The 115,343-nt window shown below is 43.5% G+C and carries 119 protein-coding genes, 2 tRNA genes, 1 other RNA gene, 2 pseudogenes, 1 riboswitch and 1 other annotated feature (2 of these 126 running past the window's edge); of the genes and pseudogenes, 99 read left to right on the top strand and 25 right to left on the bottom strand.

Going from position 1 to position 115,343, the window contains the following annotated elements; genetic code table 11:
* Both thrC and DESDE_RS12240 read left to right on the top strand, forming a co-directional pair.
* A protein-coding gene (gene thrC, locus DESDE_RS12245; protein WP_174270173.1) for a threonine synthase crosses the window boundary here: on the top strand, nt 1-10 show its final stretch. The gene continues 1,475 nt to the left of window position 1, outside the view; the window shows 10 of its 1,485 coding nt (coding positions 1,476-1,485); its start codon lies beyond the left edge, outside the window; it ends in the stop codon at nt 8-10.
* A gap of 270 nt (nt 11-280) precedes the next feature.
* Nucleotides 281-805 carry a DUF2179 domain-containing protein gene (locus DESDE_RS12240; RefSeq protein WP_014794334.1) on the top strand — a complete coding sequence of 175 codons (525 nt, stop codon included), beginning with the start codon at nt 281-283 and terminating at the stop codon, nt 803-805.
* Nucleotides 806-861: 56 nt separating this feature from the next.
* Here the strand turns inward: DESDE_RS12240 and pheA are convergent, their stop codons facing one another.
* On the bottom strand, nt 862-1,719 hold the full coding sequence (gene pheA, locus DESDE_RS12235; RefSeq protein WP_014794333.1) for a prephenate dehydratase: 858 nt from the start codon (nt 1,717-1,719) through the stop codon (nt 862-864).
* A gap of 60 nt (nt 1,720-1,779) precedes the next feature.
* Nucleotides 1,780-2,016 (bottom strand) — a binding site (T-box leader).
* A gap of 467 nt (nt 2,017-2,483) precedes the next feature.
* Between pheA and pepF the strand changes: the two genes are divergently transcribed.
* The 9 genes from pepF to DESDE_RS12190 all read left to right on the top strand — a co-directional run bounded on the left by pepF (nt 2,484) and on the right by DESDE_RS12190 (nt 11,679).
* The gene (gene pepF / locus DESDE_RS12225; RefSeq protein ID WP_014794332.1) at nt 2,484-4,283 is read left to right on the top strand and encodes an oligoendopeptidase F; all 1,800 of its coding nucleotides are present in this window, start codon (nt 2,484-2,486) and stop codon (nt 4,281-4,283) included.
* Nucleotides 4,284-4,406: 123 nt separating this feature from the next.
* A complete protein-coding gene (locus tag DESDE_RS22275) occupies nt 4,407-4,556 on the top strand; it encodes a hypothetical protein (protein ID WP_172637619.1) in 150 nt (49 codons plus the stop codon).
* 479 nt (nt 4,557-5,035) lie between these two features.
* Entirely contained in the window at nt 5,036-5,878 is an 843-nt protein-coding gene (locus DESDE_RS12220; RefSeq protein ID WP_014794331.1) for an Mrp/NBP35 family ATP-binding protein, read from the top strand.
* A 2-nt stretch (nt 5,879-5,880) separates the two neighbouring features.
* Nucleotides 5,881-7,173, top strand: a complete 1,293-nt coding sequence (locus tag DESDE_RS12215) for an adenosylhomocysteinase (RefSeq protein WP_033422453.1) — start codon at nt 5,881-5,883, stop codon at nt 7,171-7,173.
* A 191-nt stretch (nt 7,174-7,364) separates the two neighbouring features.
* On the top strand, nt 7,365-8,264 hold the full coding sequence (locus DESDE_RS12210) for an AAA-type ATPase lid domain-containing protein (protein ID WP_014794329.1): 900 nt from the start codon (nt 7,365-7,367) through the stop codon (nt 8,262-8,264).
* A 26-nt stretch (nt 8,265-8,290) separates the two neighbouring features.
* Nucleotides 8,291-8,899: a GNAT family N-acetyltransferase gene (locus DESDE_RS12205; protein ID WP_014794328.1), complete on the top strand. Its 609-nt coding sequence runs from the start codon at nt 8,291-8,293 to the stop codon at nt 8,897-8,899.
* Nucleotides 8,900-8,904: 5 nt separating this feature from the next.
* The gene (locus tag DESDE_RS12200) at nt 8,905-9,504 is read left to right on the top strand and encodes an HD domain-containing protein (protein WP_014794327.1); all 600 of its coding nucleotides are present in this window, start codon (nt 8,905-8,907) and stop codon (nt 9,502-9,504) included.
* 57 nt (nt 9,505-9,561) lie between these two features.
* A complete protein-coding gene (locus DESDE_RS12195) occupies nt 9,562-9,795 on the top strand; it encodes a hypothetical protein (protein WP_242831238.1) in 234 nt (77 codons plus the stop codon).
* Between the two features lie 952 nt (nt 9,796-10,747).
* Nucleotides 10,748-10,884: riboswitch (cyclic di-AMP (ydaO/yuaA leader) on the top strand.
* Nucleotides 10,885-10,887: 3 nt separating this feature from the next.
* A complete protein-coding gene (locus tag DESDE_RS12190; RefSeq protein ID WP_014794325.1) occupies nt 10,888-11,679 on the top strand; it encodes a C40 family peptidase in 792 nt (263 codons plus the stop codon).
* A 135-nt stretch (nt 11,680-11,814) separates the two neighbouring features.
* Here DESDE_RS12190 and DESDE_RS22075 read toward each other — a convergent pair whose 3' ends face one another.
* A complete protein-coding gene (locus DESDE_RS22075) occupies nt 11,815-11,970 on the bottom strand; it encodes a hypothetical protein (protein WP_014794324.1) in 156 nt (51 codons plus the stop codon).
* Nucleotides 11,960-13,735 (bottom strand): excinuclease ABC subunit UvrC, encoded by a 1,776-nt coding sequence (uvrC, locus tag DESDE_RS12185; protein ID WP_014794323.1) that lies wholly within the window; start codon nt 13,733-13,735, stop codon nt 11,960-11,962. The genes DESDE_RS22075 and uvrC overlap by 11 nt, the downstream gene beginning before the upstream one ends.
* A gap of 176 nt (nt 13,736-13,911) precedes the next feature.
* Here uvrC and DESDE_RS12180 point away from each other — a divergent pair, with 176 nt between their 5' ends.
* A complete protein-coding gene (locus DESDE_RS12180) occupies nt 13,912-14,475 on the top strand; it encodes a hypothetical protein (RefSeq protein WP_014794322.1) in 564 nt (187 codons plus the stop codon).
* Nucleotides 14,476-14,500: 25 nt separating this feature from the next.
* On the opposite strand, the gene DESDE_RS12175 is transcribed toward DESDE_RS12180, so the two are convergent.
* Nucleotides 14,501-14,944 carry a DMT family transporter gene (locus DESDE_RS12175; RefSeq protein ID WP_014794321.1) on the bottom strand — a complete coding sequence of 148 codons (444 nt, stop codon included), beginning with the start codon at nt 14,942-14,944 and terminating at the stop codon, nt 14,501-14,503.
* A gap of 129 nt (nt 14,945-15,073) precedes the next feature.
* Here DESDE_RS12175 and DESDE_RS12170 point away from each other — a divergent pair, with 129 nt between their 5' ends.
* The 5 genes from DESDE_RS12170 (at nt 15,074) to DESDE_RS12150 (ending at nt 19,731) form a co-directional block, all read left to right on the top strand.
* Complete coding sequence (locus tag DESDE_RS12170) at nt 15,074-15,445, top strand: hypothetical protein (protein ID WP_014794320.1); 372 nt, start codon at nt 15,074-15,076, stop codon at nt 15,443-15,445.
* Between the two features lie 194 nt (nt 15,446-15,639).
* Nucleotides 15,640-16,905 (top strand): MFS transporter, encoded by a 1,266-nt coding sequence (locus DESDE_RS12165; RefSeq protein WP_014794319.1) that lies wholly within the window; start codon nt 15,640-15,642, stop codon nt 16,903-16,905.
* The gene (locus DESDE_RS12160) at nt 16,874-17,368 is read left to right on the top strand and encodes a metallophosphoesterase family protein (RefSeq protein WP_172637618.1); all 495 of its coding nucleotides are present in this window, start codon (nt 16,874-16,876) and stop codon (nt 17,366-17,368) included. Before DESDE_RS12165 ends, DESDE_RS12160 begins: the two co-directional genes overlap by 32 nt.
* A gap of 102 nt (nt 17,369-17,470) precedes the next feature.
* On the top strand, nt 17,471-19,468 hold the full coding sequence (locus tag DESDE_RS12155; protein ID WP_014794317.1) for a hypothetical protein: 1,998 nt from the start codon (nt 17,471-17,473) through the stop codon (nt 19,466-19,468).
* The gene (locus DESDE_RS12150) at nt 19,465-19,731 is read left to right on the top strand and encodes an EscU/YscU/HrcU family type III secretion system export apparatus switch protein (RefSeq protein ID WP_014794316.1); all 267 of its coding nucleotides are present in this window, start codon (nt 19,465-19,467) and stop codon (nt 19,729-19,731) included. Before DESDE_RS12155 ends, DESDE_RS12150 begins: the two co-directional genes overlap by 4 nt.
* Nucleotides 19,732-19,842: 111 nt before the next feature.
* Here the strand turns inward: DESDE_RS12150 and DESDE_RS12145 are convergent, their stop codons facing one another.
* Nucleotides 19,843-20,157: a hypothetical protein gene (locus tag DESDE_RS12145; protein WP_014794315.1), complete on the bottom strand. Its 315-nt coding sequence runs from the start codon at nt 20,155-20,157 to the stop codon at nt 19,843-19,845.
* A gap of 227 nt (nt 20,158-20,384) precedes the next feature.
* Between DESDE_RS12145 and DESDE_RS12140 the strand changes: the two genes are divergently transcribed.
* Both DESDE_RS12140 and DESDE_RS12135 read left to right on the top strand, forming a co-directional pair.
* The gene (locus tag DESDE_RS12140) at nt 20,385-20,648 is read left to right on the top strand and encodes an antibiotic biosynthesis monooxygenase (RefSeq protein ID WP_014794314.1); all 264 of its coding nucleotides are present in this window, start codon (nt 20,385-20,387) and stop codon (nt 20,646-20,648) included.
* A gap of 223 nt (nt 20,649-20,871) precedes the next feature.
* Nucleotides 20,872-21,507 carry a hypothetical protein gene (locus DESDE_RS12135; RefSeq protein ID WP_427846211.1) on the top strand — a complete coding sequence of 212 codons (636 nt, stop codon included), beginning with the start codon at nt 20,872-20,874 and terminating at the stop codon, nt 21,505-21,507.
* Nucleotides 21,508-21,596: 89 nt separating this feature from the next.
* Here the strand turns inward: DESDE_RS12135 and DESDE_RS12130 are convergent, their stop codons facing one another.
* Nucleotides 21,597-22,307, bottom strand: coding sequence for a hypothetical protein (locus DESDE_RS12130; protein ID WP_014794312.1), 711 nt, complete (start codon nt 22,305-22,307; stop codon nt 21,597-21,599).
* Between the two features lie 175 nt (nt 22,308-22,482).
* On the opposite strand from DESDE_RS12130, the gene DESDE_RS12125 reads away from it, so the two are divergent.
* The 6 genes from DESDE_RS12125 to DESDE_RS12105 all read left to right on the top strand — a co-directional run bounded on the left by DESDE_RS12125 (nt 22,483) and on the right by DESDE_RS12105 (nt 28,569).
* On the top strand, nt 22,483-25,269 hold the full coding sequence (locus DESDE_RS12125) for a helicase C-terminal domain-containing protein (RefSeq protein WP_014794311.1): 2,787 nt from the start codon (nt 22,483-22,485) through the stop codon (nt 25,267-25,269).
* A 155-nt stretch (nt 25,270-25,424) separates the two neighbouring features.
* A complete protein-coding gene (gene pssA / locus DESDE_RS12120; protein WP_014794310.1) occupies nt 25,425-25,952 on the top strand; it encodes a CDP-diacylglycerol--serine O-phosphatidyltransferase in 528 nt (175 codons plus the stop codon).
* A gap of 256 nt (nt 25,953-26,208) precedes the next feature.
* The gene (locus tag DESDE_RS12115) at nt 26,209-26,559 is read left to right on the top strand and encodes a hypothetical protein (RefSeq protein WP_014794309.1); all 351 of its coding nucleotides are present in this window, start codon (nt 26,209-26,211) and stop codon (nt 26,557-26,559) included.
* Nucleotides 26,560-26,861: 302 nt separating this feature from the next.
* Nucleotides 26,862-27,320, top strand: a complete 459-nt coding sequence (locus DESDE_RS12110) for a hypothetical protein (RefSeq protein WP_014794308.1) — start codon at nt 26,862-26,864, stop codon at nt 27,318-27,320.
* Between the two features lie 196 nt (nt 27,321-27,516).
* Entirely contained in the window at nt 27,517-27,663 is a 147-nt protein-coding gene (locus tag DESDE_RS22070; protein ID WP_019850660.1) for a hypothetical protein, read from the top strand.
* Nucleotides 27,664-27,684: 21 nt separating this feature from the next.
* Nucleotides 27,685-28,569 carry a DUF1858 domain-containing protein gene (locus DESDE_RS12105; protein WP_014794307.1) on the top strand — a complete coding sequence of 295 codons (885 nt, stop codon included), beginning with the start codon at nt 27,685-27,687 and terminating at the stop codon, nt 28,567-28,569.
* 90 nt (nt 28,570-28,659) lie between these two features.
* On the opposite strand, the gene DESDE_RS12100 is transcribed toward DESDE_RS12105, so the two are convergent.
* A complete protein-coding gene (locus DESDE_RS12100) occupies nt 28,660-28,845 on the bottom strand; it encodes a ferredoxin (RefSeq protein WP_014794306.1) in 186 nt (61 codons plus the stop codon).
* A 131-nt stretch (nt 28,846-28,976) separates the two neighbouring features.
* On the opposite strand from DESDE_RS12100, the gene DESDE_RS12095 reads away from it, so the two are divergent.
* Nucleotides 28,977-29,480, top strand: a complete 504-nt coding sequence (locus DESDE_RS12095) for a GNAT family N-acetyltransferase (protein ID WP_014794305.1) — start codon at nt 28,977-28,979, stop codon at nt 29,478-29,480.
* Between the two features lie 287 nt (nt 29,481-29,767).
* Nucleotides 29,768-30,562, top strand: coding sequence for a sporulation transcription factor Spo0A (spo0A, locus tag DESDE_RS12090; RefSeq protein ID WP_014794304.1), 795 nt, complete (start codon nt 29,768-29,770; stop codon nt 30,560-30,562).
* Between the two features lie 106 nt (nt 30,563-30,668).
* Here spo0A and DESDE_RS12085 read toward each other — a convergent pair whose 3' ends face one another.
* Nucleotides 30,669-31,064, bottom strand: a complete 396-nt coding sequence (locus tag DESDE_RS12085; RefSeq protein ID WP_014794303.1) for a hypothetical protein — start codon at nt 31,062-31,064, stop codon at nt 30,669-30,671.
* Between the two features lie 456 nt (nt 31,065-31,520).
* Here DESDE_RS12085 and DESDE_RS12080 point away from each other — a divergent pair, with 456 nt between their 5' ends.
* From DESDE_RS12080 to DESDE_RS12040, 9 genes are all read left to right on the top strand, one after another.
* Complete coding sequence (locus DESDE_RS12080) at nt 31,521-32,438, top strand: ABC transporter permease (RefSeq protein WP_014794302.1); 918 nt, start codon at nt 31,521-31,523, stop codon at nt 32,436-32,438.
* A gap of 12 nt (nt 32,439-32,450) precedes the next feature.
* Complete coding sequence (locus DESDE_RS12075; protein WP_014794301.1) at nt 32,451-33,494, top strand: ABC transporter permease; 1,044 nt, start codon at nt 32,451-32,453, stop codon at nt 33,492-33,494.
* Between the two features lie 15 nt (nt 33,495-33,509).
* A complete protein-coding gene (locus tag DESDE_RS12070; protein WP_014794300.1) occupies nt 33,510-34,517 on the top strand; it encodes an ABC transporter ATP-binding protein in 1,008 nt (335 codons plus the stop codon).
* The gene (locus DESDE_RS12065; protein WP_014794299.1) at nt 34,510-35,490 is read left to right on the top strand and encodes an ABC transporter ATP-binding protein; all 981 of its coding nucleotides are present in this window, start codon (nt 34,510-34,512) and stop codon (nt 35,488-35,490) included. Before DESDE_RS12070 ends, DESDE_RS12065 begins: the two co-directional genes overlap by 8 nt.
* 77 nt (nt 35,491-35,567) lie before the next feature.
* Complete coding sequence (locus tag DESDE_RS12060) at nt 35,568-37,202, top strand: peptide ABC transporter substrate-binding protein (protein ID WP_014794298.1); 1,635 nt, start codon at nt 35,568-35,570, stop codon at nt 37,200-37,202.
* Between the two features lie 155 nt (nt 37,203-37,357).
* The gene (locus DESDE_RS12055; RefSeq protein WP_014794297.1) at nt 37,358-38,032 is read left to right on the top strand and encodes a dTMP kinase; all 675 of its coding nucleotides are present in this window, start codon (nt 37,358-37,360) and stop codon (nt 38,030-38,032) included.
* A gap of 181 nt (nt 38,033-38,213) precedes the next feature.
* Nucleotides 38,214-38,289: transfer RNA gene (locus DESDE_RS12050), tRNA-Arg, on the top strand.
* A 199-nt stretch (nt 38,290-38,488) separates the two neighbouring features.
* Nucleotides 38,489-39,358 (top strand): YitT family protein, encoded by an 870-nt coding sequence (locus tag DESDE_RS12045; RefSeq protein ID WP_014794296.1) that lies wholly within the window; start codon nt 38,489-38,491, stop codon nt 39,356-39,358.
* A 41-nt stretch (nt 39,359-39,399) separates the two neighbouring features.
* Nucleotides 39,400-40,413, top strand: coding sequence for a hypothetical protein (locus tag DESDE_RS12040; protein ID WP_014794295.1), 1,014 nt, complete (start codon nt 39,400-39,402; stop codon nt 40,411-40,413).
* Nucleotides 40,414-40,437: 24 nt separating this feature from the next.
* Here the strand turns inward: DESDE_RS12040 and DESDE_RS12035 are convergent, their stop codons facing one another.
* Together DESDE_RS12035 and DESDE_RS12030 are read right to left on the bottom strand one after the other, a co-directional pair.
* On the bottom strand, nt 40,438-41,229 hold the full coding sequence (locus DESDE_RS12035; protein ID WP_014794294.1) for a polysaccharide deacetylase family protein: 792 nt from the start codon (nt 41,227-41,229) through the stop codon (nt 40,438-40,440).
* Nucleotides 41,230-41,355: 126 nt separating this feature from the next.
* Nucleotides 41,356-41,607: a hypothetical protein gene (locus tag DESDE_RS12030; protein ID WP_014794293.1), complete on the bottom strand. Its 252-nt coding sequence runs from the start codon at nt 41,605-41,607 to the stop codon at nt 41,356-41,358.
* Between the two features lie 131 nt (nt 41,608-41,738).
* Between DESDE_RS12030 and DESDE_RS12025 the strand changes: the two genes are divergently transcribed.
* From DESDE_RS12025 to DESDE_RS11990, 8 genes are all read left to right on the top strand, one after another.
* Entirely contained in the window at nt 41,739-43,010 is a 1,272-nt protein-coding gene (locus DESDE_RS12025; protein ID WP_172637615.1) for a DUF2225 domain-containing protein, read from the top strand.
* 85 nt (nt 43,011-43,095) lie between these two features.
* The gene (locus DESDE_RS12020) at nt 43,096-43,623 is read left to right on the top strand and encodes a hypothetical protein (protein WP_014794291.1); all 528 of its coding nucleotides are present in this window, start codon (nt 43,096-43,098) and stop codon (nt 43,621-43,623) included.
* Between the two features lie 6 nt (nt 43,624-43,629).
* A complete protein-coding gene (gene cobO / locus DESDE_RS12015) occupies nt 43,630-44,163 on the top strand; it encodes a cob(I)yrinic acid a,c-diamide adenosyltransferase (protein WP_014794290.1) in 534 nt (177 codons plus the stop codon).
* A 265-nt stretch (nt 44,164-44,428) separates the two neighbouring features.
* Nucleotides 44,429-44,641: a hypothetical protein gene (locus tag DESDE_RS12010; RefSeq protein ID WP_014794289.1), complete on the top strand. Its 213-nt coding sequence runs from the start codon at nt 44,429-44,431 to the stop codon at nt 44,639-44,641.
* Nucleotides 44,642-44,882: 241 nt separating this feature from the next.
* Nucleotides 44,883-46,784, top strand: coding sequence for a PrkA family serine protein kinase (locus DESDE_RS12005; protein ID WP_014794288.1), 1,902 nt, complete (start codon nt 44,883-44,885; stop codon nt 46,782-46,784).
* Between the two features lie 13 nt (nt 46,785-46,797).
* Entirely contained in the window at nt 46,798-47,928 is a 1,131-nt protein-coding gene (gene yhbH, locus DESDE_RS12000) for a sporulation protein YhbH (protein WP_014794287.1), read from the top strand.
* A gap of 149 nt (nt 47,929-48,077) precedes the next feature.
* The gene (locus tag DESDE_RS11995) at nt 48,078-49,508 is read left to right on the top strand and encodes a SpoVR family protein (RefSeq protein WP_014794286.1); all 1,431 of its coding nucleotides are present in this window, start codon (nt 48,078-48,080) and stop codon (nt 49,506-49,508) included.
* A gap of 755 nt (nt 49,509-50,263) precedes the next feature.
* Nucleotides 50,264-50,881 (top strand): DedA family protein, encoded by a 618-nt coding sequence (locus DESDE_RS11990; RefSeq protein WP_014794285.1) that lies wholly within the window; start codon nt 50,264-50,266, stop codon nt 50,879-50,881.
* Between the two features lie 7 nt (nt 50,882-50,888).
* Here the strand turns inward: DESDE_RS11990 and DESDE_RS11985 are convergent, their stop codons facing one another.
* Genes DESDE_RS11985 through DESDE_RS11970 form a run of 4 tightly spaced genes read right to left on the bottom strand, consistent with a single transcriptional unit; the run spans nt 50,889 to nt 53,963 of the window.
* Nucleotides 50,889-51,326 carry a Fur family transcriptional regulator gene (locus tag DESDE_RS11985; RefSeq protein WP_014794284.1) on the bottom strand — a complete coding sequence of 146 codons (438 nt, stop codon included), beginning with the start codon at nt 51,324-51,326 and terminating at the stop codon, nt 50,889-50,891.
* 6 nt (nt 51,327-51,332) lie between these two features.
* Nucleotides 51,333-52,190: a metal ABC transporter permease gene (locus DESDE_RS11980; RefSeq protein WP_014794283.1), complete on the bottom strand. Its 858-nt coding sequence runs from the start codon at nt 52,188-52,190 to the stop codon at nt 51,333-51,335.
* Nucleotides 52,174-52,926 carry a metal ABC transporter ATP-binding protein gene (locus tag DESDE_RS11975; RefSeq protein ID WP_014794282.1) on the bottom strand — a complete coding sequence of 251 codons (753 nt, stop codon included), beginning with the start codon at nt 52,924-52,926 and terminating at the stop codon, nt 52,174-52,176. Before DESDE_RS11975 ends, DESDE_RS11980 begins: the two co-directional genes overlap by 17 nt.
* Before the next feature lie 50 nt (nt 52,927-52,976).
* Nucleotides 52,977-53,963, bottom strand: coding sequence for a metal ABC transporter substrate-binding protein (locus DESDE_RS11970; RefSeq protein WP_014794281.1), 987 nt, complete (start codon nt 53,961-53,963; stop codon nt 52,977-52,979).
* A gap of 154 nt (nt 53,964-54,117) precedes the next feature.
* On the opposite strand from DESDE_RS11970, the gene DESDE_RS11965 reads away from it, so the two are divergent.
* The 5 genes from DESDE_RS11965 to DESDE_RS11945 all read left to right on the top strand — a co-directional run bounded on the left by DESDE_RS11965 (nt 54,118) and on the right by DESDE_RS11945 (nt 59,318).
* Entirely contained in the window at nt 54,118-54,627 is a 510-nt protein-coding gene (locus DESDE_RS11965) for a peptidylprolyl isomerase (protein WP_083838565.1), read from the top strand.
* Between the two features lie 115 nt (nt 54,628-54,742).
* Complete coding sequence (locus DESDE_RS11960) at nt 54,743-55,723, top strand: DnaA/Hda family protein (RefSeq protein WP_014794279.1); 981 nt, start codon at nt 54,743-54,745, stop codon at nt 55,721-55,723.
* Nucleotides 55,724-55,743: 20 nt separating this feature from the next.
* On the top strand, nt 55,744-56,715 hold the full coding sequence (gene pfkA, locus DESDE_RS11955) for a 6-phosphofructokinase (protein ID WP_014794278.1): 972 nt from the start codon (nt 55,744-55,746) through the stop codon (nt 56,713-56,715).
* A 69-nt stretch (nt 56,716-56,784) separates the two neighbouring features.
* Nucleotides 56,785-58,899 (top strand): cell division FtsA domain-containing protein, encoded by a 2,115-nt coding sequence (locus tag DESDE_RS11950; RefSeq protein ID WP_014794277.1) that lies wholly within the window; start codon nt 56,785-56,787, stop codon nt 58,897-58,899.
* A 218-nt stretch (nt 58,900-59,117) separates the two neighbouring features.
* Nucleotides 59,118-59,318 (top strand): hypothetical protein, encoded by a 201-nt coding sequence (locus DESDE_RS11945; RefSeq protein WP_014794276.1) that lies wholly within the window; start codon nt 59,118-59,120, stop codon nt 59,316-59,318.
* 90 nt (nt 59,319-59,408) lie between these two features.
* Here DESDE_RS11945 and DESDE_RS11940 read toward each other — a convergent pair whose 3' ends face one another.
* Nucleotides 59,409-59,864 carry a formylmethanofuran dehydrogenase subunit E family protein gene (locus DESDE_RS11940; protein ID WP_014794275.1) on the bottom strand — a complete coding sequence of 152 codons (456 nt, stop codon included), beginning with the start codon at nt 59,862-59,864 and terminating at the stop codon, nt 59,409-59,411.
* 179 nt (nt 59,865-60,043) lie between these two features.
* Nucleotides 60,044-60,412: a TIGR04086 family membrane protein gene (locus tag DESDE_RS11935; RefSeq protein WP_014794274.1), complete on the bottom strand. Its 369-nt coding sequence runs from the start codon at nt 60,410-60,412 to the stop codon at nt 60,044-60,046.
* Nucleotides 60,413-60,595: 183 nt separating this feature from the next.
* Between DESDE_RS11935 and DESDE_RS11930 the strand changes: the two genes are divergently transcribed.
* From DESDE_RS11930 to DESDE_RS11925, 3 genes are all read left to right on the top strand, one after another.
* Complete coding sequence (locus tag DESDE_RS11930; protein WP_014794273.1) at nt 60,596-61,075, top strand: IclR family transcriptional regulator; 480 nt, start codon at nt 60,596-60,598, stop codon at nt 61,073-61,075.
* A 51-nt stretch (nt 61,076-61,126) separates the two neighbouring features.
* Nucleotides 61,127-61,304: non-coding RNA, 6S RNA (gene ssrS / locus DESDE_RS21230), on the top strand.
* Between the two features lie 88 nt (nt 61,305-61,392).
* Nucleotides 61,393-62,055: a histidine phosphatase family protein gene (locus DESDE_RS11925; RefSeq protein WP_014794272.1), complete on the top strand. Its 663-nt coding sequence runs from the start codon at nt 61,393-61,395 to the stop codon at nt 62,053-62,055.
* A 66-nt stretch (nt 62,056-62,121) separates the two neighbouring features.
* Here the strand turns inward: DESDE_RS11925 and DESDE_RS11920 are convergent, their stop codons facing one another.
* A complete protein-coding gene (locus tag DESDE_RS11920; protein ID WP_242831235.1) occupies nt 62,122-63,102 on the bottom strand; it encodes a phospholipase D-like domain-containing protein in 981 nt (326 codons plus the stop codon).
* Nucleotides 63,103-63,313: 211 nt separating this feature from the next.
* On the opposite strand from DESDE_RS11920, the gene DESDE_RS11915 reads away from it, so the two are divergent.
* The 8 genes from DESDE_RS11915 (at nt 63,314) to surE (ending at nt 70,709) form a co-directional block, all read left to right on the top strand.
* Complete coding sequence (locus tag DESDE_RS11915) at nt 63,314-65,641, top strand: M28 family metallopeptidase (protein ID WP_014794270.1); 2,328 nt, start codon at nt 63,314-63,316, stop codon at nt 65,639-65,641.
* 65 nt (nt 65,642-65,706) lie between these two features.
* The gene (locus DESDE_RS11910) at nt 65,707-65,946 is read left to right on the top strand and encodes a YkuS family protein (RefSeq protein ID WP_014794269.1); all 240 of its coding nucleotides are present in this window, start codon (nt 65,707-65,709) and stop codon (nt 65,944-65,946) included.
* Between the two features lie 176 nt (nt 65,947-66,122).
* A complete protein-coding gene (locus tag DESDE_RS11905; RefSeq protein ID WP_085938404.1) occupies nt 66,123-66,587 on the top strand; it encodes a Fur family transcriptional regulator in 465 nt (154 codons plus the stop codon).
* Nucleotides 66,588-66,753: 166 nt separating this feature from the next.
* Nucleotides 66,754-67,905, top strand: a complete 1,152-nt coding sequence (locus tag DESDE_RS11900) for a tetratricopeptide repeat protein (protein ID WP_014794267.1) — start codon at nt 66,754-66,756, stop codon at nt 67,903-67,905.
* A gap of 138 nt (nt 67,906-68,043) precedes the next feature.
* Nucleotides 68,044-68,991 (top strand): IS30 family transposase, encoded by a 948-nt coding sequence (locus DESDE_RS11895; protein WP_014794266.1) that lies wholly within the window; start codon nt 68,044-68,046, stop codon nt 68,989-68,991.
* 172 nt (nt 68,992-69,163) lie between these two features.
* Nucleotides 69,164-69,721, top strand: a complete 558-nt coding sequence (folE, locus tag DESDE_RS11890) for a GTP cyclohydrolase I FolE (RefSeq protein WP_014794265.1) — start codon at nt 69,164-69,166, stop codon at nt 69,719-69,721.
* 43 nt (nt 69,722-69,764) lie between these two features.
* Nucleotides 69,765-69,938 (top strand): YpmA family protein, encoded by a 174-nt coding sequence (locus tag DESDE_RS21225; protein WP_014794264.1) that lies wholly within the window; start codon nt 69,765-69,767, stop codon nt 69,936-69,938.
* Between the two features lie 12 nt (nt 69,939-69,950).
* Nucleotides 69,951-70,709, top strand: a complete 759-nt coding sequence (gene surE / locus DESDE_RS11885; RefSeq protein WP_014794263.1) for a 5'/3'-nucleotidase SurE — start codon at nt 69,951-69,953, stop codon at nt 70,707-70,709.
* Nucleotides 70,710-70,756: 47 nt separating this feature from the next.
* On the opposite strand, the gene DESDE_RS11880 is transcribed toward surE, so the two are convergent.
* Entirely contained in the window at nt 70,757-70,981 is a 225-nt protein-coding gene (locus DESDE_RS11880) for an alpha/beta-type small acid-soluble spore protein (RefSeq protein WP_014794262.1), read from the bottom strand.
* A gap of 120 nt (nt 70,982-71,101) precedes the next feature.
* Between DESDE_RS11880 and DESDE_RS11875 the strand changes: the two genes are divergently transcribed.
* Nucleotides 71,102-71,356: a hypothetical protein gene (locus DESDE_RS11875; RefSeq protein ID WP_014794261.1), complete on the top strand. Its 255-nt coding sequence runs from the start codon at nt 71,102-71,104 to the stop codon at nt 71,354-71,356.
* A 15-nt stretch (nt 71,357-71,371) separates the two neighbouring features.
* Here the strand turns inward: DESDE_RS11875 and spoVB are convergent, their stop codons facing one another.
* Nucleotides 71,372-72,910: a stage V sporulation protein B gene (spoVB, locus tag DESDE_RS11870; RefSeq protein ID WP_014794260.1), complete on the bottom strand. Its 1,539-nt coding sequence runs from the start codon at nt 72,908-72,910 to the stop codon at nt 71,372-71,374.
* A gap of 313 nt (nt 72,911-73,223) precedes the next feature.
* On the opposite strand from spoVB, the gene iadA reads away from it, so the two are divergent.
* The 5 genes from iadA (at nt 73,224) to DESDE_RS11850 (ending at nt 78,562) form a co-directional block, all read left to right on the top strand.
* Nucleotides 73,224-74,432 carry a beta-aspartyl-peptidase gene (gene iadA, locus DESDE_RS11865; protein WP_014794259.1) on the top strand — a complete coding sequence of 403 codons (1,209 nt, stop codon included), beginning with the start codon at nt 73,224-73,226 and terminating at the stop codon, nt 74,430-74,432.
* 36 nt (nt 74,433-74,468) lie between these two features.
* Entirely contained in the window at nt 74,469-76,490 is a 2,022-nt protein-coding gene (gene fusA / locus DESDE_RS11860; RefSeq protein WP_014794258.1) for an elongation factor G, read from the top strand.
* 175 nt (nt 76,491-76,665) lie between these two features.
* Nucleotides 76,666-78,063, top strand: a complete 1,398-nt coding sequence (locus tag DESDE_RS11855; protein ID WP_014794257.1) for a sigma-54 interaction domain-containing protein — start codon at nt 76,666-76,668, stop codon at nt 78,061-78,063.
* A gap of 64 nt (nt 78,064-78,127) precedes the next feature.
* Complete coding sequence (locus DESDE_RS22795; protein WP_014794256.1) at nt 78,128-78,253, top strand: hypothetical protein; 126 nt, start codon at nt 78,128-78,130, stop codon at nt 78,251-78,253.
* Between the two features lie 235 nt (nt 78,254-78,488).
* Nucleotides 78,489-78,562: transfer RNA gene (locus DESDE_RS11850), tRNA-Trp, on the top strand.
* A 254-nt stretch (nt 78,563-78,816) separates the two neighbouring features.
* On the opposite strand, the gene DESDE_RS11845 is transcribed toward DESDE_RS11850, so the two are convergent.
* Together DESDE_RS11845 and DESDE_RS22790 are read right to left on the bottom strand one after the other, a co-directional pair.
* Complete coding sequence (locus tag DESDE_RS11845; protein WP_148269919.1) at nt 78,817-79,317, bottom strand: site-specific integrase; 501 nt, start codon at nt 79,315-79,317, stop codon at nt 78,817-78,819.
* Between the two features lie 446 nt (nt 79,318-79,763).
* The gene (locus DESDE_RS22790; RefSeq protein WP_014794253.1) at nt 79,764-79,892 is read right to left on the bottom strand and encodes a hypothetical protein; all 129 of its coding nucleotides are present in this window, start codon (nt 79,890-79,892) and stop codon (nt 79,764-79,766) included.
* Between the two features lie 1,808 nt (nt 79,893-81,700).
* Between DESDE_RS22790 and DESDE_RS11825 the strand changes: the two genes are divergently transcribed.
* Entirely contained in the window at nt 81,701-82,468 is a 768-nt protein-coding gene (locus tag DESDE_RS11825; RefSeq protein ID WP_083838584.1) for an Ltp family lipoprotein, read from the top strand.
* Nucleotides 82,469-82,537: 69 nt separating this feature from the next.
* Nucleotides 82,538-82,849, top strand: coding sequence for an HNH endonuclease (locus DESDE_RS11820; RefSeq protein WP_014794249.1), 312 nt, complete (start codon nt 82,538-82,540; stop codon nt 82,847-82,849).
* Between the two features lie 330 nt (nt 82,850-83,179).
* Here the strand turns inward: DESDE_RS11820 and DESDE_RS22065 are convergent, their stop codons facing one another.
* Complete coding sequence (locus DESDE_RS22065; protein ID WP_014794248.1) at nt 83,180-83,329, bottom strand: hypothetical protein; 150 nt, start codon at nt 83,327-83,329, stop codon at nt 83,180-83,182.
* A gap of 815 nt (nt 83,330-84,144) precedes the next feature.
* On the opposite strand from DESDE_RS22065, the gene DESDE_RS11810 reads away from it, so the two are divergent.
* The 11 genes and pseudogenes from DESDE_RS11810 (at nt 84,145) to DESDE_RS11765 (ending at nt 90,889) form a co-directional block, all read left to right on the top strand.
* The gene (locus tag DESDE_RS11810) at nt 84,145-85,137 is read left to right on the top strand and encodes a hypothetical protein (protein ID WP_014794246.1); all 993 of its coding nucleotides are present in this window, start codon (nt 84,145-84,147) and stop codon (nt 85,135-85,137) included.
* Nucleotides 85,138-85,209: 72 nt separating this feature from the next.
* On the top strand, nt 85,210-85,974 hold the full coding sequence (locus tag DESDE_RS11805) for a hypothetical protein (RefSeq protein ID WP_041917262.1): 765 nt from the start codon (nt 85,210-85,212) through the stop codon (nt 85,972-85,974).
* Between the two features lie 5 nt (nt 85,975-85,979).
* Nucleotides 85,980-86,324 (top strand): hypothetical protein, encoded by a 345-nt coding sequence (locus tag DESDE_RS11800; RefSeq protein WP_019850597.1) that lies wholly within the window; start codon nt 85,980-85,982, stop codon nt 86,322-86,324.
* Nucleotides 86,315-86,770 (top strand): hypothetical protein, encoded by a 456-nt coding sequence (locus DESDE_RS11795; RefSeq protein ID WP_019850596.1) that lies wholly within the window; start codon nt 86,315-86,317, stop codon nt 86,768-86,770. The genes DESDE_RS11800 and DESDE_RS11795 overlap by 10 nt, the downstream gene beginning before the upstream one ends.
* Entirely contained in the window at nt 86,763-87,197 is a 435-nt protein-coding gene (locus DESDE_RS11790; protein ID WP_014794244.1) for a hypothetical protein, read from the top strand. The genes DESDE_RS11795 and DESDE_RS11790 overlap by 8 nt, the downstream gene beginning before the upstream one ends.
* Nucleotides 87,194-87,538, top strand: coding sequence for a hypothetical protein (locus DESDE_RS11785; RefSeq protein ID WP_014794243.1), 345 nt, complete (start codon nt 87,194-87,196; stop codon nt 87,536-87,538). Before DESDE_RS11790 ends, DESDE_RS11785 begins: the two co-directional genes overlap by 4 nt.
* A 654-nt stretch (nt 87,539-88,192) precedes the next feature.
* Nucleotides 88,193-88,702, top strand: a complete 510-nt coding sequence (locus DESDE_RS21915) for a hypothetical protein (protein WP_014794242.1) — start codon at nt 88,193-88,195, stop codon at nt 88,700-88,702.
* Nucleotides 88,703-88,865: 163 nt separating this feature from the next.
* Nucleotides 88,866-89,441 (top strand): hypothetical protein, encoded by a 576-nt coding sequence (locus tag DESDE_RS11775; protein ID WP_014794241.1) that lies wholly within the window; start codon nt 88,866-88,868, stop codon nt 89,439-89,441.
* A 177-nt stretch (nt 89,442-89,618) separates the two neighbouring features.
* A complete protein-coding gene (locus DESDE_RS11770; RefSeq protein WP_014794240.1) occupies nt 89,619-89,924 on the top strand; it encodes a hypothetical protein in 306 nt (101 codons plus the stop codon).
* A pseudogene (locus DESDE_RS21210) lies at nt 89,887-90,312 on the top strand (DinB/UmuC family translesion DNA polymerase); the annotation flags it as partial. The gene DESDE_RS11770 and the pseudogene DESDE_RS21210, both read left to right, overlap by 38 nt.
* A gap of 403 nt (nt 90,313-90,715) precedes the next feature.
* Nucleotides 90,716-90,889, top strand: a complete 174-nt coding sequence (locus tag DESDE_RS11765; RefSeq protein ID WP_014794239.1) for an aspartyl-phosphate phosphatase Spo0E family protein — start codon at nt 90,716-90,718, stop codon at nt 90,887-90,889.
* 108 nt (nt 90,890-90,997) lie between these two features.
* On the opposite strand, the gene DESDE_RS23010 is transcribed toward DESDE_RS11765, so the two are convergent.
* From DESDE_RS23010 to DESDE_RS22785, 3 genes and pseudogenes are all read right to left on the bottom strand, one after another.
* On the bottom strand, nt 90,998-91,294 hold the full coding sequence (locus tag DESDE_RS23010) for an IS3 family transposase (protein ID WP_207636037.1): 297 nt from the start codon (nt 91,292-91,294) through the stop codon (nt 90,998-91,000).
* Nucleotides 91,227-91,472, bottom strand: a pseudogene (locus tag DESDE_RS23005) (DDE-type integrase/transposase/recombinase); the annotation flags it as partial. The gene DESDE_RS23010 and the pseudogene DESDE_RS23005, both read right to left, overlap by 68 nt.
* Nucleotides 91,473-92,238: 766 nt before the next feature.
* Nucleotides 92,239-92,361: a hypothetical protein gene (locus DESDE_RS22785; protein WP_014794238.1), complete on the bottom strand. Its 123-nt coding sequence runs from the start codon at nt 92,359-92,361 to the stop codon at nt 92,239-92,241.
* A gap of 457 nt (nt 92,362-92,818) precedes the next feature.
* On the opposite strand from DESDE_RS22785, the gene DESDE_RS11760 reads away from it, so the two are divergent.
* From DESDE_RS11760 to DESDE_RS11660, 20 genes are all read left to right on the top strand, one after another.
* Nucleotides 92,819-93,130, top strand: a complete 312-nt coding sequence (locus DESDE_RS11760; protein ID WP_014794236.1) for a YmaF family protein — start codon at nt 92,819-92,821, stop codon at nt 93,128-93,130.
* A gap of 603 nt (nt 93,131-93,733) precedes the next feature.
* Complete coding sequence (locus DESDE_RS11750) at nt 93,734-93,979, top strand: hypothetical protein (protein ID WP_014794235.1); 246 nt, start codon at nt 93,734-93,736, stop codon at nt 93,977-93,979.
* A gap of 195 nt (nt 93,980-94,174) precedes the next feature.
* Nucleotides 94,175-95,947, top strand: a complete 1,773-nt coding sequence (locus tag DESDE_RS11745) for a sigma 54-interacting transcriptional regulator (protein WP_014794234.1) — start codon at nt 94,175-94,177, stop codon at nt 95,945-95,947.
* A 269-nt stretch (nt 95,948-96,216) separates the two neighbouring features.
* Nucleotides 96,217-97,437, top strand: a complete 1,221-nt coding sequence (dpaL, locus tag DESDE_RS11740) for a diaminopropionate ammonia-lyase (RefSeq protein WP_083838561.1) — start codon at nt 96,217-96,219, stop codon at nt 97,435-97,437.
* A 24-nt stretch (nt 97,438-97,461) separates the two neighbouring features.
* A complete protein-coding gene (locus DESDE_RS11735; protein WP_014794232.1) occupies nt 97,462-97,830 on the top strand; it encodes a RidA family protein in 369 nt (122 codons plus the stop codon).
* 25 nt (nt 97,831-97,855) lie between these two features.
* Nucleotides 97,856-99,046, top strand: a complete 1,191-nt coding sequence (locus DESDE_RS11730) for a YgeY family selenium metabolism-linked hydrolase (RefSeq protein ID WP_014794231.1) — start codon at nt 97,856-97,858, stop codon at nt 99,044-99,046.
* An 80-nt stretch (nt 99,047-99,126) separates the two neighbouring features.
* Nucleotides 99,127-100,551, top strand: coding sequence for a dihydropyrimidinase (hydA, locus tag DESDE_RS11725; protein ID WP_014794230.1), 1,425 nt, complete (start codon nt 99,127-99,129; stop codon nt 100,549-100,551).
* Nucleotides 100,552-100,597: 46 nt separating this feature from the next.
* On the top strand, nt 100,598-102,004 hold the full coding sequence (locus DESDE_RS11720) for a cytosine permease (RefSeq protein WP_014794229.1): 1,407 nt from the start codon (nt 100,598-100,600) through the stop codon (nt 102,002-102,004).
* Nucleotides 102,005-102,101: 97 nt separating this feature from the next.
* Nucleotides 102,102-103,703, top strand: a complete 1,602-nt coding sequence (locus DESDE_RS11715; protein WP_174270171.1) for an amidohydrolase family protein — start codon at nt 102,102-102,104, stop codon at nt 103,701-103,703.
* A 294-nt stretch (nt 103,704-103,997) separates the two neighbouring features.
* Nucleotides 103,998-104,831: a PHP domain-containing protein gene (locus DESDE_RS11710; RefSeq protein ID WP_014794227.1), complete on the top strand. Its 834-nt coding sequence runs from the start codon at nt 103,998-104,000 to the stop codon at nt 104,829-104,831.
* Between the two features lie 84 nt (nt 104,832-104,915).
* On the top strand, nt 104,916-105,803 hold the full coding sequence (locus DESDE_RS11705) for a BON domain-containing protein (RefSeq protein ID WP_014794226.1): 888 nt from the start codon (nt 104,916-104,918) through the stop codon (nt 105,801-105,803).
* Between the two features lie 255 nt (nt 105,804-106,058).
* On the top strand, nt 106,059-107,030 hold the full coding sequence (locus tag DESDE_RS11700; protein ID WP_014794225.1) for a metal-dependent hydrolase: 972 nt from the start codon (nt 106,059-106,061) through the stop codon (nt 107,028-107,030).
* A 178-nt stretch (nt 107,031-107,208) separates the two neighbouring features.
* Entirely contained in the window at nt 107,209-109,884 is a 2,676-nt protein-coding gene (locus DESDE_RS11695; RefSeq protein ID WP_014794224.1) for a DNA translocase FtsK, read from the top strand.
* 140 nt (nt 109,885-110,024) lie between these two features.
* A complete protein-coding gene (locus tag DESDE_RS11690) occupies nt 110,025-110,390 on the top strand; it encodes a DUF1540 domain-containing protein (protein ID WP_014794223.1) in 366 nt (121 codons plus the stop codon).
* A 157-nt stretch (nt 110,391-110,547) separates the two neighbouring features.
* The gene (locus tag DESDE_RS11685; protein WP_014794222.1) at nt 110,548-110,988 is read left to right on the top strand and encodes a DMT family transporter; all 441 of its coding nucleotides are present in this window, start codon (nt 110,548-110,550) and stop codon (nt 110,986-110,988) included.
* Nucleotides 110,989-111,069: 81 nt separating this feature from the next.
* Nucleotides 111,070-112,305: a M48 family metallopeptidase gene (locus DESDE_RS11680; protein WP_014794221.1), complete on the top strand. Its 1,236-nt coding sequence runs from the start codon at nt 111,070-111,072 to the stop codon at nt 112,303-112,305.
* A gap of 62 nt (nt 112,306-112,367) precedes the next feature.
* Nucleotides 112,368-113,003, top strand: coding sequence for a 3'-5' exonuclease KapD (gene kapD / locus DESDE_RS11675; protein ID WP_014794220.1), 636 nt, complete (start codon nt 112,368-112,370; stop codon nt 113,001-113,003).
* Between the two features lie 121 nt (nt 113,004-113,124).
* Complete coding sequence (locus DESDE_RS11670; protein ID WP_014794219.1) at nt 113,125-113,472, top strand: toprim domain-containing protein; 348 nt, start codon at nt 113,125-113,127, stop codon at nt 113,470-113,472.
* Nucleotides 113,473-113,692: 220 nt separating this feature from the next.
* Nucleotides 113,693-114,982 (top strand): aminotransferase class I/II-fold pyridoxal phosphate-dependent enzyme, encoded by a 1,290-nt coding sequence (locus tag DESDE_RS11665; RefSeq protein ID WP_014794218.1) that lies wholly within the window; start codon nt 113,693-113,695, stop codon nt 114,980-114,982.
* Nucleotides 114,983-114,998: 16 nt separating this feature from the next.
* Nucleotides 114,999-115,343: the beginning of an ATP-dependent DNA helicase gene (locus tag DESDE_RS11660; RefSeq protein WP_014794217.1), read on the top strand. The gene runs 1,980 nt beyond the window's last position; only the first 345 of its 2,325 coding nucleotides appear in the window; its start codon is at nt 114,999-115,001; its stop codon lies off the right edge, out of view.

The raw sequence follows: 115,343 nt of genomic DNA, 5'->3' as shown, positions 1-115,343 counted from the left end.
CAAGAGATAGGATCCTCCATACAATAAAAGATTCTCGTTAAAGTAAAAACTCTTTGCTTATCGTGAAGATTTCGTATATTGGCATCTTCGGGGTTTATCACCAGATAAGCCCTTTTCTTTTTTTGCACCAACTCTGGTTTTTCGTTGAAAGAAGAATTCAGGGAATAACACTTGGCGATAAAAAGAAAGAGTTTTCAGAAAAGAGGAGATACTCAATTCATATCGAACAAAGTGATTTGACATAGGAGAAAAATCTTAAAAAGGAGAAAGTGGTGATAATATGGGTCCGGCTTTCCAGTTTGTCCTAATCATCATTGCTATCAATATAACATACGTAACGTTAACGACAATACGCTTTATTTTAATGATTAAAGGAATGCGGATCTACGCTTCCCTTTTGTCCGTGATAGAAGTCTTCATCTATATCATGGGACTGTCCATTATTCTGGACAACCTTGACAGCTATTGGAATATTGCGGCCTATTGCTTTGGTTATGGAATGGGAGTATATCTTGGCAGCAGAATCGAAGAACGGCTGGCACTCGGATATATTATGGCGCAGGTCATCGTTGAATGCGAATATCAGGGGCTGGCAGAGGAACTGAGAAACGCTGGCTTTGGTGTGACAAGCTGGCTGGGAGAAGGGAAATCCGGGCCGCGTATGGTCATGATGGTGTTGGCCAAGCGCAATCGCCAGAAAGAACTGTTAAAGCTGATAGACAAATTGTGCGCAAATGCATTTGTAATTTTTGAAGAACCGAAGAATTTCCGCGGGGGATTCTGGGCGAATAAGGTTTTACACTAAATAAAGCACCAACCATGCGTGTAGTTGGTGCTCAAGATGCTAATCAGACGGCTGGGTTATTCCTTCGCAAAAGGCTGTGCTTTGGGATAGGATCCCAGGAGTTTAGTACTGACCCCTTTGTCTTTGAGAGCCCATAAAGCCTCTTGGAGAGATGGAGAGAAGACATATCCATCAATGTCCACGAAGAACACATACTCTCCCAGTTTTTTCTTGGAGGGGCGAGACTCAATACGGCTCAAGTTAATGTTCCTCAGGGCAAATTCCTGAAGGGCACTGGCCAAGGCTCCGGGGGTATCTCCGGTAATGACTAAAAGTGAAGTTTTATCCTCCTCATTCATTTCCGCAAGATGATGACCTACGAAAATGAAACGGGTCGCATTGAGCATGGAGTCCTGGATTCTTTCCGCTTCACAGTGTAAATTATAGATTTCTGCGGCCCGGCGCGGTCCGAGAGCAGCCCAATGCTTACCGGGGCTATTGGCGATTTTCATAACAGCTTCAGCAGTACTGGGACAGGGTAATTGCTCCGCCTGAGGCAGATGAGCTTCAAGAAAATCTCGGCATTGTCCTAAGGCTTGCTCATGGGAAAAGACTTGCTCTATCTGACCTAAATCAAGGGGCTTCGCAGTAATCAGGCATTGATCCACAGGGAAAATAAATTCTCTCATGATATATAGACTTTCCGTCTGACCTAACATATCCATGGTTACCCCTACTTGACCTTCGGTGGAATTTTCCAGAGGGACAAAGGCTCCTTCAATCTCGAGGTCTTGGCAGGCCGTTAAGAGCTTGGGAATTGTCGTAAAGGGGACAAGGGTTAGCGGTGGCTCCAATAGATCGGATTGAGTAGTCAGAAAGAGTTGAAGTGCTTCCTCAGAAAAACTGCCCTTAGGCCCCAGATAGCCAATGTTCATAGTCTTATCCTCCTCATCTTGTTCTGATTCTAAATGAAAAAAGACTTAACTCACCCCTAAATAAGGGACGAGCTAAGTCACGCGGTACCACCCTTTTTGCTGTATCTAAAACAGCCTCTTACATGATCATAGAATGAATCAAGGCTCTTAACGGAAGCCGCCGACGCTCCCTACTTTGAGTTCAGGAACGCAACTCCAGAGTGAATCTCTGTTACCAGCAACCACTAAAGCTTCCAGTCTCTGACTTTAGTTCCCTGAAGGTCTGGGCTAACAGATGCTCTCTTTCATCGTTATTAATTAATTTTTGAATTCAATTTTATCAATTATATCAGGAACTTTGCCAATTGAAAAGGAAAACTTTTTAACCAATACATGCTGAGGGGAAAATCTTGCGCCCAGGGGGAATCGTCTTAGTAAATTCTTGATATTTAAGATATTTGTATACTTTGAACTTGCAGAAACCTTACAAGCACGTTAAAATATGTGTGGAAGGTTGGGGAACCTTCCTGGGAGATAGGTGGACGAGGTGGCAGAAACAGGCAGTGGAACGTACGCTGCCTGTTTCACTTTTTATTGCACTATCTGAAAGTATAAACTTGCGTTATATACTTTCTAAGCATAAGGGCAACCAACGACTTCGCCTCACTGGAGGTATGGATCAAAGGCACGGCGAAGCCGGGTTTTCTTTAACAATAATTTTGCTAAATTTTCCCCATCCTGTGTATAATAAGCAGGTAGGGTAAGTCAGTAAGGAGGGAATGATTATGGAACAAGCTAAACTAAAAACACGTTCGGAAATCCCTGAGCAATATAAATGGCATCTTGAGGATATTTTCCCTAGTGATCAAGCTTGGGAAGAAGAATTTCTTAAAGCAGAGAAGCTCTTAGAACGGGCTGAAGCCTTCAAAGGACATTTGGGAGATAGTGTAGAAACTTTGTTGGCCTGCTTTGAATGGATGAATGAAGTGGGGCAAAGTGTAGGTGAAATCTATACCTATGCAAGGATGCGCCGGGATGAAGACAATCGAAACTCTCGTTATCAGGCTTTAACGGATCGGGCCGGTGCTCTTTCTGTCCGAGTGGGGAGCGCCTTAGCTTTTGTCGTTCCGGAAATTCTCGCTTTACCGGAAGGAAGGCTGGAAGGATTTCGTAAAACCAATGAAAAAATAACTCTTTATGACCACGCCTTAGAGGATATCTTGCGTAAACGTGAACATGTATTAAGCTCTCAAGAGGAAAAGTTGCTGGCTGAAATGGGGGAAATAGCTGAAGGTCCCAGCACTATTTTTGGTATGGCCAATAATGCTGACCTTAAATTTCCCAGTATTAAAAATGAGAAGGGTGAGGAAGTCGAACTCACCAAGGGAAATTATATTCAGTTCATGGAAAGCGAAGATCGACGAGTACGTCAGGAAGCTTTCGAAACCTTATATGGCACTTACCAAAAACAAATTAATACCTGGGCAGCTATACTTAATTCCAATATTAAAGGGGACGCCTTTTTTGCCAAGGCCAGACGGTACCCCTCGGCTATAGAGGCTTCCTTACATGATGATAAGGTTCCCCTGACGGTCTATGATGCCTTGATTGATACAGTCCGTGAGTTTTTACCGGAAATGCATCGTTATGTGAAGCTGAGAAAGAAAGCATTGGGGCTGGACGACTTACATATGTATGATATTTATGTTCCCATTGTCTCTGAAGCCAAGATGACGATCCCTTATCAAGAGGCTGTGGATATGTGTTTGGAAGGGCTCAAACCCTTAGGATCTGAATATCGTAAGGTTTTAGAAGAAGGGTTCACTTCTCACTGGATTGATGTCTATGAAAACCAGGGAAAAACCAGTGGCGCTTATTCCTGGGGGACCTACCGCTCCCACCCTTATGTACTGCTTAATCATCAGGATACTTTGGATTCGATGTTTACGATTGCCCATGAGATGGGGCATTCACTCCACACTTATTTTTCCAACCGTACTCAGCCTCATATCTATGCCGGTTACAAGATCTTTGTAGCGGAAGTGGCATCTACTCTCAATGAAGCCTTAGTTATGGAGCACTTGCTCAAAACCACGGAAGATCCCAAATTGTTGGCTTATTTGCTCAATCATTATCTGGAGCAATTCAGAGGTACTGTTTTCCGTCAGACCATGTTTGCTGAATTTGAAAAGAAGACCCATGCCATGGTTGAACAGGGGGAAGCTTTGACTGCTGAATTACTCTCCAGTATATATCTTCAGCTCAATACGGATTACTATGGACCGGATGTGGTGATGGACCCGCAAATTGCGATGGAATGGGCAAGAATTCCTCATTTTTACAATGCATTTTATGTCTATAAATACGCTACAGGATTCTCTGCAGCCACAGCTTTAGCGAGAAAAATTCTTGATGAAGGAGAACCGGCAGTGGAGCGTTACCTTAAATTTCTATCCAGTGGCAGCTCCGACTACCCGATTGAGCTGCTGCGCAAGGCAGGCGTCGATATGGAGACTCCGGTTCCGGTAAGGGAGGCTCTTCAGGTCTTCACCAGTCTGCTGGATCGCTTAGAGGCGCTACTCTAAAAAAACCTAAAAGCTAATTCTCCAGGATTTTGCTTTCGGCGTTCACTCCATAAGCAGCGCGGAGCAATCTAATCGCTCAAGACCTTCGCTCTGTCGGGTGCCCGGCCAAATCGCTCCTGCTCAATGGCCGGTTGGAAACGTCCTGTTTCCAACCCGACTCCGCTGCAGTCTTTTCGCGAAGATTGCTTACCTGCTCGCTTAGAATCCGTTCTCTGCCTTAAAGCAAAATCCTTGGGCTGTCTTTCGGGTTTGAGCGGCGCAGATGTAGGATAAGTTACCTGACCTTAGCAGCTTTTTTCATCCTCTGCTGGTGCCGCTCCACGGTATGACCGGCTACTCCGAAAAGACCCCAAAAGGCCTAAAAATAGAGCTGAAAAAGACCCGCAAGCGTAGCTTTGCGCACAAGAGCGAACGGATTTAGCGGAGGGCGTTCGGGTTAACGAGGCTTTCTTAATATAGCGGAGCCACGGTTCACATCAGGTATTACCCTGAGGTTTGGCGTAGCTGTTAAGAAAGCGAGTTGACCAGCCCTGGAGCTATGGAGAACGTGAGCTCCGATGAAGAAAGCCTCCAGTGGAGGGTTTCAGGAGATCACGCCCGAAGGTGCGTTGTGCGTAAAGCTACACGACCTGGACAAGACTGTCACCCACTGTCGGTGCCACCCATAGGCACGAACGCCCTCTCCAAAATCTATGCTATAATCAAAACCTCAACATATATGCTTATTCTCAGAAAGAAAGGAAGAAAAGATCATGAGTGACGCCTGCGGATCCTGCCCATCGGCAAGTTCCTGTACTACGGGAAGCTGCCCCACACAACCGGAAAAAACAAAAGCCCAACAAGCCAGCAATATCAAAAATGTCATAGCGGTCATGAGTGGCAAAGGAGGAGTGGGGAAATCCTCCGTTACCTCTATGCTTGCGGTGAGTTTAATACGACAAGGCTTTAAAGTGGGGATATTGGACGCGGATATAACCGGACCCAGCATTCCGAGAATTTTCGGACTGAAGGATAAGGCCAATATGAATGAAGTAGGGGTTATTCCAGGTGAAACCTCACATGGAATTAAAGTGATGTCCCTCAATCTAATGATTCCTAACGAAGATGATCCGGTGATCTGGCGTGGTTCAATCATTACCCAATTGGTGCAGCAGTTCTGGACGGATGTCGTTTGGGGGGAGTTGGATTATCTGCTCATCGATCTACCACCCGGAACAGGAGATGTCCCCATTACTGTCATGCAATCCTTGCCGGTATCCGGAGTGGTTATCGTAACCAGCCCTCAACAGCTGGCGGGAATGATTGTTCGTAAGGCTATCAATATGGTCAAAAAATACGACGCAACCTTATATGGCTTGGTAGAAAATATGGCCTATGTTGCTTGCCCGCAGTGTGAGGAGCAAATTGAGATTTTTGGAAAACCCCATGGGGAAGAGGAAGCCGCCCAAAATGAGATTCCCTATCTCGGTCAATTACCCATTGACCCTGTTTTGGCCACAATGTCGGATCTGGGCAAGATAGAGGATTATGAATCCGCTAACTTTACGCAAATTGCCAGGAATTTGGCTGAGGTTATACAGAAAATACAAAAGTGAAAATGAAAGTAAAAGAGGGGGTGACCTGGCCTAGCCAGGACAATATGGAATCAACGATTCGGGACATAGGATTGGCACCGCAAGGACAATTAAAAATTGATTGGGTACAAGCTCATATGCCGGTTCTCAACACCTTAAGAGAAGAGTTTGAGAAAACGCTGCCCTTTAAGGGTAAAAAAGTGACCATTTGCCTGCATTTAGAAGCAAAGACTGCTTATCTGGCTAAAGTGATTCAAGCTGGCGGAGCGGAAGTTACCGTGGCGGCGAGCAATCCTTTATCCACCCAGGATGATGTGGTCGCTGCCTTGGTAGCCGGCGGTGTTCATGCCCATGCTTGGTATGGTGCCACCGATGAAGAGTACCATCAACATCTTCACAAGGCTTTGGATTTTGAGCCGGATTATATTATTGATGATGGTGGAGATTTGGTATCTACCCTCCACAAAGAACGCCGGGAATTATTGCCTAAGGTACAGGGAGGCGCTGAAGAGACTACTACAGGCATCCTAAGGTTACGAGCCATGGAGAAGAACGGAGAATTGGCCTTTCCCATGATTGCGGTCAATGATGCTGAGATGAAATACCTTTTTGACAATCGCTATGGCACAGGTCAATCGGTTTGGGATGGTATTATGCGCACAACGAATCTGGTGGTTGCCGGAAAGACCGTTTGTGTGGTGGGCTATGGCTGGTGTGGAAAAGGTGTAGCTTTACGCGCTAAGGGCCTAGGCGCCCGAGTCGTTATCTGTGAAGTGAACCCTATTAAAGCCAATGAAGCTTGGATGGATGGTTTTGAAGTGATGCCCATGTTAGATGCCGCTCCTTTAGGTGATTTTTTCGTCACCGTAACAGGAAATAAGAATGTCATCTCAGGTGAACATTTCCTGGTCATGAAGGACGGGGCAATACTCTCCAATGCAGGTCACTTCGATGTAGAAGTGAACAAAGTTCAATTGGCGGCAATGGCCCAGAGTCACCGTGAGGTTCGTCGCAATATTCAAGAATACTTGCTTCAGGATGGACGAAAGATATACCTTTTAGCAGAAGGCCGCTTGGTCAATTTAGCGGCAGGAGACGGTCATCCCGCAGAAGTTATGGATATGACCTTTGCTTTACAAGCCCTAGCATTGCATTATCTCGCCACAGTTAAAACTCCCTTGGAGCCAAAAGTCTATTCTGTTCCTTCCGAAATGGACACTAGAGTGGCTGAGCTTAAATTAAAAACCCTGGGTTTAAGTATTGATCAACTATCTGAGGAACAAGAACGCTACCTTGCCAGCTGGCAGCACAGTTAAGCAAGACTCTTGAAAATAATAATCTGGTATCAGGGTCCTGATGATAAATAGTCATTAGGACCTTTTTATTATTTAAAAACATTATTAAACAGTGAAAAATATCTTTTGTTCTATTCTGTTATAGTATACAATAGAAAGGATAAATTGTATTAGTATCAGATAAGTCTTTGGTGACTGTAAGGGGGATAGATATGCCGATGTTTCTCGTTTATTCCTTAAGCCAAGATATCATCGGAGAGAGCAAAGGATTACGGCAGGCCATTGAGGGATGCCGAAAGGCGGCTAAAGAAAATGATCCGGTTATGTTTCAGGGTGAAGTCAGTACGGGTAAACTACTTTTAGCCGGTTTTCTGCATAAAGAGAGTGAACGCTCCCACCAGCCCTTGCTTATAGTGGATTGTATTAAAGACGAAGATATGATTCGCGAAATACTTGCTCCAGGTTTTGATATCAACCAACTATGTCCTTATGAGGGGGGAAGTATTTATTTTCGTGAAGTGGCGAGTCTCAGCCTTGAAGAGCAGAATCTGCTTTATAGAGCTCTTGAACGAATAGAGAAGAAAAAGTTTAGAATATTTCTTAGTTCATCACAAAATATTCATTTAATGAGATTGGAGAAAGCCTTTGATCCGGATTTATATGACTATGTCAGTCAGTGGGAGATTTCTATTCCACCCCTACGTCTAAGAAAAGAGGATATACTTCCCTTAGTCCATCATTATATCAGGGTATTTAATTTGGAATTGAGAAAGTCTATTCAAGGGCTAACACCGCAGGCCGAGGAAGTTCTCTTATCCTATCGCTGGCCGGGCAATGTAGAAGAATTAAAACAAATTATCAACAGAGCCATGCATGTAGCTAACGAATCCCATATCTCTCAGCGTCATCTTAGCGACAATTTGGGGATATCTAAAGAAGATGGGTTTGGCCATGGAGTGATGCCTTTAGAGCGAATGGAGGAAATTCTTTTACGAAGTGCTTTGGAGCGCTATGGATTTACACTGGAAGGAAAGAAAAGAGCGGCAAGAGCCCTTAACATTTCCTTAGCAACACTGTACAATAAGCTTAAGCGTTATAATCTTAATCCATAACCAAAGTTCCGTAAGGAGGATATAGGGTGAAACAGACCTTTCCGACCCATAAAGGGGAGCTTATTGTTGAAGGGCCGGTTACGGCGGAGAGCTTAAGCCAACTGACTTTAGACGATGATTTGCGGGCATTCCGCCCTCCGAAGCGCCAAAAAGAGGCCTTGATAGAAATCAGTCAAATTCCTAATGGCCGAATTGTTATTGCACGGATCGGGACCGATGTCGTGGGCTACGTGACCTTTCATCCTCCGGATGCTTTTGAACGATGGGCTGAGGGCCCTCCAGAACTCTTGGAATTAGGAGCAATTGAGGTTTCCCCAAAAGTTCGGGGTCTTGGAGTGGGAAAAAAACTGCTTGAAGTAGCTTTTTTAGATCCCACCATGGAGAATCATCTCGTCATAGCCACAGAATATTATTGGCACTGGGACCTGGAAAGGACAGGACTTCGGGTTTGGGAGTACCGTGAGGTGATGGATCGTCTTATGTCAAGCGCAGGTCTGCTCATAAGGGAGACAGATGACGACGAGATATGCTCCCATCCGGCCAATATGCTTACGGCACGCTATGGAAAAAACCTTTCTCAAAAGAGTATCGAGCATTTTGAAAGAATTTTGTTCTTGAATTCTGATCGGGGGTGATTGCCTTGCTGGAGATGAATCAAGACCCTTTAAACCCGGTAATTAACGCTGTGCAGGGGATTTACGGGCGTAAAGACCAAGCCCATGATCTGGAACATGCCCTTCGGGTCAGAGAATGGGGAAAGAAGATTGGAATACAGGAGAGTGCTGATCTAGTGATTGTGGAGCTGGCAGCTATTCTTCATGATATCGGCCGCTCCGGAACTTTATCGAGAACTCATGCTGAAAGCGGATCGGCTTTGGCAGGTGGAATACTTCAAAAATGCGGTTACCCTGAAAACATTATCGAAGCCGTTAAAACAGCCGTTCTTTCCCACTCACGGGAAGGTTATGAACCGGAAACTTTGGAAGCGAAGATTCTTTATGATGCCGATAAATTGGACTTTGTAGGCCCTATAGGTATAGCAAGGCTTTTTGCGTGGGCAGGAAAAGAAGGAAAACCCTTTTTTGGGCCGGATTCCTGTGAATCCTTTTACCGTGAAAGAATTAGTCACTATCATAAGCATCTCTATACCGAGACAGCCCGGGTACTTTTCGAGCCCCTCTTTTTGTATTCCGAGAATTTTTGGTCCGAATTAGAAAAAATGAGACTTAAAAAGGACTAAGCTGGTTAAACTATGGATATATCTTCTTGGGAAAGGACGGTATATCCATTGCGTTGGTTGAAACGTATTTTAGTCATTCTCATTGTCCTTTTGGTTGCTAAAGGCTTATTTACTCCGGAACAGCCCCAAGCCTATATTTCCTCGCCACGAACCCAACTCTTATTAGAGGAAATTGAATGGCGGTCTGTTCAGATTAAACAAGCTGCACAGGATTTGCCCGGCAGTATCGAAGTGTTGCTGCGGAAGTTTTTTTCTGACGGAAAACCTGGATCTCAAGCGAAATCGGTTTAAATCCGGCAGGAAAAATATATTAAAACATCATTTTATTTAAAAATTTAACGATTAAATGATTTTGATTTTGTTAAATTGTTTTAATAAGGCAAAAGAGAGCGCAAAGCTCTCTTTTTTTGAGTTTACTCCTTCTTTTCATTCATTATCAAAGAGAATCGTGAATATGAATAGGCAAAGGTTGTTTTAAAAATTGTTCATTTCGGTGTACAATAATCGATGTAATCTTCTTTGAGCTATGGTGCGCAATTCTAGTGCGTAAAATGACAGTCGAAGGCGGGCCTAAGAATCCGCTAAGGGCATACCGATGAAGTTCCTGGTGGTGGCTTTCGACGCCCAGTCGAGGGTTGCTGCTGGGAGTTAAGGATGAGGGGGATCTGCAATGGCATGCGGGCGATACCCTCTTCCGTGGAGGCCTAAGTTCGTGGCTGTTTTCTGGTTATGGCTTAGGGTATGAACCTGCATTAGGAAGGAACTTAGTGCAGTGTAGCCTGCCTTGAGGTGGAGAAGTTGGGAGGGCTGAAGGAACTTCTGTCTATTGGCCGATGGACTTAAGTTGCCTGAAATTCTTTTCTGCAAAAGAGGCTAGACTGTCACGGAGCGTTAAGGAAAACTTCTAGAGCGAAAACTAACGAGGATTAAAGTGCGTTCTTAGTGGCGATCAAGTGCTGGAGCTGGCAACATTCTAGACTGAGGGAAAAGGGAAACCGCCTAACAGGAAACTGAAGGAGCTCAGTGGGAAAACCTACTTGACCTATGGCGCAATATTTATTCGTTGGTGTCCTAAGGCTCAAAGGGCAACACCTCTCGTAAGAGAGGTGTTTTTTGTATAGTATACTTCATGTGCACAGAAAAAAAGCTGTTGAATAGATATAAATAACATCAGTTTCCAAGATTATAGGCTTTTGCCATTATTTACGTGGAGGAATAAGGAAATTTTCGGCGAATACTACATAAGAAATGTGGGCTGAATCTAAACCATATGTTTAGAGCGGGGGACTATCTTTTGGGGTGAATCGCAGTCATGCGTAGGGCTTACACCTTGTTGCCCGAATCCGTCAACTAACCTCGTAAGCGACGAAAGGTGGAAAATTCATGGACTCTTCCTCTAAGAGGGGGTGGATTGCCAGTGTGGTGTTGTCCGGCACCTTATTGGTTAGCAGCCTCCCGGGAACCTATGTGCCGGGAAATGCTGCTGAGCTTGTTACAGGTTCAGAATCTATTCTCTTAAGGAATGCTTCATCGTTTAAGGCACAAATGGTCTCCAGTACATTACTATCCGATATCATCCAAGTAGAGAAAGAGGATATGATCCTGCAGCCTAGGCTAGCAGCGACCTTAGCTTTTTCTTCAGAGCCTATAGTAGCCGATACAGATAACCAAAAGGAATCACTGCAATTTTCAAAGGCGGAGAGTGAAGATACCGTCACGACACCTGAGGAAATGACGATAACGGCCTTAAGAGATCAGGTCTCGAAACAGGCCGCAGCGGCTCCCTCCCAGGAAATCTCTCGTGGCGGCAGTTCCAAAGCTGAGGAGATTGTCAGCAATGCCCAAAGACTTATCGGTATCCCCTATGTGTTTGGAGGAACTACTCCAAATGGTTTTGATTGTTCCGGCTTTACCCAATACGTCTTTGAGGGGTCGGAGATCGACTTGCCACGAACCTCATATTCACAATATGAAATTGGAACAGCCGTCAAGAAAGATGAGCTTCAGATTGGGGATTTGGTATTCTTCTCTACCTATGATAGCGGGGCATCTCATGTGGGAATCTACATAGGTGGTGGAAGCTTTATCCATGCCTCCAGCACCGGCATTAAGACCACAGGCTTATCGGATAGTTATTACGCCGGTCGTTACCTTGGAGCCAGGAGAGTTTTTTAATTCATGGTCTTGTTATAGGGACAAAAGGAGTATCGCATAACTGCTTTCTTTAAAGTAGTTTGCGATACTTCTTTTTACTCTAAGGACCATCTTTTCGGACCTGAACTAAATTACCAACCGATTGGTAATTTAGCTTTAATAAGGTAGCCAAGGCACCAGTCTATAACTCTTGCATTCCCCTCCCGGTTCCGCCGGTGTCCGATTATGGATATAGAGGTCGGTCTTTCCGCATTGTTTCGTCCGCTTATAATAGCATTGACGGCATAGTTCGACACGGTAATTAAGAATCATGGTTTTCCTCCTTATGAGGGTTGAAATGTTCATATACCGCGAGAGCTGCCGGGGAAGGAAGACCGGATTTTTGAAGTTCCTCCACAGTGGCTAGGCGGATAGTATCCATGGATTTAAAATATCTCAAGAGCTGTTGCCTTCTCTTGGGACCGACACCCGGTATTCCATCCAACTCGGAAAGGGTCATGCTTTTAGCCCGTTGTTGCCGATGGAAAGTAATAGCGAATCGATGGACTTCATTTTGAATCCGTTCCATCAAACGAAAACCGGCTGAACGGCGATCCAAGGAATGGATTCGGCCAGCGGAGTCGATTAAAGCCGAAGTTTGATGCTTGTCGTTTTTGACCATGCCGGCAACAGGAATCGCGGCCTTTAAGTTGCGGAGAGCATCCAGGGCTGCATTAATCTGTCCCTTGCCCCCATCCACCAGGATAAGATCAGGAAGAGGAAGGCACTCCTGCTGAAGACGGGCATAGCGGCGCTCAATCACTTGGTGCATGGATGCGGTATCATCTATATTGGGCATGGGTTGAATCTTAAATTTGCGATATTGACTGCGGTTGGGTTTGCCATCAAGAAACTGAATCATTCCGGCCACACTATGGGTGCCGGCGATATTGGAAATATCAAAGGACTCGATGGTGCGGAGGGAAGGAATGCCTAAGGCATTGCCGATTTCCTCCAAAGCTTGTGTGCATTCGGTCAAGTTTCGTATTTCGATGGAAATCTGCTCATGTAAGGTGGTTTGAGCATTTTCCATAGCCATTTGCACCAGATCTCGCTTTTGTCCTTTTTGCGGCACGATCATCGGAAAAAGCTTTGCTAATACACTAATATCCAGAGGAGGGAGGAGAATTTCTTGAGGGAGAGCAGAACTTTCTGTGTAGAACTGAGCCAGAAAGGAGACAAAAGCTTCTTCCGGTTCTTCGTAATAAGGGAAAATGAAATTGTCACGAGACAGAAGTTTTCCCTGGCGCAAATAAAAGATCTGAATACAGAGTTGATCTCGGGTATAAGCATACCCTACCACATCCCGATCCACAAAGTCGTTTAAGGTGATGTTTTGTTTCTCGCCTACTTTTTTGAGATCCTCGATAAGGTCGCGGTATTCTTTTGCCCTTTCAAATTCCAGGTTTTCCGAAGCGTCTTTCATTTTTTTCTCCAGGGACCTAAGAATTGCTCCCTGATCACCTTTAAGAAAAGTAGCCGCTTCTTTACGTATTTTGTCATAAGATTCTTTGGGGACATCCTCCTGACAGGGGCCTAAGCATTGCCCAAGATGGTAATAGAGACAAGGTTTGCCCGGAATCTGCCGGCATTTACGAAAGGGAAAGAGGCGATTGAGCAGTCGGGCAGCTTCTTTAGCCGCTGTAGCATTGGGGTAGGGGCCATAGTATTTCCCCATCCCTTTTTTTACTTGCCGTGTCACCAAAATCCGAGGATGTGCTTCATCGGTAATGGTTATAAAAGGGTATGTTTTATCATCGCGTAATAGAATATTATACTTTGGATTATGCTTTTTAATAAGGTTGCACTCTAAGAGTAAAGCTTCCACCTCAGAATCGGTAATAATCGTTTCAAAATCCGCAATCAAGCTAATCATAAGCTGGGTTTTTCCATTATGGGACCCGGTAAAGTAGGAGCGGACTCTGTTTTTGAGAATCTTCGCTTTCCCTACATATATAATTTGGCCGGATGCATCTTTCATTAGATAGACACCTGGCTTATCCGGTAATAAACTAAGTTTTTCCCGAAGTATCTCCATTTTTTGAACACCTCGGTATTATTCTAGTCGGAGATCACCGGTAATGCAAGTCTCCTTAACAGTATGGGAGCTATCTTTGAACTTTAGTAATCTATCCTGCCCTGGGACAAACATATCGGACATCGTTCATTCGTATAGTTATTAATAAGGTCATGATAAGATAAGGAGGGGTATATATGCCGAATTCTTGGGGGCGGCCTCCGCGGAATGAGCAATGGCAGGATATACAGGCTTTGGCCTTTTGGGTACTCCTTATTGGAGTAGGAGCGTTTATTCTTTTTCCCAATTTTTTTAGTGACGTTTATTCACGTCTTACCGATCCTGCAGCCCAGTTGGTAGATACAACCACTGGAACTTATGATCCCGGTTATGATGGATACACTACGGGTGATTCCTATTCCACAGACCGCTACACGGATACACCCTCCAATTACCTCTATTCCACGGGGAATGCTTACGGGTCTTATGGTTCTTCGACTACGTCACTTTATCTCGGCAATGAAGTTGCCACAGGCTATTGGGTGCTTTTTGTGGCGGATGGGGATTTTAAACAACTTTCAGTGACCAGCGAGGCGTATACTTTTCTTTTACGTTTGATCGAAAGAGATCAAACCGGAGAGGGGAAGAATACTCTGATTTTAGCCGCCAATGGTCAGATCCGGAAGTTCACCGTGACCAATGAAATTTATCAGATCGTGACCAATATGGCGGCTATTGAGACACGTGCAAAATCAGGATAAGAGCATGGAAACTCTAATTATTGGGTTAATTAAAAAGAAGTTTTGCTCCAACGGCAAAGAGCAATAACCCAAGAAATTGCCAGGGGTTCCAGGCGAGACGTTCTGCACCAAAAAGTCCTAAATGATCGATAATTAGTGCGGCCCCTACTTGACCTATGATGATAGCTGTAGTTGCATTACTTACCCCAATCTTTGGAATGCTTAAGGCGACTAAACCTACAATGACTACACTAAGAACCCCACCGAGGTAAAAGTACCAAGGAATGGATAGCCAGTTATAATCTAGTAGGGGGACTCTAGTGACCATTACGGCAATTAGCCCGATCACTGTGCCGATGATATGTACAACCAAAGTAGCGGCTAAAATGGAAGTCTTTTGGTAAAGTCCGGAATTCAAAGTGCCTTGAATAGCCATTGCAATGCCGGAAAGTGCAGCTATAACTGCCGGTAGAGATATAAATTTATTCATGAAAACCTCCAAATTTAAATTTTGATGGAAATGGTCATCTTCACCAAGTTCGACAAGAAGTAGTTCGTATTTCAAATTAAGCTCAAGGGGAAAATGAAGTTGTAAAGAAAAATGAAAAGAGGTGGCGTCGTGGAAATCGACTATAATTTGGTACAACGGGCCCAGATGCTGCTTACTCTTGATCATCCTCTTTCTCAAGTACGGGACATTTTACTTAGGGAAGGATATCCTCAAGAACAAGTGATAGAACTGATAGATGCCACTGAAGAGGTGCTCAATTATCTAATTCCTCCGGAATATGATGAAAATAAAATAGGTATTGATATTTTGCACCCCGGTGAAACTAGGTCGGGAAGAAAGCCCGGTGTCGATATCCTGATAGATAAACATACAGGTAAATTAAGCTTAATTACCCCGCAATATCAAGAGACTTGGAAGGTGGCCAATGAAGTACGTAAAGCCATCAAAAAACAACAATCTCTAGGTCGATACTACCACTAGACTTCCTTTAAAGGGCGAGCAAATTGCTACGCCTTTTTTTATATCCTTAGTTAATGCTATTGTTTTCTGTAACTCATTAAATTATGTTATAATTTTTATTAAAGATATGTATCCGGCTGTAAGTACTTCTTGGGGCATCTGCGGCGATGCTCTTTATTTGGTTGAAGTATAATTAGGGTTAATCGAGGTCAGACATGAGAAATTTACCTAGGCATAATTCCTTATATCGAGTATTTCCAGCACTCAGTCATAGCTCATTCCGTTGGTTTTGGGGTGGACAGATTATTTCACTGATTGGGACATGGACCCAAAATATAGGTCAAGCCTGGTTGGTATTGCAGTTAACCAATTCACCTTTTTTGCTTGGGTTGGTAGCCGCCATGCAATTCGTACCTACCATGTTGTTCTCCCTACATGCCGGAGCTTGGATTGATCATTTACCTAAACGTAAAGTACTGATTGCAACACAGACCATTATGATGATTTTAGCCTTTGCTTTAGCTTTTTTAGTGGGTTCGGGTTCGCTTCAATATTGGATGCTTCTAATTATGGCGTTCATTCTTGGCGTGTCCAACACAGTGGATGTTCCAACGCGCCAATCCTTTATTATTGAATTGGTAGGGAGGGAACATTTAGCCAACGCTATTGCCCTGAATTCCGCGATTTTTAATGCTGCTCGTTTAGTAGGCCCTGCCATAGCCGGAGTGATCATGGGAGTATGGGGACCGATGTGGTGTTTCTTGATTAATGGTTTTAGTTTTATTGGGGTTTTAGGAATTTTAATCTTTGTTCCCTCCATTCCTCATCAAGAAAAGGTCGCTCCTAAAAAAGAAACCTTGGGGAAAGATATTCTTAATGGGTTGAACTATATAAGAAAAACCCCCTCTATTTTTATGGTTATCATTATGATGGGCTTTTTGAGCACCGTTGCCATGAATTTCAATGTACTTGTTCCTGTTTTGGCCAAAATTGATTTGCAAGAAGGGGCCTTGGGATATGGACTCTTAATGAGCACTTTGGGATTTGGTGCCCTTATCGGCGCTTTAACTGTGGTCATAAAAAGTGCGGAAGGCCCACAACCTCTTTTACTTTTAGTGGGAGCTTTTGGACTGGGGATTTTCAATGTGGTTGTAGGATTGCAGAATACTTATCTTTTAAGTGCATTTTTCTTAGCCTTTCTCGGTTGGTCCATGATTGTTTTTTCTGCTTCAGCTAATTCAATAATCCAAATTACAGTGGACGGTGAATATCGAGGGAGAGTAATGAGTGTTTATAGCCTCGTTTTTGGAGGTATGGTTCCCATAGGAAGTGTTTACGCCGGGACATTATCCGATTTTTGGGGAGCGAAGGTCACCTTTGTAATTAGTGGAATTCTCACATTATTATTTATGTGTGGGATTGTCTTTTTACTAAGGCGTTATCGAAAGGATGAAGGTCATGAGAATAGCGGTCTTATCTGATACCCATCTAAGGGCAGGTCAGACCTTGCCAAGATGGGTATGGGAACAATGTGATGGGGTGGATCTGATTATCCACGCCGGAGATGTAGTGTGCCCAAGTCTCCTGAGTGATTTGGAGCAGATTGCTCCTTTGGAGGCAGTTCAGGGAAATTGTGATGGATGGGAGTTGGCACGCTTACCACATAATAAGATCATCACCTGTGGAGAGATTACAATAGGAGTGACCCATGGAGTATATGGGCCGGGACGTTCGACTCCAGAGAGAGCTATGCGGACCTTTGATCAGGATAAGGTGGACCTTATAATCTTTGGGCACAGCCATATCCCTTATCAGGAAAAGCAAGGGAGGATATTACTGTTTAATCCTGGATCTCCCACGGATAAACGAAGGCAGCCTAAGTATTCTATGGGAATGATTTGTATTGAAGACAAAGTGATTAAAGCCCAACATATTTATTTTTAAGGAGCTAAACCAATGCCTACAAGTTGCCGATATACTATCTGGGGTAATAAAAAAATTCAACGACGGGAAGAAGGACTAATTCATTTGGGAGTGGGATAATTCGTGGAACTACAAGGTCTAGGGTCAATTAATCTACCACTGAAAAATCAAGGGATTCAACCTGGTCAGAGATTTTTTATCGAAGTAATCCAGAAAGATCCCAGTGGAAAAGCACAGATTCGCATTGCAGGACAAGTTGTCCCAGCTTTATTGGAAATCTCTGTTCAACCCGGAGAGAAATTTTGGGCAACAGTACATAAGATTGACGAAAGTGGTATTGTACTTGCAAGGGACAAAAGCACTAATACGGATAAAGCTACCCTACTAGATTCTCAAGGAATAGGGCGCTTATATATTGAGTTCGGAGAAAACAAAGAGAATTCACTATCGAATTTGTTGCGCCAATTTCTTAGTGATGGGAAAGGTGTCCCTTCGTCCAGCGATGGAAAGGGCGCTCCGGTGCCCAGCGACGGAAAGGGCGCTCCGGTGCCCAGTGACGGAAAGGGCGCCCCGGTGCCCAGTGACGGAAAGGGCGCTCCGGTGCCCAGTGACGGAAAGGGCGCTCCGGTGCCCAGCGACGGAAAGGGCGCTCCGGTGCCCAGTGACGGAAAGGGCGCCCCGGTGCCCAGTGACGGAAAGGGCGCTCCGGTGCCCAGTGACGGAAAGGGCGCTCCGGTGCCCAGTGACGGAAAGGGCGCCCCGGTGCCCAGTGACGGAAAGGGCGCTCCGGTGCCCAGTGACGGAAAGGGCGCCCCAGTGCCCAGCGACGGGAAGGGCGCCCCGGTGCCCAGCGATGGAAAGGGCGCCCCGGTGCCCAGCGATGGAAAGGGCGCTCCGGTGCCCAGCGATGGAAAGGGCGCTCCGGTGCCCAGTGATGGAAAGGGCGCTCCGATGCCCGGCGATGGAAAGGGCGCTCCGGTGCCCAGCGATGGAAAGGGCGCTCCGGTGCCCAACGATGGAAAGGGTGTCCCAGTATCCAGTGATGGAAAGGGTGTCCCAGTATCCAGCGATGGAAAGGGCGCTCCGGTGCCCAGCGACGGGAAAGGTGCACCAGTGCCCAGTGATGGGAAGAGTGTCCCAGTGTCCAGTGATGGAAAGGGTGTCCCCGTAGCCAGCGACAAGGGCGCTCCAGTGCCCAGCGATGGGAAGAGTGTCCCCGTATCCAGCGACGGAAAGGGTGCTCCGGTGCCCGGCGATGGAAAGGGTACTTCAGTGCCCAGCGATGGGAAAGGTGTCCCCGTGTCCAGTGATGGAAAGGGGAACCCTATGTCCAATGAGGTAAAGATCATACAGACAAACGAAGGTAAAAGCGTAAATACTCTTGATAGTGCTCAAAATGATTCTAATGACGAGAGAATAAGCCTTACAGGCAAAGAACTCATTACCTCGTTTGTAAATAACACCGTCCCGCAGTGGTCTAATTTAAGCAAAGATGGTTTTATGCAGCTCTTTCTCCTGTTTAGGGGGCTGGGTTTGGATTATGAACGCAGACTTAAGAATTTAGATACTACTAAAGAAAATGAAAAAAGCAATTTACAAGCAGACCTTAAGAAAAGCCTTAAAGGGATTCTCCTTTCCTTACTTACAGGGGATTCCGATGGTGATGAAAAGTCTCATGCCTCCAATCTTCTTGAACGCTTAACCGGGCAGCAGATCCTTTTGCAGAGGGGGAGTTCAGAAGCCCCCTTCTATCTAATGGAAATTCCTCTTCAATCCGACGGAGAACTCTATAATCAAACTTTAGCCATTAAAGCCTCTCGAAAGGGTAAAAAACTGGATTTGGATCATTGCCGCCTGGCCCTTCGTGCCGAGACTCCTACATTGGGTGAACTAGGCATTGAAGGATGGATATATGAAACCCAACTAACTCTTAAAGTGCTGAGTGATAATCCAGACTATCTGCAGTCTTTAGTGGGAGAAAATTTCGCCCATACCCGTGAAATTTTTAGTCAGATGGGAATGAGTCTGCAGCCTATCACCGTGGGACCGCTCAAGACAGCGGATGAATTCCATCGTTTCCTTAAGGGAGAACTGCGTGAGGGGGTGGATTATCAAGTATGAGAGAGAAAGCCGCTGCTCTCGCCTATGACCAAAGTGGTGCACCTAAAGTGGTTGCGAAAGGTACTGGAGAAGTTGCTCGCAAAATTATTGAACAAGCTATCGAACATGGAATTCCTATCCAAAAGGATGAGGTTCTTGTGGAGACTCTCATGAGGGTGGAATATGGTGAAGAAATTCCCCCTCAGCTCTACCAAGTTGTGGCTGAACTTTTAGCTTTCGTTTACCGTCTTGATAAGCTTGCCAGGGGGCATGTAAAGAGTTGACTAGATAAATAATTAAGGCATTCAACCAGTTCATAATCCTGATTGAATGCCTTAATTATTTACACGCCTTAACTTGTTGAGAGTTGGAATTATAATTTTTCTGTATGCAAACTATGCATCGATCGGTTGCTTTTTGAGGTTTAATTGTCGCCTGGCTAAGACGGCAGCTACTTGCTCAGTATCCCCAAGTTGGACTCCGTTAAGACGCCATTCCCGAAATGTTTGCCAAAATTGTTGTTCGGAAATGCGCCGGGTATAACGCTCAGATTCATCATCATATGGCCAAAAAACATCAACCCAAAGGGTTCCCCGATTGGTAAGTACGAGTACAAAATGATTTAATTCAGGGGTTTGGGACTCAGTATTGCGCATGAGGATATGGGATCGACCGTTAGGGAAGTCTGTTTTTAAATAAACTAACTTCATCAGGATCCTCCTTGTCACACATTGATGTGATTCACAAATCAAGTATAGCACTTTAAGAAGCAAAAAACGATGACTGCAAGAATTTTCTTCACCATAATTGAAAACCTTGCAAAATAGTCTATGTGGAACAAGGAAAAAAGTGAAGTGTTCGTAATTTTTTGTATGATCGATTAGGAGTTGGGATAAAATAAAAAATGAATAAAACGTTTGTTCAGGGAGGTACCACCATGCTTACTATCGTTCATACTTTTGATGCCCCCGATCGTGATCGGTTATTATCGGATATTCGCAGCGGTCTGGATACTTTAGAACAAGTCGGAGGATTTAAATACGCCAGCATCAATGAACAAACCAATTCCAATGAGATTATGGTGATGACCAAATGGGAGAATCTCAGTGCCTACGAAAAATGGGCGGCCACAGTTGGAGAAAACAAAGCCTTTAAACAGGCCACCCCGCAGCTGTTTGATATTATTGATGAGAAATCTTAAAAGAATGATGTGAGAATATATCAACGTAGAAAAGGAGACAAAGCTGGTTCTCCTTTTCTTGATATATAGATAGCCTTCTAAACTTATGGCAATAAAAAAGTAGAATAGGCAGATACGAGCACAAAAATTTTGTAGCAAATTTTTTAAAAATTTAAAATATTATGAGGATTTTTCTTTGGGATTTGTGTATAATATGGATAGACTAGATAGAAAAAATATGGGGGTGTTTAGGTTGAGGATAGCCTTAGATGTCAATCCGGTAAAAGAATGTCAAAGCTGTACCCAACGTGATGAGCGGGAGGTATCAGCTCATATTCTTGCCTACCAAATCGCGCACCAGCTTCTGTCAAGTGTACCGGGACAAATTCAAGTGGATGGAAGTCGGCTCATTCTTAATCTCCAGGAACACGACCCCCTCCATTTTGATTTGCGCTCGGGATCTTTACATGCAAGAAATTTGAATATTCCACTTGAACAACGGTACCGCAATGAAAAAAGTCTTGAAGAATTAGCAAGGCAGATCAAGGAAGAAATTCAAATTACTCCCCTTGATACAAAGCATCAAATCGACCCTTTGGCAACTTTAATCGTCAAACTTATTGAAATTTACCATGCTCGATGTGGACTGCATATTTCGTCAGTACAATGTCAAGAAAACAGAACGATATGGGAAGTTAAATTACACGAAAATGGCCCAAGCGGCTGGATACAAAGTGACGGTGTGTTGCGCAATCGTTTTGGAGAAGAAGTAAACATGTCAGAATGGATGCACCTACGGCCTGAAAAATTAGCGATGTATGTATTTGGATTCAATCGATTCTGTCGCCATTTTCCCAGTCCGGTCAAACCCAATCATTGATGATTTAAATTGTCGTAAATACAACAAGAAGCCGCTGTTAAGCGAGCTTCTTGTTTTTACTATCTTTATCCGATAAATAGAGTCTTAACCTATCCGTTGCCGGGTATTTGTTCGGTTTTCTGCTGCATTTTTAAGAATTCTATGAAAGCCGATTGGAGATTAGGATTAGGAATCCCTTGCAGGATGATGTTTTGATTTAATAGGACGCGACCAGGATACTTCCCTATGACTTCAATCTGAATAGATGTTATATTGAGAGTCTTGATCTCATTATCAATGAGCAGTGCAAAGGGTTTCATCTCGGGAAAAGTTGCTTCCAAAAGGATGGTTTCGGTAGACTCACCGAGCAGGCTGCTGAGGTTTTCATTCAACCTTTCGTCATGGATAACACTACGGGCGGTCTTGACATCCTCTTTGGCCTCAATCAGGTCCTTTGCCGGTTCGAAGGCATTGATAGGGATAAAGGTTCCTTCTCCGGATGGAACAAGAGAGGCTTCTAAGTGTTTAGGTGGGCTTAAGCCGAGGTCATCTTGGACTATGGCTTCACCGGACTCTAAGCTGGGGATAGAATGGAGGTCTCCTAAGACAAAGGAGGCTTCGACCAGAAGCTTCTGCATGACAGCGATATTGGAATTCCATGTTAATTGAATAGGAGTTTTCTGTACCGTTTGATCTGAAGAAATGGAAACGATGCTGTACATGCCATCTTTAGTTAAAAAAGGTCGATCTGCGCAACCGCTTAAAATAAAGACCAATAGCATGATACATATCATTGAAGATATCCTACGGAGCTTATTCAAGGTATACTTCCTCCCGAACCTGTAGAAATACGAGGTATAATTTTTGCTAAAGAATTTTCTTCAAAATGACAATTACTATTAATTCGCTTTATAAAAGCTAAACCCTTCTTTTGAAGTCTTGCATTGATTCCTTGTGCAAATGTGTGTAAAATGACTTTCAGAAAGGGGCTCATTGATGATTAAACGAAAAATAGTAGTTGTTGATATTGAAACCACTGGATTTGATATCTATAACGATGAAATCATAGAATTTGCTGCCTTGAGCATTGAAGAGGGGAAAGAAGCGGAGACTTTTAGCGCTTTAATCTCACCCCGAAGGCAAGTCCCGGAACGAATTTTACGACTAACGGGTATCTCTCAAGAGGAATTAAGGCAAGCCGGTTCCCTTCAGACTTATCGTGATAAGATCCTAAATCTTTTCCAAAATGCCATTATCGTGGGGCATAATGTTGAGTTTGATTTAGGATTTCTTGAGCACGCCTTAAATATTCATTTTGAAAACACTCTCTGGGACACTTTGGAGATTACCCGAATCCTTTACCCTAATATGAATAAGTATAAATTAGGTGATCTAACCAAGAGCCTCGGTTTGACACCCTTGGTAAAGGCCCATCGGGCTTTGTCGGATGCGCAGGCTGCTTGGGAACTATTACAAGCCTGCTGGGAAAAAGGATTGACTTTGGATTTGGGTTTCTATCAAAGAGCCCTTGCCATTGCCGGCAATTCACGGGTAACCGGCTTTCTTCGGGAATTAGAGAAAACCACCAGGAGGAAATTCCCCGAACGGCTGATACCAACCGATTTGGTGCTTTATAATCAGGATTTAGGCCTTTTTGAAGAGCAGAAGGACGAAGAACCCTTCTCAGAAGATATAGGGTGGATTGAGAAGTGCTTTTCTCAAGGGGGAATCTTGGAAAATAAGCTGAAAAGTTATGAAAGCCGTCTTGGTCAGTTGCAGATGGCCAAAGCCGTGGGTGAGTCCTTGATAAGCTCTACCCATATCGTCATAGAAGCCGGAACAGGTACAGGGAAATCCTATGCTTATTTAATTCCCAGCCTTTGGTGGTCTAAAACAACAGGGAAAAAAGTCGTGGTGGCTACTCATACCATTCCTTTACAGGAGCAGATTTTTAAAAAAGATCTCCCTATTCTTGCTCAAGTTTTACCTTTTTCCTTCCGTGGAGTCTTATTAAAAGGAAAATCAAATTATATATGCTTGAAAAGATGGTTGTCAACCCTGAGCATCACTACGGAATTAGACCCTGGTGAGCGTCTGGTCCTCCTGAGCATTATGGTGTGGCTTAGAGAAACCACCACTGGGGATTGGCAGGAGGTCTCACAAATCCCAAACCTGGGAAAGATATGGGGGAGCCTGAATTGCGAGGAAGAGAGCTGTATACCTGGAAAATGCTCTCAAGCCAATCGCTGTTATATGCTGCAGGCCCGCAAGCGTGCTGAAGAGGCTGACTTAATCATCGTCAATCATTCTTTGCTCTTTTCGGATATTAGGACAGATAGGAATATTTTGCCCGAATACCACGAATTGGTCGTAGACGAAGCCCACCATCTCCATCAATCGGCTTTAGAGCAATTAGGGAATGAGATTAGTCTGGAACAGATTTCCCGAGTCCTTAATCTGCTCAGCCGTTCTATGGCAGGAAGTTTCTACGGGAATGTTAAAGCAAGAGCTCAATTGTGGGAACGCATTCTTTCTGTGGCCCTTTGGGAACGTTTTCGTGGATACCTTGAAAAACTACCTGAAGCCTGTGACGAACTCTATCAACAGGCTGAAGAGCTCTTTGCAACCTTTGAACAAATACTAGGGAAGGAACTTTCCTATCGATTAACGGTTCACTGCCATAAGGAAAGATGGTGGCAAACTGTAGCTGTGCAAATCGAAAATTTGTTAGGGCGGCTTAAGGTCATAACTGACTTACTTAAAGCCATGATTAATCTTCTCGATTCTCAAGATGATGAGGACTCAGCAGCTCTGGCCCATGAGATTTCTGGACGAATACGGAACCTTGAAGAGATGAGAGAGTGTTTCGTTCTTGCACAGCAAGTAGACCAACTTACTCGGGTCAGCTGGCTGGAACAAAGCAATCGAATTTTACTGAAAACCTCTCCAGTGGATGTGAGCTCCATTCTTAAGGAGAAACTGTTTGCACCTCTGGATTGTGCCATTTTGACTTCCGCAACCATAAGCATTTCCAATTCATTTCAGCATTTTTTGAGGGAAATTGGTTTAAATGAAAGTACGACATCTTTACTGGTGGATTCTCCCTTCGATTATGATCATCAGATGCAGCTTATGGTCGTAAAGGATTTAGTGGATGTGGATCAAGATGAATTATTTGATATAGAAAAAGTAGCGCTTTTTATATCAGAGGTATCTGAGCGCATGCAGGGAAGAACTCTGGTGCTTTTTACCTCTCATCGCTTTTTGCGGGAGATTCACTTGCCTTTGAGCCGCTACCTAGAAGGTTCTGGGATTGAACTGCTGGCTCAAGGAATAGATGGAGGACGTCAGGCCATTCTCGAAGCATTTCTTGATAATCCCAAGAGTGTTTTATTGGGAGCCAGCAGCTTTTGGGAAGGTATCGATATCCCAGGGGATAAGTTGTCCTGTGTCATTCTCATAAAATTGCCTTTTGGACCCCCTAATCGCCCACTCATCGCCGCACGGTCAGAATATCTTGAAGCACAGGGAAGAAATCCCTTTTATGAGTTTCTTCTTCCCGAGGCTGTACTTCGTTTTAAACAAGGTTTTGGCCGCTTGATTCGCTCCAAATCGGATCGAGGGCTTGTTATTCTATGCGATGGCAGAGTAATTCATAAGCGATATGGGAGATATTTTTTGAGTTCCCTGCCGGTCAGAACTCATATTCGAACCAGTAGGTCGCAGATTCTCGACAAAATAGATAGTTGGTTTGACGAGGAATATCAAAAGGAATTGCTTTAATAATTAAAGAAAAGATGATAAACTTAAGCATGATCACTGTGAAGCTTCGTTACCTTATAATGGAGCCAGGAAAAGATGTAAGATGTTCTCCCATCAGATGGAGATGATAAGATGAGACAAAGTCAGGTTAGAAAATGTTGGGAGAGTGAAGTTGTGTGAGTGGTAAGTCCATTAAAGTGGATATGATCCCCAGTGTTTTTACACTAGGGAATTTGTTTTTTGGATTCTTGGCGATTCTTTGGACCATGAATGGTGAATATAAAATGGCTGCCGGGTTCATTTTATTCTCCGTTCTTATGGATAGTATGGACGGTAAGGTAGCCCGTAAGCTTTCCGTGAGTTCAGATTTTGGCAAGGAACTGGATTCTTTATGTGATGTGGTTTCCTTTGGTGTAGCTCCAGCGGTTTTAACTTATAAAGTCCTGCTGGCAGCGCATATGGGATTTTGGGGTATGCTTCTTGCTGCTGCTTTCGCCATGTGCGGAGCAGTTCGTTTGGCTCGGTTTAATATTCTCAACATAACCACCCATTTTTTGGGCGTACCTATTACTTTTGCCGGCGGGTTCATGGCTTTATTGATCCTTTTTCATAAAAGCCTGCCTTGGGTAATTTTTCCTGTGGCTTTGGCAGTATTGGCATTTCTCATGGTCTCCACAATCAAGGTCCCGAAGCTGGGGAAATAGCTGATTCTGCTGTGATTATCAAGGGACAAGGTTTTAGGTATCGTGCGGGTACAGAGTATTGCTCTGTACCCGTTTTTGTTTCGCTATCAGAAAGCATAAACTTGCGTTATATGCTTTCTAAGCATAAGGGCAACCAGCGACTTCGCCCCACTGGAGATATAGGTCAAAGGCTGGGCGAAGCCGGGTTTTCTTTATCACCCATTCAAGGATCTTTGCATATAGTATGGCACGGAAACACTTGTATGGAGGGAAAAGCATGGATAATCAACAAGTGAATTGGGCCAATGTGGGATTAAGAATGGTGCAAGGGTTAACAACCGTTATTGATGCTGCTCGACAACTTGATGCTCAAGAGGCTTCTTTAGTTATGAAATTGTTGGGAAAAACCTGTATGAAAACAATGAAAGAAGGGGTAGGCCATCAATTTGGTATCGCTTTAGTAGAAACCAGTGCTCAATTAGCTATGCGAGATAAACTCGTTGTTGAGGATGTATTAAGAATTATTAGCTCAATTATCGGACGACTTTACTTCACAGCCAGTACTGAAGACGAAAAACTACTTGTTGCTCAATTGGAAGAGGCAGTGAAAAATTACCAAATTATTTAAGTCCCATCAGATGGCCTATCGCATAAACTTATTAAGAAGGAAAGAGGTGATCTGAATGAAGGTTTACTATGTCCGCCTGCCTGAGTTCGTACTCAGCTTCCTCCGCAAGGTATTCAATTAAGTCTAGCAACTATGTTAGTAGGATTAAAAAATAAAAATTACTTAAGACATGACATGAAAGCGGGTTCCCTCCTATAGATATAAAGTAGACTTGTCTTCAGGTGGGGTTGCGCCCCAACTGAAGCTTAGTCGCCCTTATCCTCTGTGAGGATAAAGTAGGAAGACAAGCAAGGAGGGAAAACATGACTCGAAGTCGTTATGTCTGGATCATGGGAGTAACACTCATCTGTTTACTGGGGATAGTTGCCTGGAAATCTCCTCAAGCTGTAATGGTGTCCCTAACTCAACCCCAATATGCCGATTCACCACGGGCGGCAGTACAACGTTTTTGGGGCTATCTGGACACAAGGCAACTGGAATTGGCAGAACAACTGCTTGTAGCAAAGGAACTAAATCCACTCGGGCAACAGGAATTTGAATTATGGAAGACTCAGGTTAGAAATAATCCCTTAATTAGCCTGAAAAAGTTGGGAATAGCAGATTCCCCAGATCCCAATAGTGTGATGGTCAATGTAGAATGGACCTCGCCGATCAAGGAAAAAATTGTTCAAACTTATGTGATGCAAACTCAATCCACTTCCGAAGGATGGAAGATCATTCAAATTCAAAAAGTCGATGTTCAATCCTTAGCCCTTCTATAAGTAACGCGCCTTGGAGCGCGTTTTTTTATGCTTATCAGGTTTTCCTGTTTAAGTATATTTCCTCTCAGAAAGGTTTAAACTGAGATGTGAAATGAAAAAAGTGTTCAAAAAAACACACTAAGGAGTGCTGTAGGTCACATTGGAGTGGATAAAGTTCTGCTAGACTTAAGCCATAATTACTAAGGAGGATATGAACATGGCCGATACGAAAAAAGAAAACATCGAGCAGGAATGCTCCCATTGTGGAACAACCAGTGAGCTTACACCCGTCATAACTTATGTACATCAAGGGGATGAGAAGCATGTTTGTGTGCATTGTCTTCCCATGTTAATTCATGGTTAAAAGATATCGAGGTGTTTTAAAATGAAATTTACATTAGAAATGAAACTTAAGGACATCATGGCCACCAACCCCAAAACGGTTGAAGTAATGCAGGAATTAGGGTTGCATTGCCTGGGCTGTCCTTTTTCAGTAAACGAAACCCTGCTTAATGCTGCACAAATGCATAAACTCGACCCTGAAAAGCTTCTGGAGGCTGTTAATTCAGTGGAGCAGGGGGAAATGTCCGAAGCAGCTAAAGCCAAAGCCCAACCTAAGGGTGCTATATTGCAAATGGATAAAAAAACCTACGCCATCGCCCCACATATTCCGGCAGGGGTAGCGACTCCTGAAATATTGCGAAAGATTGCCGATGTGGCGGAAAAATACAATGCTGCAGCAATTAAGGTGACTTCCGCCCAGCGGATTGCCATCGTAGGCTTAGCCCCGGAAATCATCCCTAATGCATGGGAGGATTTGGGTATGGATCCTGGACATGCTGTGGGACTGTGTGTTCGCAGTGTCAAGGTATGTCCGGGTATAACCTTCTGTAAGCGAGGGCTGCAGGAAACTCTGGGCATCGGTATGGAAATTGATAAGCGCTACCATGGTATGTCCCTGCCCGCCAAATTTAAAATAGGGATTGCCGGTTGTCCTAATAAATGTACCGATTCTATGAATGTGGATCTAGGGATTATGGGAACCAGCAAGGGATATCATGTCTATGTGGGTGGCAACGGCGGAGTCAAACCTCGCAGGGGGGATTTGCTTCTGGAGAATCTCCAATCCGATCAACTCGTTCCTGTCATTGATGCGGTAATGGATTATTTTAAAGAGAATGCCAAACCTCAAGAGCGTATAGGTCGGCTTATTGATCGCGTAGGTTTGGAAGAATTGCAAAAAGCTACTCAAAATGTTGTGAACGCCTAAAGCGGATAATAGAAAATTAACAAACAAATGAGAGCAAAAAACACGGGGCGTATCCAAGTGATACGCCCCCTGTGGTACTATAGAGTAGTATTAGTCAAGATGGATAGCATCTGTTGGGCAACCATCCGCAGCTTCCTGTGCGGATTCTTCCAGCTCACTGGGAACGGGGTTAACATATGCCTCGGCAAGGCCTTCGTCGTTCATGCGGAATACTTCAGGACAAATGGATGCACAAGCACCACAACCAATGCAATTTTCATCTACTGATGCAGTCATTATAAATAGACCTCCTTTGCTAAACTCAACACTAAATGTTCCCTTATTTTAAAGTTGTTATACATAGTTAATGGAGTATATCCCCTGGATTCTCTTTATAAAGACATACTATGAAAGGATGAGAAAGGAATATGGAAGTACGATTTGTCCTGCGCAAAGCCCAATATAAGGATATAGAGCAAATAAACGAAATATATAATTGGGCTGTCTTAAATACGGTAGCAACCTTTGATATGGAAGAGCGTTCTTTTGTGGCAGCAGAAGCCTGGTTTGATATGCATCAAGATCCCTATTATCCGGTGTATGTGGTGGAAAGCCAAGGACAGGTCATAGGGTGGGGGAGTCTATCTCCTTTTCATCCACGGCCGGCCTATAAACAAAGTGGAGAATTTTCCATCTATATTGCTTCTGGGTGGACCGGTCAATCCCTGGGGGATACGCTTCTGAAGGTCCTTTGTCAAGAGGCGAAAGAATTAGGATACCATACTCTATTGGGTCTTATTACTTCGACCAACGAAAAAAGTATTTCTTTAGCCAAAAAGCATGGTTTTTTTGAAGCAGGAAGATATCGGGAAGTCGGGACAAAGTTCGGGCAATGTTTGGATGTCATGGTCTTGCAAAAAATTTTCAACTAAATATTTTGTATGAATTTTCTAGCATATTCGTGAATAATCATGCGGGATTGACTCTTCTGGGGAAATATGGTATAAAATAACGAGATTTAATTTACATAAATATCCAGCAACCCCCTTATTTTTAAGACTTTAAGAATTATTGGTTAATTATGCGGTTTACTTATTTTTTACGATTTCGACATCCTAGCTAACGTATAATAAGGTCACCGGCAGAAGACAAGAGAGAATTGACATTATAGCAAGATATAGGGACCGGAAAATTACCATAAGGCAGGATGATAAGTAAAATGGGAAGAAAAATCAAAATTGTCGTCGCTGACGATAACCGTAATCTATGCCAAATGCTGCAGGATTTTCTCCGAAGTCAGGACGATCTCGAGGTGGTAGGGGTAGCGTATAATGGAGTCGAGGCATGGGATCTGATTCAATCGCAGGAGCCGGATCTTGTCATAATCGATTTGGTTATGCCGAGCTTAGATGGGTTAGGTGTTTTAGAAAGAATAAACGGGCGAACAACGGCTTCACGCCCGAAAGTGATCATGCTTACGGCCTTTGGCCAGGAATCCCTGACCCATCAGGCCATGGTACTCGGCGTAGATTATTTTATTCTGAAGCTCTTTGATCTGGAAATTTTGGGTAAGAGGATCCGTAGTTTAACCCAAAGTGTGCCTTCCTCATCAGCTCCTATGACTTCAACAGTGAATGCTGTGACCAATGCAGGTACAAGTGTTAATTTAGGAGCAGAAGTCACGAATATGATGCATCAAATCGGGATTCCAGCCCATGTCAAGGGCTATCAATACATAAGAGATGCGATTCTCATGGTTGTTGAAGATGTGTCCTTATTGGGAGCGGTAACCAAAGAGCTCTATCCGGCCATTGCGAAAAAGTATGATACAGCTCCCAGCCGTGTGGAACGAGGTATCCGGCATGCCATCGAATTAGCATGGGAACGGGGACATACAGAGACTCTAAAACGTATTTTTGGCTATTCCATGAATATAGAACGGCAAAAACCAACAAATTCAGAATTTGTTGCCCTTCTTGCTGATAAGCTGAGAGTTATGAGCAAGGTGAGTTAGAATTAGTAATCAAAATTGCGCTAATGTTAACACAATGTTTTTGCCCGCAAACACTCCTATTCAATTGAATGGGGGTGTTTTTTTATGCCTAATTCTTCACGGCTCCTCAAAACTTATATTTGTAATAGGATAGTTTCAACTGGTTAGCAATTGCTGCTATTCCAAAACCCGCGGTCTTTAATGAATTACCGACTACTAGTAGTTTTGTTCCTCTAGTCAATACGGGGGAGGTCTCTTCGTTTGAGGTTGACTTTAATTCTTCTAAGCGAATAATCGCTACATGGGTGAAGAGTATACTTGCTAGGAAGAAAAGCCAACTCGCTGCTGTGATAGACAGGGCAGAGTCAACTTCCTTCGTTTTAGCCTTTAATCCTTTTTCTGTGAGAAGTGATTCTTCCCCTTGGTAGTTCGATATGAAGGCCAATATCGTACCTAAAAGAAAGAGAAAATCTCCCGTTCTTTCTTCATAGATTAGGATCAAATCTAGATTTTCATTCGCCACAGCTATCACTTCCTATACTTATAATTATTCATTAGGATATGCTGTGGACTCTGGTGAAGATACCTTTCGCCAGAACAGTTTATTCTTAATTTCATAAAACGAAAATATTAACATGATCAAAGTAATAAAAAAATTATAAAAGACAATAATTGTAAAAAATGGTTTGGCGCCATTCCCTCATTTTTAGGGGAATGCCGACTGTCACGCAAGGGTACAAGCTTGTTCTGGCCGTCGATACGATAGGCTTCGAGAGTTTTTTTTCAATGTGTATCTGCTTTAAGGAGAAGCTTCGAGAGGGTTTTTTACGTTTCTATTCTAATTGACAAAATTAACTCTGATTGTTAAAATTGACTCGCGTCTGTGTTAAAATAAAATAAAAGTCGGAGCAAGTGTTGTAATTAAAAATACTTTGTAAATGGGGAAAGGTTTATGAAAAGAGCGAGGGAGTATTAGGGAATGATAAAATACGTTATTAAGCGAATTATTCTGGCAGTGATGACGATCTTTATGGTTGCGACCATAACTTTTTTTCTAATGAACATGGTGCCCGGTGGCCCATTTGTTGCAGAAAAGTCTATTAGTGCACAAGCCCAGGCCGCACTTAATGAGAAATTCGGGTTGGATAAACCACTCATTGTGCAATACAAAAATTATATGCTAAGTGCTGCTCAGGGCGACTTTGGCTTGAGCTTAAAACAACGTGGCCGCACTGTCAGCGATATTATTATCAGCAAGTTTCCGGTATCAGCCAAGCTGGGCGGTATCGCAGTGCTTGCAGCTCTATCGATTGGGATTCCACTGGGAAGCATTGCTGCGCTTAACCGCGGTAAATGGCTCGACGACGTGATCATCGTCATCGCTACCTGCGGCATTGCGTTTCCCAGTTTTGTTATCTGTACCGTAGGCATGTATGTGTTCGGCGTCTACTTAGGGGTATTGCCGACGATGGGCCTCACGACACCGGCCCATTATGTCCTTCCGGTATTTGCCCTTTCCTTCTATCCGACAGCCTATATTACACGACTGATGCGCTCGTCTATGCTTGATGTGATTGGTCAGGACTATATGCGAACAGCTCGTGCCAAAGGTCTTTCCCAGATGAAGAGTCTTTTCAAGCATGCTCTGCGCAACGCGATCCTGCCTGTAATCACTTATGCTGGCCCTATGCTGGCTTTCACCCTGACCGGCAGTTTCATCGTGGAGAAAATCTTTGTCATTCCCGGCTTAGGCGGTCAGTTCGTCAGTTCTATTGTCAACCGCGATTATACGGTTATCATGGGTACGACGATTTTCCTGGCGACACTTGTTATCACCATTAATGCGCTGATAGATATCCTCTATAAATTTATTGACCCGCGCATTCAACTAAAATAAGGAGGGCAGAAAATGACTGAAAAAAATCCGCTTAGCTTACAATTAAAGGTCGAAGATTTTCTGCCTGCAACCGACGCAGAAAAGCAAAGCCTCACTCAGATGCGCCCCGGCGTCAGCTTTTGGAAGGATGCTATGCGCCGACTAAGGAAAAACAAGGTAGCCATGGTAAGCCTTACGGTCATTCTGGTCGTTATGTTTTTTTCTTTTATTGTCCCCAGTTTTTATCCTTATAAATATGAGCAGCAGATTAAGGGTTCCGAGTACCTCAAACCCATGACCTACTCCACCCAAGAACAACTGCGTATTGATGCTGGAGAAAAGGTGTTTCCGCATATTCTGGGAACGGACAACTTGGGCCGCGACTATGCAGTCCGCGTAATGGTAGGCAGCCGTATCTCCTTAATGGTTGGCTTAATCGCTTCCGCAATCATACTGATCATTGGTTCAACCTACGGTGCTGTGTCCGGTTTTTTTGGCGGCTGGGTAGATCTCGCCATGATGCGTATTGTAGATATTATATACACGGTACCGGATATTCTCTTGATCGTACTGATTTCTTTTGCAATTAGAGATCCCTTGAACATCCTGGCCGCAAAGCCCGGTTTCGGGTGGATTCAGACGGTGGGTCCCAATCTCATCAGTATTTTTCTGGTGTTTGCCCTGTTATATTGGGTGGGCATGGCGCGGATTGTCCGCAGCCAGGTGCTTGCCCTTAAGCAGAATGAGTATGTGACCGCGGCCAGAGCCCTGGGTGCCGGTACTGGCCGCATTATCCGTAAACATCTTCTGACCAACTGTATTGGGACGTTGATTGTTACCACTACACTGCAGATTCCTTCTTCTATTTTCACGGAGAGTTTTCTGAGCTTCCTCGGTTTGGGGGTTGCTGTTCCTTTGCCTTCTTTGGGTTCTCTGGCTAGTGATGCCCTCAACGGTCTGAATAGTTATCCTTATTTGCTGATGGCGCCGGCCTTGCTGATCAGCCTCATCATTCTTAGTTTCAACCTATTAGGTGATGGTTTGCGGGATGCATTCGACCCTAAGATGAAGAGTTAAGGAAGGAGAAAGATAATGAATGAGTATTTAGTTGATATACGCAACGAGAGGCTCTCCTTCTTTACCCCTGCAGGTGAGGTGAAGGCACTCAATGATGTGTCTCTGCATGTTCGTGAAGGCGAAGTATTGGGTATTGTAGGGGAGAGTGGTTCCGGAAAATCTGTGACTTCATACAGTCTTATGGGCTTAACGGCTCATCCAGGCCGTCTGATCGGCGGCGATCTCTATTTTAATGGGCACCACATCAATAAGATGACGGAACGGGAGATGCGTGAGATCAGAGGGAACGAGGTTTCCATCATCTTTCAGGACCCCATGACCAGCCTTAACCCGGTCTATACTGTCGGTAACCAGATCCGGGAGGTCATTCTTCTGCATACCAACAAAAGCAGGAAGGAAGCCAACGAGCGCGCCCGGGAACTTTTGCAGTTGGTGGGTATTAATGAGCCTGAAAAGCGCTTAAAACAATACCCTCATGAGTTGTCCGGCGGCATGCGCCAGCGGGTGATGATTGCTATTGCTTTGGCCTGCGAGCCTAAGCTGTTGATTGCTGATGAGCCGACGACCGCTTTGGACGTGACGATTCAGGCTCAGATCATAGAACTCATGATGAATCTGAAGGAAAAATTGGGGATGTCCATTATTCTGATCACCCACGATTTAGGTGTTGTGGCCGGTATGTGCGACCGCATTGCCGTGATGTATGCCGGCAAGGTGATAGAATCCGGCACCACGGATGAAATTTTCTATCAACCATCTCATGAATATACCAAAGGCTTGCTCCAGAGCGTGCCCAATATAAACGACCGAGATCATAAGCAGTTGGTGCCGATTGAAGGTTTGCCGGTGGACATGCTAAATCCTCCGGCGGGGTGTCCTTTTGCTCCCCGCTGTCGTTCATGCATGAAAATCTGTCTGAGTAGTATGCCGGCCTATACCCGACTTAGTGAGGAACATTACAGTGCATGTTGGCTCCTAGATAAAGCAAAATTTGAAGGCCAGTCGGAGGTTCAACATGATTGAAAACAATAAATTGCTGGAAATACAGCACTTGCAACAGTATTTTCCGGTTAAGAGCGAAAAGCTGTTTGAGAAAAAAGTTGTCAAAGCTGTGGACGATGTGTCCTTCCATATCAATAAGGGTGAGACCTTGGGCCTCGTGGGCGAGTCCGGCTGTGGAAAGACGACGACAGGACGAACTTTGCTGCGGCTTCATGAACCCACTGGGGGAAAAATTTTCTATGAGGGAAAAGATATCACCCATGTGAATATGCTGCCTTACCGGCGGAAGATGCAGATCGTCTTTCAAGACCCCTACGCAAGTCTTAATCCTCGCATGACGGTAGGGGACATTGTGGGTGAGGCCATCGACATTCACCGTTTGGCAGCCAATGCCCAGGAACGCAGGGAGCGCATTGTAGAACTTTTAAGTCTGGTTGGCCTTAATACAGAGCATGCCAACCGCTATCCTCATGAATTCTCCGGCGGCCAGCGTCAAAGGGTGGGTATCGCCCGTGCCTTGGCTGTGAATCCCGAGTTTATTGTCTGTGACGAACCTATTTCTGCACTTGATGTATCCATTCAGGCTCAGGTCGTCAATATGTTTGAGGAACTTCAGCAGCGTATGGGGCTGACTTATCTGTTTATTTCCCACAATTTAAGTGTGGTGAAGCATATATCCAACCGCATCGGTGTTATGTACCTGGGCAGATTGGTGGAGCTGGCTGACAGCTATGAGCTGACATTTCACAGTGTGCATCCTTATACCCGTAGTCTGATTTCAGCCATCCCTATTGCCGACCCGAAGATTTCCCGCAGCACCCAACGTATAGTGCTTGAGGGCGATGTGCCCAGCCCCGTCAATCCTCCCTCCGGTTGCCGTTTTCGTACCCGGTGCGTTTACGCCGATGAACGCTGTGCCGCAGAGGAGCCGGAGTGGAGAGAGATCTCTGCCGGCCACTTCGCCGCCTGCCATCATCTGGATCGGGTTCAATGATCCCGTCCTCAAAATTATTTGCCGTGCAAAAACGCGGTGAATGATAAATAGTCAAAAGAAAAAAGGAGGAAAAGAATGTGAAAAAAAAGAGTACCTTACTGTTGGTCATCACCATGATCCTATCCCTAACTCTTACCGCTTGCGGTAAACCGTCCACTCCTGCGCAATCTGGCGGGGACAAACCCAAACAGCTTGTTGCACAGATTGGCCCTAATCCCGAGACCATTGATCCTGCTCTGAACAGTGCCGTGGATGGCGGTAACATGCTCCTGTTTGCCTTTGATTGTCTGCTCAATGTGGACAAAGACAACAAGATCATCCCTGGTGCCGCAGAGGATTGGAAGACCAGTGAAGATGGCCTGACCTGGACCTTCTATCTCCGTGAAGGACTGAAGTGGTCTGATGGATCACCTCTAACTGCCAAGGACTTTGTGTACAGCTGGAAACGGGTCGCAGATCCTGCTACCGCTGCTCCCTACGGTGAAACCGTACTGGGTATGGTAAAGGGATTTAAGGAAGCCGCTGCCGGCAATCCCGATGCGCTGGCTGTTTCAGCACCTGATGACAAAACTTTCGTAGTTGAGCTCTCCAATCCTTGCGCATACTTTGATAAGCTGGCCGCTTTCGCGACATTGAGCCCTGTACAACAGGCTACCATTGAAGCCCACGGCGATGCCTGGGCTACCAAACCGGAAAGCTATATCGGCAACGGTCCCTTCCAAATCTCTGAATGGGTGCCCAGCTCCTATATCCTCTTCACCAAAAATCCTAATTACCGCGATCCGGATTCCATCAAGCTGGATTCCATCAAACTGCTCCTGATCGAAGATTCCAATGCTTCTTACGCTGCTTATAAGACCGGCGAAGCCATGATGATCAAGGATGTGCCGACTGCGGAGATTCCTTCTCTTCAAGGCAAGGACGACTTCTATATTGAACCTCTTCTCGGCACCTATTATCTTGACTTAAACAACACCTTGTCCCAGTTTTCAGACCCCCGCGTCCGCATGGCGCTGAGCTTGGCCATCGACCGCAAATATGTGGCTGAAACCCTGATGCAAGGAACCTATACCCCTGCCTCCAATTTCATCGGCACAGGCGTAGCCGACTGGGATGGCAGCAGCTTCATGGACAATGCCAACGGCGGCAAGCCCTATATTGATGTCAATGATTTTGAGGGTAATCTGGCCAAAGCCAAGGAACTTATGGCTGCGGCAGGCTATCCCGATGGTAAAGGTTTCCCGGCCATCACTTATTCCACTAACGATTCTGCTTATCACAAAGTGGTAGCACAATATCTCCAGCAAGCCTGGAAAGAAATAGGCGTCACAACAAATGTTGAGATCGTCGAGTGGGCCAGCTTCACTCCCCAGCGCCGTGCCGGTGATTATCAAACCAGCCGTGACGGATGGCTGTTTGACTACAATGATGCTTCCAATATGCTGGATCTGATGTACAGCACCAATGGCAACAACAATGCTAAGTATAAGAGCGCTGAATATGATGCGCTGATGAATAAAGCTGCTGCAGAAGTCGATCCTAAGACACGTTCCGGTTACTTGCATCAGGCGGAAGATCTCATGATGGCTGATGCTGCTGTCGTACCGGTCGCTTATTACAACGAGTTCTATCTGCAAAGCCCCAAAATTACAGGCTCCTGGCACTCTCCCTATGGCTACTGGTACTTCCAGTACGCTGACATTGTGGAGTAAAGAATTCTGACTTAAATCATATCACCTAGAGCAGGGGCCGCCGACTTTCGGCGGCCTCTCGGTTAAAGAGTTCCCTTTGAATCGAGTGTTTAATGTACGGATCGATGAGGACCAGCTCCTCCCCGATCTGACGATATGGAGGATGTATCAGGAATATGGGCAAACTCATTATTATCGAAGGTGGGGATGGGAGCGGCAAGGCGACCCAGACCCGGAAGCTCTGGCAACGTCTTACAGACGAAGGCTTACAAGTAAAGAAAGTAGAGTTCCCCAATTATTCTAGCCCATCCTCTTCTCTGGTCACCATGTACTTGGGAGGGGAGTTTGGTACGGACCCTAATGCGGTGAATCCCTATGCGGCATCTACATTCTATGCTGTGGACCGCTATGCGTCTTACAAAACCCTCTGGGGTGATTTTTACAGCCGGGGTGGGGTAATTCTCTCAGATCGATATACTACTTCGAATATGATCCACCAAGCTGTTAAAATCAAAGATTCAGATGGCTGGGAAAGCTATATTGACTGGCTGAAAGAGTTCGAATATCACTTAATGGGTTTGCCTGAACCGGACATGGTTATTTATCTCAATATGCCTCCTGACCTGAGTATTCATTTTATTGCCAATCGTAAAGACAAGTCCTCTGTTACTCATCAGGACATCCATGAGAAAAACAGGAATTATCTTAATGAATCCTATGAAAATGCCCAAAAAATTCGAATACGAGAAAATTGGATAACTATAAATTGTGTGACTGAAGGAAGATTAAAAACTATTGACGAAATACACGAAGAAATCTATGAAGTAGCCAAAACAATATTATCTGATTGATTCAATTTTTTATGAACATAAAGCAAATAATCGAGATTATAAAAGAGTATTAGTAAATTTGAATGCATATTCGTAATTTACACGAGCTTTTTTAATAAAAAAATTTGTATATTTAAACTTTCAAGTCATGGCTTGACAAATCCAAGTACTTTTAGTAAAGTTATATAGCGGTTGTTTTCGAGCGCTCGTAGCTCAGGGGATAGAGTGACGGTTTCCGAGGCCGGAGGTCGCAGGTTCAAATCCTGCCGGGCGCACCATATGATACAACGACGTCGCAAGGAATTGCGGCGTTTTTTCATTGCACAACCTATTAGCGGGAGTATAATCAAAGGGGATTCTTCCCACTATAAGATGATTATCATAGTATAGAATCATCAATGTTCCCGGTACATAACATAGATTAGGCCTTAGCAATCGAAATGATGAAAATAATCTTTCATGATGGGTGGGGTTTTTATGAGCTGGAGAGAGGATTATCTTCGGGTGTCGTGGGTACATTTTCAAAGAATTGTGGCAATCATTATAGGAGCTTTTATCGTAGCTGCCAGCATCAACTCTATGATCATCCCCAATATGATAGCGGACGGAGGAGTTACGGGGATCGCGATTATTATTTATTATTTATTCGATTTACCCGTCAGTAAAGTCGTTATCCTCTTAAACATACCTTTGTTTCTTATAGGATGGAAAATGGTTGGACGCGTTTTTTTGGTCTATAGCATCGCCGGCGTATCTGCGTTTTCCTTAGCTTTAGAAATGACTACGACAATCCCTAACCCTACCGGCGATCCCTTGTTGGCTTGTATCTTTGCCGGTGTCGTCAGTGGTATTGGGATGGGTATTATCTTCCGCAGCCGCGGCTCTTTAGGAGGAACAGATATTCTGGCTGTATTTTTCAGCCGCACCACGTCCTTTAGCGTAGGACAAGTTCTCATGGTCATTGACGCTTTGATCTTTATAGCTGCCGCTATTTTTCTTGGCCCGGAAAGAGCCATGTATGCCATGATCTATATGTTTATAGCAACCAAAGTTATCGACATGGTGCAAGAGGGGCTAAACCCCTCTAAAAGTGTCCTTGTCGTCACTGGGGACCCTCACGGGATTGCTCAAGATGTTATGGAAAAGCTGGATCGTGGAGTAACACTTTTTCAAGCGAAAGGAGCTTACTCGAAAGAAAATAAAGAAGTGGTGTACTGTGTCATTAGTCGGACGGAAATGTCTCAAATGAAGGAGATTATCCGTACCCGGGATCCTAAGGCCTTCCTGTCAATTTCTGATGTTCCGGAAGTGGTTGGGGAGGGCTTTTCCACATGGAAAGGACATTAAGTATCTCAATGTAAATAGACTTTAAGGTTGTGAGTGAGGAAATGTCGAGAAGAAAGAGAGTACCTAAACGGAATAGAAGAAATAAGCAAGCATTGCCAATCCTCATATCAGGAATACTTATTTTAATCTTACTTTTTGCAGGTTTGCCCTATTTTCAACATATTAGTGCTTACCGAAGTGCAGTAGACCGTTATGATTTTACCGCTCTTTCTCAGGAATTAGCCTGGATAGAAGAAAATGGGGTTTGGTTAAAACGAATCCCCTTTATTGAAAAAGGGGAGCTGTGGCTAAGGCTCAATCAAGGTGAGTATGAGGAAATGGAGTTGGAGCTAGTACAATACGGTGATGATGGTCATCGTTTCTGGCTGTTTCAGCTTTATTTATTAAGAGATCGGCCCGGTGAGGCTGAGAAGGTCATTGCTACCCTTCAAAATCCTGCTCTGCAGAAGCTGGCCCAGGGAATGTTGTTGGCTAATGGAGAAGACAATGAAAAGGCAGTGAGTACTCTATTAACCATTAGTGATAGGGATCTAAGCTCAGAGAACCAAGTGCTGAAAAATATTGCTTTATCCAGAAGTTATCTGACTTTGGGAAAACTAGAACAGGCCCAGAAATCGTGGCAAATAGCCGCAGAGATATCCTCAACACATCCTTTGGTGTTGGGAACAGAGTATGACCTAGCCCTTTTCACAGGTCAATGGGGGAGAGCAAAGGAATTAAGCAGTCAAAGCGCACCAGCACATGCGGCCTCATACGGAGAGCAGGTGTTAGTGAAAAAAGCACTTCTTGCCCTTGTGATAGGAGATCGAGAGAGCTATGAGAATACCCTTAAGGCACTGGAGACAAAAGACAAAGGGAAAGCCTGTGTCCAGTATCTAGCGGGGATTAAAATGTATGAACGCGGGGAATTTGCTCAAGCAGCTGAGAATTTAAATGGAGCAATCCAAATGGGACTACCAGATTTTATAGAAAAGGATGCCGTACAGGCCTTGACACAAGCCCAAGAGCGTGTTGAAGCTGAAGGCGCGTTGCAAGCCATAACAGGCAAAAGGTGAACCAGCTAAGCCATCCTAGGCGGCTTAAGAGGCCTCTCTTTGCTCAAGTGGAGGTAGATTACTTTCCGGTGGCCAGGTTTTTGCTGCACTTTTTAGCAATTGCCCTACAGGAACTAATTGATAATTTTTGGCTATCAGTTGATCTATTACCACTGGAAGGGCCTTGATGGTGTCGGGAGCAGAGTCTGAGGCATGAAAGAGGATGATATCTCCTGGTCTAGCGCCATGCCCATTAGGAAGACCATTCAGTACATTACGGATAACTGCTTCCGGTCCGGGGCGTTTCCAATCCAGGGAATCCACACTCCATTGAATGACTTGATAGCCGAGCCTTTGAGAAACACTGATGAGTTTATTATCATAAGCTCCATTAGGTGGCCTTAGTAAGGAAATTTTTTGTCCGGTGATGTGTTGAAGGACTTCGTGGGCAGTCATAATTTCACGTTCAATTTCTCCCGGACTTAACGTGTTTAAATCCACATGTCGATTTCCATGGGAAGCAATTTCATGACCGTCAGCCACCATGCGTTTTACTAAGTCTTCATGTTTGGAAGCCCAAGGACTGGATAAGAAGAAGGTAGCCTTAACTCCTTTTTCTTTCAAAATATCCAGAATCGGTTCCGGAGTTTTTTCTCCCCAGCTGATATCGAATGTCAGACCAATTTCATTGGTGGTAACCTCCGCTGAGTAGACGGGCTTTAGCTTATTAGAAAAGACAGAAATAACATTTTCACGATAAGCAAGAACCACAAATAAGAGAATAGCCCAGAGCATAGCATTACGTAAAGCCGGTCTTTTAAATACAATAAATTTCATGAATATCCCTCCCTTCTCAAAAGATATTCAAAGCCTGGGCAGAACATGTAAATAGAGGCTGTACTAATTCGTAGAATAAAAAAAGCACCATCAGGTGCTTTTAATGTTTTAAAGTATGGATAGTTCTTAACGACTAAATCGCGTTCCCAAGATGAATTTTAAGAGATCATAACCGAACAAGAGCTTAAGAAAGAAATGAAGGACAAGTATACTTGTAACAAAATAGACGGCAATACGAATGACCACAAAAGCAATAGAGAAAAACCATGTAAAAACATGACTCAAGAGTATCGCAGAAAAATAAAGGGCAACAATTAAAAGGATAATTTTCAAAGCAATAACCCAATTGGAAGACGGAGCAGGACGATAAGCGTTCATAACAACACCTCCTACAGCATCAGATTAACATATTTCGACCACACTGTCTAGATTGCTGAACAATTCGCCTATAGGCTTGTTTTCGCGCCAAAAAGCACTTCTCCGCATATGATGACTATGATACGGAGGGGATGCTGATGAACGATAACAGCTTGGAATTTTGGCGAACCCTAATGGAAAAAGGCACGGCCTATTTGGGCCAAACAGACTATATAAAGGCGGAAGACTATTTTAAGAGAGCGGTGAGGATTGCCCATCATCTCGATGTACCTTTAGTGAAAGCTTTTTCCCTACGTTTACTGTCAACGGTTCAGGTAAAGCAAGGAAAGACGGAAGGTGCGGAGAAGGGGTTCCGGGAAGCGCTACAAATCTGCGAAGAAGTCAATAATTATAAAGGGATGTCCGAAGCTTTAGCCGGTTTGGCCAGTGTCGCTGTGGAAAAAGATAATTACGAAAACGCAATAGTTCACTATCGTCGGGCTATAGAAGTGTATCCCGTTGAGTCTCCCCCACTTCGTTTAGCTATGCTATACAGTGATTTAGGTCAGGCTTATTCGGCGTCGGAATACTGGCAAGAAGCTCAGAAAACCTATATGAAAGCGATGAGTTTGTGCCACAGGTTCAATTATCCCAAAGGGGAAGGGGAATTAAGCGTCCTCATTGGTGAAGTTCATTATAGATTGGATGATAAAGAACAAGCCATACTGTGCATACAACATTCCTGTAAGGTCTTTGCCGGTATCAGAGAAGAACTATCTCTTATCAATAGTCTGCAATACTATGCTTTTATGATGTTCGAACTTCAAAGACTTGAAGAAGCGTTAACAGCCCTGCAAAGGGCGGTCGCCTTGCAGATGAGAAACAATTTGTGGGAGGAAGTCAGTGAATCGGTCTATTTTTTGGCGAAAATTCTTCAAGGATTAGGATACTTGGATGAGACTCAATATTACCTTGAGGTATCGATAAAATGTTGTTCTGATCGAGAGAACAGTTTAGCCCTACGTTTACAAAGCTTAGGGAAACTCATGGTCAGGAAAGAAGAGTACGGTCAAGCTAAAAAGTACTTTTTGGAATCTGCCTCTATTTTTGAGCTCTTGGGAGATGATCTCCGCTTAGGTGAGTGTTATGAATATTTGGCATTTCTTCTCGACGCCTTGGGAGAAGAGGAAGAAAGTGAATACTATCGGAAGGAATCCAAACGCATGATTGTCGGCTATCATGCTCATTCCTTGAATGCAGTGCAGCGATTAGCCGAATATTATGAGCGTAGAAGGCAATATTTGGATGCATTGCAGTGCTATTGGCAATCCATAGAGATTGCTCGAGACATTGGGTATGAGACTGTGGACCTGGAACGAGCGGTACAAAGAGTTTCCCGAAAGGTCCGCCAGAAGAAACATTGATAAATTGTGCCGGAATACTAGGAAAACTTCCATTTTTCGGTTAGAATATGGATATAGCCAAGAGAAGGATATGTGAGGGATTGCAGTGAGATTAGATGACATGCTCCTTTTAGAAAGCTTGGAAGATATCCATCATATGATAGAACAGTCGCTGAAGAAAATTTCTAAGATTCGTTCGGTCCATGTCCATCATTTCGAAGAATGGGCTGAGGAAGTTCGAAACCATCGGAGGATATTCGAAGAAATTTCTATGCCGGCTCGATTAATCATCGAGCATTTAATGCATTGCCGCCATAAATCGGGGCAAGTGTCATTGGAAACAGGTCAAATATCTTCGGCTTTTTCAAGCATCGGCAGTATCAAAGTTGAACCATTCGGGATAATTAAAATAAAATGTGGAGAACTTGAGACCTCGTGGAGAGACAGTAACTACAGCTATTATTTTTATCCCGACAAAGTAGAACTTCGGGCTATAGATGAAAAATCGGCGATAAAGATACTCTTTACTTATGCTTTTACTCAGCAGATCGTCGAGAAGTTTCCGGAACTTATTCGCTGCCCCAATGTGGCGTATATTCACCCTCAGTTAGAACAATGGTCAAGGCAGGTGTAAACAGTTATGGCTAATCTGGAAAAAGGTTTAATTCAGATTTATACCGGGAATAATAAAGGGAAAACGACCGCCGCCTTAGGCTTAGCCCTGAGAGCTGTCGGACATGGATATCACGTTTTTATACTTCAATTTATGAAGGGTCGACAAGATTATGGAGAACTGCAAGGCCTTAAACGTCTAGAGCCGGAATGCAGGATTGAGCAGTATGGATCACCGGGATGGGTCCTTAAAGGGCAAGCTAAGGAAACCGATCGTCGCGAGGCTCGCGAAGGTTTGGAGCGGGCCCGTGAGATCATCATGTCTGGCGAATGGGACATAGTCATACTCGATGAAATCATCAATGCGCTCTGGTTTGAACTGATTCCGGAAGAGAAGGTCATGGAACTTTTGGCACAAAAACCTGAGCATGTAGAAGTTATCATGACAGGCCGCAATGCTTCACCCCAATTGATTGAAGAAGCTCATCTTGTAACGGAGATGGTGGAGATTAAACATCCTTATGAACTGGGTATCCAAGCTCGAAAAGGGATAGAGTATTAGTCCGGCTCACTTTCCCCTTTTGATGCTCTATTTTGGACAAAACACACGGAAAGGGAGTATCGCTGACTAAAAAGTAGTTTTGCGACACTCCCTTTTATTTAGCTCAAGAGAATACCAAGGCTTAGAACAATGGTAAATAATTAGAAAGGATAAACTATTTTAAAATTTGCGAAAATTCCCTGCAATTATTACTAGCTTTTAAAAAAAAAGTATGCTAGAATAAGAGCAAGAAATTACTTTCACATAAAACGGAGGTGTAAGTCAAATGTATGTAGCAAGATATGAATCCACAAAGACGGGCATCCCGGATCGCTTACCAAAGTTTAAACGTGGCGACCGCGTGTTAACCTATAATTCGAAAATGGGAACCGTAGTACGTCTGGAAAAAGATGAATACGGCGAATATTTCGTGGTTCAACTTGATGTCTTAACCGGAGAATATGCTTATGACGCTAAGGATCTAACAAGATTACAATAGCATGATAAAGTCTCTTGTAATTAAAAGGTTTATGATAACGCTTGTGAAGCTGAAAAGCTGCAGGCGTTTTTTATTTTGTAGTTCGGCAGCGCCTTCGTGGCATTTGCCGAGCATTGAATTTATTATGGCGTCGCTAAGTATTCACAAAGTGAAAAGAAAACTAATGTCTCTTCTTTTTGATCGAGGCATATATTTAGATTAAGCCTTGTAAGGTATAAGTATAGCGAAAAGGAGGGCTACAATGGAAGTAATACAATGGCTTAAAAATTACAGGGATAAAGAAGCTGCCTTAGTATGGAATGGAACCTTTGCAGAGTATCTGCTAAAGATTGTAGAGAACCCCAATCTTGCCATGCACGCTCATGCACGGATCTATGAGATGATTCGTAAAGCAGGAATTAAAGAAGAACATGATCATAAAAATTACGCATTCTTTAATAAAGAGCTCTTTGGCATGGAGAAAACCTTGGAGCGATTGGTGGAAGAGTATTTTCATTCAGCGGCTAAACGACTGGATGTCAGGAAGAGGATTCTTCTGTTGATGGGACCCGTCAGTGGAGGGAAGTCAACCATTGTAACCCTGCTGAAAAAGGGCTTGGAAGACTATACCCGTACGGATGAAGGGGCAGTTTATGCTATTGATGGCTGCCCTATGCATGAGGATCCTCTCCATTTGCTTCCCCAGGTTTTGCGGGAAGAATTCGAACAAAAGTACGGAATCCGCATTGAAGGAAATCTTTGTCCAGTCTGCCGCCTAAGAGTCGAAGAAGAGTTCCAGGGGCGCGTGGAGGATGTTCCGGTAAAGAGGATCGTTTTCTCCGAGGAACAGCGGGTAGGAATTGGGACCTTCACTCCCTCTGACCCTAAGTCCCAGGACATCGCTGATTTGACAGGGAGCATCGACTTCTCCACCATCACGGAATACGGTTCGGAATCGGATCCCAGAGCTTATCGCTTTGACGGCGAATTGAACAAAGCCAATAGAGGGCTTATGGAATTCCAGGAAATGCTGAAAAGCGATGAAAAATTTCTCTGGAACCTCTTGAGCCTATCTCAAGAAGGGAATTTTAAAGCAGGGCGATTTGCTTTAATATCCGCCGACGAATTAATCATCGCTCATACCAACGAAAACGAGTACAAGTCCTTTGTAGCCAATAAAAAGAACGAGGCACTCCAATCTCGTATCATCGTTGTTCCAGTCCCCTATAACCTGAAGATCAGCTCAGAAGTTAAAATCTATGAAAAACTTATTCAACAAAGCGATCTCCAGGGAATTCACTTAGCGCCCCACAGCCTTTGGACCGCTTCAGCCTTCAGTATCATCTCCCGGCTAAAACCCTCCAAAAAGCAAGGAATGGATCTGGTCAAGAAAATGCGCCTCTATGATGGGGAAGATGTGGAAGGTTTTAATCAGAAGGATATTAAAGATATCATGACTGAGGGTGAAGAGCAGGGGGAAGGGATGAGCGGTGTTGATCCTCGTTATGTTATCAATCGTATCTCGACAGCCCTCATCCGCGATCACAAAACCTGTATTAATGCCTTGGACATTTTGCGAGCACTTAAGGATGGTCTTTCTCAGCATACTTCCATTACGAAAGAGGAAAGAGAAAACCTGGTCAATCTTATAGCTGTAGCTCGCAAGGAATATGATGAAGTGGCAAAAAAAGAGGTCCAAAAAGCCTTTGTTTATGCTTATGAAGAATCTGCAAAGTCCTTACTTAATAACTATCTGGATAATGTAGAAGCCTATTGTAACTCCAGCAAACTCTACGACCCTATTACAGGTGAGGAATTAGAGCCCGACGAGCAACTTATGCGCAGTATCGAAGAACAGATAGGGGTGTCGGAAAATGCCAAGAAGGCTTTTCGGGAAGAAATACTTATCCGCATCTCCATTTATGCGCGTAAAAATAAGACCTTTCAATACACCTCACATGAGCGATTGAGAGAGGCCATCGAAAAGAAATTATTTGCTGATCTTAAAGATGTGATTAAGGTGACGACTTCAGTATCTCACCCGGACCAAGAACAGTTACGCCGCATTAACGAAGTAACGGATCGTCTGATTCAGCTTCATGGGTACTGCCCTATTTGTGCCAATGAAATTGTAAAATATGTCGGCTCCCTCCTCAATCGTTAAGGGAGGATGAACCATGAGTGACGATATTATTGTCAGCCGGGAAGACTGGAGTCTCCATCGCAAAGGTTATCTGGATCAAAATCGGCACAAAGAGAAAGTCCAAGAGGCCATAAAGAAGCAGTTGGGAGATTTAATTGTTGATGAGAGTATCATTCTCAGTGATGGAAAAAAGGCTATGAAAGTCCCCATGCGTTCCTTAGAAGAATTTCGATTTCGCTTTGATTACAACAAAAAGAATCACACCGGTCAAGGAAACAAAAAGATGAAGAATGGTGATATCCTTGCTCGGGAAAGCCAGCGTAAACAGGGGGCAGGAAAAGATCCGGGTGCCGGAGATGAGCCGGGTATGGATATCTATGAGGCTGAAGTCACTTATGAGGATCTGGCAGCCATCCTTTTTGAGGAATTGCAGCTTCCCAATCTGGATGATAAAAAGCGTCCCTTGATTGCCCAAGATAAACCGGAATTTAAAGATATTCGCAAGAAAGGTCTCATGGCTAATATTGATAAAAAACGTACTCTTATAGAAAGTATCAAGCGGCAGGCATTAGCCGGCAAGGGTAACGATCTCAAAATCATTCCCGAGGATCTGCGCTTTAAAACTTGGGAAACCCACCCTAACTTTGAAACAAATGCAGTCATTCTTGCCATGATGGATACCTCAGGTTCCATGGGACAGTTTGAAAAGTATATATCTCGGACCTTCTTCTTCTGGATGGTGCGTTTCTTGAGGGAAAAATACGAAAATGTAGAAATGCGCTTTCTGGCTCACCATACCGAAGCGAAAGAAGTCACGGAAGAGGAATTTTTTACCCGGGGAGAAAGCGGTGGAACCCGCTGTTCATCCGTATATCAACTGGCTTTAGAAATCATCCAGCGAGATTATCCTCCTGCCCACTATAATATTTATCCGGTTCATTTTACAGATGGCGATAATATTGGTTCAGACAACGCCCGGTCCTTGAATCTTATGCAAAAGCTTGTGGACGTGAGTCAGGTTGTTGGATATGGAGAGATTCTAAGAACCCATTACTCCAGTACGTTGATGTCGACTCTAAAACGTATAACCGATCCTAAGCTCCGCTTAGTAACGATACGTGATCGTCAAGAGGTCTATGAAGCTTTAAAAACAGTATTTTCTTAGCCCTGTTGGCGCCGGCAGAAGATGAAAAATTTTACTCGGGTAGCTTTATGCACAACGCTCTAGAATCAGCTTCCGGGCTTTTGCAGAGCAGGGCTTTTGCAGAGCAGGTCTTTTTCAAAGCAGATAACAAAGAGTCAGGAGAGGTGTCTATGGACTATGAGGTGACAGAACTTAGCTATCATGCTCGAGAGATTGCCAATGTGGCCAGATGCCTGGGGCTTGACTTTTACCCAGTGCATTTTGAGGTCTGTCCAGCGGAAGCAATTTATTCTTTCGGGGCATATGGGATGCCGGTGCGCTTCACTCATTGGAGCTTTGGTAAAGCCTTCTATCGCATGAAAATGCAGTATGATTTGAATCTCACCCGAATCTACGAGCTCGTCATCAACTCGAATCCATCTTATGCTTTTTTGTTAGAAGGGAATCGCTTAATTCAGAACAAGCTGGTCATAGGTCACGTCTATGCCCATGTGGATTTTTTTAAAAATAACCGCTATTTCCGCCGAACCCCCCAAGACATGGTGTTACGCATGGAAGCTCATGCACAGCGCATTCGGGATTATGAATTAGAGCATGGCCGGGATAAGGTGGAAAAAAACCTGGATGCAGTATTATCCATTCAAGAGCATGTGGACTTTAGAGCTCATTTAGGCAAAAAAAAAGGCCCCACCTGCAACTCTAACAAGAAAGATGGAGCGGAAAAGAAAATATCCGTCCACCGAACTGAATACACAGACCTTTGGGATCAAAAACCTGATAACGAAATCGAGGAAAAATTACCGGATGAAGATCTGATGCTTTATTTGATGACCTATTCTTCCAGCCTTGAAGATTGGCAACGAGATATTCTGAGCATGATCCGTGAAGAATCTCTATATTTCTACCCTCAAATCGAAACAAAAATCATCAATGAAGGGTGGGCCACCTTTTGGCATTCACGAATCATGCGAGAACTGAACCTCACTGCTGCAGAAGCGGTGGATTTTGCAGTAATGCATAGTCAAGTCGTACAGCCTTCAAGACTGCAGCTGAATCCCTATTATCTTGGTGTTAAGATATGGGATCATCTTGCCGGGCGTTATGATTGGGAAACATTGTTTGAAATACGGGAGATGGAGAATGATATCTCCTTTGTGCGTAATTATCTCAATCAAGAACTGGTTGAGGACCTCAACCTCTTTAATTATCGTAAAGTAGGTGCCCACTGGCAAGTTACGGATACAGCATGGGAAAAGGTACGTGATAACCTCGTTAAACAATTGATCCATGGAGGTCATCCACGTATTTTAGTCATGGATGGGGATTACGAGGGGAAAGGTGGGCTATATCTTGTTCATGGGCATGAGGGGGTGGATTTGGATCTTGTTTATCTGGAAAAAACCTTGCAGTTAATACAAACATTATGGGGAAAAGGTGTTTATCTGGAAACTGTGGTGGATGGCAAAAAGATTCTTTTCGAATGCACGAGCAACACAATTTCCCGGAAGGGTATGGCAAGAGTTCAGGATGGACAAGGTATGAAAGGGTATGAACAGCGTCGTCCGGGTTGTGTAGCTTTACGCACAACACGTACTCCATAGCTCCAGGGCTGGTCAAACTCGCTTTCTTAACAGACGAGCCAAACCCCGCTGTTTTCTGAATGTTAACCAGTGGCTCGTCTAAGTTAAGAAAGCTTCGTTGACCTAGCCGCCCTTCCGCTTAAAGAAAGCTTGGCTTATGGTGAGTGAAGCGAAGCAGAAGCCTTAGCTGCCTTATACACAGTGAAATCCGTCCGCTTTTGTACGTAAAGCTACGCTCACGGGTCCTCTTTAGCACTGCTTTTGGAACTCTTGTGGACATTTTGGGGGGGGGTCACCTTCAGGGCCGTTCCCAGAGCAGCCGACCATGCCGCTCAAGCGGCGTCGGTAAAGACGGAAAAAGCCGCTCGGATCGCGTAACTTATTTCACAAAGCCCTGCATGCACGCACAGACCCGAAAAGCAGCCTAAGGATTTTGCTTTACAGAAGAGAGCGAATTTAAGCGAGCGGAAACAAAACTTCGCGAAAAGCAAACAGCGGAGAAAGGTTGGAAACAGGACGTTTCCAACCGGCTATGAGAACAAGTGCGAAAGCAGTGCTTTCGAGGAGCCGATTTAGCCACGAAACCCGGGTGAGGGTTTCGCCCAAGCCGCCATACCACTGAGACTACTTAGCGGCGCAGGTGCACCTTTCGGAGCGAAGGCTTTGAGCGTTAGTTTTGTCCGCTTAGCTTATGGAGCGAACGGTGTAAAGCAAAATCCTGGAGACTTAACCTTCGGACCTTTTTCAAGTTAGCTATGGAGATAGGAGGAGAACCCTTGTTAGAACAATTGCTAAGCCTTCTGGGAGAATTCGTGGTCGAATTGATCTCCAGTTTGGGCTATTTTGGAGTGTTTTTGGCGATGGCCATCGAAAGCGCCTGTATCCCTTTACCCAGTGAAATTATTCTCCCTTTCACAGGATATATGGTGTATTTGGGTCATTTTGATTTTTGGACAGCCACTTTAGCAGCTACCTTAGGCAATCTTTTTGGGGGTATCGTAGCGTATTATGTGGGCGTTCGAGGAGGAAGGCCTTTCATTCAACGCTATGGACATTATTTTTTTATGAAAGAAAAGGAGCTCCAGTGGACTGAGAGATTATTTAGCAAGCATGGGGAAATCACCGTCTTAGTGGGACGTATGCTGCCTATTATACGAACCTTCATATCCCTGCCTGCCGGTATAGCAAAAATGAATGCTGCAAAAATGGCTATCTATACAGTATTAGGAGCATTGCCTTGGTGCATGTTCCTAATCATCGTCGGAGAAAAACTCGGCGCTAACTGGAATTCATTAAAGCCATTATTCCACCGCATGGATATAGTCATCGGTGTGCTTATCTTAGCAGGTATAGGGTATTTTCTTTTTAAGCGCAATCGGAGAAATAGACGATAAATGGATTCTATTCTTTGCGGCAAAACGGACATACTCCAAAAAATCTGAGCCAATGCTCCTCGATTTGATATCCGCTGTCTTGCTCAAGTTTTTCTGCGATGTTGGAGATGGGGCAATCCCCTATCCATTCTTCAGTACGGCCGCATTGGGAGCAGATCAACTGGTGGGAATGATGGTGATGAGAGTCCGAACTTTCCAGACGATATTTTTCGCCGCCTACGCTGAATTCTTCGGATTTTAGCAGACCTAAGCTTTTTAGCAAACTCAGCACTCGATAGATGGATGCGACACCAATATTAATATTTTCCTGCTGAAGAAGATTATGAATATCGTAGGCACCCAAAAATTCAGAATGGGTGGTCAATATGCTGACGACTTTTTTACGAGGGTCGGTAAGGCGATATCCCTTTTCTTGAATGAGTTGGATGATCTCATTGTACTCCATTTTTGTTCATCCTTTCTCAGAGGTTTTGACTCGGCCAAAGCTGCGACGCAGACTGACTCGTTTGGGAGAACAGAGAAAGCTCAGCAGAAAGATTGCGGCTGCTGTCAGAGCGATACTGGCCCCGGAAGCCACATTTAAATAATAGGAGAGATAAAGGCCAAGGATGGCGCTGATTAATCCAAAACATACAGAGAGAAGTACTAATTTTTTCAGGGAATGAGTCCATTGAAAAGCCGACGCGGCAGGAATGGTCAGCAGTGCTGTGACAAGAATTATGCCAACGGTTTGAGATGCCACCACCACGGTCACAGCTATCATAGCCAACATGGCATAATGCAAGCGAGCACGAGGTAATCCCGCCACTTCTGCCATTTCCGGATCAAAGGCATAATAAACGAACTCTTTGTAGAATATCGTAAGAATGAAAAGAATCACGCATGTTGAACTAACGATGATAACCAAGTCAAAAGAACCGATGGATAATACTGAACCGAAAAGATAGCCGGTTAAATTAGTTGAATAGAATTTTAAGGAGCTAATTAATGCTACCCCTAAAGCCATGGAAGTGGAAAAGAGAATACCGATGGCTGTATCTAAACTGACTTTGGCTTTCTCATGGAGTACACCAATAAGGAGGGCAAGGCCTATGGTATAGATATTGCCGGCAATATACAAATTCCAATCCAGGAGATAGCCAATGGCTAATCCTGCTAAAGAACCATGAGCTAAACCTTCCCCGATAAAGGCCAGACGTCTTAAGATCACAAAAGTCCCCACCACAGCGGTGAGCACTGCCACAGCAATGGTACCAATGAGGGCCCGCTGCATAAAAGCATATTGCAAGGGATCAGTAAGTAGATGCATACGGAATGACTCCTCCCTGGCTTCCCATGAAAGTACGCTCCAGAATATGAGGAACCAAAACCTCTTCTGGAGGACCAAAGGCGATAACCGTTTGATTAAGGCAGAGAATCAAATCAAAATGATGATACTTCAATGCTGCTAAATCATGGGTGGTGGTAAGGATAGTTATCCCATCCCCGTGGAGATCCTCGATCAGGCGAAAAATACTTTGTTGAGAAGGAATATCTAACCCTGTAGCTGGCTCGTCCAATAGTAATAGACGAGATTCCGTGGCCAGGGCTCTAGCAATCAGAACTCGTTGCTGTTGGCCTCCGGAAAGCTGGCCAATAGGGCGATCTTTAAGATTCAACATATTGACTTTTTTTAAAGCCTGTTCCACCAGACCATGATCTTCAGATCGGGGACGTTTAAACCAACCTAATCGACCAGTCCGGCCTAAAAGAACCACTTCGTAGACCGAAATAGGAAAATCTTTATCCATGGTTTTCAGTTGTGGAACATAACCTAACTGCATTTTACGGCGCCATTCTTGTGTCGGTGGCTGCCCAAAGACCTTAACGCTTCCCTTTGTGCTTTGATTTAAGCCCACAATACTTTTCATCAGGGTGGATTTTCCGGAGCCATTGGGGCCAATGATTCCAACGCAGGAACCGCAAGGAATGCGCAGATTAATATCCCACAGAATGTCCCGCTGGGGAAGTGTATAGGAAAATGAATCAAACTCAACGGCTAACATTAAATATCCTTCTTCCTTATAGGTATGATGTAGTGACTCAGACGGAATGCTTATTCAAGTGCTGAGACAATAGCCTTGGTATTGTGCTTCATGATTTCGATATAGCTGTCGGTTTCCGGTGTAACCCCAAGGGTATCATTGTACAGATCATCCACCATCTTAATCCCGGTTTCCTGGGCCAATTGGAGAATAAGCTTGGTATTAAAACCCACTTCGCCAAAAATAGCTTTGATCTTATACTCCTTAATCAGTTCGATAAGCTGAGCATAATCCTTTGCCGAAGGTTCAGACTCATCTCCACGAACTACCGGTCGAAGGACGGTAAGCCCATACCGTTCTGTATAATACCTCCAGGCATCATGATAGACAATTAAATTCCGGTTCTCTGGGGGAATAGTTTGAATTTCTTTCGCTATCCATTGATCTAAAGCTTCCAGTTCTTGAAGATAGTTTTCTGCATTGGCTTTAAAGAGCTCTTGATCCTGTGGATAGGCCTCAATCAAGGCATCACGAATACTCTCAACATAATGTTGCGCATTTTTTACATCCAACCAAAGGTGGGGGTTGCCTTGGGAATGGTCATGACCATTTCCTTCTATATGGGCCTCATCTTCGTGATGCTCGGCTTCTTCATCATGGTTGTCTTTATGGCCTTCGTTTCCCAGTATTTCTAATCCGTCGGACAAAATCACAGTGCGTAGATCCTTATTCTGAGAATTAGCGATGAGCTTTTCCAAATAGGCTTCTTGACCGACACCATTGGCAAAGAACAGTTTTCCCATGGACACCTGGCGCACTGCGTCGGGAGTAGGCTCGTAAGTATGGGGATCACTCCCTGTAGGAACCAAACTGATCACTTGGATACTATCTCCACCGACGTTTCTGATCAGATCGGCCAGAGGGGAGATACTGGTAATGACGACCTTTTGATTCATGGTGCTGACGGGCTTTTCTGCGGTGCATCCAGTTATAAATAAGGCAAGGGAAACTGCCAGGATTATCTTCATCCAATTTAGACGATTGCTGAACGTATACATAGGTTCCTCCCTTATTGATATAGTGTTTCAATAAGAAAGTGTACTTGAAAATAGTGCGAATGTCAAATTATTCTCCATGCAAAATGTAGAAGTGGTAAATGAGGCGAAAAATGGTTATAATCAGGAGGGAATTGTTTTACAAGGAGGATGCGCAGTGAGTGAACAAGATTTAAATGAAAAGAAACCGGTAGTAACTATTGAAATGGAAAGCGGCAACACAATTAAAGTTGAGCTTTACCCCGATGTTGCGCCTGAGACAGTGAAGAATTTTGTTTCTTTAGTTGAAAAAGGCTTTTATGACGGAATCATCTTCCATCGGGTTATTCCGGGCTTTATGATTCAAGGAGGAGACCCCCAGGGCAATGGTATGGGCGGATGCGGTTATAGCATCAAAGGAGAATTTACATCCAATGGCTTCCGCAACGAACTAAAGCATGATCGGGGAGTTATTTCCATGGCACGTACCGCCAATCCCAATTCAGCCGGGTCTCAGTTTTTCCTTATGCACGCTGACTCCCCCCACTTAGATGGTCAATATGCTTCATTTGGTCGTATCATTGAGGGAATTGAGGAAGTGGATCGAATTGCCAATGTCAAGCGGGACTATCGGGATAAACCTGTAGAAGACCAACAGATGAAGAAGGTTACGGTGGAGTTTGTCTAAAGGGAAAAACCATAAGAATGGCGTGGAAAAGAGAGGGAATACCCCTCTTTTTCCTTCTGGTTAATTATCTTATTGCAGCAGGGTAAATCCATTCAGTGCAAAAGGAGGGGGAATGATGTGGCTTTCATCAGAATTTAACCGTATGGCAGAACAGACACTTAAGGTCTATGAACCGGAGGAGGCCTTTTTTTCTACATTGATTTACGGTCCGGCAGGGGTCGGTAAATCAACGCTCCTCTTGAAATGCTACAAACGGTTAAAGAATAAAAAACCTATCCTTTATATAAATGCTCAAGATTTTGTTAAGAATTATGCTTTTGCTGCACAAGAAGGAACCCTATCGCGATTTCGCCTTCGGCTCCGTACCCCTACATTGTTAATACTGGATCATATTGAAATGTTAAAAGGAAAGACTCACAGCATTGAAGAGTTCTATCACACTTATGAAGCTCTTTTTCAAGGGAATAGTCGTATCATCTGTGGTTTTCGCGGGGAGCCTTCCCAATTGGAATTTCTCGGTGATAAACTCAGCTCGCGATTACTTGGGGGCTTAGCCGTTCCTATTTTCCAGCCCACTCCGGAGGATAGGCTGAACTACCTACGGCTTATGGCTTATCGTAAATTCTTAATTGTGGAGGATTTGGTTTTAGAATTAATGGCTGAGGAAGTTGCAAATTTTCCAGAAGCACAAAGTCTTATGAATGGCTTCATAGAATTTGCCAATAGATCGGACAGTGCTCTTGACCGTGATGCTTTATCCTTCTATCTCCAGGAACGCAGGCACAAAGAGAAACTTCGTCCTTCTCCACAAAATATTGTTCAGAAAGCTGCCGAGTTAACCGGGATTGCAGCAGAAGATATCTATGGTACCACCCGAACTTCAGAGGTTCGCCAAGCCCGACAGTTAGCTATTTATGTGATGCGTAGCCTTAGTCGGCTTTCCTATCCGGAAATCGGTACATTCTTGAATAAATCCCACAGCAGTATTATGAAATCCTATCAGCAATTTCAGGAAGGGATAAAGAAGAGTCCTGAGCTAAAGGAAAAGCTTGAGTCGCTATTGAAGTATTTTAATTCCCGGGAGGACGTAAATTAAAAGGATGAGGAGGATAAACGATGAGCCGTATAATCAAGAGGATCGCTGTTCTCACCAGTGGAGGCGATGCACCGGGAATGAATGCAGCCATTCGGTCAGTGGTCCGCAAGGGAATTTATCATGGACTCGAGGTTTTTGGGATTCGCAAAGGGTATGAAGGCCTAATTCATGGAGAATTTATAGCCATGAATTTAGGAGCTGTAGCGGATATCATTCATAGAGGGGGTACCATGCTCATGACCGCTCGTTCCCAAGAAATGACCACTCCTGAGGGACAAAAAAATGCCGCGGCTCAATTGCGTTATCGTGAGATCGATGCCCTTATTGTTATAGGGGGAGACGGTTCTTTTCGGGGAGCACAGACCCTGTCTGCTCAAGGAATACCTATCGTCGGTATACCGGGTACCATTGATAACGATATTACCGGGACGGATTTAACCATAGGATTTGATACTGCTGTGAATAATGTGGTTCAAGCGGTCAGTAAAATTCGGGATACGGCAACTTCCCATGATCGAACTTTCTTAGTGGAAGTCATGGGACGGGATTGCGGGAACATCGCTCTGCAATCCGGCGTAGCCTGCGGTGCAGAATCCATCCTTGTGCCGGAAATCCAACCGGATATTGATGATATTGTAGCAAAATTGGAACGTGGTCACCAACGAGGAAAGCATCACAGTATCATTATGGTAGCAGAGGGTGCCACAAGTGCCTGGAATCTAGGGGAAGAACTACGGCGGAGGACAGGCTTCGAAACTCGGGTCACCATCTTGGGACATATTCAAAGAGGAGGCAATCCGAGTGCCCTCGATGTGGTCCTGGCCTCGCAAATGGGTGCGAAAGCAGTAGAAATACTCTGTGCCGGGGAAACGGATCGTATGACAGCTTGTGTCAATCAGGAAATCCTGTCTCTGCCTTTGGAAGTGGCTTATGGTGAACGTAGACCCTTCAATAAAGGCCTTTATGATTTGGCGAATCAATTGGCCATATAAAAGAAATCATAGGGATCATAGAGGAAATAGGGGAGTACAGGTAGAATTCTTGCCTTTGAGGTGATCGACGTGGAACAAGTATTTGCATTGGATATAGGGACACGTTTGGTAATGGGTCTCATTATGGAAAAGGCTCCAGAGGGTTATCAAATTGTTGCCAGAGCTCAAACAGAGCATCGTCAGCGAGCGATGTATGACGGACAGATTCATGACATTGAAGAAGTCGCTCGAGCGGTGCAACGGGTCAAGGAGGAGCTTGAAGAGAAGATTAAAGATAAATTACACTATGTATCGGTGGCGGCAGCTGGTCGGGCTTTGAAGACAGCTGTGGCCTCTGTTCAGAAGTCCGAGCTCATGCCCGTAGTTTGGGAACGAGAAGATGTTTTCGCTTTGGAGATGGAAGCTGTTCAACAAGCGTTACGAGAGATCTCATCCGAAGATGAAATCATCCCATACCATTGTGTCGGATACAGTGTCATAGAATCCTTCTTAGAAGGACAAAATCTTTCAAGTCTCATCGGCCAAAGAGGAAAAGAAGCTCAAGTTAGGGTTATTGCAACATTCTTACCCCGAACGGTTATTGATGGCTTAACCAGGGTGATCTCTAAAGTGGGTCTGGAAATGAGAGAGTTGACTTTAGAGCCAATCGCGGCAGGAAGAGCTGCTATACCACCGGATATGCGGCGTATGAATCTTGCTCTGGTGGATGTGGGAGCAGGAACCTCAGATATAGCTTTAACCAAGTCCGGTTCCTTTTTTGCCTATGGCATGGTGCCCATGGCTGGGGATGAAATTACGGAGAGAATTTGCCAACATTTCCTGGTGGACTTTCAGACGGGGGAAAAGATCAAACGCGGCTTAAGGGGAAAGGCCAAAGTGACCTTTACGGACTTTCTGGGAACGAAAACGGCGGTGGATAAGGAAGAGGTTTTGGAGCAAATCCAACCGGTCGTCTTTGAATTGGCGCAAAAACTAGCGGATGAAATCCTGCGCTTGAATCAAGGAAATCCCCATGCAATTATTCTTATCGGGGGGGGAAGTCTCACCCCTCTATTAGTAGAGGCTTTGTCCGATCTTCTTGAATTGCCCAGGAACAGAGTAGGGGTTCAGGTTCGTGAGCGAATCCAAGGAGTATCGGGTGAAAAATCCCTTAAAGGACCGGATGCCATCACCCCTATAGGAATCGGCATTTCTACCATAGAAGGGGAAGGGTTGCAGTACTTTTCCGTTTTCGTCAATCATATCCCTGTGCAGATTTTTGAGTTGCAATTAGCTACAGTATCTGATGCTTTGCTGGCGGCTGGAATTACCCCAAGACTTCTTGTGGGCAGGCCAGGTTCGGCCTTAACCATTGAGCTGAACGGAGAAATCAAAGTCAGCAAAGGACAATTCAGTAAACCTGCTCAGTTTTTTCTGAACGAGCAGGAAGTGAAATTGGATCATGAATTAAAACCGGGTGATAGGATTCAATTCCTACCGGCAAAGGATGGGGAAAATGCCAAGGCTGCCTTTGCAGATTTGATACCGGCAGTTCCGGAAAAGAAAATCAAAGTGAATGGAGAACCCATTGTTTTTACCGCTCAAATTTTTTGTAATGGGCATCCTGTAACAATGGACGGAGATGTTCCTGATGGAGCAAAAATCACAGTGTTCAAAAATCAAACCCTCAAGGATCTGCTGCATTTTTTAAACGACAAACGGTATAGTTTATCTGAAATCCGGTTCAAAATAAACGGTGAAGACATGATTATCCCCATTCAGAAAGAGTTTTGCATTAATCAGCAAAAAGCTGATCTTGAGCAAGTGATTAAAGACGGGGATGATGTTCTTATCCTGGTAAAGAAAATCTATATCAGAGATTTGCAGCTTAAGCCCACTCCCATGGTGTTTTACGTTAATGGGAAAGAAGTTCACTATCCGCCCCAAATTTTCCGTGTGCTCTCTCGAGGCAAAACTCTCTCCGAACTGGACAAAGTAGTAGAAGGTATGGAGCTCATGGTTGAGGGATATGATACCATGCCTTTGCTTTCGGAATTATTACCCTATGTCACTATATCCCAAGATGTCCCCTCTAACGCTCGCCTCTCTTTAAAAAGAAACAATCAGGAGGCTGAGTTTACTACTCCCCTTATACCGGGAGATCGTATTGAGGTCCATTGGGAAAGGGTAGCGAGTGCCCAATAAGTTTGAAATAAAAAAAACCCCTCATCTTTCTGGATGGGGGAATGGGCTATTGCCCGGGTGGAAAAGGGTAGAGGAGTGTTTGAACTTAGTATAAGTGACCGCAAGCTTATTGTCAGCAAAAAATCCTTCAACGGTATGTAATTTTCGGTGAATGGTTGATTTTGCACTCTTGACATTCTGGCTTTAGGCCATAAAATGATAGTGGAGGTGTCATTTTTATGTTATTTCAATGGATTATGGGCATAGTTGCTCTTGCTGCTCTCATTGTTTTCCTACTTTCTGACAAATGGACCAGTAAATCAAGACATTCCAGCTACTACGAGCAAGTGAAAAAGCCACAAGGTAAAGAACCACGTCTCGCTAATCTACCTGATGCATCGAAGCATGATGAATTTTATTCTAGACTGAATGCTCGTTAACTGCAATGAAAGTGAAGGGGCTGTTGCTAAACGAACTGTAAAGTTCGTTAAGCAACAGCCTCTTTGCCTGGGCGGAATTTTTACTAAAGATTAAAGCTTCCTAAGCTCACCTGGGATTTTGTCATATTGACAAAAAGCTGATTCCTCTAAAGTGAGCACGTATTGAACCCCTTCCAATACCTTATTCTGTCTTTCACGGGGGCTTAAATCCGGATGCTGCAAGGCCTTCAGGTGGTCCAGAACATCCGAGGAAACTGTAAATTGATGAATTTCCTGGGTACCCGTAAAATGGAATTGATAAATATGGTGTTGAGTTTCCTCGATAATCAGTGCACGACGTCCAATGGTGGCTTTATTTAATACCTGTACGGCATCTAGAGCACAGGATTGGGTATAGGCTTTCACAAGGCATTCCGAGTCTGGAGCGGGACGTATTCCCATCTCCCTTTGAGCTAACTGAGCGACCCGATAACCGAGAGCAATATCTGGACAAGTATGTCCGTGAAAGTCTATGACAAGTTCCCAAGGAGTTTTTTCTACGCACATAAAAATTCCCTCCCGTTTGCTTTTGTTAGTTTTGTCCTCACAGAGGATAAGTGCGACTAAGCTTCAGATGGAGTTAAAAAACTCCACCTGAATCAAGTCTTACTTTATTCTAACGCTAAAAGGAGGGATTTGAAAGGAAATTATCGCAGTTCTTAAAAAACACTTATCACAAATGGGGATTATCCTCGGGCTACTACTCCGATTATTCCGCCCACAGCTCCAGCAGCTAGGATAATGATGGACTTCTCGCCGAAACTCAGCCAGGAGGGAGTGTCAGGGCTTAAGACAGTAAATGAGAAGAGTAGTAACAGTATAAAGCCGACTCCAATACCAATGCCGTAAAAGAGTCCTTTCATACCGGCATGATGGGCGCTAATTGCCGCAGCAATAAAAACGCTGATGCCAAGAATTATGTTATACACCAGGGATGATTCTTGAAGTTGAGTTAAGGTGAGAAGTAAACCGAGAATGAAGGAAAGAAGTAGGGCAATTCCAGAAGCAAGCAAAATGCCTTTGAATACTATCCCGAAGTGAAAGGATTTGGGCATGTTTCATACCTCCTTTGACTAATAGAATCTATGCATTAAATGGATAGAGTATGCGAAGGAAAATAAAATGGGGATTAATTGTGAAAAAGAATAAATAATCCGTTGATATAATTGGATTTTTCTAGAAAAAAGGTTTATAATAAGATAAGAATTACCGGTATACCCGGCAGGGGAGATGGTTTCTTGGCCTTAAGAGATAAAACCAATCAAAGATTTAAGGAGTTTTTCGAGAAACAGTCTAAAAGGAATGATGGAAAAGAATTTGAAATCCCCTTTTCTGAAATTCAACGGGAGACTGGAGCGGCGAACAGCACCATGAAACGAGCTATTGAGACCTTAGCAAAAGAAGGTTGGCTTGAGGTAAAACCAGGTCGCAATTCTCGCTATGGATTGTTCAAGCTACTACACGAGGAAGCTGAAAAGGCTGAAGAATTACCTGGAGCCCCGGAACCCTCCTCACAAACGTGTGAGTCTGCCCCGGATTTCTCGCCTGTTCTAACCAGGGATTCGGACGATGGTTCTAACCTATCTAATGAGTCAAGAATACATGAACTGGAACATCTTATTGACGGTCTACGCCGTAGATTAAGAGCACATGAAATGACCATCGCACTACTTCAGGATCGTATGGCAGAAATTGAAGACAAGCTGTATAAAAAATAAATTTCCAACTCTTTCATGATGTTTTTTGAAGTATTAGTGATATAATAAATGTGAATCCTGCGTTGTTCGTAGAATATCTTGGTTTTGATCCTATTTATGACAAGGGAACTGATATGATGAGTTCAGTACATCAAGCCCACTTGCAGGGGAAGGTGGAAAGATTCATCTAGGTACCCACCTGCGAGAGCAGGGTCAGAAACCTGGAGTTTTACGGCAAGGCGGGGATGGTAGGGAGTTTCCCTACCATTGTTTTATTTTCAGGCTAATTATGTCATAATAGCTCTAGACTTAATTAAAAAATTCATAAGGTGGACAAAATGATCAAAATAATATTAACTCGACATGGCGAAACCCTCTGGAATATTGAAGGTCGCGTTCAAGGAGCTTTGGATTCTCCACTTACAGAAAAGGGGGTTCAGCAGGCTCGCAAGGTGGGGCAGCGATTACAAAAAGAAGGGATCACTCGTATTTATTCCAGCGATTTACCTCGTGCTCAAGCCACTGCCGATGAAATTCGGAAGGCACTTGGGGTAGAAGAAATCCTTCTTGATCCGGCGTTACGGGAATTATCCTTCGGAGAATGGGAAGGAAAGAACTGGTGGGATTTGCGGCAACGTTATCCTGAGATGTTTACTCTTTGGGACACTGGTCCCCATCAGGTACAGATTCCCGGAGCAGAAAGCATGTGGGAGGTTAGTGAACGGGCTTGGCAGTTCGTTCAGGAATTACCTCGGCTTCATGACGGGGAAACCCTCTGTGTTGTTACCCATGGGATGACTCTGCAGCTCATTGTTAAGAAAGCTCTGGGGATTCCTGTGGAGCAATGGAATGATGTTCCTTGGCAGCATAATACGGCAGTCAATATTTTTGAGTTTTATGAAGACGGCCGCATCCACCCTATTTTACTTGCGGATCACACTCATTTAGATGATGATATTAAGTCAGCCAGTGGGTTTAACCAAAAAAGAAAGCCAGAGTAGTCTGGCTTTCTTTTTTGGTTAATTTTTAATGAGCTTTTTATTCCTAATTCATGCTTAATCCTCTTCTTATCCCGGCTCCTGAACGGGCGGAGTAGCAGAGCTATTTAACCAGTCTTGGTCAAACCTAGTGATTAATTCTTGGCTTGCTACGGGGGAGGGAACTGTAACGGAGACTTCATGGTTCATCACAAAGGCCTTATACCCCCATCCGGAGCTGCTTAAGATAAACGTATTGCGATCGAATATACCTAGATTGATATCTAGAGGAGGATGGGCTACCGAATTATAATATCGAATCTGAATGCCGGCAGCCTTGAAATTTTCGATTGTATTCGGATAATTACTCGGCATGATACCGGAATCCAGGATAACTTTAATATCCAATCCTTTTCCGGTCGCATCCACCAAAGCTTGGACAATATCTGCGTCGGTCACATGGGATGCAATGATACAAATATTTGTGGTGCTCTTTTGTATTTGGTCGAGAAGTTGTGCCTTAACATTGGAATTGGCGGCGACGGCGATATTATCTTCAGCTAATTCAGTGGTTTTGGGGATATCCAGTGAAAGGGTTGTGGTAAAAACCCAATCCCGATTAAACACGCTGGCCAGCTTCCAGACGGAACGACCGGATAAATTAACGGCTAGATTATGAGAACTAAACCCTTTGTCAGACCAGGGGAAAGAATAGACCATGGCCTCTCTTAAATCTACGATCAGGAATTTAGCCTCATCCGTCTGTCCTTTTTGGGCGGGGTAATACTGTACGGAGATATTGTTGCTTTTAAATTCATTGAGAGTTGCCTTGTTGGGAGTTTCAAACTGGTCAAGCAATATTCTTATTTCTATACCGCTTGCAGCTTTTTGGATGATGAGCTCCTTAAGTGCCGGATCAGAAAAAATTTTCTGCTCTATGTATATGGACTTTTGGGCTGAGGTAATCAGCTCTATGGTTTTTTCCCGTGCAGTTTTACCGTCAAAATACAAGGCCTCAGCAGAAAGGTTTGATAGTGGGGCCTCTTCATTTTTTACAAACAGGCTCTTCATATCTATAGAGCATCCTGTAAGGAAAAGGCAAAGAATTAGAATAAGGGGGATGAACCGTTTCCTCATAGATCTTCGACTCCTAAGTACAAATTTTCTAAGCACTTCTTTATTATAACATAAATAAAGCTGTTCAAAAAATCTGGTTGGAATAGATTTTTATCTTTTTACATAGACATTCACAAGCATAGAAATGTAAAGGGGCAGGATCTTGATGAGAAAAAGAAAACACGGATTTCTCTTATTGGTCATAATCCTGTTTGTATTTTGTTCATTAAATTTACCTCGGTCTATAACGCCTTTGGCACACTATAGCACCCCAGCTTCGGGAAAGATGTCAACAGAATTCTCCGCGGATAAAGCTTATGAACATATTCTTCATTTATCGGAGAAGATCGGCCCTCGACCAGCCGGGAGTCAAAATGAAACTAAAGCGGCTCAATATCTGTACTATATGTTGGAACAATATGGATGGAAGGTGCGAGAGCAGCCGTTTAGCAAGATTGTGTCCAATTCCAACCCTCTTAAACCTGAGCATAAAATCCAAGTGATCAATAGTCAAAACATTATAGCCGAATTACCAGGGGCCTTACCAGAAACCATTCTCCTTGGAGCCCATTATGATAGTGCCGATATTTCAGCTCCCGGAGCTATTGATAACGCTTCCGGGGTAGGTGTGCTGTTGGAAATAGCCCGAATATTAGGCCAGGAAAAGCATCAGAAAAGCTATCAAATCGTGTTTTTTGGAGCGGAAGAAAATGGACTGGTGGGTTCACAGTATTTTACTGCTCAAAGTGATTTATCAGCTATACAGTGGATGTTGAATTTGGACATGGTGGGCACTCCTCTAGAGATTGATATCGCCGGCAAGACATCAGCCCCTCCGGAATTGGTTGATAAGGTTGTAACTATCGCCCGTCAAGAACAAATCCCTTTCCATATCAGTCGGGATTTTGTAGTGATGACTCGGGAAGGTTCACAGGGGGGATCTAGTGATTTTAGCCCTTTCCTGGACCAAGGAATACCTGCCCTTGGTCTGGGAATCGCCGGCCGCGCGGAGGGATATTATCATCGGCCTGAGGATCGAATTGAGCAGGTCACCTTACAAAGCCTGGATACTGTGGGGAAGTTCATTCCTAAGCTTATAGATTCTGTGGAAGTGACGGGAAGTGGTCAGAAGACCTGGGACTCCTATTATTTACCTTTCCAGTTGGGATCCTTTGTCTTAATCATTCCGACTTTAGGACTTAGGATACTGTTTATCTTAATTATTTTCTTTACTTTATTCTCTATTTCGCGAAGTTTTCGTGACAAAGAACCCTTCATTCAGGGCGATCTAAAAGAGTACGTACTGGTTGGCGTGGGTATTCCTGTTGTTGCTTTTCTGGTGAGTTTTTTAAGCGGCACCGGAGAGTGGCTATGGCAGTTCATTAAAGAAAGAGTATACCTATGGCAGGCCTATCCGGGGGTATTTTTAATCCTAAGGGTCATCATGGTCCTGTGTGCACTGCTAATCTTCCTAAGACTTTTAAGAAGCTTTCCCCAGCCCAAAGGGGGGAAATTATATTGGTTGGTTGGAGTTTTGATCTTAACCCTTCTCAGCATTATTTTGGGGCTTTATCGAATCGATTTAGCATTCCCCTTCCTTTTCTGGCTTTTTTGTTTTAACCTATTCCTTTATTACCCAAGTATAGTCTTATTGTTTATTGGGCCATATTTTATTTATAAGACCCATTGGGAACTTTTAAATTCGCAACAATGGTCCGGTTTTTATGAAACTATTCATCTTTATCCTATAGTATTTATCGTACTCTATGGATTGCTTTTTATCCCGGTTCTTTTAGGTGGATTATATATCCTGGAAAAGGGAAAAAGGCCTTGGGACCAAATGCTTAAACGCCTGTTTATTCCTGCTCTTATACTCGGTGTTGGTATTGTCCTGGGGACAGGTTTGATCCCGAATTATAATAAAACCAACCCACAACCTATCAGTGTTCAAAAAGTCTGGACAGAATCGGAAGAGGTTGTACTCAGAATATCCAGTACTGATACCCTTTCCAAAAATTTAATCGCAGAGCTTGATTCTAAAGAGACCAAGGTTGGAGAAGATAAAAAAACGCTTGAGTTACCGATACCTTCCGAAAAGCCGCCTTTGCAGGCTAATGTTTCCGTCACAGATACCGGTGGACGTCTCCTGAATTTCAAAATGGCCATGAAATATGGACGAGATCCCTATTTGGTAAGGATAAAACTTGAAAGTAAAAGGCCCTTTAAAATCCGGGAGATGGATGATTTCATTCCTATTGCGAAGCTACCAAAAAAGATTGCCCTAGAAGGTAAGGAGCACAATGGCAGTTACACTCTGCTTCTTGAACGAACGCCACCTCATCAAGGGGTTACACAATGGAAAATTGCAGCTGAAGGTATTGTGAAATGCAGTATAGAAGTGGTGTTCGCTGATCAAAGTCCGCGCTACAGCATCAAATTGCCTCACATCTCCTCCGAATATAAGGAAGTTTATCAAGACGTTTTTGAATTCTAACTACCAAATTTCGTCAGAATAGATTAGGTCCGTCAAGGAAGAATAATTGTGAGGAGGTTGATGTGATGTACAAAAAGATTGCTGTTGAGGATGGCCTCACTAACGTTGTTCAAGAATTACATACTGCAGGATTTCATACGATGCCCTTAGAGGATGATCCTCTAAGGAATGTCAGTGCAATAGTTGTCAAAGGGGATGGAACCGATATTTTAGCGGAAGAAGCCCAATTTCATGTGCCTGTAATCCATGCTTCAGGGCGTAGTGCTGAAGAAGTCGTAGAAATTCTCAGAGACCGATTATCCTAATGACACAAGTTAATCAAAAATCATTATAAGGAAAGCCTAGTGCTTTCCTTTCTTCAATTGTAGATGTATAGTTTTAAGAACATCGTTTAAGTTAAACTAATTCTGGATAATTTGTGTCTATGCAAAATCTAATGGATACACTATAATTTGAAGAGAACACAGGACGGGGGGAGACTATAGTGGTAAAACAAGAAGAGTGGAAAGATGAGTATCAGAAAATATGTGAGCTTTTACGTCATCACTCCTATAAATTAACCCCTCAGCGACAAACTATTTTAAAAGCATTTTTAGAGAATGAGGATCAACACCTTAGTGCAGAAGATACCTTTATGATGGTTAAGCATAACTATCCAGATATTGGACTGGCCACGGTTTACCGCACTTTGGATCTCTTGGCGGAATTAGGTATTCTCCAAAAAAATGATTTTGGAGATGGGAGAAGCCGGTATGAGTTTAACCGTAAGGATGAGCATCACCACCACCATTTAATTTGTATCAAATGTGGAGATGTATCGGAATTTGATGATGATTTGCTGGAGTCTTTAGAAGCTGAGATAGAAAAACGCAATGGTTATCAAGTGGTTGACCATGATTTGAAATTTTACGGATATTGCAATAAATGCAAAAGCACGTTGGACTAACGTGCTTTTTGCCTGATTTTAACTATAAAAGATTACCAATGCTAGATTTGAAGTGAAATGTATAGCATCAAAGCACTATTTGACGTATGATTTATGAAAAGAGGAGGAGGAAAAATATACCAGTTGCTCGAAATGTACCCAAAACGAGGTAAAGGAGCGACGCCCTATGTTTCCTCTTACAACTGCAAAAAAAGCGACAAGTGACTATTCATGGCTTTCACGACTCAAGAACTCCACATGGATATTTGCCAATAAAGACAGTGATTCCTTGGAACATTGCTTAATACGTTTGCAGCAAGACTCGGACAAGCCTCTCTTGGAAACCGTTAAGGAGGCTATCGACTTTCAAGCCTATCAGGAAGCGCGGGATTATTTGGAGCGCATCTGGGGCAGATATCCTGGCAAAGAAGGAGAAATTCAACACTTAATGGCTCGCTGCTATTTTGGGCAAGGCTTAATTCAGGAGGCATTAATATGCTTGGATAAAGCATTAGCTAATGGACCCGAAAGTACTGAATACCTAGAATTGCAGGCAGATTGCCTTATGGAAAAAGAGGATTGGCGCGGGGCAGTGGATGCATTGAATAAAGCCATATGGGCTAATCCCAAAAAAGTGGAAAATATCTATCGCTTGGGAACCATTTATTCTTACCATGGCGAACCTCACGAGGCTTTGCGTTGTTTCCAAGGATGTTGTGAACTGAAGCCCCACAATTCTTTGTATTGGGAGATGAAAGGAGAGATCCATCTTCAACTAGAACAGATGCCTCAGGCCATCTTGAGCTTTGAAAAGGCTCTGCGTTATGAATATAACCCGGATCTTAAAGCTCGCTTGGCTTACTGCTACACTCAAACCAATGAACATAAAAAAGGAATTCGTCTCTATCGTCAAGTTTTGAAGTACGATCCGGACCATTACGATTCCCTGTGCAATCTTGCGGCAATGTATCAGAATGAGGGCGAATCCATGGAAGCTCTCAAACTGCAAGAACGGGCTCATGGCTTATGTCAAAATGATCCGGTGTTACTGAACAATATGGCTTATACCCTGGTTCATTTAGGACGGACAAGGAAAGCTACAGAATACTATCAAGAAGCTCTTAAATTAGCCCAAGCCAATCCGGTCATCCTCTATAATCTAGCGGTATGCCATACCCAGAAAGGGAATTGGGATCAAGGCATTGAAATACTCTATCGACTATTGAATATCGATCCGGATCATTCTGAGGGATGGGCACTCCTGGGCAATATTTATGACCACCTCTCGGATCATGAATTAGCTGTAGATTGTTATAATAAAGCTTTGCAATTAGCGTAAACTATAAGGCGTAAAGCCTTTTTTCTTTTTTATATGACGAATTGTAATATTAAGTGCGACACCTGAAAATTAAACAGCCCATGATGGACTTCGTGTAAAATAAAGTTACCACACAAAACCTTACACGGAGGTCCAAACATGAGCTATACACATCTTAGCACGTTTGACCGCGGGCGGCTAGAATCCCTACATAAGTTGGGATGGTCTACCCGTGAGATTGCGCAGGAACTTAAACGACACCACTCTACAATTGCTAGAGAGTTACAACGAAATCAAATAAATAATAGCTATACCTCACAACAGGCTCAGAAAACTTATGAGCAACGTCGCCGAAAGTCAAAACCTACTGGGAAATGGTCTACTTCGTTAGCTACAATCATAAACAGAAAGCTTAAACTAACATGGTCACCAGAACAAATTGTAGGACGGTTATTTCAGAGACAGTTAAGTTACAAAACAATTTATAGATGGATCTATCAAGGGCTATTGATTAAAGGAAACTTAGCTCTCTTACGACACAAAGGGAAACGACAGAAACCCAAAGAAACCAGAGGAAGATTTAATGTTGGGACCTCGATCCATAAACGTCCAAAGGATGTCAAAAAGAGACTATCTTTTGGTCATTGGGAACTGGATACTGTAGTATCAAGCCGTGGTAAAAGTAAAGGTTGCCTCGCAACATTTGCAGAAAGAAAGACCCGCATCTATTTAGCCCTACCCATGGAAGATCGAACAGCTGGATCGATGGAGATGGCAATACGAACACTTCACGGCTTCTACCCTATAGGGACCTTTAAAACAGCCACCGTCGATCGTGGAAAAGAATTTGCTTGTTATCCATCCATAGAAAAAGACCTTAACTTACCTATATACTTTGCCGACCCTTATTCATCCTGGCAAAGAGGAACAAATGAAAACTCTAATGGGTTGTTAAGAGAGTTCTTCCCGAAAGCCACCGATTTGGCAAAGGTATCTGAGAATCAAGTGGCTACAGCCTTGGCACTCATTAATAGTCGTCCAAGAAAATGTCTTAACTGGAAAACACCACACGAAGCTTTTATAGAAGAACTGTCGCACTTAACTTGACAAACCGTCATATGAAAAAACATTGTCTTTTTCTTTACCATTTTTTAAAGTTTTGTTATGATTTGCTAGGAAGAAGCTGAGTCGATCTGGTATAATGTATGGCAAGCACCTATCAATAGAGAGATAATTCTGATTATTAGTCCTTGTGGGAGGAGTAGTGGAGAATTTGGGTATGGATTTAGAAAAAATAGAAGAAGCAGTGACCATGATCCTGGAAGCCATTGGTGAAGATCCGAGGCGGGAAGGATTATTGGATACCCCGAAACGAGTGGCCAGGATGTATCAGGAAGTTTTTGCCGGACTTCATGAAGACCCCAGTCAGCATTTAAAAGTGCAGTTTTCTGAAGATCATGAGGAGATGATCATTGTTAAGGATATTCCGGTTTATTCCATGTGTGAGCATCATCTGGTTCCTTTTTACGGGAAAGCCCATGTGGCTTATATACCACGTAAAGGAAAAGTAACAGGTTTATCAAAAATTGCCCGGGTTGTGGAAGGGTATGCGAAACGTCCTCAACTTCAGGAACGATTAACGGGACAGATCGCCGATTCAGTGATGAGTATGCTTAATGCCCGCGGAGTCCTTGTGGTAATCGAGGCAGAGCATATGTGTATGACTATGCGGGGGGTTAAAAAGCCGGGATCTATGACCTTAACCTCTGCAGTCCGTGGGATATTTAAAACCAATGAAATCACTCGATCGGAAGGGTTTGCTTTGATTAAGCAGTAATCAATCACTATAGAAGATGGACCAAATACAAAGGATGAGAGTTATGGATCAAAAAACAGGAAAAATAGAGCTTATAGGTACTCAAAAAATTAAAGTTAATCCAGAATTATATAAAGTGGTGGATTTTCTCAATAAAAACCTTAAAGAGTATAATCTGATGTTCGGCCTTAGCAAAAAAGAAAATATTATGACCATATCGGTCTATGAAGTTGAGTAATTGGAGTAAACAATGCATATTTTATTGACAAATGATGATGGGTATTTTGCACCTGGGCTCCAAACCCTATATACAACCTTAGCTGAAGAAGGATACGATGTCTCCATCGTGGCACCGGATAGTCAAAAATCTGCAACAGGTCATTCTATCACTTTATTTGAACCTTTGTTTATTACGAAGTATTCTTTAAATAATGGTATAGGATATGCTGTCAGTGGGAAACCGGCTGACTGTGTAAAAATAGCGATACAAGGTAATATTATCCCCAAGCCTGATTTAGTCATCTCCGGAATTAACAATGGTCCTAATTTGGGAACCGATGTCTTCTATTCGGGGACAGTATCCGCTGCTATGGAAGGGGTGCTTTTGGGAATGCCCGCTATTGCGGTATCCTTAGCCTCTTTTTCTGCGACCGATTACAAACCGGCGGCCCAATTTGTGGCCAAATGGTTGCAGAAACTTCACCTCGGACCCGGATTAATAAACATCAATATTCCACCCTTGCCGGAAAAGGAATGGAAAGGTGTCCGTGTCACAAAGCTTGGTAAAGCAGTTTATGAAAATGTCTTCGAACATCGGCAAACTCCCACTGGTCGAGACTACTACTGGCAAGCAGGCACTGTATCACCGGAAGTCGACCAGGAAACGGATCTCTATGCCGTACAAGAAGGGTATGTGTCCATAACTCCCATGCATAGTGATTTAACTGATTATATGAAGATTAAGGAATTACGACAGAGTCTATCTCTCGGGATGAACGCAAATAAATAGGAGTACAGCATACTGTACTCCTATTTTCCATGGTATCTGAGGATGCTTTAAAGATTATCGTTTTTTAAGCTTTCCTCTGCGCGACGAATCATGGCTTTAACCATACTTCCACCGATTCGACCGCCTACATGGCCGCAATCCCGGGATGTCATGTTAGCCCATCCCTTAGTTTGGATTTGTTCGGTTAAACCTAATTCGGAGGCAACCTCCATTTTAAACTCGTCCAAAACAGATTTGGGCAAAATGCCGGCGGAGCGATTTCTTCGACCCATAGATATCCATCTCCTTTCATCTGTTTAATCGAGACAATTCTATTTTTTACAGACTGCATTATAAATATAGTACAGAAAATCTGGAGAATTTAAGCTTAATTGTTAAGGGAGGAAACAGAGTTGATTATTGGGACCTTTTTGTTTTACTTCATTTTATTCCTTTTTGTTTTTTCCTCCCCGGAAAAACTTAAACAAAGGGATAAACGCTGGACAAAAATCTTGGTTTTACCGGCAGTCTTTGCTTTGATTTTAGCTTTTTTAACTGTGATTAAAGTATTCTTTATCTATAAGATTATCCTAATTATTATTCTTGGCCTCACCACGCTCTTGACCTATTGGCAGTATGGAGAGCGAATTAAACACTGGTTGGACTAGTGTATTCCAATGAAATTAGCTTAAAAACTTCCCAATCCATGGAATTCTTTGTAGGTCTTCACGATTGATACCGCCATTAAGGAATAGAATAGTGAAGTAAAGGATAGCCCCAAGAATGATCTCCAGGAGAAAGGCCAAGGGATGGAAGCCAAAGAAAGGATGAAGGAAGCGAAAGGCTAACATCATACCAATACCACCCATGAGGGGGTGCAGAAGAAACTCGCGGAGGTCTACAGGCATCCCTGTAAAATGTACAATGGCGGCCAGATTTAATGTCGAAGAGATAAAAAAACCAACGACATAAGCTATAGCGGTTCCTTTAAGTCCCCACTGAGGTGAAGCAGTTAAAATGAAGAGTATCGGTATACGAATGATGGCAGAAATGATGGTATGGATCACAGGGAGCTGGACCTTGCCTAATCCTTGAAGAATTCCTGTAGAAGTTTGTTGAAGGTAGGAAAATATACCCCCAAAGGCAAGTATGCGTAAGACGCCGCTGGTATTTTCACTTTTAAAAAAGGCGCTGAAGGGCTCGGCAAAGAAAAAAATGATAACTAAACTAGGAATTCCAATAAAAATGGTCATCCGTAAGGCCTGGGCACTGCGAAGTTTTACCGTTTGGAATTGCTTTCTGGCTGCCGCTTCAGAAATAGCAGGGACCAAAGAGGTCGCTAAAGCAAAGGTGAAGACGCTGGGAAAATTAAGAAGGGTGAAGACAGCCCCACCCAATTGTCCGAAAAGAGTTGTGGCTTCACGGGCTGTATAACCTGCTATTTGCAGTCGCTGTGGTATCAACATAGCATCCAGTGTGGATAACCCGCTAGAAAAAAGTCTTCCGATCGTCACAGGATAAGATAAATAGAAAAGTTCTTTCATGGTTTGAATCGGATGTAGGGATTCATCCTGCTGAGAGGACTTTTTTGTTTTTTGGAGTTTATACTGAAGGATAATGATACATAACCCGATAATTTCTCCTGATAACATCCCCAATGCCAATCCGGAGGCCGCCCATTCGATCCCCCTAGGTAATAAGGTATAAGCAGAAAAAAACCCCACACTAACCCGCACCAGCTGTTCACAGATTTGGCTGAGTGCGGTGGGAAGCATATTCTGCATTCCTTGAAAATAACCGCGAAAGGCTGAGGAAACAGACACCACAAAGATTGCCGGTGTGCATATTAAAAAGAGCCTTAAAACACGGGGATCTGGAAAGAGACGCTCTGCCAGGAAAGGGGAAATAATGTAGAGAGCTACGGATATAGCTGCCCCTGAGCAGGTCAAAAAAAGAAGGGCAGTACGAAATATGGAGCGGGCTCGAGTGTAATTATTCAAAGATACTGCCTCGGAGATCATTTTCGAGACGGCCAAGGGTATGCCCGCTGTGGTAAAGACCAAGGCAAGCATATACATAGGAAAGACCATATTGAATAATCCAAAAGCTTCTCCGCCGATATGAGTCATAATTAAGTATTGATAGACAAAGCCCAAAACCCGATTTAAAAAGTTTGCCGCCAAGAGTATGATAGCTCCATAGATAAATGTTCTTTTGGCCATATTCTTCCCAACTCCCCTAGTCCCACTTATCCTGACTAACTTTATGCCAGAAGAAGAAAAGAGATGACAATTATTCTAAGGAGTAGGGAAGGGAGAGAATTCTTCTGAGGGCTTAAAGTTTTTATTGGCGGGTAAGCAAAAGCTACTAAAACTTATCGCCAGTTAAGTTTTCTTTAGAGTTATGGAATATTTGAAAAGGATTTTTATAGTTAGTGGAGAAATATCTAGTATTGTTTATTCTTAGTAAAGTTTTGTAAAAATTGAATACCATCCTAAAAAGTGGGCATTCTACCTCCGAATGGAGGGGTTACCCATGTGGACATTAATCAAAAATGCCAGAATATTCGCTCCGGAACTGCTGCAGGAGCGGGATCTTCTTCTTGTGGGAAATCGGGTTGCAGCACTGGGCGATGACCTATCCCTTCCTCCCTATGTGAATGGTGAGGTATATGATCTTCATGGACACTATCTTGTACCTGGCTTTATTGACGCTCATGTCCATATCTGCGGGGGAGGGGGAGAAGCGGGACCCAGCTCCAGGACTCCCGAGGTTCAGCTTTCTCAACTGACTCAGGCCGGAATAACCACTGTAGTAGGATGTTTGGGAACGGATTCTATCTCTCGTTCTATGGAGGAACTTCTAGTTAAGGCTAATGCCCTGGAAGAAGAAGGATTAACGTGCTTTGTCTATAGCGGCGGTTATCAAGCAGATAGAATGATTTTTGATACCTTGCGCAAGGACTTAGTCTTAATCGATAAAGTGATTGGGGCGGGTGAGATTGCAATTTCTGACCATCGTTCCGCCCAACCCCAAAAATCTGAGCTTGAGCATCTTGCTGCTGAAGCTCGAGTAGGAGGGATGCTAGGACATAAAGCGGGAGTTATTCATATTCACCTGGGTGAAGGGAAGAGAGGTTTGTCCCCAATCATTAAGATAATTGAGGAGACTGAAATTCCTATTAGCCAATTTATGCCAACTCATATCAATCGAAAGGAAACGCTCTTAGAGCAAGGAGTAGAGTTTCTCAAAGCAGGTGGCACAATTGATTTAACAGCAGGTTGCGATGATTTTGAACCGCATTTACAGGTTCCTTTCGTTTTAAAATCTCTTTACGAACAGGGATTACTCAACGACCGTGTGACGGTTACTTCAGACGGAAATGGCAGCCTTCCACAATTTAGCGAGGCTGGGATCCTTGTCGGTATGGGAATAGGTTCCGTTTATGTTCTTTGGCGCGATATTCGGGAGGCCATACTTCGGTATAAAATACCCCTTGACATCGCACTGAGAACGATTACTTCTAATCCCGCCCGTATTCTTCAATTAAAAAACAAAGGCATGATTCGGGAAGGCTATGACGGTGATTTGGTTGCCTTGTCCGATGACTTGATGATTGAGAAGGTGTGGGCTAAGGGAAGAATTATGATTCATGACCGTAAACCTGTTGTTTTTGGGGTATACGAGACATCATTGGCGAGTCATCTTCAGACTGTAGAAACTCCACGATTAGTCAAAGGTTAGACTTTTTCTAATACATTTTAAGGAGGTTGATTTGTCTTGAAGACCTATGACACTATGAATCTACGCAACATTTGCCTAGTAGGGCACGGAGGGGCAGGGAAGACGTCTTTGGCGGAAGCTTGTCTCTTTAACTCAGGCGCGATTACCCGCATGGGAAAAGTGTCTGAAGGGAATACTATGTCGGATTCTTTGCCAGAAGAAATTAAACACAAGGTTTCGATCAGTACCAGTCTTATTCCAGTTGAATGGCAGGGCTATAAAATCAATATCCTTGATACTCCAGGATATTCTGATTTTTTTGGTGAGGTTAAGTCTGCCCTTAGAGTGGCAGAGAGCGGGGTTGCTGTTCTGTGCGGCGTATCAGGTCTTGAAGTACAAGCTGAGCTTATTCTTGACTTGATGGAAGAGCAGAAGTTACCCCGCGTTATTTTTATTAATAAATTAGAGCGTGAGAATGCTAATTTTGAAAAAGTTTTAAGTCAACTTATAGAAACCTTCCCCAATATGCGTTTTGCCCCGCTAACTCTTCCTATAGGTCATGAAGATCAATTTCAGGGTGTCGTAGATATCATAGAACGTAAGGCTTATATCTATGAAAACAACGCCAGCGGGAAATACACAGTTAAAGATATCCCATCAGATCTTCTTGCAGATGTCGAACACTATCGAGAAATATTAGCTGAGGCGGTAGCCGAAGCTGATGATGATATATTGACAAAATATCTTGATGGAGAAACTTTAAGCGATGACGACCTTCGTCAAGCCTTGAAAAGTGCTTTAGAACAGGATTTAACCGTTCCGGTCCTTGCGGGTTCAGCCTTCAAAAATGTAGGAATTGGGAATTTGCTTGACTTCTTTGTTCAATACGCCCCGGTTCCCCAAGTTAAAGAAGAGAAAAGTGCCCTTATCTTTAAAACTCTGGCCGACCCCTATGTCGGTAAGATGAGTTTTATCAGGGTCTATGGAGGAAAGCTCCAAGGGGACAGTATGGTGTATAATGCTCAAAAAGAAAAAGAAGAAAAAATAAGTACTCCCTTTATTCTGCGGGGAAAAAATCAGGACCCAGTTCAAATCGTTCCGGCAGGAGATATCGCCGTAGTGGCTAAGCTTCAGGAAGCAGCTACAGGAGATACTCTATGTTCCAAAGACAATTCCGTGCATTTAGAGGGTATCGATTTACCTGTTCCTCGTTTGCCTGTAGCCATCGCCCCCAAAAGCAAGGGAGATGAAGATAAACTGGGGAGTGCTCTCGCTCGATTGGTGGAGGAAGACCCCACTATGCGTGTGGAGAAGAATGTAGAGACTAAAGAACTGATTCTCTATGGTATGGGCGAAATGCATGTTGAGATCCTCATGGAGAAGCTGCAAAGGAAATTTGGCGTTGGGGTAGAGATGAAAATCCCTCGGGTTCCCTATCGGGAAACCATTAAAAAGCCTGTTAAAGTGGAAGGAAAGCACAAAAAGCAAAGTGGCGGACATGGACAATATGGTCATGTCTGGATAAGCATGGAGCCTCTCATGGACGGCGAGTTTGAATTTGCAGAGGAAGTGTTCGGGGGCGCTGTACCAAGGCAATACTTCCCAGCTGTAGAAAAGGGAATTCGTGAAGCTATGGTGGAAGGAGTGCTGGCCGGATATCCTGTCACCGGATTTAAGGTGACCTTGACCGATGGCTCATACCATAGTGTGGATTCTTCCGAAATGGCCTTCAAGCTGGCTTCCATTATTGCCTTCCGTAAAGGAGCAGAAATGGCGAAACCCACTTTGCTGGAGCCGATTTCAGAGGTTGAGATCCGGGTGCCGGAAGCCTATATGGGTGATGTTATCGGTGACATCAACGGCAAACGAGGCAGGGTCTTGGGAATGGAGGCCGATGGTAAATTCCAAGTGATAAAAGCTCATGTGCCCCAATCGGAAATGATGCGTTACGCTATTGACTTAAAATCCATGACCCAAGGACGAGGCAGTTTTGATATCCGATTCTTGAAATATGATGAAGTACCTACTAAAATCAGTGAAGGAATTATCAGTGAGCTTAAAGCAGCTCAGGGAAATTAATGAGTATTTTAACTCAACAGTCAGGTGTACCTGACTGTTTTCTTTTTTTTATTAATAAGAACTAAAGATTAATAAAAAATTCCTAATTTTAAGAAGGTTATTTACCAAGTGCGTTGAATATTCAAATTATTGTATAAATTATATAAATTGAGGGAAAAGAGTGGAGGGCTCAACTGTGGTACAACAACTAAAGAGAGTGGAGATGAGGGATAGTAGACGGATAGAAGAAGAACTTAAAGCACTCTATAATTCGATTCAAGAAGCCATAGAAGTCGCAGGAAAAGACGGTACTATTCAATATGTCAACCCATATTTCAGCCGTTTGACAGGCATATCCCCTTATGAAAGAGTCGGCAAGAATATATTCGAACTCTCACCTGAAGGAACACTGGCAAGAGTACTGAGGACCCATGAACCAATATATGCTCATCGGTCCATTATGGAAGAGTGTGATATTGAAATTATTGCCAATGCTTATCCTATAGTTATTGAGGGGAATATCGAAGCGGCACTTGTAGTTTTTCAGCAACTGACGGAAGCTTCTAAGCTCGGTGAGGAGATTGTAGCGTCAAAACAAATGATTCAGGCCCTTACAGCCCGAGTAGATCAGATGGCATCCAGTTCATATACCTTTGACGATGTTTTAGGGAGTCACCCGGATTTTGCTTTTATCCGGAATAAGGCACGTCGCTCTGCAGAGACCCATTCACCCATTATCATTATGGGTGAAAGTGGTTCCGGAAAAGAGCTTTTTGCCCATGCTATTCATAGTGGCAGTATGCGCAGTCATAAACCCTTTATAAAAGTGGATTGCGCTAATATACCGGAAAGTCTTCTGGAAGTCGAATTACTGGGCTACGAGAAAAAGAGCCAGGACAGGGCTTCCGAGCGCAAGCTGGGAAAATTGGAATGTGCCAGCGGAGGAACCCTGTTTCTTGATGAAATAGGGCTGCTCAATGACTATTTACAAGATAAATTGCTTCATATTCTCCTTGAAAAGAAGTTCCAACCCGTCGATGGGACTCAGACCATTGAGCTGGATATTCGAATCATTACAGCGACTAACCGCGATTTAAGAGATATGGTGGAGAAAGGACAATTCTCAGCGGATTTATATCATTTGCTCAACGGCATTGAAATCCAAATACCCCCCTTAAGAATGCATAAAGAAGATGCCTTAACCTACGCTCAGAGCTTCATTTATAAAGCCAATCGAAAGCTTGGCAAACATGTAATTGGCATAACGACTCAGGCAGAGCAACTTTTATTGGACTACCATTGGCCGGGAAATATACGTGAGTTGAAAAAAGTTATCGAAATGGCGATGGATTCCGTGGAAGGAGATATGCTCAATATTAAAGATTTTGCCAGCCTGGTAGATATTGTTAACAAGACGGAAGAGATTCACTATCGTGAGCCTATGGCTCTTGATGAATTAGAAAAAAGAATGATCCGCTTGGCTTTAGATCGCTATGGTAATTCTGTGGAAGGCAAAAAGCGGGCAGCGGGTGTCCTGAATATCTCCTTGGCCACCCTCTACAATAAACTAAAAACCCTCGAGGATAATGCTTAAATCTAGGGTAAAAGGTATGCTTTATGAGGAATCTGCTCATCCTATACATAAAGGAGGGATTTCCATGGCATTATTCGGGAGAAAGGGCAGGGACCCTAAGAAAAAACCGGAACCCAACAAAAAGCAGCATCATCGCGGAGATGCTCTTGGCGAAGATATGGAGGGGTTCAAGGACTTATACTGGCCATAAAGACTATAAAGGGTATGCCAAAAAAGCTCTCAACCGCGTCGGTGAGAGCTTTCAAGTTAATCAGTAGGATTCAGGAGTAAACAGATTGGATAGACATTATTCTTCGCAGTCCGTAATAAAAACTCCTCCTCTAAAATATATTTTCATTTCTTTTTAAATATTTTAGGAACTTAAGGTTGACACTTCTCCTGCCTTCAAGTATAATTTCTTTTGTCGCCAGTTAATAAAGTGACTTAGGGGATTAGTTTAATGGTAGAACAGCGGTCTCCAAAACCGTTAGTGTGGGTTCAACTCCTGCATCCCCTGCCAACACGAAATCCGTTCCCTGCAAAATTTGCAGGGATTTTTTATTTTTAAATTTCTTTCCTTTTAATTTTTTTGGGGAGGATTTGGGGAGTTTACGATTTTTTATGACGGAGCTGTTGTGGCTCCGTTATTTTATTCATAATGGACTCCGGCAAAAAGCTCTTTTTCGACAGCATGGCCATAGACTCTCCAAAGCATTTCGGCATTGGAATGACCGACCATTCTAGCCACCTCCAAAGGATTTGCACCGGTTGCTATCAACAGGCTGATACAGGTGTGCCTGAGGCTGTGAAATGCTTAATAGGGAGGCCGGTTTTTTTGATCCATCCCCTCCACCAGCAGGAGGCCCACACGGCATTAACCTGTTTCCCGTTCCAAGCCGTAAATACTGCCCCACTATCTACCCACTTTGTGCCTCGCTCTTCGGCATTGCTTTCTTGCTCACCTTTTAGCTGGCGCAGTAGGAATATAGTACTTGCTGATAGCCGGACTTTGCGATTACTGCTCTTATTCTTTGTAAGTTTTTCGAAGGAACCCTTGCCCGGAATATACTGCCAGGACTTAGAGATGTCCACTAACCTGGATTCGAAGTCAATATCTGTCCATTTTAGGGCTTGATCATTAGTGAACTTTGTATAGGTCTTAACTCCCATTATTCTTGCAAAATCATCCATTAGAGAAGGCTCACCTTGCATCCTTCTTAAGTCGCTCACATAGCCCATAACTTCTACATTGAAATCGTTAATATCATCATTCATATATTCCCACATGAACTCTAGAGCATCCTCGCCTATCTACTTATCAGGGTCAAGAGTCCTAATATAATCGCGGGTGTAAAAATAATCCTTAAACTCCCATTTGTGGCCCTTAAATTCTTTGCTTATGGGGAATAGTTCCATAAAGTCTGACGGTGTTAAAACTCCTATAAGGTGAATGATCGAATCCGCGAATTGAAAAATATACTGAGATTCCTCCCATGTCTTAACTTCCAAAGCGCGGGGTCCTTTTCCATTGCCTATCTTCATGGGAAATGTCACTTTGTCCTCGTGACAAGCATAGATTATATCAGGTCCGCTTAGCCAGCCAGAAGCCTAAACGTATTAGTTTTCCTCTTTTTCACTTAAAGCGGCTAGGTGAAATATATACTAGCCGCATATGACAACAAAAAGGCCAGGGCAATTCGCCTGGCCTTTCTTTTATCGATTTAGAAGATTACGCCTAACGCAATAAGAATCAAAATTGCAATAGCTATGATCCCAACGCCGACAAAACCACCCATACCGCCGCCAGGGCAACATGCGCCTCCCATTCCGAAAGAACCCATTCCGTACATGATATGACCTCCTTATAATTCTTTGATTTAATCAGGCTTAGAATACGATGCCCAAAGCAATGAGCAAAAGAATGATTACAACTACGATTGCAATACCTTCAAATCTCTCTTCACGGCGTTCACAGCCTCCGTCAAAACCAAGTGCCATTTGAATTCCTCCTTTACCCGAAGATACTATAGCTTATGATTTGTCTAAAGAAATTGCCACAATATGGGAGTGTGCAAGGCGGTGATGCAATGTGCAGACTATATGATCTGATAGATAAGGCGGCTAAGGCAAATTGTATCAACTGCCGCCAGTGGACGGGGAAGAAGTGTCGTGATGAGGCGGAGTTGTTAGCCGATGAACAGAGGAGGTACGGGGCGGTCGATAGGATGATGAGGGGGGGAATAGGGGTATACATCTATAAAAAAGCCTAGGCATAAATACCTAGGCCGAAACAGTTATAGACCACCAATGGGGCCGATTAGTATCACCAGCAAAGATACAAATATTTGTGATAGCAGTGAAAGAAAACCTAAGAAGCCTAAGAGCATATACTTCACCTCTTTATTCAGATTACCGTAAGAATGAGAGGTGCTTTAATTTATACTATTCAGCATGTCCGTGAGATGTCCTTCAGATGTTCATGAACGGATGATGAGGAGGAATCGGGGAGTGTTGATTGATTAAGGCAAATAAAAAATGGAGCCCTTCTAGGCCCCATAAAATTATATTTACTTTCTTGTCTCCAGGAAAACGTACTTAGGTACGTCTTCCCCCTTCATTACTGAAGGATGATCGCCAATGCTACGAGCGTAGCAAAAGTCATGAAGACAAGGAAGCATTTCATTCTTAGTTCACCTCTATTAAATTTTTGGAGACTATATAATAATATCTAAATTAATTCCAAAAAGATACAGGGATATCCTTCCTTTTTGGCGAATTACGTAAGCTGAAAGAGGTGGGGATACAATGAACTTCGACTTTATCGAACCATACTTGAAATATAGTGCGATAATAGCTGGTGTTATTAGTTTTATAATTACGTTCTTCAATAAGGAGCAAGTAAAGTATGAAAAAAACAAAGAAAAATATTTTGATGATTTTCTAGTTAGATTTTATAGTGCTTTTAGGAATAATAAAAATGTAAATATTAAGGATTTTTTTTATAAAAACTATAGTTATCACGATAATTATATACCCACCATATGTAAATTACTTATTGGAAAAGAGTGAATTTGATAATCTAAAAAAAGTTCTATTAGTTGATTTTTTAGATTATCATCCCTCTATTAAAAATACCGCAATTGTGACAATGGATAAGATTTACAAACGAAGTGTTTTTTATAGAATATTTTTTTGTTTTTATTATGATTTTATTTATTTTTATTACTGGGCTCACATTAATCCCTACGTGTATTAATGAGATAGTTGGGAGAAAAAATGGTACTTATTATTCAAGTGTTGCGATTTTCAATTTAGATATTCCTGGACCAATATTTTTGATAAGCATGTTGATTATATTGGTATTATTGACCTATATACCTAAAGGTCGGACTAGATTTATCATAGATAAACAAAGATGTGTATACTTTTGAAGAAAAATATATTAATAAAATTATTAAATTTAAGGAAAAGAAATACAATAAATTGAAAGATAAGGCTTATTTTTTATAAAATATTTAAAACGTGTTTATTGGAGCCTCCGGGCTTTTTTTCGTTGTCATGAAAGACATGATTCGACAAAGATGATCTCAGTCGTGCTGTATAATCTTAGTCGGAGGTGTTTGGAAAATGAAAAGGAATATTATTGGCCGCATTATGCATGATTGCTTTGTTGACTGGATGTGGGAGTGATGACGCCGCAAAGGTAAAACAAGATAACTCAGTGCAGCAAAAGGAGACACAAAAAGAGGCACAAAAAGAGCCGACTCAAGATGAGCTAAATGAACAGCTAAAAAAGGAAGCAGTGCCAGCAAATTTTACAGAGATAGACAGCTATAGGATAGCTAAGGATACAAAGTTAACCGCAAAGGGCGAAGTAACCTCTATCGAAAAAGACGGTGCTTTAGGTGTATTCACGCTAACCACTACCGAAGGCGATGGGTATGGGATGTACTCAATAACCAATTTTTCTTCTGCTGAGGTATCAGAGGGCGACAACGTAGAGATATGGGGGGTATACAGTGACAAAAACAATGTGGGGATGCCTTCAATCACGGCTACGATCATAGAGAAAGCAGAAAGGAAAAAAGGCTTCCAAGAAGAAAATCCCGTTAAAAAACCAGAAAAACAGGTTACTGAAACTCTATCACAAAAAAACGCAGTGGCTATGGCTAATGATTATTTAGATTATACTGCATTCTCTAAAAGTGGGTTAATAGAACAACTAGAATATGAGGGCTTTAGCAATGAGGATGCCACTTATGCTGTAAATAAAATAAGTGTCGATTGGAAAGAGCAAGCGGTAAACATGGCTAATGATTATTTAGATTACACTTCTTTCTCTAGAAGCGGACTAATAGAGCAATTAGAATACGAAGGCTTTAGTAACGAAGATGCGGTTTATGCTGTAGATCAAATAGGGCTTTAATTAATTATACATAGCAAGTACATTCAGACATCCGAAAGGGTGTCTTTTTAAATACAAGGAGGTATAAAAATGTTAGCGGTATGTGATGGCGATAAGTTTTATAACAACAGGCCATGGCGACGAATGCGGAGAGATATCCTGCGTCGAGACAATATAGAGTGCCAGAAATGCAAGGCAGAGGGCAGAGTTGGCAAGGGCGAATCAGTGCATCACATTAAGCACTTAAGGGAGTTTCCCTTGCTGGCTTTGATAAATAGTAATCTGGTGACTTTATGTCTTGCTTGTCACAATGAGGAGCATCCGGAAAAAGTTTGCCGTCCGGTATGGGCTGATTGCATAGTGGCACAAAAATGGCACACTTTGACGCCTTATCCGTGGTAATATGATAGTGTGAAATATTTGAGAAGCGGACTGCACGGCAGGTGCCCATACAGATGGGAACTCGATGCTGGGTCCGCTTATATTTTCTCCTTCTCTTCTTTGGGGCTCAGCGTTCTGCTAAACGCGGGGCCCTTTTCCATTACCTTTCTTCATGGGAAATGTAACTATGTCCTCGTGAAATGCATAGATTGTATCAGGTCCGCTTGCAACCAGAAGCCTAAACGTATTACAGTTCCCTCTTTTTCATTTAAAGCGGCTAGGTGAAATATATACTAGCCGCCTATAACAACAAAAAGGCCAGGGCAATTCGCCTGGCCTTTTTTTATAGATTTAGAAGATTACGCCTAACGCAATAAGAATCAAGATTGCAATAGCGATAATTCCTACGCCGATAAAACTGCCAAATCCGCCGCCGCAAACTGGAGCGACAGGTTGAGGGCAACATGCTCCGCCCATTCCGCCGTAACCCATTCCGTACATGATATTTCCTCCTTCTAACTATTTGATTTAGTTAAGCTTAGAATACTATACCCATAGCAATAAGCAGAAGAATGATTACGACTACGATTGCAATTCCTGCACCTAAGTGTCCTTTTCCTGTTCCACAAGCAGCACCGTCAAGACCAAATGCCATTTGAATTTCCTCCTTTATCCGAAGATACTACAGTTTATGATTAGTCAGTAGAAATTGCCACAATATGGTAATAAACAAGGCGGTGATGCAGTTGTGCAGATGTAGATTATATGAGCTTGTGGAGCAAACGCAAAAGAGTATTGTGCGAACTGCCGCCGGTGGGACGGAAAGAAGTGCAAGAATGAAGCGTTGCTTTTATACGAGGAGCAAAGGGAGCATGGATGGGCTGATCGGATGATGCGGGGGAATAGGGGCATACATCTATAAAAAAGCCTAGGCATAAATACCTAGGCCAAAACAGTTATAGACTTTCAATGGGGCCGATTAGTATTACCAGCAAAGATACAAATATTTGTGGCAGCATTGCAAGAAAACCTAAGAAGCCAGAAAGCATATACTTCACCTCTTTATTTAGATTCCTGTAAGAATAAGAGGTGCTTTAATTTATACTATTCAGCATGTCCATGAGATGTTCATGGCGAGGGGTGCGGGGGGATAGGGGAATATATTTGGAATAGAAGGAATATCCTTCCTTTTTGTCGAAGTGGAGAAAAGAGGAGGTGATTTGATATTTGGCGGAGGGACTAAAGGGGAGATAGAAAAATAAGTATTGTGCTCCATAATTAGGATGTGTTACCATATGCAGTATGGAGGTGCATAAATGAAAAAATTCTTTTCCTTATTCTTACTCGTTCCTTTAGTCCTATTTCTTGCGGGGTGTGGTGGAGAAGGTGTAACGGCTAAAAAAGGTGAAACAGCAGAACAATCTGTAAAAAAGGCACTTAATGCCATTAAGGCCGCCGACACCGAAACAGCATCCAAGTACATTGATTATAATGAGCTTGTTAATGCGGGCAGTACAAAAAGCCTAGATACTGAAGACGAAAAGAAGTCGGAAGATATGTCCAAGATGATCTTTAAAAATATTGAATATAAGATTTTAGAGTCATCAGAAGAAGAAAAAACTGCTGTTGTCAAAACTGAAATTACTAATCTAGATATGAGCAACGTGATGGCTGGGTTTATCTCACAACTCCTTCCTCTTGCATTTAGTGGATTAGATGAAAAGCAACTAGATGAAAAGTCTTTTGAAATATTCACAAACCTCGTAAGTAGCGAAACCAAAACCATAACGAAAACAGTAGGCATTAATCTTTCTAAAGGCGAAGAAGGATGGAAAATTGTAGGGGATGACGTATTAGCTGACGCTCTAACAGGTGGGCTAGTTAGTTTTTCAGCCAACATGAATGGAAACAATGGAAGCAATGGAGATAGTGACATAGGTAAACTACAAGAGATGCGCAATTGGTTAATAGGAAAAGTTTGGAATGAAGGATTCGTTGATATCCAACACTACGTAGCAAGAGGAAAAAGCAGCACAGGACAGACGCTTGATATTGAATTCACCTTAGAACAACTTGATGCTACAATGAAGAAGAAGACAGATTATGATAGTTTTATCGGCGGATTGGCCGAGGAACAATACTCTCAAATAAAATCAATATGGGGAAGGTTATCCCCAGAGATAGATAGGCTATATGATCAAATTAAGGGTACTCCGCCTGTCGCAAATGATGCCAGTAATTCTTTCGATACAGGAAAGTTTGAACAGTATATGGACGCCTTTACTGATGCAGTAGATGATTTAAATTAAATTTAGTTGAACTATAAAAAGCACCTTCCTCGGGTGCTTTTTTCTTATGCCCTGGGGGAGGTGAGGAGTAAGATGGCCGGAAGTAATTTTATAGTCCGTGGCGGTGCGGATTTTAGCAGCATAACCAAGGCGCATAATAAAACACAAACGCAATTAACCAGTTTTCAGGATAAAATAAGCCGTTCTATGAAAGCAGTTGGCGCCGTTCTTGGCAGCCTGGCGGTTGGAAAACTTATAAAAGATTCCACGGCTATGGCAATGGGCGTTGAGAGCGCCGTGGGGAATATAAGCCGAAACATGGGCTCTGCTTCAATTACATTTAACACTTGGGCACAGACTCAATCCAAAGCTTGGGGGATGGCAAGGGCCGACGCGTATAAATACGGATCAACTTTTTCAAATCTACTTGCCAGCTTCTCGGGCAGTGCTCAGGAAACCGCTGATAACACCCAGGAACTAATGCAGGCTGCTGCTATCATAGCCAGTAAGACAGGCGGAAGCAACCAAGATACGGCGGAGAGAATTAGGTCCGGTATGTTGGGATCCACAGAGGCCATTGAAGACTTGGGCGTATACACCAATATTGCAATGATTGAAAGTACGGATGCTTTTAAAAAATTCGCTAACGGCAGATCATGGGCTCAACTCGATTTCCAAGTTCAGCAGCAGATTCGACTTGCGGCCATCCTGGAGCAAACGTACGCGCGCTATGGCGAAACCTTGGCAGACAATACGCAAACAAGGCAGGCGCGGTTTATCGCCAGCTTAAAAAATATCCAGAGCTTAATCTTGGGCGGGCTTTCCTGCCCATTTATAATGCGGTTCTGCCCGTACTAAATGCTTTGAGTAATAAACTCGAAGAGATAACCAGTAAACTAAAATATTTCACACAGGCCATTTTCGGCAAAGCCGTGGTGGGACCTGTAGCTCAAGTCGAGGATCAAGCGGCTGCTATCGCCGGAATTGGCGACGCGGCAGAGGCTACAGGGGATAGATCTGCCGCTGCAGCCAAAAAAGCAAAAGGAGCCTTGGCGGGGTTCGATGAGCTTAATACTCTTACACAATCCTCGGACTCCTCCGCCGGAAGTGGCGCTACCGCCGGAGCAGGTCCTTCAGAAGAAGTGCCTGCGGAGCTCGGGCAAGATGTCGCACGGTGGAACAGCTCTACAGTGCCACCTTGCCAGTAGGCACCCATGAGATTACCTTTGGTGAGACGGTGGCAAATCTAAGTATATCAGGTGCATCTATCCTGGCATCCAATGTCAACTATGCCAGGATATCCGTTGCTGTCGCTGGCGAAATCGTTGTTATGGGGAAAAAGTATACCGACAACAGAGTATCCTACGCCCGGCGCATGACAGAACTGCCTGCCGGAGAGAAAGAGAATCTGATCAGCGTCCAAGAGGCTACCCTGATCAGTCCTGCGGTGGCCCCGAACGTAGCAGAAAGGCTCTACCAATATTACCAGCGCCTAATTAAACAGACCATGCGTTTTGTACTTGATGCCGAAAGAGCAGGCTTAGCCTCCAGCGTCGAGACTTCACCCGGCACCTATAGGGACGCCATTATCGAAAGCCTGGATATCAATCTGTCCGGCGGCTATGTAACAAAGGCGGTGATTGAAGGTGAATGATCTAATTTACGATAGGACAGCGGCGGATGTTGTCTACGCCAAAGCCCATCCTGGCAGTGCGACGGCCTTAAAAGGCTGCTACAACGTCACTGATCTTAACCGGGTAGGTGAATGGTGCAAGACACTTGCGGACTTACTGAGAGCGCAGGGGTACAGGGTCACTGTTGCCCCCAAGACGGATTGGACGATGACCAACATGCCATCCCAAACGGCTCTTGCTCAGTACCTGACCACTGTCGCAACGTTAAAGGCCGCCTATATAGCCATGCCATCAACACCGGCCTTGCCGACCAGCATGAACAACCTGACGTTCAGCATGGCTAATGATATTGAAAAGAACCTAGCTGATATGCTGATGCTTTTGAAGTATATGGTAGCACAGATGCGGCCATGCGGGACTTTCTACTGCGGGGAGGGATCATTATGAAAGAAATTTTAGATAGAGTGCCGACACAAGCCAATAGATACCTTGTGACACCAGAAGGCGGCGGGACGCCTTTTTATGCAATCATTACACGGGCTGATGAACCAATAGAAGCAGGAACACCGGTAGGCAGGGCATTATTTATGGCGTTACAGGGTATGGAGGCAAGCACAATAGCCTTTAATCCTGACGGCTCAGTAACCCAAATTTTTGACACGGGCACGCTGACAATAACCTTTCCCAGCTCGACAACGATCATTGAGACGTTTGTCGGGGATAAGTACACCGTGACCAAAACAACAACCTTTAATGCGGATGGAAGTATAACGGAGGTGATCAGCTAATGGATGCTGCTGTATATAAAAAAGTTTAAGAGATAGGAGATAGTCTTAAAGCCGACACCACCATAGTTAAAGCGGATACAACTATACTAAAGTCGGACACAACGTCGCTCAAGAACAGTGTTGCTACTATACAATCAACAGCGGATGCTGATAGGCTTACAAGACTAGTCTTGACGCAATACGCGTCTAGCCCAACAGCTCCAGCTTCAGAAACAAATATTGTGAATGTAACAGGGAAAGGGTTTTTGTCTGAGGCTAGCCTTGGTCCTGCACCTTCTCCCGATGAAGGTCAAAGACCGAAGACAATTTTAAAGGTGTATATAGATGGCGTGTTGACTTGGGCTTGTAAGAATAATCCTGGGGGTAGTAATAACTACACCGCAGGTCTGTTCTCCAGAGTTACCTCTTACCAGGATAGCAGCGTTCAGACACCGCCAATAACTCTTACAGGATTCTCCAACTATACAAAACGAGGTTTATACCCAGCTCAATATCCTTTTACCGACCTAACTAATGGAGGGGCGAATTGTCTCGTACAACCTATAGCTTTTAAGTCCTCTCTTAGAGTTACAGTACAATCAGATATAGCCCTTGCCGTGGCAAGCCCTATATGGGTTGAGTATTCAAGATACGTGTAGATGGGAGTTGGTAATTATGATAATAATAGAGGACGGAATTGTGTACGAAGTCTCTGATGACGAATCAGTAAAAACTTATATAGACACGGAATATCATCTTAGGGCCCATCAAAGCACAGACTCCATTGAATTTAAGGTGGTGTCATACGAGGGTAATCACAACCCCGATTTTGAGGGAGAAGTAACCATATGCTTAAATAATCAACGCAATGCAGTTGCCTTTAGGCAAGGCATTGGGAGTATATCCTTTATGGGAGACGTATATGAATTATATTCCCAGAACATGTTGTCTGTAAGAGCAGATTTTATTGTTAAAAAACCAGAGGAATCCCCACCCTCCTCTCATGAAATGCAAGCTCAAACCCTGCTGAACACCGAATACCTCGATGCCTGGCCGAAATATCAAATTTATAAGGAGTGTATATTTATGATTTATAAACTTTGTAAGCAAGTCATTGAAAGCGGAAACTATGAGTACAGCTCTATGCTGAACAAATTGGATGTATATCTTGGCCAATCGGATTAAGCCGGAAGAATATACTGAGCTAAAAGGCTTGATGGATGCGCAGGCGAGTGCATAACAGGTCCGCAATTATTAAAGATAATTAAATACTGGTGATGGTTGCAATTTCCAGCATTTACATCAAGTGGTATGATATAGTAAAAGAGCACAAAGAAAGGGTGACGGGATGAAAAAAATCTTAATCTTGGTATTGCTTGTATGCATGACTCTGCTTCTCGGTTGCTCAGCGGATGTAAAGTCATCAAGTCAAAAACAAACAACTATAACTAGTAAGGTAGATAAGGAAACAGGAGAGAATTATTTTAATATCACCGCGGATGAACTTCACGCAATGATCGACGAAACACTGGTAGGGGCTAATTACGACAAATTAACAGGCGGAGAAGAGAAGATTGATAAAACGGGCGGTAAAGAAACGAAGCGCCGATCATACTATCCATTTGAACGTGAGGCCGGGGGTCTTTTATCTATATCTCAAAATACCAATGACGATGGAGTTACTAGAATCACTATAGTTGGGAATGCAGATTATCTCAAAGAAGAAGACTTTAAAAAAATGTACTTTTTGATGGGTGTTCTAATGGGCACAATTGATCCGGACAAGAGTGAAGAAATAACAGATGGGTTACGCCTGTTTGATAGTCCATATACGAATAGACTAGAAGGGGCCGAAGGAGCGAACGGAGATTATATCTATCAGGTAGATAACGGTAGTATTGTTTTTACTATTAAGCCATTATAAAAAGATAAACAACTGGCATATGAAAGCACTCTAAGCAGGGTGCTTTTTCTTATTGGGTGCGTTCTTGAAGATTTGTTTTTTTTATCCCCGAAACCCGCAGGAGGTGACGGGGAGTAGGGCGCTGGGGCAGTCACCCTTATGGAGACATGTCCATAACATATAAGAGAGGTGAGGCATTTGGATTTTACACTTATTACAGCCCTCATTGGAATTGTAGCAACCTTGTCTGGAATCATCTTAGGCTGGTCGGCAAAGGCAAAGGAGGCTAAGAACGAAGTGAGAAAAGATGCAGAGCTAGACACAGCCCTCCGCACCGACATGGAATACCTTAAGCGCGGAGTGGATGACATCCGGATAGAGCAGCGATCACAAGGTCAGCGCATGGATGCCATGGGCGAACGCCTTACTAGGGTCGAAGAGTCGTCTAAACAGGCTCACAAGCGTACTTGTAGAAACAGTGTCGGCAAGATTAAGGCAAGCTGAGTATTGCGCAAGGCTTGTTTCGGTTTCAATTCGAACGAATGAATTTGTTGGGGCCTCTCATCAGAGGAAATTTTACACTCCAACGGACTGTACCAACGACATTCATAAGGTTGCGTGTGAGCTATTCGACGAACTTTGGGCAGGGCAACCACTTAGGCACCTTGGAGTCAGAGTTTCGGAACTCTGTACAAACGATTTTATCCAGCTCAGCATCTTTGACCGAGACGTCACTAAACAGAGGGCAGCGGATCAGGCTATAGATAAGATTAGGGAACGCTTTGGCTCAGGATCGATAATTAGATCTTCATTTTTACACAGTGGCCTAAGCTATATGACTGGTGGGACCGTCCGGGACGAGGAATACCCAATGATGTCGAGTCTGTTATAATAAGCAAATGGTTTCTATAATAAGATGTAAAAAAGGAGAGCTTTACAGTTCTCCTTTTTAATGGGGCAAATTAGGTAGGGTTTTTGGTCCGCTTTCTTTGTTCCTCTAGAGTTTCCCCTAATCGTTCAACTTGTGGCTCATTTATCTCCGATTTTATTTCTTGAAATCGCTGATCCATTTCGGGAAATTTATTTGCTAATTCTTTCTTCTTGCTTTATCTTCGCTCAAAAGAAACCTCTCCTTTAAATAAAGTTAGCAACACTAAGAGTATTTCCCTAATTTCATTGAATGATGTTTGGGATTTTTTGTTGAATTAAAAACGCCCGGGGATGGTCCCCGAGGTTATTAGATCATAATATATTCTCAAAACATCCATACTAATCCCCGAAAGGGGAATAGTGTAATGACTAATTTTGATGAGATATTAAAGCAGATCGAACGATTGCGGGAGGATATGCATAGGCTGGCAGAGGAAAAAGAACTGACAGATCCTAGCGTAGTGGCGGCAAGTCAAATGCTCGATGCTGCGCTTAATGCGTATTATAAGTTCATTAAGGATAAGGTTAAGAATGAATGATGACCTCACTTTTACGGTGGGGATCTAAGAGAAAACCCCAGGGGATGTTGAACTGAACCCAGTTCTTTAGACACGTAAAAATAAGCCCTAGCGTAGAATATCAATAAATTATGCGGACTGACATCGTTTTTCATGCGGTGTCAGTCTTGTTTTGAGTTGAATCCGATCATAATTATAGAATTGGATATATTCATCGATCATGGCACGAGCTTCGTAATGTGTATTAGGTTTATTTCTATAAATGCATTCTGCTTTTAAAGTGCCGAAGAAAGTTTCTACACAAGCATTATCGAGACAATTTCCTCTTCTTGACATTGAAGGGGTAATCTCATACTCTTTAGTTAGGTTGAAGTACGCAGTGGAAGTGTATTGAAACCCCTTGGTCGCTGTGGAGTGCAAGTCCACCAGCGGCCGATTCTTTTTTTAACGCATTCTTGATTGTATTTGTTACTAGACCTATAGTCTGTTCAGATCCGGTTTCATAATGAACGACAAATCCATCGTAAAGATCTTTTATGACAGAAAGATAAAGAACTCCCTGTTGTTTTGTATGAATGTAGGAAATATCAGTAACCCATTTCTGATTTGGACAATCCGCAGTAAAAAGTTAGGTGATGATGCAGTTGTGCAGATGTAGATTATATGAGCCAATAGAGGCTGGGCATACATGACCAGCTCGAAGCGGGATACATCGACGCTCGGAGAGCATTTCGACTACGCCTGGTGCTTGTAACACTTTCTCGGACATGGCATATAATTATAGTGGGTTGCGGATATAGAGGTCGTTGGTTGTGGTATCGATGATTTTTGTATCTTTTTTATCGGTCAATTCCCGCAGAAGCAGAGGCCTGGTATGGTGAGCTAGGTTTTCTGCTTTTTTATATGGCTATGGGCTGTTTGTCACACATCCTTAGACATGAACATATAGTGGAGTGGGTGTTGCTGTGACGGCCATTGCTCAGACCTTTCTTCGGATGAGCAGAAACCCGGTCTATTGTTGGCCGGGCTTCTGCTTTTTCTAACTCTTTAGTTTAGCCTCCATTATGCACCACTGAGTTTCAAATATTGTCCATCCTGTACTGTGATATAGGATTCACACTTTTTTGCCTTCGTCTGTGTTTATATTGTTAATGAGCAAAGGTGTTCCTGCAAAAGGTGCCTTTCTTCATGGAAAAATGTCACCTTGTCCCCGTGAAATGCATAGATTATATCAGGTCCGGTTTGTCTTCCTTAATCCTAAACGTATTACTGATCCCTCTTTTCCACTTAAAACGGCTATCTATGCTTCACCTAGCCGCTTATGACAACAAAAAGGCCAGGGCAATTTGCCTGGCCTTTCTTTTATTGTTTTAAAAGATTACCCCAAGAGCAATCAGGATAAGAATCGCAATAGCAATGATCCCAACGCCGACAAAACCACCAAATCCGCCGCCGCCGCAGCCGCCCATTCCGAAAGAACCCATTCCGTACATGACATGACCTCCTTCCAACTTTTTAACTTAGTTAAGCTTAGAATACGATGCCCAAAGCAATGAGCAGAAGAATGATTACAGTTACAATTGCAATACCTTCACGTCTCTCACGACGTTCTTCACGAAGTTCACAGCCAACTCCATATGCCATCTGAATACCCTCCTTTACCTTAAGATAGTTTATAATATGCTTTGTCTATAAGACTTGCCACAATATGGCAATTGTAATTCGAGCAGTGATGCAGTTGTACAGGTTATATGATCTGATAGATGTGAAAGCTAAGGTAAACTGCATTAACTGTAGCTGGTGGAACTGGAAAAGGTGCAGGGATGAGGCAGATTTGCTGGCGCATGAGCAGAAGAAGTATGGGCCAGGCTTACTATTTTGAGGTGACTCATCCTAATGGTGTCAAAACCTTCCCTATAAAAATACTTTATAAAAAGGGGAGGTGTGAAAATGACTCAACAAACTAGCCCGGCTACTCATAATCACGGTAGCTCCACACATACATCTTGTGATCACGGCCATTCTCATCAATGTTTAGATATAACCGGGCCGGCCATTCCGACAGGTGAAAGTCACGTTCATCATTCTGAAAGTTATGTGCTATATGAGTACGGACATACTCATTATTACAAAGCTGTGTCAAGCACAGCCATTCCCATGGAATGCGGCGGGCATGTTCATTATTGGGATTTCTATACGACAGTGGATAACGGGCACAGACACCACATAAAAGGTTTTGATATGCCTGCACCTGGAATATGAAAATGAAGAAACCTTAAGAGCCAAGTGGCTCTTTTCATTTATGCGTGTAATTATAAGCCCCGGAGTATTATGATTAATGAATAATGTTAAAAATTACAGGAAGGATGACGAGTGTTAAAAATATAAAAAGGAAAATTTGAGCGATTGGATGTGCCCAATTAAATGTCATCCATTGTATAGTCCATCTCATGCTAAACATATTAGGTTTCGGAACGAATAAGTTTCCGTCATCTTCGTTATAGTAATAAAAATACATATTGTGTTGTCTTCTATGGTTCTCGATTTCTTCATTCGACCACTTCTTTTTAGGCAAGGCAGGCACTCCATTTTGTTGGATATGATACAATTATTATTGACTTATTTAATAGATCTTAGTGATAGGTTCTCATTGAGGAATAATCCCGGTGCTTGTCACGTTTATGGAAACATGGACATATAGGTGTAGTGGGGGACGAATTAGTCAGATCTTCTTTGGGATTGAAGCAGAACCCCGGTGTGTGGCAACACCGGGGTTCTGCCTTTTATTTCCACTTCTAATTTCCCCTTGGATAGCCTACAATAGAACATAAGTTCTGAATACGAACGTATATCCGGGGTGATTGTATGGAAGTTATCATGGATCCAGTTGAGATGATAGCTAAATTTAAGAATGGCAACCCTATTCCAGCAAGATTCAGGTATAAAGACCAGGTCATCGACGTGCAACAAATCCTTTCGACGAAGGAAGAAAAGCTCGCCGCGAACAGGATGAAAATCTACAGCTGTCGGAGTGAGATAGCAGGCAAAATGACCCGCTATGAATTAAAGTTTGAGCTGCAAACGTGCAAATGGTTTCTTTATAGGATGTGAAAGCCCCAGGGGATGTGGTGAGAGAAGGCTAATTAAGGGATAGACAGGTTGTGTTAGCTCTACATCTGCAGTATACTGCAAATGTGGAGCGATTTTGTTGTGGGAGAAGCTTCGCATGGATTCCCGACACTCAGCTGAACAAGCACTTAAATAAAGTTCAAACCATGAAATTATACTGGCGTCGGAGGGAATGAAATGGCAGGCGTTTTACTCGAAATCCAAGAGACTGTCAAGAAATATACAGAGATTATGGCAAAGATATCAAATGTGGACGTAGAGGTAGTGGATACTGAATTGTTTCGTGTAGCCGGTACCGGTATGTTTGCTGATCATATAAACGAGGATATGTCCGCAGAAGGATATGCTTATAGTCATGTTATAAAGGAGGGTCAGCTTCAAGTCATTTATTCTCCAGGTCAAGAATCGATCTGTAACAATTGCCCTAAGCGGGACAGCTGCGCCGAGGAAATTGAGATTGCTATGCCGATCAGGGCCAGTGATGAAATTATAGGTGTGATCGGATTGGTTGGTTCCAATGCGCAGCAGCGTAATGCGATCTTGGCGGATGAAGAAACATATCTTGGGCTGATTGAGCAGATCGCTAATTTTATTGCGGCCAAAGCAATCGAACAGATTGATCGCAAGGAAAAGGAGTCAATGCTGTCGGCCCTTGCCTTCGCCATTAATAATATGGAAGAGGGAGTTCTCATTGTCAGCCGCAAGCACACCGTCACCATGGCCAATCGGGCTGCTAAGCAGCAGCTGATGTTGAACACTCTCGATGGCATGCAAATTATGTTGTCCCCAACCGGGGATAAGCTTAATGGGAAGACAGAATATATGTTGAATGTTGGAACAAAGACATTTCGTATTCTTGGCCAAATTCATTCTCTGCTTAAAGCGGATGACTCTTATGCCGAGCTTCTTTCGTTTACCCCAACCCGCGATCTGAATAAAAAGTTATACGCCATGACTGCCGCGGTAAGTGAAGGTATCGTGGTAGGCGACAGCCAAGAAACGATAGCCCTTCGAGCTCAAATTGAAAAAATTGCGAACAGCACCTCGACAGTGCTTATTACCGGAGAAAGTGGCACCGGTAAGGAGGTTGTAGCCACCGCTATTTGGCGCGCTGGTGATCGCAAAGAACAACGGTTTGTAGCAGTGAATTGCGCGGCTATTCCTGAAAGCCTGCTGGAAGCTGAATTATTCGGCTATGTAAAAGGCGCTTTTACAGGAGCCGACCCCAACGGACGGGTAGGGAAATTTGAACTGGCCAATCAGGGTATAATCTTTCTGGATGAGATCGGTGATATGCCCCTGTATTTGCAGGCCAAGCTTCTAAGAGTTCTTCAGGAGCGTAAAATCACCCGTATTGGCTCCAATCACTTGATTTCCATAGATGTACGTGTAATTGCTGCCACGAATAAAGATATCCGGACTATGATTGCCAATGGTAAGTTCCGTGAAGATCTGTATTACAGATTAAATGTAATTCCTGTTAAGATTCTGCCCCTCCGCAGCCGTCTTGAGGATATTCCTGTTCTTGCCAATTTATTTGCACAACGATATGCGGTACGGCTCGGCAAGCCAAATCGTGAAATTTCGCCGGAAGCTATGCGTGCTTTGCTGAAGTATCCGTGGTATGGTAATGTTCGGGAGTTGGAAAACACTGTGGAATATATGGTGAATATGTGCAATGATCAGGATATCCTAGGATTAGAAACATTACCTAAGGATTTTTTGGTTGATGAACACACCGTCTTAATTCAACGGGATAGTGCATATAAAAAAGAAAAAAGATATGGGTTCGAGGAAAATGTAATACCCCTTCAGGAAGTTGAGCGCCGAGAAATAGCAAAAGCCCTGCGTCTTCACGGTATGAATACTCAAGGAAAAAAAGAGGCGGCGAAAAGTCTCGGTATTAGCCTTGCAACCTTATATCGTAAAATGGAGCAATTCTCAAATTGACAATTCTCTATTCTTATTTTGAGAAAATTATTAAAATGAGAACAAAAGAAACATCTATTTTTAATTGAGTCCGACGAATACGTTCAAGAAATATTAAGTAAAATGCAACATTTCTGATATGTTGCATTTTTTTTATTAATTATTCAAGACAACATAGAATTGGCACAAAAATTGCAACTATATTGTTGTGGTTAATATTTAGTTTCAAGTGGTTTTTGCCGAACTTATTTGAAATTAAGTATAAAGTTAGACTGACCCTAAGTGGTCATATGAAAGGAGGATCTCTGGTGAAAGAAGAGATTAAAATTGTTTCGTTTCAGCGTGATAAACAGGAGGTAAGCGATCTGACATTTTTGAATTTGGAGGAAGCTGAAAAGGTCCATAGCTTTCATGTCAGCTTTCCCATTTATCAAAAAACGCCGCTGAGAGAATTGAAAAACACGGCACAAGCCCTGGGACTTGGTACGGTCTATGTCAAGGATGAATCGTATCGTTTCGGACTCAATGCCTTCAAAGTTTTGGGGGGCAGCTATGCAATCGGCAACTATATTGCTTCAAAGCTGGGTACCGATATTCGGGATCTTCCTTACGAAAAGATGGTTTCGGAAGAAGTTCGCAGCAAGCTTGGTGAACTGACCTTTGTCACGGCGACTGATGGTAACCATGGTCGTGGTGTTGCCTGGACAGCGAACCAGCTTAAGCAGCACTCTGTAGTCTATATGCCGAAGGGGAGTGCGGCTGAACGGCTGGAGAATATCCGGGCTGAAGGTGCCGATGCATCCATCACTGAGCTGAATTATGATGAAGCCGTTCGTTTGGCTAACAGCAAAGCGGAAGAACATGGCTGGATCATGGTACAGGATACAGCCTGGCCGGGCTATGAAGATATTCCCCGCTGGATCATGCAGGGATACGGTACCTTAGGCTATGAGGTTTATGGTCAATTAAAGGAAAAACCAACCCACATCTTCCTGCAGGCCGGGGTCGGTTCTATGGCCGGAGCTGTCACGGGTTTCTTCGCATCACTGTATGGTGAAGAACGTCCGATCATCACCGTTATTGAGCCCGATAAGGCAGACTGCCTGTACCTTACTGCTCAGGCCGATGATGGGGAGCGGCATTTTGTCGCGGGAGAGATGAATACGATCATGGCTGGGCTCGCCTGTGGAGAGCCGTGCAGCATTGCCTGGGAAGTTTTGAAAAACTACGCAGATCACTTTATATCTTGCCCTGATTATGTCGCAGCAAAGGGAATGCGTATCCTTGGCAATCCAATTCAAGGAGACGAGAGAGTTATTTCGGGTGAAAGTGGTGCGGCCCCGTTTGGTTGTGTAGCAGAGATCATGACAAACCCGATGTATAAGGAGTTAAAAGATCAGCTTCAATTAAACGAAAACTCACGAGTTCTCTTCTTCAGTACCGAAGGAGATACTGATCAGGAAAATTATCAGGCAATTGTCTGGGATGGAAAATATCCCAGCTGCAAGTAATCAACGATAAAAGGGGACTTTATAATGAAGGAAATCAGAACATCAAAAGCACCAGGTGCTATCGGGCCCTATTCCCAAGGATTTATTAGTGGTGATCTTGTCTATACTTCCGGGCAGATTCCTGTAGATCCTGTTTCCGGTGACATTGTGGATGGCATTGCCGGACAAGCGGAACAAAGCTGTAAAAACGTGGGAGCGATTTTAGACGCTGCTGGTTCAGGCTTGGAAAAGGTCATAAAAACCACCTGTTTTTTGACGGACATGAATGATTTTGCAGTCTTTAACGAGGTATATGCTCGCTATTTTGTTTCAAAACCCGCCCGCAGCTGCGTGGCAGTGAAAACTCTACCGAAAGGCGTTCTTTGCGAGATTGAAGCGATTGCAGAATTATAGGGTGATAAGGAGGAAATAAGATCTTATGTTAAATTCGGAAAGACAAAGGAAAGTCACGGAGCTGTGTAGTGATCTGATACGGGCAAAGTCCATGTCAGGAGAAGAGCAAGATGTTGTCAGGATTATGGAAGAGTTTTTCCGTCTGCATCAATTCGACACTATAGAAACGGATAAATATGGAAACGTCATTGGCTGCATTAAGGGGAACAGACCCGGCAAAAAAATCCTGTATGAGGGGCACATGGATGAGGTACCCGTCGCTGATCCAAACGTTTGGACTCATGATCCTTTTGGTGCAGAAATTGAGAACGGCCGTATTTATGGCCGGGGGGCTACAGATATGAAAGGTGGTTTATCTGCCGCATGCTGTGCAGCAGCCTTTTTCGCAGAAGACACTAACCGCGATTTTGCCGGTGAAATATATGTGGCGGGAAGCTGTCACGAAGAGTGCTTTGAAGGTGTTGGCGCCCGCTCTATCAGTGAATTAGTTCAACCTGACATTGTGGTTATTTGTGAGCCCTCCCATCTGGATCTGCGGATTGGGCAGAGAGGTCGTGCAGAAATTGTTGTGGAAACCTTTGGCCGCCCCGCCCACTCTTCCAATCCTGAAAAAGGTGTCAACGCTGTTTATAAGATGATGCAAATCATAGAGGGAATCAAAGGATTGCCGGTCAAGAATCATCCAGTGCTTGGCAAAGGAATTTTAGAGTTAACGGATATAAAGTCATCCCCCTATCCTGGAGCGTCGGTAGTACCTCAATACTGCCGGGCTACCTATGATCGCCGCACTCTTGTCGATGAAACGAAAGAAAGCGTGCTGGCCCCTATCCAAGACCTTATTAGGAAGCTACAGGAAAATGACCCTGAGTTGGAAGCAAAAGTTTCCTATGCGTGGGGTTCCGAAAAATGTTATACAGGAGCAGTAATCGAAGGAGAACGATTCTTCCCCGCCTGGTTGTATAACGAGCATGATGATTTTGTGCAGGCTGCTTATCAGGAATTGCAAAAAAACAATTTCAGTTCGCAAATTTCTACTTGGCAATTTTGCACTAATGGAAGTCATTATGCAGGTGAAGCAAAGATTCGTACCATCGGTTTAGGTCCCTCATGGGAACATCTGGCCCATATTACAGACGAGTATATCGAGCTTGAACAGTTGTATGGTGCTGTCAGTGCTTATATGTCTATCAGTAAGGGCTTGCTTGAAATGAGATAAATGCATTTTGCCGTAATCTTTTATACGGTTTGAAAAAGTGCCTATAAACCAAAGTCATCGAAAAGAGAAGGGAGAAAATTATGTACGATCTTATTATTAAGAACGGAACCGTTGTTTCCCCGTCATCCAGCACAATTTGTGATGTGGCCATAAAAGATGACAAAATTGTCGGTCTTGGATTTTATGAAGCCGCTGAAGGAATTCGAACCATTGATGCGACAGGCAAGTATGTTATGCCCGGCGTTATCGAAGCACACATGCACTGTATGGCCCCTTTCCAAGGATGTTTAGGTGCCAATACCTTCTATCAACAGAGTATCAGCGGAGCTTTCGGCGGGGTAACTATGTTTATGGATTTTGCCAATGTTTTTCCAGAAAAATCCGTTTTTGAAGCAGTAAAAGAACGCAGGGAGGAGATGGAGGAATCCGCTATAGACTTTAGTGTCCACGGAAAGTTTGTCAAGTCTCCTCCCGAACTGGTGGAAGAAATTCCCCAACTGACAGAGTATGGCGTACCGACCTTTAAAATGTTTATGACATACAAAAAGGAAGGAGTCATGATTGATGAGGAGACCATGATTAAAGTCTTTGAAAAAGCAAAGGAAGTGGGCGGTCTGCCCATGCTCCACTGTGAGGACAATACCATGGCGGAAGATGCCATCGAAAAAGTAAGAAAAATCGGCGATCTGAGTTGGGTTAACTTCTCGAAGACTAAACCTCAGAAGTGCGAAGCAGCAGCCTTTGAACGGGCATGCAGACTTGCGGAGTATGTCGATTGCCCCGTTATGGTGGTCCATACAACCCATAAAGAAGCGTTGGATGTTGCCCGCCGTGCCCATGAATCAGGATTTCCCATCTATGTGGAAACCGGTCCTCACTATCTTACCTTGTTCGATGATAATTATGAAAAGGAAGAGGGGTATTTATACCTATGCTCTCCCCCGCTGCGCACACCCAAAGACGCAGAAGACTTATGGCAAGGACTACAGGATGGTACAATATCCGTCACCGGCTCTGACGACTGCACTTTTGACACGAATGAAAAAGCAGCCTTTCTTGAAAAAGACGAAAACGGTAACTATATTCAGGACTTCACCAAGGTGGTCAATGGCATGTCCGGGTTAGAGGTTCGCTTGCCGATTCTTCTTTCTGAGGGAGCAGGGAAAGGACGCCTGACGATCAACCAGGTTTGCGCCCTGACCAGCACCAATGTTGCCAAGATCTATGGCTGCTACCCACAAAAGGGTATCATCGCCCCTGGATCCGATGCGGATCTCGTTATTGTGGATATGGATAAGGAGGTGACTCTATCTAAGGATATTCTTCACAACAATATCAGTTATTGCTTGCATGAAGGTTTCAAGGTAAAGGGTTACCCTATTATGACGATCGCCCGGGGCAAGGTCATCGTAGAAAGCGGTGAGTTTAAAGGAGAAAAGGGTGCCGGTCAGTTTATTAAACGAAAAATTAATGCTCAATACCTGGAAAAATTCGGTCTGGACTAAATCATAGCAAATCGTCATTAATACAATTTTATGGAGGGAATAGTGTATGAATTCTCCAAACCGCTCGGCTTCTTTAAGAAGCCCTGAATTAATGCCAGCAGGTAAGTCTGAAAGAACAATGTCATTAGCGGACTACTTTATTCTTTGGGCAGGTATGACGATTAATGTCGTAGCTTTCTCCCTTGGTGCACAGTATTATAACAATGGCGACGGTCTCAGTGCTTGGACAATGGTTTTTGTCATTCTTATCGGTTATGGTATAGTAACTGCCCTAACGGCACTGATTGGGGATATCGGGACCCTTTATGGCGTTCCTTTTGCGGTGTACGCCCGTGCGCCCTTTGGTTACAAGGGTTCATCTATTGCCGGTCTGCTGCGTGCAATTCCGGCTCTGTATTGGTTCGGTTTTCAAACTTGGGTTGGTGCGGCTGCGTTAAACTATATTATGGAAATCCTTTTCGGCTTCAGCAATTTAACCTTAATGATTATTGCCTTTGCCGTGTTCCAGGTGGTTAATGCTATGTACGGACTAAAGGCGATGGCGAAATTTGACTGGATCGCCATTCCGGCACTGGCCATTCTCTTTGTTGCCATTGCCATCGCCATCGGAAATGCCTACGGTGTCACTGTTACCGATATTATGGCGACAACGGGTAGAGGTAACATGTCGGTTATTTATGCTATTTCCGGTATTGCAGGGGGCTGGATTACCATGGCCCTGAATGGTTCCGACTTGGCTCGCCAAATCGAGCATGTACCCGACTATGAGAAAAAGGGTTTACTGGCTCGTAATAAGCGTGCTTTAATCGGTCAGTTTTTCGGTCTGATGGTGATCGGCGTAATTTGCATGCTGATTGGTATGGCAGCAGGAATCACGACGGGTGAATGGGATTTGAACGCAATCTGTGTGAAGCTCTTTAACAGCAATTTCGGCTTGATTTTGGCGTTAATCGCTGTGGTATTTGCTCAATGGTCTACAAACACTGTCGGTAATCTTATGCCCCCTTCCTATGTTCTCATCAGTATTTTTCCCAAGCTTAACTTTAAAATGGCGTCAATTATTTGCGGCGTGATTGCAGTAGGTATGCAACCGTGGAAAATTCAAAACTCCGGTACTTTCCTTGTGGATATGCAGGTCTATATCTCGACAATGCTTGGGCCTGTGATGGGAATTTTGCTGGCTGACTATTTCATCATCAGAAAATGCAAGCTCAATGTTCAGGATTTATACACTGCTGGCGGACAGTATCAGTATAATAACGGATTCAACATGAGTGCAGTCGTTGCTCTGGTAGCCGGTTTCGGACTGAGCTTCATCAGCAGCACCTATGCGTTCTTCATCGGTTTGCTTGTGGCTCCGGTTATCTATGTAGTCCTTATGAAGAATTTTACGATGAAAAAACATGATCAAAAAATCGGGCAAATTATCGAATTTAATGAAGATATTCAATAATTGATGGCATCGCCTTGATTAGCAAAGAACCCGGTTGGGGCTGCGACTGAGGTCTTCTGATCTTAAGTCCGGCCCCTATATCCTAATACACAGTGAAATGGAGGGTTTGACTATGAAAACATTGCTGAAAAATGGTTTTATTGTTGATGGCAGTGCTGCCCCCGGCTATTATGGTGATCTCCTTATCGAAAATGACAAGATTGTGAGTGTCGGAAAGCTTGGCGATGTTGAGGCCGATAGGGTCATCGACGCAGAAGGACATGTGATCGCTCCAGGCTTCATTGATACTCATAGTCATTCAGATATACAGATTCTGACCGATCCGGAAGTTTTGCCGAAGGTTATGCAGGGTATCACAACGGAGGTCTTGGGACAGGACGGTATTTCCTTGGTTCCGCTGCCTCAACAATATATTCAGCCCTGGCGTAAGAATCTTGCCGGATTGGACGGAGACAGTGATGATATCCATTGGGAAGACTTGGCTACAACCGAAGATTATCTGCGGGCCATTGAAGAGGCAAAACCTGGCCTTAATGCGTGCTATCTGGTACCCCACGGAAATATCCGTATGGAGGCTATGGGGTTGGATAATAGAGAACCAACCGAAGAAGAAATTCAAAAGATGAAAGAGATTACCCGCCGCGAAATGGAATCCGGTGCTTTAGGAGTTTCCACCGGCTTGATTTATATGCCCTGTGCTTATTCCGGGATGAACGAGGTCGTTGAGATATGCAAAGAGGCTGCTGAATATGATGGAGTATTTGTCGTTCATCAGCGCAGTGAAGCGGATGATATCATAAACTCAATGAAGGAAGTTATCGAAATCGGTAGACAAAGCGGCATTAAGGTTCACTGGTCTCATTTTAAAGTTTGCGGAAAGCCTAACTGGAGCAAGATCGATCGCCAGGTTGAACTCCTCAAGGAAGCAAAGGCTGAAGGCATCTATGTATCATTTGACCAGTACCCTTATGTTGCTGGCAGCACCATGCTAGGGGTCATCCTTCCTCCTTGGGCTCATGACGGCGGTACAGACAAGCTTCTAAAGCGGTTGGAAGATCCGGAATTGCGCATTAAGATGATCTATGATATTGAACATGGCATTCCCGGATGGGATAACTTTGTTGATTTTGCAGGCCTTGACGGGATCTATGTAACCAGTGTTAAAAATAAGAAGAACGAAGATGTCATTGGTCTGAATCTTATCCAGATTGGAGAGCTTCGCGGCAAGGATCCCTACCATGCTGTATTTGATCTTCTTTACGAGGAAGAAAATGCTGTTGGCATGTATGATTATTATGGGAAAGAAGAGCATGTTATCCGTTTCATGACTATGCCTGAGCAGAATGTCTGCACTGATGGCTTGCTGGGCGGCAAACCCCATCCCCGCGTCTACGGGTCGTTCCCCCGTGTGTTGGGTAAATATGTCCGCGAACAAAAGGCACTCTCACTGGAAGAAGCTGTCCGTAAGATGACCGGTAAGCCTGCGGAGGTCTTTGGACTGAAGGAGAGAGGCTTGCTGAAGGAAGGTTATTTTGCAGATATCTGCATCTTTAATCGAGACACGATTATCGATAAGGGCGATTTCACGAATCCTGCCCAGTATCCGGAAGGAATTGACTACGTTTTGATCAACGGCCAGATCGTTATCAATCATGGCAAGCATACCGGATTCCGTGTCGGTCGCGTGCTGAAGAGATGAAATTTCTGGTAAAATAGTGCGTAATATTCACCCATGAACCGACACACAATGATATAAGGGCTGGACAGAAATGAAAGAGGAGATGGGGCTTCTATCTAGAGAGACTCATCTCCTCTTTTTGCTGCGCGCCACGCATAAAAAACTCAGATATCCTGACTTAGAGGAAATATTTTCATAGGTGATGTCATCACCAAGTTATTAATGCGTTATAATAAATCATAAGAATTGAATGTCAGGATTGTTCAGGATAATTATTTTGATATCTATTGAGCAGCATAGGGGGTGAATCTAAAAATGACGATCGATTTACACATTCATACTTTAGAGTCGGACGGTTCTCTTTCAGTTGCTGCAATCATCCAGGAAGCTGTCAAGCAGGGTGTTCGTATATTGGCTTTGACTGATCATGAGACCACCAACGGCGTTCAGGAAGCCATGGAGTTAGGGCAAAAGCATAATGTGAATATTATTCCAGGGGTCGAGTTGATCACAGCCTTTAAAGGTAAGGAAGTTCATTTACTGGGGTATTTTCCCTTTGAGGCTGTCATCCATTCCGATCTCCAATCACGACTAAAGGAACTTCGACAGCAGCGAACCTATTTGGCCTATGAGATGGTCAAGAGGTTGCAGAACGATGGATTCACCTTGAAATGGGCGGAGGTGGAGAAAATCGCTAATCCTGAAGGTGCAGTAAGCAAAGGTCATATTATGCGGGCTCTTCATGAACACGAAAACGGTACTATCCAATGGCCCACTATAGCAAAACTCTTCCAGCCGTATGGAATTGCCTATTTACCTTTTTTAGAACATCCTTTTGAAGAAGCCGTTGATTTGATCTATGAATGCGGTGGTGTCCCCGTACTGGCTCATCCCGGGTTGTTGCGAGATGATCGTATGGTGACTGAGCTCTTATCCTACCGCCCTATGGGTTTGGAAGTCTATTATGGCTATTGGGAGCAGAGGGAAGCATTGATTCAAAACTATAAGAATATAGCCCAGGAAAAAGCAATACTGACCACTGGAGGCAGTGATTTCCATGGTTTATTCGGACCGGTTAAACTTGGAGAAATTGATGTTCCGGAACAATGTAGTATTGAACTTCAGCGTTTCCTTAATCTTGACTTTTAGGAAGGTCGATTTATTTTACTGAGGATAAAAAAATACCTTCAGTGAGAAACTAAGCTTAGTTTTTTGAGCTGGAGGGACATAAGAATGCAAAAATCACGACCGGAAAAAGATGTTCATGAAGACATAAAAATTCTTATCCAAACTCACTTCGGGGAATCGGGCCAAGGAATCCATATTGAAGTAAAAGGGGATAAAGTTTCCCTATGGGGGACAGTGGATAGCCTTGCCGAAAAAGATTTTATCGGGCAAAGAATTGGTCGCATCGACGGTGTAAAAGAGCTGGATAATTCTCTGACGGTTGCCAACGACGGAAAAATCACCGATAAGGATATTGAAAAGCAAGTGGTTGAGCGCTTTGCCCAATCTAATTTCGAAGAGATCATGCATTTGGGATGCCGGGCAAGTAAAGGGATTGTGACTTTGCTTGGGCATCTGGAGACCCAAAGCAGTGAGCGTCTTGCGAAACGAATCGCTTCTCAGGTCAGAGGGGTGAAAGAAGTTCGCAGTGAAATCGATTTCTTAGAAAAAGCCGTGGACGATGCCACACTTGTCAACCGTGTTGAAAATGCTTTAGTAGCTTCTCCATGGGTGAACGCTCATGAGATCAAAACATCGGCTCGCAATGGCTTAATTACTCTCACCGGAATGGTTGATACCCAAGAGGAGATTGAATGGGCAGTCGATACAGCCTATCAAGTGCCAGGAGTTAAAGCTGTGGTAAGTGAGCTTTTCTCTCGCCATCGTTCTCAAGGTGAGGATCTTTATATGACTGAACAGCTCGTGCGTAAGCTAGGTCAGCATGGGATGACATCTCAGTTTGTTCGGGCCTTTGTTCAAGATGGAATCGCTTATATGACTGGTGAAGTCTACTCGGATGAGGATCGAAGATGGGCGGAATCCATGGGACAGCATGTGGAAGGAATTAAGAGCATTAATAGCTCCATTAAAGTTGCTTCTCACTCGGGCAAATAATGCGGATCCTTAACAAAGTTGAGTATTGCCTAAAACAAATGTAGGGAAATTCCCCAGTGTCTTTCCGAAAAGTAGTAATTTTTTTCGGAATTGCACTGGGAGAATCCCCTACTTTTTATATTTAGTCAAAGAATTGGAAAAAAAGTTACGAAAATAAAAATTTCCTATAATGAGGAAACACAAAATGCATTTTATATATGATATAATGAATCCGTTCGAAAAAAACGGCAAGCGGGCTTACGAAGTCCTTCGGAGGTGTTAAACATCGATCCAATAACTCACGGCTTAATCGGTGCCGCACTAGCCAATCTTTCGGGGCACCCTATACAACTAAATGACCCGATTTTTGTAGGTTGCACATTGGGAGCAATGATTCCCGATTTGGATATTGTCACCCATCTCAAAGGCAGGCTCAATTATTTGTTGAAACACCGGGGGGCTAGCCACTCATTCCTGGCTCTAGGTGGAATGGCTTTAGGTTTAGGCACTCTTGTCTATGGTGTATTCCCCACCAGTTCCTGGTTAACGGTTGTCTTTTGGACTTTAATAGGGACTTTATCTCATGGAATTGCCGATTTATTGAATTCCTATGGTGCCCAACTTTTGTGGCCATTTTATAAGAAGAAATTTACAGTGAACATGGCCATGGTGACAGATCCGGTAATTTTCGTATTGTTCCTTTCTTCCTTTGTTTTTTCACTCAATCGACCGGAATTTGGACTGCGTTCAACCTTAGCAGTCTTTACGGTTGCGTTTGTTTATCTTTTTGTACGGGAAATAGACCGTTATAAAACTCGGAAACGACTTGAGGAAACCTTTGATGCAGTACGTGGCCAAGTAAAAATCCTACCTGCCATGTATCGTCCCTTTAGCTGGGCTTTCTTACTCTACGAGAAGGATACTGTAAGCTTTGGAATTATGAAAAAAAAGAACGCCAAAGTCCTCAAAGTTCTACCTCAATGGGATTCGGAAGATCCATTAATAAATAATGCTTTAGAGAGCGAATTAGCGGATATTTTTAATCGATTCACCCCATATTTTCACGTGGTCCGTACAGATAGCCCGGAAACGGAGACCAAGGTACAGTTTGTCGATCTTAGGTATTGGGATAAAGAAGATTTCCTCTATACTGGAGAAGTCCGAATTTGCTCAGATGGTAAGATTACTGAGGAGAGATTTTATACTTTTGGAAGTAAGAAATCTCAAGGGATAGTTCTGGAGTATTAAATCTGGATATAGGAGCACAGGCTTTCCGGCGTGGAAGAGTCCTGTGCTTTTTAATACACGGGAAGTTTCTATTCTAAGCCAAGTTGTGGAGCCTTAACGTAAATAAGCTGGTCAATGAAAAAACTCTTTGACTATATTTTAGACATAAAGGATAATTGAAGTTGGTGGAGGTGGGACTGTGTCGAAAAGAAAAAGAAAAACCCTGCCTATTCGGCAAGGGGTTGCTGTAATATTGGCATTATTAGGATTCTTAACCTTATTGGGGGAATTGGGATTTACCTCAGTCGGTAAGGCTATTTATAACCTGATGAAATATCCTCTTGGGGAAAAGGTTTGGCTTGCGCCATTCATATTTTTTGTTTTGGCCATTAGTGTATGGGCGTCTGCACTTTTTGAGCGGAAGCAGAGTTCCAGGCCAAAGGGAAAACAATCTTATTCTCGAGGAAGAACTCGAGAAAGAGAAAGAACAAAAGGAAAGAACCTTCAAGAAGAAGTTGTGGAAGAGAGTTTCTTTGATCAAGGTATTGAGTTGCCAAAAGGGAAGCTCGTCCCCTTAAAAGGGTTTAAAGAATACTTCTCCTCAGATTTAGATCTGAAGCCTATGGAACCTTTGGTAGAGCTTGATGACTTGGGTAAGGATTTTGATACATACTTCAAAGAAGGTAGAGATATCTCGTTTAAACCCATTGGAACACGCCTAACAACAATACAGGGATTCTCAAGTTATTTTGATGAAGTAAGTTCCGAAATACAAGAAGAGATAAGGAATAATGAGCCTTCTTTTCCTAGTAAACGCCAGTGGGAAAAACCGGACATAACTGGTTTTGATTCAGATCATTACCCGGGACAAGTAGCCCAGTTGATAAAGAACGAGGGTAGAATACCCCAAGGGGTTTCCCCTGAGGAACGCGCAGCCTTACTTGGAAAATCCCTACATACTCCTTTCCATAGCCTTGAATCATCTCTGGAAAAACCAAGAATCGAAGGACTTCACAAAAAGGAAAACCCGAAAGTCCTCCAGGAAAAGATGGAGTCTTTCCTAGGAACTACTGAAGATCCCTTTTTAAGCTCGGGATTTGTGCGCAGTATGGCTCCAAGCCAAATTAAGAATGAAAGTACTAAGAAAATAGATATTGAACCGTTAGAGAAAATTCCCGCCTATGAAGAAGCACCTCTTCCTGAAGCATTTCTTCCTTCAAGAGAAGAATATATGATTCAAGAAGAGCTTACCTCACAATCTGAAGAGACGATTGAAGAACAGGAAGAATTTCTAGCAGCGACAAAAAATAATCTTACTGAAGTACCTGCAATTAATCCAGAAGGAAAAGTGGTTAAACTTCAAAAGGAAAACGAAGAAGATAACCCTACTGAAAATAGCATAAAAACCACGGAGGCATTGAAGAAGGCCAAGGTTTGGAGTTTACCTTCCTTTGAGTTGCTGGATCCTCTTCCTCAAGTTACAGTGGTTCATGATCAGGATACTCAAAAACATCTGGAGAAGGTGCTGGAGGATTTCGGAGTTCAGGCTAAGGTCATCCGCGTAGCTCGGGGTCCCGTGATTACTCGTTATGAGTTGGCTCCTGCTCCCGGAGTCAAGATCAGCCGCATTGTCAATTTGGCAGATGATATCGCGTTGGGGCTAGCTGCCCGGGACGTGCGAATTGAAGCGCCGATTCCAGGAAAATCCGCTATTGGCATTGAAGTTCCCAATAAACACCCTAGGGCTGTTCCTTTCCGTGAAGTTCTGGAGACACCGGAATTTAAGGAAGGGTCTGCTAAGCTTCGAATTGCTTTAGGTAAAGATATTGGCAATCAGTCTATTGTGGCTAATTTAGCCAAGATGCCTCATTTGTTGGTGGCCGGGGCCACCGGTTCAGGAAAGAGCGTGTGTATTACCGCCATCATCAATTCATTGCTCTTTAATACTTGTCCTGATGAGGTTAAATTCCTTATGGTGGATCCCAAAATGGTGGAATTGAGTATTTATAATGGGATTCCTCATCTTTTGGCCCCTGTGGTAACAGACCCCAAAAAAGCTTCAGCCGCATTAAAATGGGTAGTCAAAGAAATGGAAACCCGGTATGAATTGTTTGCCGCTTCCGGAGTACGGGATATTGAACGGTATAATCAATTGAAAGCATCAGAGACTGGTCAAGAAAACGACATCAGGGCTAATCATACTGTTCCGGCTATGCCCTTGATTGTGGTTATTATTGATGAATTAGCAGATTTGATGATGGTGGCAGCTGATGAGGTGGAAGAATCCATTTGTCGCCTTGCTCAGATGGCCAGAGCTGCCGGAATCCATTTGGTCATTGCTACCCAAAGACCTTCAGTAGATGTCATCACCGGGGTGATTAAAGCTAATATTCCTAGTCGGATTTCCTTTGCGGTAAGTTCACAGATCGATTCCAGAACCATTCTCGACTCGACCGGGGCCGAAAAGCTCTTGGGAAGAGGAGATATGCTCTATTCCCCACAAGGCATGAATAAGCCCATGCGGGTTCAAGGATGTATGGTTGCAGACGAAGAAGTTCAGAAAGTGATAGCTCACTGGAAGGCTCAAGGGTCACCTGAATATCTGGATCCGGAAGGATTTCTAAGTGCAAACCCATCGGGAAAAAGTGAGGGCGCCGGACCGGATGATGAGCTTTTTATTGAAGCAGGTCACCTTATCATCAATACAGGCATGGCTTCCGTCTCCTATTTGCAAAGAAAGTTAAAGCTTGGCTATGCGCGTGCTGCCCGTTTGATCGATTTGCTTGAGGATAATGGGGTGGTGGGGGGGTATGAAGGGAGTAAACCTCGTCAAATCCTCTTGACTCTTGAAGAATTTGAAGAGCGGTTTGGTTAATTTTAATATGTGTAATGGATAAAAAGGAAGAAGCTAAAGGGATTCTTCCTTTTTGTTGTTGTGTTAAAGGGATAAAGAGAAAAAGACAGGTAATACTAAGGATAATTCAATACAGACTGGTGTTAGGAAGGAGTAAGATTATGAGCATTCAACTAAAATGTGATGCGGTAAATTGCGTGTATAATCGTAGTCGCCTGTGTTCGGCCGATGAGATCGAGGTTCAAGGAGGAGAGACCACGGGTGGGGATGCTACTTTCTGTGGAACCTTTAGCTCGAAAAGTCTCGGTAATTTTATCTCTTCATTGGGAAATATGAATTACAGTGAGACTTTAAAGCAAACGGTATCAGGAGAACCGGTAATGGACCCTAAAGTTCACTGTAATGCAGTGAACTGTACCTATAATACCGATCAATACTGCCATGCTGACCACGTTGAGATTCGCAATGAAGTTTCCCAGGCGGCAGAAGAAACAGAATGTGAAACTTTCTATCCCAAAATGGGTTAAATAAAAGGATCCTCTTTTGCTTTACTACAAAGCTTGCCTTATTCGCTGGCAAGCTTTTTGGTATGTAAGAGAGTATTAGTTTCTTTATGATTTGCTGTATAATAGAACCATTAAGGTTATGGATGACTTAAGCTCACAAGAGGGAAGAGGAGTGTCTATGAAAGGAATATTTGTTTTCGTTGCGCTTTTTGGGGGGATGATGTTAGGGATTCAGACCCCTATTAATGGGACTTTAGGAAAACGAATCGGAGGAATTGAAGGAGCACTGATTTCTTTTGCGGTGGGTTTGATCTGTCTATCTCTGGCGGTACTGTTTTTTGGCAAGGGTAATTTTAGCCAAGTTACCCATGTTCATAAAGTATGGCTTATAGGAGGAGCCCTGGGTGCAATAGGTGTTACCTGCTCTATTCTGTCGGTGCAAAGAATTGGGGTAGCGGGAACTCTGACCGCTGCCGTTTTTGGTCAAATTCTTACGGGGATAATCATTGATCATTTTGGTCTGCTTGGAGTCGCTAAAACCCCTCTGGATCTTTCTCGAGCTTTGGGTATTGTACTGATGGTGGGCGGCCTTTATCTCGTATTGAGACATAATTTATAGGGAAGCTATAATTCGATATGAGGGTACATATATTAAAAAGTATGACAATTGAACTGTCAGATTTCAAGGAGGGGTTAACTTTTGAAAACCCGGAGCACTATGATATGGATCTCATTGATTACATTAGCCCTTCTTTTTAGTCTTGTTTATTTGTGGTATGCTCTTTTCCCAGGTCAAATACGACCTGAGGCTGTCCGGTTTTTTGGTGTGGAGCAAATCGAACAAGGTCGGGATTATAGTAGAGGAATAAGAATCTCATACATCCTAAACTTTATAGTTCAGACCCTATTCTTACTTTGGATTCTGGCCTCGGGACGAGGAAGCCGTCTTTCCCGGGCCTGTGAACAGTGGGCTCAAGGGCGAAAATGGTCAGGATATCTCGCTTTTTACCTTGTGATCTGGTCGCTGCTTGCCCTTATCCGTCTGCCCTTTACTTTTTTCAGCGGCTTTTATTGGCAACAGCTTTGGGGGTTTTCCACCCAGAGCTTCCCATCCTGGTGGGGGGATTTTCTCAAAGAATCCTTGCTGGACCTTGTACTGGGCGGGGTTGGTGTTTTCTTATTATTTTTGGCGTTTCGTAACTGGCCAAGAATCTGGTGGTTAATCTGTGGGATTTTCTTTTCCCTGTGGCTTGTTATACAAAGCCTTTTCTGGCCTGTTTTTGTAGCTCCTTTATTTAATCATTTTCAACCTATTGCAAACCCCGAAATCACCTCCATGGTCAATGAGTTGGCTAATAAAGCTGATTTAGCTATTGATGAGATGCTTGTGATGGATGCCAGTATAAGAACAACGAAGGCTAATGCTTACTTTGCCGGAGTCGGGGAGACAAAGCGGATCGTTCTTTACGATAATCTGCTCAATCAATACCCTAAGGAAGAGATTAAAGCTGTGATCGCTCATGAGATGGCTCACTGGCAAAAAGGACATATAGCCCGGGGACTTTTCCTAGGAACTTTGGGAAGCTTTTTAGTGTGGGGGGGAGCGTACCTTGTTCTCCGACAGGAAATGTCCAGACATCATGTTCCCCCTCTGGTTTGGGCAGTTTTTCTATTATTCGTAGTATTAGTTAACTTTGTGAGTGCTCCTCTTCAAAATTCTATTTCCCGCCAAATGGAGATTGAAGCAGATCAGACGGCCATCTTACTTACCGAGGATCCTCAAGCGGCAATTCAGCTGCAGATGAATCTGGCTCTGAAGAACCGTTCTGATTTATCTCCGCCAAAGTTTATAGAATGGTTTAGCTATACTCATCCTTCAGTGCTGACACGAATCGAAAAAATAAATGAAGTGGGTGTACCCTTCCCCCTAAAGTAAGTTTCCTATATACTTAGACTAATGATGACTTGCATTGGTGCTCAAAGAATGGAGGTTGGAAGATGGACTTTTTAGTTGTGGATTTTGAATTTTCAGTTCCCCGAAGTTATGGTAAACCCAGAGCCTGGTTTCCAGAAATCATAGAAGTAGGGGCCATCGTCCTTGATCCTAACGGCAAATTATTAGTGGATAAGACCTTTAATGCCTTTGTAAAGCCCCGCTTTTGGCCACGTTTGGCCGAAGAAAGCTATGGGATTACAGGAATCCGCCAAGAAGACGTGGATCAAGGAATTCCTTTGGAAGAAGCCATTCGGCACCTGCAGAAATTGGTACTCCATCAGGAAACGACTATAGTGGCTTGGGGAGATGCGGATCGTAAGATTTTGGGTAGTGTATGTGAAAAGTATGGTTTAAAATACCCCTTTATCTGGGATAACTATATTGATTTAGCAGAGCAATATAAGCATTATCGCTCTCTTGACCATTTGATTTCTCTAAAGAGGGCCATTGAAGAAAACGCTATAGAACAAATTGGGATACTCCACTCTGCCCTGGATGATGCTATAAATGCTGCTCAGGTTATGGCGAAGATAATGAGTGAAGGATGGGCAGTTAAAACCAGTGAACAGACTCATGGCTTTGAAGAAAAAAGAATTGCAGATGCAGCTCCTCGGAATAATTCGAACATTATTGTCTGAGAAGATGAGAGCAACGCATAAATCTAAGGGTGTTCGTAAAGGCTATTTTCAATAATAGGAGATTAAGCTGAGACTTGAGTGAAAGTAAGGACCAGCAAACTGACGAGCTGGGGGTAAAACTATGTCAAAAGTCATTATTGTTGAAGGAAAAACTGATAAAGAGCGACTCCATGAGGTATTAGCCGAACCCGTTGAGATACTGTGCAGTTATGGGACGATGAGTTATGAAAAAACTGAAGAATGGGCGACCCAACTTGAAGATTCAGAGGTGTATCTTTTGGTGGATGCTGATGATTCCGGAGAGAAAATCCGCAAAAACCTCAATCAGGTACTTCCAAATATCCATCATTTATACACTCATCGCATGTATCGCGAAGTGGCCACGACTCCTCTCGATATACTGGCTCAAGTTTTAGACCATGCCCATTTTAAGGTCAAGGAAATTCGAGCGGAGGAAGAATTTTTTTAAGGTTGACGGTTGTCGTGAGGCAACCGTCATTATCTTTGTGTCGGCTGTATTATTCATGTATTCTATATACTCGTGTCGAAAGGAAGGAACTTGTCGACTTTACAGCGAATCATAATAAAATCTTTGTGAAATTATAAAAAATCTTAAGAGAATAGGTTTTCACAGCATAATATAGCATTAGGTCCGGTTGGATTCACCTATGGGAAAGGAAGAAACACTCATGCATGATATTGCCAAGGAACTTAATGAGCAGATAAGGGCAGAAAATCCTTATGTATACGAACTGCTCTCGGATTTAGGAAAGAATTTATATTATCCGAAAGGGATATTGACCCAGACTGATGAGGCTACAGAAAAAGCTTATCGCTTTAATGCGACAATAGGTATGGCAACTGAAAAAGGGCAACCCATGTTTCTGCCGGTTATACAAGAGACCTTGTCCGAGTATAATCCTCAAGACATTTATACTTATGCGCCCCCTGCAGGAAAACCCTCAATTAGGGCTGTCTGGAGAGAAAAACTGTTTAAAGATAATCCCTCTTTACAGGGAAAGACCATGAGTCAACCTATTGTGACCAACGCCTTAACCCATGGTTTGAGTATTGTAGCGGACCTTTTTTTAAATCCACAAGATGTATTAGTGCTTCCTGATAAGATCTGGGGTAATTACAGTATGATTTTTGGGACCCGTAGGAATGCTAGATTACAAAACTTTACCTTTTTCACTGATAAAGGACAATTCAATACCCAGGGTATGAAAGAAGTTCTCTTGGCACAAAAAGAACAAGGCAAGGCTGTTTTGCTTCTCAATTTTCCGAATAACCCAACTGGTTATACACCTATTGAGGAAGAGGCCCAAGCCATTGTGGAGGCTTTACTGGAAGTAGCGGAGCAGGGAATTAATCTGGTGGTTTTAAGCGATGATGCATATTTTGGACTTTTCTATGAGGACTCTATTAAAGAATCCCTTTTTGGAAGACTTGCCAATATCCATCCACGTATCTTAGCAGTTAAGGTGGATGGCCCGACAAAGGAAGAGTATGTATGGGGATTTCGGGTTGGTTTCATCACTTTTGCGGATTCAAGCTCGGTGGTTTGCAATGCACTGGAGAATAAGACTAAGGCTATAATACGTGGGACGATCTCTAATGCCTCCCACCCGGCACAAACGTTTGTCCTTCACGCTTTGGAATCCCCTGATTTTATAAAGCAAAAGCAAGAGAAGTATAAGATTATGGAGGGCCGGGCTTTAAAGGTCAAAGAGCTATTAAATCGCGGTGACTATCAAGATCTTTGGGACTATTATCCTTTTAATTCCGGCTATTTTATGTGCTTAAAGCTTAAAGGAGTAAAGGCTGAAGAATTGCGTCTGCATTTACTCCACAATTATGGAGTGGGCGTAATCGCTTTAGGTGAATCAGATATTCGAGTGGCCTTTTCTTGTGTGGAAGAAGAAGATTTGGAAGAATTGTTTACATTGATTTATCAAGGAACGAAAGATTTAGCATAGTCAGGAGTATTAAGTCTTGGACAAAAAACTACGTGTTTCTGTTCGGACCCTGGTTGAATTCGTCTTACGACAGGGTGATTTACAGATGGGTTTCATGAGTGGATCCAGGATGGTGGAAGGAATCTATGCCCATCAGTACCTACAAAAGGAGCGGGGAACAGACTATCAGCCTGAAGTGACTCTACGGACAATGGTGCATCAGGATGGTTTTAGCTTAGAAATCCATGGGCGAGCAGACGGGATGTTTAGAAATGAATCGGGAATTGTCATCGAAGAGATTAAATCCACATCCCTGGACTTGGATCTGATTGACGAATCCTATAATCATTTGCACTGGGCGCAAGCTCAGTGCTATGCTTAT

Origin of the sequence: Desulfitobacterium dehalogenans ATCC 51507 (assembly GCF_000243155.2) — a bacterium.
Classification (GTDB): Bacteria; Bacillota; Desulfitobacteriia; order Desulfitobacteriales; family Desulfitobacteriaceae; genus Desulfitobacterium; species Desulfitobacterium dehalogenans.
This window is presented reverse-complemented; position numbering and strand designations above follow the sequence as displayed.

Coding starts and splice junctions, on each gene's coding strand:
- DESDE_RS12240 (WP_014794334.1), top strand. CDS start 281: ATGGGTCCGGCTTTCCAGTTTGTCCTAATCATCATTGCTATCAATATA.
- pheA (WP_014794333.1), bottom strand. CDS start 1,719: ATGAACATTGGCTATCTGGGGCCTAAGGGCAGTTTTTCTGAGGAAGCA.
- pepF (WP_014794332.1), top strand. CDS start 2,484: ATGGAACAAGCTAAACTAAAAACACGTTCGGAAATCCCTGAGCAATAT.
- DESDE_RS22275 (WP_172637619.1), top strand. CDS start 4,407: ATGGCCGGTTGGAAACGTCCTGTTTCCAACCCGACTCCGCTGCAGTCT.
- DESDE_RS12220 (WP_014794331.1), top strand. CDS start 5,036: ATGAGTGACGCCTGCGGATCCTGCCCATCGGCAAGTTCCTGTACTACG.
- DESDE_RS12215 (WP_033422453.1), top strand. CDS start 5,881: ATGAAAGTAAAAGAGGGGGTGACCTGGCCTAGCCAGGACAATATGGAA.
- DESDE_RS12210 (WP_014794329.1), top strand. CDS start 7,365: ATGCCGATGTTTCTCGTTTATTCCTTAAGCCAAGATATCATCGGAGAG.
- DESDE_RS12190 (WP_014794325.1), top strand. CDS start 10,888: ATGGACTCTTCCTCTAAGAGGGGGTGGATTGCCAGTGTGGTGTTGTCC.
- DESDE_RS22075 (WP_014794324.1), bottom strand. CDS start 11,970: ATGATTCTTAATTACCGTGTCGAACTATGCCGTCAATGCTATTATAAG.
- uvrC (WP_014794323.1), bottom strand. CDS start 13,735: ATGGAGATACTTCGGGAAAAACTTAGTTTATTACCGGATAAGCCAGGT.
- DESDE_RS12180 (WP_014794322.1), top strand. CDS start 13,912: ATGCCGAATTCTTGGGGGCGGCCTCCGCGGAATGAGCAATGGCAGGAT.
- DESDE_RS12175 (WP_014794321.1), bottom strand. CDS start 14,944: ATGAATAAATTTATATCTCTACCGGCAGTTATAGCTGCACTTTCCGGC.
- DESDE_RS12165 (WP_014794319.1), top strand. CDS start 15,640: ATGAGAAATTTACCTAGGCATAATTCCTTATATCGAGTATTTCCAGCA.
- DESDE_RS12160 (WP_172637618.1), top strand. CDS start 16,874: ATGAAGGTCATGAGAATAGCGGTCTTATCTGATACCCATCTAAGGGCA.
- DESDE_RS12150 (WP_014794316.1), top strand. CDS start 19,465: ATGAGAGAGAAAGCCGCTGCTCTCGCCTATGACCAAAGTGGTGCACCT.
- DESDE_RS12145 (WP_014794315.1), bottom strand. CDS start 20,157: ATGAAGTTAGTTTATTTAAAAACAGACTTCCCTAACGGTCGATCCCAT.
- DESDE_RS12140 (WP_014794314.1), top strand. CDS start 20,385: ATGCTTACTATCGTTCATACTTTTGATGCCCCCGATCGTGATCGGTTA.
- DESDE_RS12125 (WP_014794311.1), top strand. CDS start 22,483: ATGATTAAACGAAAAATAGTAGTTGTTGATATTGAAACCACTGGATTT.
- DESDE_RS12115 (WP_014794309.1), top strand. CDS start 26,209: ATGGATAATCAACAAGTGAATTGGGCCAATGTGGGATTAAGAATGGTG.
- DESDE_RS12110 (WP_014794308.1), top strand. CDS start 26,862: ATGACTCGAAGTCGTTATGTCTGGATCATGGGAGTAACACTCATCTGT.
- DESDE_RS22070 (WP_019850660.1), top strand. CDS start 27,517: ATGGCCGATACGAAAAAAGAAAACATCGAGCAGGAATGCTCCCATTGT.
- DESDE_RS12105 (WP_014794307.1), top strand. CDS start 27,685: ATGAAATTTACATTAGAAATGAAACTTAAGGACATCATGGCCACCAAC.
- DESDE_RS12100 (WP_014794306.1), bottom strand. CDS start 28,845: ATGACTGCATCAGTAGATGAAAATTGCATTGGTTGTGGTGCTTGTGCA.
- DESDE_RS12095 (WP_014794305.1), top strand. CDS start 28,977: ATGGAAGTACGATTTGTCCTGCGCAAAGCCCAATATAAGGATATAGAG.
- spo0A (WP_014794304.1), top strand. CDS start 29,768: ATGGGAAGAAAAATCAAAATTGTCGTCGCTGACGATAACCGTAATCTA.
- DESDE_RS12080 (WP_014794302.1), top strand. CDS start 31,521: ATGATAAAATACGTTATTAAGCGAATTATTCTGGCAGTGATGACGATC.
- DESDE_RS12075 (WP_014794301.1), top strand. CDS start 32,451: ATGACTGAAAAAAATCCGCTTAGCTTACAATTAAAGGTCGAAGATTTT.
- DESDE_RS12070 (WP_014794300.1), top strand. CDS start 33,510: ATGAATGAGTATTTAGTTGATATACGCAACGAGAGGCTCTCCTTCTTT.
- DESDE_RS12065 (WP_014794299.1), top strand. CDS start 34,510: ATGATTGAAAACAATAAATTGCTGGAAATACAGCACTTGCAACAGTAT.
- DESDE_RS12055 (WP_014794297.1), top strand. CDS start 37,358: ATGGGCAAACTCATTATTATCGAAGGTGGGGATGGGAGCGGCAAGGCG.
- DESDE_RS12045 (WP_014794296.1), top strand. CDS start 38,489: ATGAGCTGGAGAGAGGATTATCTTCGGGTGTCGTGGGTACATTTTCAA.
- DESDE_RS12040 (WP_014794295.1), top strand. CDS start 39,400: ATGTCGAGAAGAAAGAGAGTACCTAAACGGAATAGAAGAAATAAGCAA.
- DESDE_RS12035 (WP_014794294.1), bottom strand. CDS start 41,229: ATGAAATTTATTGTATTTAAAAGACCGGCTTTACGTAATGCTATGCTC.
- DESDE_RS12030 (WP_014794293.1), bottom strand. CDS start 41,607: ATGAACGCTTATCGTCCTGCTCCGTCTTCCAATTGGGTTATTGCTTTG.
- DESDE_RS12025 (WP_172637615.1), top strand. CDS start 41,739: ATGCTGATGAACGATAACAGCTTGGAATTTTGGCGAACCCTAATGGAA.
- cobO (WP_014794290.1), top strand. CDS start 43,630: ATGGCTAATCTGGAAAAAGGTTTAATTCAGATTTATACCGGGAATAAT.
- DESDE_RS12010 (WP_014794289.1), top strand. CDS start 44,429: ATGTATGTAGCAAGATATGAATCCACAAAGACGGGCATCCCGGATCGC.
- DESDE_RS12005 (WP_014794288.1), top strand. CDS start 44,883: ATGGAAGTAATACAATGGCTTAAAAATTACAGGGATAAAGAAGCTGCC.
- yhbH (WP_014794287.1), top strand. CDS start 46,798: ATGAGTGACGATATTATTGTCAGCCGGGAAGACTGGAGTCTCCATCGC.
- DESDE_RS11995 (WP_014794286.1), top strand. CDS start 48,078: ATGGACTATGAGGTGACAGAACTTAGCTATCATGCTCGAGAGATTGCC.
- DESDE_RS11985 (WP_014794284.1), bottom strand. CDS start 51,326: ATGGAGTACAATGAGATCATCCAACTCATTCAAGAAAAGGGATATCGC.
- DESDE_RS11980 (WP_014794283.1), bottom strand. CDS start 52,190: ATGCATCTACTTACTGATCCCTTGCAATATGCTTTTATGCAGCGGGCC.
- DESDE_RS11975 (WP_014794282.1), bottom strand. CDS start 52,926: ATGTTAGCCGTTGAGTTTGATTCATTTTCCTATACACTTCCCCAGCGG.
- DESDE_RS11970 (WP_014794281.1), bottom strand. CDS start 53,963: ATGTATACGTTCAGCAATCGTCTAAATTGGATGAAGATAATCCTGGCA.
- DESDE_RS11960 (WP_014794279.1), top strand. CDS start 54,743: ATGTGGCTTTCATCAGAATTTAACCGTATGGCAGAACAGACACTTAAG.
- pfkA (WP_014794278.1), top strand. CDS start 55,744: ATGAGCCGTATAATCAAGAGGATCGCTGTTCTCACCAGTGGAGGCGAT.
- DESDE_RS11945 (WP_014794276.1), top strand. CDS start 59,118: ATGTTATTTCAATGGATTATGGGCATAGTTGCTCTTGCTGCTCTCATT.
- DESDE_RS11940 (WP_014794275.1), bottom strand. CDS start 59,864: ATGTGCGTAGAAAAAACTCCTTGGGAACTTGTCATAGACTTTCACGGA.
- DESDE_RS11935 (WP_014794274.1), bottom strand. CDS start 60,412: ATGCCCAAATCCTTTCACTTCGGGATAGTATTCAAAGGCATTTTGCTT.
- DESDE_RS11925 (WP_014794272.1), top strand. CDS start 61,393: ATGATCAAAATAATATTAACTCGACATGGCGAAACCCTCTGGAATATT.
- DESDE_RS11920 (WP_242831235.1), bottom strand. CDS start 63,102: ATGAAGAGCCTGTTTGTAAAAAATGAAGAGGCCCCACTATCAAACCTT.
- DESDE_RS11915 (WP_014794270.1), top strand. CDS start 63,314: ATGAGAAAAAGAAAACACGGATTTCTCTTATTGGTCATAATCCTGTTT.
- DESDE_RS11910 (WP_014794269.1), top strand. CDS start 65,707: ATGTACAAAAAGATTGCTGTTGAGGATGGCCTCACTAACGTTGTTCAA.
- DESDE_RS11900 (WP_014794267.1), top strand. CDS start 66,754: ATGTTTCCTCTTACAACTGCAAAAAAAGCGACAAGTGACTATTCATGG.
- DESDE_RS11895 (WP_014794266.1), top strand. CDS start 68,044: ATGAGCTATACACATCTTAGCACGTTTGACCGCGGGCGGCTAGAATCC.
- folE (WP_014794265.1), top strand. CDS start 69,164: ATGGATTTAGAAAAAATAGAAGAAGCAGTGACCATGATCCTGGAAGCC.
- DESDE_RS21225 (WP_014794264.1), top strand. CDS start 69,765: ATGGATCAAAAAACAGGAAAAATAGAGCTTATAGGTACTCAAAAAATT.
- surE (WP_014794263.1), top strand. CDS start 69,951: ATGCATATTTTATTGACAAATGATGATGGGTATTTTGCACCTGGGCTC.
- DESDE_RS11880 (WP_014794262.1), bottom strand. CDS start 70,981: ATGGGTCGAAGAAATCGCTCCGCCGGCATTTTGCCCAAATCTGTTTTG.
- spoVB (WP_014794260.1), bottom strand. CDS start 72,910: ATGGCCAAAAGAACATTTATCTATGGAGCTATCATACTCTTGGCGGCA.
- iadA (WP_014794259.1), top strand. CDS start 73,224: ATGTGGACATTAATCAAAAATGCCAGAATATTCGCTCCGGAACTGCTG.
- DESDE_RS22795 (WP_014794256.1), top strand. CDS start 78,128: ATGGCATTATTCGGGAGAAAGGGCAGGGACCCTAAGAAAAAACCGGAA.
- DESDE_RS11845 (WP_148269919.1), bottom strand. CDS start 79,317: ATGAATGATGATATTAACGATTTCAATGTAGAAGTTATGGGCTATGTG.
- DESDE_RS22790 (WP_014794253.1), bottom strand. CDS start 79,892: ATGTACGGAATGGGTTCTTTCGGAATGGGAGGCGCATGTTGCCCTGGC.
- DESDE_RS11825 (WP_083838584.1), top strand. CDS start 81,701: ATGATTGCTTTGTTGACTGGATGTGGGAGTGATGACGCCGCAAAGGTA.
- DESDE_RS11820 (WP_014794249.1), top strand. CDS start 82,538: ATGTTAGCGGTATGTGATGGCGATAAGTTTTATAACAACAGGCCATGG.
- DESDE_RS22065 (WP_014794248.1), bottom strand. CDS start 83,329: ATGTACGGAATGGGTTACGGCGGAATGGGCGGAGCATGTTGCCCTCAA.
- DESDE_RS11810 (WP_014794246.1), top strand. CDS start 84,145: ATGAAAAAATTCTTTTCCTTATTCTTACTCGTTCCTTTAGTCCTATTT.
- DESDE_RS11805 (WP_041917262.1), top strand. CDS start 85,210: ATGGCCGGAAGTAATTTTATAGTCCGTGGCGGTGCGGATTTTAGCAGC.
- DESDE_RS11785 (WP_014794243.1), top strand. CDS start 87,194: ATGAAAGAAATTTTAGATAGAGTGCCGACACAAGCCAATAGATACCTT.
- DESDE_RS21915 (WP_014794242.1), top strand. CDS start 88,193: ATGATAATAATAGAGGACGGAATTGTGTACGAAGTCTCTGATGACGAA.
- DESDE_RS11775 (WP_014794241.1), top strand. CDS start 88,866: ATGAAAAAAATCTTAATCTTGGTATTGCTTGTATGCATGACTCTGCTT.
- DESDE_RS11765 (WP_014794239.1), top strand. CDS start 90,716: ATGACTAATTTTGATGAGATATTAAAGCAGATCGAACGATTGCGGGAG.
- DESDE_RS22785 (WP_014794238.1), bottom strand. CDS start 92,361: ATGTACGGAATGGGTTCTTTCGGAATGGGCGGCTGCGGCGGCGGCGGA.
- DESDE_RS11760 (WP_014794236.1), top strand. CDS start 92,819: ATGACTCAACAAACTAGCCCGGCTACTCATAATCACGGTAGCTCCACA.
- DESDE_RS11750 (WP_014794235.1), top strand. CDS start 93,734: ATGGAAGTTATCATGGATCCAGTTGAGATGATAGCTAAATTTAAGAAT.
- DESDE_RS11745 (WP_014794234.1), top strand. CDS start 94,175: ATGGCAGGCGTTTTACTCGAAATCCAAGAGACTGTCAAGAAATATACA.
- dpaL (WP_083838561.1), top strand. CDS start 96,217: ATGAAAGGAGGATCTCTGGTGAAAGAAGAGATTAAAATTGTTTCGTTT.
- DESDE_RS11735 (WP_014794232.1), top strand. CDS start 97,462: ATGAAGGAAATCAGAACATCAAAAGCACCAGGTGCTATCGGGCCCTAT.
- DESDE_RS11730 (WP_014794231.1), top strand. CDS start 97,856: ATGTTAAATTCGGAAAGACAAAGGAAAGTCACGGAGCTGTGTAGTGAT.
- hydA (WP_014794230.1), top strand. CDS start 99,127: ATGTACGATCTTATTATTAAGAACGGAACCGTTGTTTCCCCGTCATCC.
- DESDE_RS11720 (WP_014794229.1), top strand. CDS start 100,598: ATGAATTCTCCAAACCGCTCGGCTTCTTTAAGAAGCCCTGAATTAATG.
- DESDE_RS11715 (WP_174270171.1), top strand. CDS start 102,102: ATGGAGGGTTTGACTATGAAAACATTGCTGAAAAATGGTTTTATTGTT.
- DESDE_RS11710 (WP_014794227.1), top strand. CDS start 103,998: ATGACGATCGATTTACACATTCATACTTTAGAGTCGGACGGTTCTCTT.
- DESDE_RS11705 (WP_014794226.1), top strand. CDS start 104,916: ATGCAAAAATCACGACCGGAAAAAGATGTTCATGAAGACATAAAAATT.
- DESDE_RS11690 (WP_014794223.1), top strand. CDS start 110,025: ATGAGCATTCAACTAAAATGTGATGCGGTAAATTGCGTGTATAATCGT.
- DESDE_RS11685 (WP_014794222.1), top strand. CDS start 110,548: ATGAAAGGAATATTTGTTTTCGTTGCGCTTTTTGGGGGGATGATGTTA.
- kapD (WP_014794220.1), top strand. CDS start 112,368: ATGGACTTTTTAGTTGTGGATTTTGAATTTTCAGTTCCCCGAAGTTAT.
- DESDE_RS11670 (WP_014794219.1), top strand. CDS start 113,125: ATGTCAAAAGTCATTATTGTTGAAGGAAAAACTGATAAAGAGCGACTC.
- DESDE_RS11665 (WP_014794218.1), top strand. CDS start 113,693: ATGCATGATATTGCCAAGGAACTTAATGAGCAGATAAGGGCAGAAAAT.